The organism is Aquimarina sp. MAR_2010_214, assembly GCF_002846555.1.
Taxonomy (GTDB): Bacteria; Bacteroidota; Bacteroidia; order Flavobacteriales; family Flavobacteriaceae; genus Aquimarina.
In genome coordinates, this window is sequence record NZ_PJMS01000001.1 from 3,979,327 (window position 1) to 4,094,669 (window position 115,343).

The 115,343-nt window shown below is 31.5% G+C and carries 116 protein-coding genes and 1 pseudogene (2 of these 117 only partly in view); 43 read left to right on the forward strand and 74 right to left on the reverse strand.

Features of this window, described 5'->3' with window-relative positions; all coding sequences use genetic code 11:
- A protein-coding gene (locus ATE84_RS17130) for a TonB-dependent receptor domain-containing protein (protein WP_101449122.1) crosses the window boundary here: on the forward strand, positions 1 to 709 show its final stretch. 1,676 nt of this gene lie to the left of the window's left edge; 709 of the gene's 2,385 nt are visible here — the last part of the coding sequence; its start codon lies beyond the left edge, outside the window; the stop codon is at positions 707 to 709.
- Here the strand turns inward: ATE84_RS17130 and ATE84_RS17135 are convergent.
- On the reverse strand, positions 706 to 1,158 hold the full coding sequence (locus tag ATE84_RS17135; RefSeq protein WP_158237279.1) for an Lrp/AsnC family transcriptional regulator: 453 nt from the start codon (positions 1,156 to 1,158) through the stop codon (positions 706 to 708). The genes ATE84_RS17130 and ATE84_RS17135 overlap by 4 nt on opposite strands.
- 122 nt (positions 1,159 to 1,280) lie before the next feature.
- On the opposite strand from ATE84_RS17135, the gene ATE84_RS17140 reads away from it, so the two are divergent.
- The 8 genes from ATE84_RS17140 to ATE84_RS17175 all read left to right on the forward strand — a co-directional run bounded on the left by ATE84_RS17140 (position 1,281) and on the right by ATE84_RS17175 (position 7,641).
- Entirely contained in the window at positions 1,281 to 1,916 is a 636-nt protein-coding gene (locus ATE84_RS17140) for a LysE family translocator (protein ID WP_101449123.1), read from the forward strand.
- Between the two features lie 246 nt (positions 1,917 to 2,162).
- A complete protein-coding gene (locus tag ATE84_RS17145; RefSeq protein ID WP_101449124.1) occupies positions 2,163 to 3,299 on the forward strand; it encodes a sorbosone dehydrogenase family protein in 1,137 nt (378 codons plus the stop codon).
- Positions 3,300 to 3,745: 446 nt separating this feature from the next.
- Entirely contained in the window at positions 3,746 to 4,168 is a 423-nt protein-coding gene (locus ATE84_RS17150) for an ABA4-like family protein (RefSeq protein ID WP_101449125.1), read from the forward strand.
- Complete coding sequence (locus tag ATE84_RS17155) at positions 4,165 to 4,920, forward strand: hypothetical protein (RefSeq protein WP_101449126.1); 756 nt, start codon at positions 4,165 to 4,167, stop codon at positions 4,918 to 4,920. The genes ATE84_RS17150 and ATE84_RS17155 overlap by 4 nt, the downstream gene beginning before the upstream one ends.
- A 10-nt stretch (positions 4,921 to 4,930) precedes the next feature.
- Positions 4,931 to 6,022 (forward strand): sensor histidine kinase, encoded by a 1,092-nt coding sequence (locus ATE84_RS17160; protein ID WP_101449127.1) that lies wholly within the window; start codon positions 4,931 to 4,933, stop codon positions 6,020 to 6,022.
- Positions 6,003 to 6,755, forward strand: a complete 753-nt coding sequence (locus ATE84_RS17165; protein ID WP_101449128.1) for a LytTR family DNA-binding domain-containing protein — start codon at positions 6,003 to 6,005, stop codon at positions 6,753 to 6,755. The genes ATE84_RS17160 and ATE84_RS17165 overlap by 20 nt, the downstream gene beginning before the upstream one ends.
- A 256-nt stretch (positions 6,756 to 7,011) precedes the next feature.
- Positions 7,012 to 7,224 (forward strand): hypothetical protein, encoded by a 213-nt coding sequence (locus tag ATE84_RS17170; RefSeq protein ID WP_101449129.1) that lies wholly within the window; start codon positions 7,012 to 7,014, stop codon positions 7,222 to 7,224.
- A 165-nt stretch (positions 7,225 to 7,389) separates the two neighbouring features.
- Positions 7,390 to 7,641, forward strand: a complete 252-nt coding sequence (locus ATE84_RS17175; protein WP_101449130.1) for a hypothetical protein — start codon at positions 7,390 to 7,392, stop codon at positions 7,639 to 7,641.
- A gap of 107 nt (positions 7,642 to 7,748) precedes the next feature.
- Here ATE84_RS17175 and ATE84_RS17180 read toward each other — a convergent pair whose 3' ends face one another.
- Complete coding sequence (locus ATE84_RS17180; RefSeq protein WP_233195834.1) at positions 7,749 to 8,579, reverse strand: DMT family transporter; 831 nt, start codon at positions 8,577 to 8,579, stop codon at positions 7,749 to 7,751.
- 264 nt (positions 8,580 to 8,843) lie between these two features.
- Here ATE84_RS17180 and ATE84_RS17185 point away from each other — a divergent pair, with 264 nt between their 5' ends.
- From ATE84_RS17185 to ATE84_RS17195, 3 genes are all read left to right on the forward strand, one after another.
- Positions 8,844 to 9,167, forward strand: a complete 324-nt coding sequence (locus ATE84_RS17185; RefSeq protein ID WP_143273661.1) for a hypothetical protein — start codon at positions 8,844 to 8,846, stop codon at positions 9,165 to 9,167.
- 91 nt (positions 9,168 to 9,258) lie between these two features.
- Positions 9,259 to 10,872, forward strand: coding sequence for an FAD-binding protein (locus ATE84_RS17190; protein WP_101449133.1), 1,614 nt, complete (start codon positions 9,259 to 9,261; stop codon positions 10,870 to 10,872).
- 155 nt (positions 10,873 to 11,027) lie between these two features.
- Positions 11,028 to 11,993 (forward strand): hypothetical protein, encoded by a 966-nt coding sequence (locus tag ATE84_RS17195; RefSeq protein ID WP_101449134.1) that lies wholly within the window; start codon positions 11,028 to 11,030, stop codon positions 11,991 to 11,993.
- Between the two features lie 7 nt (positions 11,994 to 12,000).
- Here ATE84_RS17195 and ATE84_RS17200 read toward each other — a convergent pair whose 3' ends face one another.
- Positions 12,001 to 13,737 carry a SulP family inorganic anion transporter gene (locus ATE84_RS17200; protein WP_369828567.1) on the reverse strand — a complete coding sequence of 579 codons (1,737 nt, stop codon included), beginning with the start codon at positions 13,735 to 13,737 and terminating at the stop codon, positions 12,001 to 12,003.
- A gap of 221 nt (positions 13,738 to 13,958) precedes the next feature.
- On the opposite strand from ATE84_RS17200, the gene ATE84_RS17205 reads away from it, so the two are divergent.
- Positions 13,959 to 14,714 carry a sulfite exporter TauE/SafE family protein gene (locus ATE84_RS17205; RefSeq protein WP_101449136.1) on the forward strand — a complete coding sequence of 252 codons (756 nt, stop codon included), beginning with the start codon at positions 13,959 to 13,961 and terminating at the stop codon, positions 14,712 to 14,714.
- A 154-nt stretch (positions 14,715 to 14,868) separates the two neighbouring features.
- Positions 14,869 to 15,672 carry an MBL fold metallo-hydrolase gene (locus ATE84_RS17210; RefSeq protein ID WP_101449137.1) on the forward strand — a complete coding sequence of 268 codons (804 nt, stop codon included), beginning with the start codon at positions 14,869 to 14,871 and terminating at the stop codon, positions 15,670 to 15,672.
- A gap of 98 nt (positions 15,673 to 15,770) precedes the next feature.
- On the opposite strand, the gene ATE84_RS17215 is transcribed toward ATE84_RS17210, so the two are convergent.
- Positions 15,771 to 16,220 (reverse strand): cold-shock protein, encoded by a 450-nt coding sequence (locus ATE84_RS17215; RefSeq protein ID WP_101449138.1) that lies wholly within the window; start codon positions 16,218 to 16,220, stop codon positions 15,771 to 15,773.
- Between the two features lie 332 nt (positions 16,221 to 16,552).
- Between ATE84_RS17215 and ATE84_RS17220 the strand changes: the two genes are divergently transcribed.
- The 3 genes from ATE84_RS17220 (at position 16,553) to ATE84_RS17230 (ending at position 19,581) form a co-directional block, all read left to right on the forward strand.
- Complete coding sequence (locus ATE84_RS17220; RefSeq protein ID WP_101449139.1) at positions 16,553 to 17,146, forward strand: pseudouridine synthase; 594 nt, start codon at positions 16,553 to 16,555, stop codon at positions 17,144 to 17,146.
- 268 nt (positions 17,147 to 17,414) lie between these two features.
- Positions 17,415 to 18,536: a histidine decarboxylase gene (locus ATE84_RS17225; RefSeq protein ID WP_233195835.1), complete on the forward strand. Its 1,122-nt coding sequence runs from the start codon at positions 17,415 to 17,417 to the stop codon at positions 18,534 to 18,536.
- A 259-nt stretch (positions 18,537 to 18,795) separates the two neighbouring features.
- A complete protein-coding gene (locus tag ATE84_RS17230) occupies positions 18,796 to 19,581 on the forward strand; it encodes a DUF3050 domain-containing protein (RefSeq protein ID WP_101449141.1) in 786 nt (261 codons plus the stop codon).
- Between the two features lie 97 nt (positions 19,582 to 19,678).
- Here the strand turns inward: ATE84_RS17230 and ATE84_RS17235 are convergent, their stop codons facing one another.
- From ATE84_RS17235 to ATE84_RS17250, 4 genes are read right to left on the reverse strand one after another with little or no spacing between them, the layout of a single operon-like run.
- On the reverse strand, positions 19,679 to 20,308 hold the full coding sequence (locus ATE84_RS17235; RefSeq protein WP_101449142.1) for a chloramphenicol acetyltransferase: 630 nt from the start codon (positions 20,306 to 20,308) through the stop codon (positions 19,679 to 19,681).
- Positions 20,309 to 20,310: 2 nt separating this feature from the next.
- Positions 20,311 to 21,003 carry an HAD family hydrolase gene (locus ATE84_RS17240; RefSeq protein WP_101449143.1) on the reverse strand — a complete coding sequence of 231 codons (693 nt, stop codon included), beginning with the start codon at positions 21,001 to 21,003 and terminating at the stop codon, positions 20,311 to 20,313.
- Position 21,004: 1 nt separating this feature from the next.
- Positions 21,005 to 22,696 (reverse strand): energy-dependent translational throttle protein EttA, encoded by a 1,692-nt coding sequence (gene ettA, locus ATE84_RS17245; protein ID WP_101449144.1) that lies wholly within the window; start codon positions 22,694 to 22,696, stop codon positions 21,005 to 21,007.
- 40 nt (positions 22,697 to 22,736) lie between these two features.
- Positions 22,737 to 22,919, reverse strand: a complete 183-nt coding sequence (locus ATE84_RS17250) for a CAL67264 family membrane protein (protein ID WP_101449145.1) — start codon at positions 22,917 to 22,919, stop codon at positions 22,737 to 22,739.
- Positions 22,920 to 23,421: 502 nt separating this feature from the next.
- Here ATE84_RS17250 and ATE84_RS17255 point away from each other — a divergent pair.
- Together ATE84_RS17255 and ATE84_RS17260 are read left to right on the forward strand one after the other, a co-directional pair.
- A complete protein-coding gene (locus ATE84_RS17255; RefSeq protein ID WP_101449146.1) occupies positions 23,422 to 25,050 on the forward strand; it encodes an acyl-CoA carboxylase subunit beta in 1,629 nt (542 codons plus the stop codon).
- Between the two features lie 256 nt (positions 25,051 to 25,306).
- Positions 25,307 to 26,545, forward strand: coding sequence for a M14 family metallopeptidase (locus ATE84_RS17260; RefSeq protein WP_101449147.1), 1,239 nt, complete (start codon positions 25,307 to 25,309; stop codon positions 26,543 to 26,545).
- 19 nt (positions 26,546 to 26,564) lie between these two features.
- On the opposite strand, the gene ATE84_RS17265 is transcribed toward ATE84_RS17260, so the two are convergent.
- From ATE84_RS17265 to menA, 7 genes are all read right to left on the reverse strand, one after another.
- Complete coding sequence (locus ATE84_RS17265; RefSeq protein ID WP_101449148.1) at positions 26,565 to 27,887, reverse strand: M24 family metallopeptidase; 1,323 nt, start codon at positions 27,885 to 27,887, stop codon at positions 26,565 to 26,567.
- A 118-nt stretch (positions 27,888 to 28,005) separates the two neighbouring features.
- Positions 28,006 to 30,090: a VWA domain-containing protein gene (locus ATE84_RS17270; protein ID WP_101449149.1), complete on the reverse strand. Its 2,085-nt coding sequence runs from the start codon at positions 30,088 to 30,090 to the stop codon at positions 28,006 to 28,008.
- Positions 30,091 to 30,226: 136 nt separating this feature from the next.
- On the reverse strand, positions 30,227 to 31,333 hold the full coding sequence (locus ATE84_RS17275; RefSeq protein WP_101449150.1) for an AMP-binding protein: 1,107 nt from the start codon (positions 31,331 to 31,333) through the stop codon (positions 30,227 to 30,229).
- Positions 31,334 to 31,394: 61 nt separating this feature from the next.
- On the reverse strand, positions 31,395 to 32,342 hold the full coding sequence (locus ATE84_RS17280; protein ID WP_101449151.1) for a CPBP family intramembrane glutamic endopeptidase: 948 nt from the start codon (positions 32,340 to 32,342) through the stop codon (positions 31,395 to 31,397).
- Positions 32,343 to 32,348: 6 nt separating this feature from the next.
- Positions 32,349 to 33,389: an o-succinylbenzoate synthase gene (locus ATE84_RS17285; RefSeq protein ID WP_101449152.1), complete on the reverse strand. Its 1,041-nt coding sequence runs from the start codon at positions 33,387 to 33,389 to the stop codon at positions 32,349 to 32,351.
- The gene (locus tag ATE84_RS17290) at positions 33,389 to 34,069 is read right to left on the reverse strand and encodes a metal-dependent hydrolase (protein WP_101449153.1); all 681 of its coding nucleotides are present in this window, start codon (positions 34,067 to 34,069) and stop codon (positions 33,389 to 33,391) included. Before ATE84_RS17290 ends, ATE84_RS17285 begins: the two co-directional genes overlap by 1 nt.
- Before the next feature lie 105 nt (positions 34,070 to 34,174).
- A complete protein-coding gene (gene menA / locus ATE84_RS17295; protein WP_101449154.1) occupies positions 34,175 to 35,134 on the reverse strand; it encodes a 1,4-dihydroxy-2-naphthoate octaprenyltransferase in 960 nt (319 codons plus the stop codon).
- A 200-nt stretch (positions 35,135 to 35,334) separates the two neighbouring features.
- Between menA and ATE84_RS17300 the strand changes: the two genes are divergently transcribed.
- Complete coding sequence (locus ATE84_RS17300) at positions 35,335 to 37,041, forward strand: alpha-amylase family glycosyl hydrolase (RefSeq protein WP_233195836.1); 1,707 nt, start codon at positions 35,335 to 35,337, stop codon at positions 37,039 to 37,041.
- A gap of 684 nt (positions 37,042 to 37,725) precedes the next feature.
- Positions 37,726 to 38,091, forward strand: a complete 366-nt coding sequence (locus ATE84_RS17305) for a hypothetical protein (RefSeq protein ID WP_101449155.1) — start codon at positions 37,726 to 37,728, stop codon at positions 38,089 to 38,091.
- A gap of 107 nt (positions 38,092 to 38,198) precedes the next feature.
- Here ATE84_RS17305 and ATE84_RS17310 read toward each other — a convergent pair whose 3' ends face one another.
- From ATE84_RS17310 to ATE84_RS17325, 4 genes are all read right to left on the reverse strand, one after another.
- Positions 38,199 to 39,002: an alpha/beta hydrolase gene (locus ATE84_RS17310; RefSeq protein WP_101449156.1), complete on the reverse strand. Its 804-nt coding sequence runs from the start codon at positions 39,000 to 39,002 to the stop codon at positions 38,199 to 38,201.
- Entirely contained in the window at positions 38,989 to 39,864 is an 876-nt protein-coding gene (locus ATE84_RS17315) for an alpha/beta hydrolase (protein WP_101449157.1), read from the reverse strand. Before ATE84_RS17315 ends, ATE84_RS17310 begins: the two co-directional genes overlap by 14 nt.
- Before the next feature lie 105 nt (positions 39,865 to 39,969).
- Positions 39,970 to 40,560: an outer membrane beta-barrel protein gene (locus ATE84_RS17320; RefSeq protein ID WP_101449158.1), complete on the reverse strand. Its 591-nt coding sequence runs from the start codon at positions 40,558 to 40,560 to the stop codon at positions 39,970 to 39,972.
- A 115-nt stretch (positions 40,561 to 40,675) separates the two neighbouring features.
- On the reverse strand, positions 40,676 to 41,026 hold the full coding sequence (locus ATE84_RS17325; protein ID WP_101449159.1) for a 4Fe-4S dicluster domain-containing protein: 351 nt from the start codon (positions 41,024 to 41,026) through the stop codon (positions 40,676 to 40,678).
- Positions 41,027 to 41,092: 66 nt separating this feature from the next.
- Here ATE84_RS17325 and ATE84_RS17330 point away from each other — a divergent pair, with 66 nt between their 5' ends.
- From ATE84_RS17330 to ATE84_RS17355, 6 genes are all read left to right on the forward strand, one after another.
- Positions 41,093 to 42,154, forward strand: coding sequence for an acyl-CoA reductase (locus ATE84_RS17330; RefSeq protein WP_101449160.1), 1,062 nt, complete (start codon positions 41,093 to 41,095; stop codon positions 42,152 to 42,154).
- Positions 42,155 to 42,383: 229 nt separating this feature from the next.
- Entirely contained in the window at positions 42,384 to 43,448 is a 1,065-nt protein-coding gene (gene serC, locus ATE84_RS17335; protein WP_101449161.1) for a 3-phosphoserine/phosphohydroxythreonine transaminase, read from the forward strand.
- Positions 43,449 to 43,509: 61 nt separating this feature from the next.
- Positions 43,510 to 44,460, forward strand: coding sequence for a D-2-hydroxyacid dehydrogenase (locus ATE84_RS17340; protein WP_101449162.1), 951 nt, complete (start codon positions 43,510 to 43,512; stop codon positions 44,458 to 44,460).
- A gap of 178 nt (positions 44,461 to 44,638) precedes the next feature.
- Positions 44,639 to 45,271: a DUF937 domain-containing protein gene (locus ATE84_RS17345; RefSeq protein ID WP_101449163.1), complete on the forward strand. Its 633-nt coding sequence runs from the start codon at positions 44,639 to 44,641 to the stop codon at positions 45,269 to 45,271.
- A gap of 322 nt (positions 45,272 to 45,593) precedes the next feature.
- Entirely contained in the window at positions 45,594 to 46,022 is a 429-nt protein-coding gene (locus ATE84_RS17350; protein ID WP_101449164.1) for a DUF6146 family protein, read from the forward strand.
- Positions 46,023 to 46,053: 31 nt separating this feature from the next.
- Positions 46,054 to 46,575, forward strand: a complete 522-nt coding sequence (locus ATE84_RS17355; RefSeq protein ID WP_101449165.1) for a DUF6787 family protein — start codon at positions 46,054 to 46,056, stop codon at positions 46,573 to 46,575.
- Here the strand turns inward: ATE84_RS17355 and ATE84_RS17360 are convergent.
- The 3 genes from ATE84_RS17360 to msrA form a co-directional block, all read right to left on the reverse strand.
- Entirely contained in the window at positions 46,572 to 46,871 is a 300-nt protein-coding gene (locus tag ATE84_RS17360; protein ID WP_101449166.1) for a hypothetical protein, read from the reverse strand. The genes ATE84_RS17355 and ATE84_RS17360 overlap by 4 nt on opposite strands.
- A 63-nt stretch (positions 46,872 to 46,934) precedes the next feature.
- Positions 46,935 to 47,531 carry a GTP cyclohydrolase I FolE gene (folE, locus tag ATE84_RS17365; RefSeq protein ID WP_101449167.1) on the reverse strand — a complete coding sequence of 199 codons (597 nt, stop codon included), beginning with the start codon at positions 47,529 to 47,531 and terminating at the stop codon, positions 46,935 to 46,937.
- A 5-nt stretch (positions 47,532 to 47,536) separates the two neighbouring features.
- Positions 47,537 to 48,094 carry a peptide-methionine (S)-S-oxide reductase MsrA gene (msrA, locus tag ATE84_RS17370; protein ID WP_101449168.1) on the reverse strand — a complete coding sequence of 186 codons (558 nt, stop codon included), beginning with the start codon at positions 48,092 to 48,094 and terminating at the stop codon, positions 47,537 to 47,539.
- A 180-nt stretch (positions 48,095 to 48,274) separates the two neighbouring features.
- On the opposite strand from msrA, the gene ATE84_RS17375 reads away from it, so the two are divergent.
- Together ATE84_RS17375 and ATE84_RS17380 are read left to right on the forward strand one after the other, a co-directional pair.
- Positions 48,275 to 50,671: a DUF5916 domain-containing protein gene (locus tag ATE84_RS17375; RefSeq protein WP_233195837.1), complete on the forward strand. Its 2,397-nt coding sequence runs from the start codon at positions 48,275 to 48,277 to the stop codon at positions 50,669 to 50,671.
- Between the two features lie 55 nt (positions 50,672 to 50,726).
- Positions 50,727 to 51,389, forward strand: a complete 663-nt coding sequence (locus tag ATE84_RS17380) for an ABC transporter ATP-binding protein (RefSeq protein WP_101449170.1) — start codon at positions 50,727 to 50,729, stop codon at positions 51,387 to 51,389.
- Between the two features lie 591 nt (positions 51,390 to 51,980).
- On the opposite strand, the gene ATE84_RS17385 is transcribed toward ATE84_RS17380, so the two are convergent.
- Both ATE84_RS17385 and ATE84_RS17390 read right to left on the reverse strand, forming a co-directional pair.
- Positions 51,981 to 52,823: a M57 family metalloprotease gene (locus tag ATE84_RS17385; protein WP_101449171.1), complete on the reverse strand. Its 843-nt coding sequence runs from the start codon at positions 52,821 to 52,823 to the stop codon at positions 51,981 to 51,983.
- Between the two features lie 552 nt (positions 52,824 to 53,375).
- Positions 53,376 to 54,434 carry an AraC family transcriptional regulator gene (locus ATE84_RS17390; RefSeq protein WP_101449172.1) on the reverse strand — a complete coding sequence of 353 codons (1,059 nt, stop codon included), beginning with the start codon at positions 54,432 to 54,434 and terminating at the stop codon, positions 53,376 to 53,378.
- Positions 54,435 to 54,683: 249 nt separating this feature from the next.
- Between ATE84_RS17390 and ATE84_RS17395 the strand changes: the two genes are divergently transcribed.
- Positions 54,684 to 55,457 carry a TIGR02757 family protein gene (locus tag ATE84_RS17395; protein WP_101449173.1) on the forward strand — a complete coding sequence of 258 codons (774 nt, stop codon included), beginning with the start codon at positions 54,684 to 54,686 and terminating at the stop codon, positions 55,455 to 55,457.
- Between the two features lie 134 nt (positions 55,458 to 55,591).
- Here the strand turns inward: ATE84_RS17395 and ATE84_RS17400 are convergent, their stop codons facing one another.
- Both ATE84_RS17400 and ATE84_RS17405 read right to left on the reverse strand, forming a co-directional pair.
- Positions 55,592 to 57,412 (reverse strand): cytochrome c peroxidase, encoded by a 1,821-nt coding sequence (locus ATE84_RS17400; protein ID WP_101449174.1) that lies wholly within the window; start codon positions 57,410 to 57,412, stop codon positions 55,592 to 55,594.
- Between the two features lie 85 nt (positions 57,413 to 57,497).
- Positions 57,498 to 59,045 carry a hypothetical protein gene (locus tag ATE84_RS17405; protein ID WP_101449175.1) on the reverse strand — a complete coding sequence of 516 codons (1,548 nt, stop codon included), beginning with the start codon at positions 59,043 to 59,045 and terminating at the stop codon, positions 57,498 to 57,500.
- A 340-nt stretch (positions 59,046 to 59,385) separates the two neighbouring features.
- On the opposite strand from ATE84_RS17405, the gene ATE84_RS17410 reads away from it, so the two are divergent.
- Positions 59,386 to 60,594 carry an ATP-binding protein gene (locus tag ATE84_RS17410; protein ID WP_101449176.1) on the forward strand — a complete coding sequence of 403 codons (1,209 nt, stop codon included), beginning with the start codon at positions 59,386 to 59,388 and terminating at the stop codon, positions 60,592 to 60,594.
- On the opposite strand, the gene ATE84_RS17415 is transcribed toward ATE84_RS17410, so the two are convergent.
- On the reverse strand, positions 60,591 to 62,159 hold the full coding sequence (locus ATE84_RS17415) for an NAD(P)/FAD-dependent oxidoreductase (RefSeq protein ID WP_101449177.1): 1,569 nt from the start codon (positions 62,157 to 62,159) through the stop codon (positions 60,591 to 60,593). The two genes, ATE84_RS17410 and ATE84_RS17415, sit on opposite strands and share 4 nt — an antisense overlap.
- 172 nt (positions 62,160 to 62,331) lie before the next feature.
- Here ATE84_RS17415 and ATE84_RS17420 point away from each other — a divergent pair, with 172 nt between their 5' ends.
- Complete coding sequence (locus ATE84_RS17420; RefSeq protein WP_101449178.1) at positions 62,332 to 62,874, forward strand: porin family protein; 543 nt, start codon at positions 62,332 to 62,334, stop codon at positions 62,872 to 62,874.
- An 82-nt stretch (positions 62,875 to 62,956) separates the two neighbouring features.
- On the opposite strand, the gene ATE84_RS17425 is transcribed toward ATE84_RS17420, so the two are convergent.
- Positions 62,957 to 64,186 (reverse strand): DEAD/DEAH box helicase, encoded by a 1,230-nt coding sequence (locus ATE84_RS17425; protein ID WP_101449179.1) that lies wholly within the window; start codon positions 64,184 to 64,186, stop codon positions 62,957 to 62,959.
- 254 nt (positions 64,187 to 64,440) lie between these two features.
- Between ATE84_RS17425 and ATE84_RS17430 the strand changes: the two genes are divergently transcribed.
- Genes ATE84_RS17430 through ATE84_RS17450 form a run of 5 tightly spaced genes read left to right on the forward strand, consistent with a single transcriptional unit; the run spans position 64,441 to position 69,503 of the window.
- Positions 64,441 to 66,369: a BatA and WFA domain-containing protein gene (locus tag ATE84_RS17430; RefSeq protein WP_101449180.1), complete on the forward strand. Its 1,929-nt coding sequence runs from the start codon at positions 64,441 to 64,443 to the stop codon at positions 66,367 to 66,369.
- Positions 66,366 to 67,619 (forward strand): dihydroorotase family protein, encoded by a 1,254-nt coding sequence (locus ATE84_RS17435; RefSeq protein ID WP_101449181.1) that lies wholly within the window; start codon positions 66,366 to 66,368, stop codon positions 67,617 to 67,619. The genes ATE84_RS17430 and ATE84_RS17435 overlap by 4 nt, the downstream gene beginning before the upstream one ends.
- A gap of 59 nt (positions 67,620 to 67,678) precedes the next feature.
- Positions 67,679 to 68,008: a DUF4870 domain-containing protein gene (locus tag ATE84_RS17440; RefSeq protein ID WP_101449182.1), complete on the forward strand. Its 330-nt coding sequence runs from the start codon at positions 67,679 to 67,681 to the stop codon at positions 68,006 to 68,008.
- 9 nt (positions 68,009 to 68,017) lie between these two features.
- Positions 68,018 to 68,839, forward strand: coding sequence for a hypothetical protein (locus ATE84_RS17445; protein WP_199176887.1), 822 nt, complete (start codon positions 68,018 to 68,020; stop codon positions 68,837 to 68,839).
- 4 nt (positions 68,840 to 68,843) lie between these two features.
- Positions 68,844 to 69,503, forward strand: coding sequence for an alpha/beta hydrolase (locus ATE84_RS17450; RefSeq protein WP_101449183.1), 660 nt, complete (start codon positions 68,844 to 68,846; stop codon positions 69,501 to 69,503).
- A gap of 2 nt (positions 69,504 to 69,505) precedes the next feature.
- Here the strand turns inward: ATE84_RS17450 and ATE84_RS17455 are convergent, their stop codons facing one another.
- Both ATE84_RS17455 and ATE84_RS17460 read right to left on the reverse strand, forming a co-directional pair.
- Positions 69,506 to 70,768: a HAMP domain-containing sensor histidine kinase gene (locus ATE84_RS17455; protein WP_101449184.1), complete on the reverse strand. Its 1,263-nt coding sequence runs from the start codon at positions 70,766 to 70,768 to the stop codon at positions 69,506 to 69,508.
- Positions 70,765 to 71,442, reverse strand: coding sequence for a response regulator transcription factor (locus ATE84_RS17460; RefSeq protein WP_101449185.1), 678 nt, complete (start codon positions 71,440 to 71,442; stop codon positions 70,765 to 70,767). Before ATE84_RS17460 ends, ATE84_RS17455 begins: the two co-directional genes overlap by 4 nt.
- A gap of 325 nt (positions 71,443 to 71,767) precedes the next feature.
- Between ATE84_RS17460 and ATE84_RS17465 the strand changes: the two genes are divergently transcribed.
- From ATE84_RS17465 to ATE84_RS17480, 4 genes are all read left to right on the forward strand, one after another.
- Entirely contained in the window at positions 71,768 to 72,124 is a 357-nt protein-coding gene (locus ATE84_RS17465) for a hypothetical protein (protein WP_101449186.1), read from the forward strand.
- 32 nt (positions 72,125 to 72,156) lie between these two features.
- On the forward strand, positions 72,157 to 73,023 hold the full coding sequence (locus ATE84_RS17470) for a hypothetical protein (protein WP_101449187.1): 867 nt from the start codon (positions 72,157 to 72,159) through the stop codon (positions 73,021 to 73,023).
- Positions 73,024 to 73,268: 245 nt separating this feature from the next.
- A complete protein-coding gene (locus tag ATE84_RS17475; RefSeq protein ID WP_101449188.1) occupies positions 73,269 to 73,910 on the forward strand; it encodes an outer membrane beta-barrel protein in 642 nt (213 codons plus the stop codon).
- Positions 73,911 to 74,018: 108 nt separating this feature from the next.
- Complete coding sequence (locus ATE84_RS17480) at positions 74,019 to 74,507, forward strand: hypothetical protein (RefSeq protein ID WP_101449189.1); 489 nt, start codon at positions 74,019 to 74,021, stop codon at positions 74,505 to 74,507.
- A gap of 130 nt (positions 74,508 to 74,637) precedes the next feature.
- On the opposite strand, the gene ATE84_RS26620 is transcribed toward ATE84_RS17480, so the two are convergent.
- The 25 genes and pseudogenes from ATE84_RS26620 to ATE84_RS26270 form a co-directional block, all read right to left on the reverse strand.
- A complete protein-coding gene (locus tag ATE84_RS26620; RefSeq protein ID WP_143273662.1) occupies positions 74,638 to 74,748 on the reverse strand; it encodes a LamG domain-containing protein in 111 nt (36 codons plus the stop codon).
- A 508-nt stretch (positions 74,749 to 75,256) separates the two neighbouring features.
- Positions 75,257 to 76,096: a CPBP family intramembrane glutamic endopeptidase gene (locus ATE84_RS17485; RefSeq protein ID WP_101449190.1), complete on the reverse strand. Its 840-nt coding sequence runs from the start codon at positions 76,094 to 76,096 to the stop codon at positions 75,257 to 75,259.
- Between the two features lie 63 nt (positions 76,097 to 76,159).
- Positions 76,160 to 77,308: an AraC family transcriptional regulator gene (locus tag ATE84_RS17490; RefSeq protein ID WP_101449191.1), complete on the reverse strand. Its 1,149-nt coding sequence runs from the start codon at positions 77,306 to 77,308 to the stop codon at positions 76,160 to 76,162.
- Between the two features lie 66 nt (positions 77,309 to 77,374).
- Positions 77,375 to 77,830, reverse strand: a complete 456-nt coding sequence (locus ATE84_RS17495; RefSeq protein ID WP_101449192.1) for a GNAT family N-acetyltransferase — start codon at positions 77,828 to 77,830, stop codon at positions 77,375 to 77,377.
- Positions 77,831 to 77,933: 103 nt separating this feature from the next.
- On the reverse strand, positions 77,934 to 78,830 hold the full coding sequence (locus ATE84_RS17500; RefSeq protein ID WP_199176888.1) for a carboxypeptidase-like regulatory domain-containing protein: 897 nt from the start codon (positions 78,828 to 78,830) through the stop codon (positions 77,934 to 77,936).
- A gap of 106 nt (positions 78,831 to 78,936) precedes the next feature.
- On the reverse strand, positions 78,937 to 79,713 hold the full coding sequence (locus ATE84_RS17505) for a bifunctional 2-polyprenyl-6-hydroxyphenol methylase/3-demethylubiquinol 3-O-methyltransferase UbiG (RefSeq protein WP_158237280.1): 777 nt from the start codon (positions 79,711 to 79,713) through the stop codon (positions 78,937 to 78,939).
- A gap of 256 nt (positions 79,714 to 79,969) precedes the next feature.
- Positions 79,970 to 80,245, reverse strand: a complete 276-nt coding sequence (locus tag ATE84_RS17510) for a DUF3781 domain-containing protein (protein WP_101449195.1) — start codon at positions 80,243 to 80,245, stop codon at positions 79,970 to 79,972.
- Positions 80,246 to 80,416: 171 nt separating this feature from the next.
- Entirely contained in the window at positions 80,417 to 81,052 is a 636-nt protein-coding gene (locus tag ATE84_RS17520) for a transglutaminase family protein (RefSeq protein WP_101449197.1), read from the reverse strand.
- A 199-nt stretch (positions 81,053 to 81,251) separates the two neighbouring features.
- Positions 81,252 to 82,694 carry a pyridoxal-dependent decarboxylase gene (locus tag ATE84_RS17525; protein ID WP_199176889.1) on the reverse strand — a complete coding sequence of 481 codons (1,443 nt, stop codon included), beginning with the start codon at positions 82,692 to 82,694 and terminating at the stop codon, positions 81,252 to 81,254.
- 100 nt (positions 82,695 to 82,794) lie between these two features.
- On the reverse strand, positions 82,795 to 83,670 hold the full coding sequence (locus ATE84_RS17530; protein ID WP_101449199.1) for a YegJ family protein: 876 nt from the start codon (positions 83,668 to 83,670) through the stop codon (positions 82,795 to 82,797).
- Positions 83,671 to 83,749: 79 nt separating this feature from the next.
- Positions 83,750 to 84,877 carry an alpha/beta hydrolase gene (locus ATE84_RS17535; protein ID WP_233195838.1) on the reverse strand — a complete coding sequence of 376 codons (1,128 nt, stop codon included), beginning with the start codon at positions 84,875 to 84,877 and terminating at the stop codon, positions 83,750 to 83,752.
- A gap of 166 nt (positions 84,878 to 85,043) precedes the next feature.
- The gene (locus ATE84_RS17540; RefSeq protein ID WP_101449200.1) at positions 85,044 to 85,499 is read right to left on the reverse strand and encodes a hypothetical protein; all 456 of its coding nucleotides are present in this window, start codon (positions 85,497 to 85,499) and stop codon (positions 85,044 to 85,046) included.
- Positions 85,500 to 85,581: 82 nt separating this feature from the next.
- Positions 85,582 to 86,274 carry a hypothetical protein gene (locus ATE84_RS17545; protein ID WP_101449201.1) on the reverse strand — a complete coding sequence of 231 codons (693 nt, stop codon included), beginning with the start codon at positions 86,272 to 86,274 and terminating at the stop codon, positions 85,582 to 85,584.
- Positions 86,271 to 86,846 carry a Crp/Fnr family transcriptional regulator gene (locus ATE84_RS17550; protein ID WP_101449202.1) on the reverse strand — a complete coding sequence of 192 codons (576 nt, stop codon included), beginning with the start codon at positions 86,844 to 86,846 and terminating at the stop codon, positions 86,271 to 86,273. The genes ATE84_RS17545 and ATE84_RS17550 overlap by 4 nt, the downstream gene beginning before the upstream one ends.
- Positions 86,847 to 86,977: 131 nt before the next feature.
- Positions 86,978 to 87,547: a hypothetical protein gene (locus tag ATE84_RS17555; protein WP_143273663.1), complete on the reverse strand. Its 570-nt coding sequence runs from the start codon at positions 87,545 to 87,547 to the stop codon at positions 86,978 to 86,980.
- Positions 87,548 to 87,626: 79 nt separating this feature from the next.
- Complete coding sequence (locus ATE84_RS17560; protein WP_101451085.1) at positions 87,627 to 88,517, reverse strand: tetratricopeptide repeat protein; 891 nt, start codon at positions 88,515 to 88,517, stop codon at positions 87,627 to 87,629.
- 212 nt (positions 88,518 to 88,729) lie between these two features.
- A complete protein-coding gene (locus ATE84_RS17565) occupies positions 88,730 to 90,154 on the reverse strand; it encodes a serine hydrolase (protein WP_101449204.1) in 1,425 nt (474 codons plus the stop codon).
- 256 nt (positions 90,155 to 90,410) lie between these two features.
- On the reverse strand, positions 90,411 to 90,893 hold the full coding sequence (locus ATE84_RS17570; RefSeq protein ID WP_101449205.1) for a hypothetical protein: 483 nt from the start codon (positions 90,891 to 90,893) through the stop codon (positions 90,411 to 90,413).
- Between the two features lie 107 nt (positions 90,894 to 91,000).
- Positions 91,001 to 91,282: an antitoxin Xre/MbcA/ParS toxin-binding domain-containing protein gene (locus ATE84_RS17575; protein ID WP_101449206.1), complete on the reverse strand. Its 282-nt coding sequence runs from the start codon at positions 91,280 to 91,282 to the stop codon at positions 91,001 to 91,003.
- The gene (locus ATE84_RS17580) at positions 91,283 to 91,660 is read right to left on the reverse strand and encodes a hypothetical protein (RefSeq protein ID WP_101449207.1); all 378 of its coding nucleotides are present in this window, start codon (positions 91,658 to 91,660) and stop codon (positions 91,283 to 91,285) included.
- Between the two features lie 90 nt (positions 91,661 to 91,750).
- Complete coding sequence (locus ATE84_RS17585) at positions 91,751 to 92,230, reverse strand: hypothetical protein (RefSeq protein WP_101449208.1); 480 nt, start codon at positions 92,228 to 92,230, stop codon at positions 91,751 to 91,753.
- A gap of 30 nt (positions 92,231 to 92,260) precedes the next feature.
- Positions 92,261 to 92,968, reverse strand: coding sequence for a suppressor of fused domain protein (locus ATE84_RS17590; protein ID WP_101449209.1), 708 nt, complete (start codon positions 92,966 to 92,968; stop codon positions 92,261 to 92,263).
- 247 nt (positions 92,969 to 93,215) lie between these two features.
- Positions 93,216 to 93,923 (reverse strand): hypothetical protein, encoded by a 708-nt coding sequence (locus tag ATE84_RS17595; protein WP_101449210.1) that lies wholly within the window; start codon positions 93,921 to 93,923, stop codon positions 93,216 to 93,218.
- A gap of 221 nt (positions 93,924 to 94,144) precedes the next feature.
- A pseudogene (locus ATE84_RS17600) lies at positions 94,145 to 94,444 on the reverse strand (DUF4265 domain-containing protein); the annotation flags it as partial.
- A gap of 21 nt (positions 94,445 to 94,465) precedes the next feature.
- Entirely contained in the window at positions 94,466 to 94,624 is a 159-nt protein-coding gene (locus ATE84_RS26270) for a hypothetical protein (protein WP_158237282.1), read from the reverse strand.
- A gap of 187 nt (positions 94,625 to 94,811) precedes the next feature.
- On the opposite strand from ATE84_RS26270, the gene ATE84_RS17605 reads away from it, so the two are divergent.
- On the forward strand, positions 94,812 to 95,867 hold the full coding sequence (locus ATE84_RS17605; protein WP_101447544.1) for an IS110 family transposase: 1,056 nt from the start codon (positions 94,812 to 94,814) through the stop codon (positions 95,865 to 95,867).
- A 345-nt stretch (positions 95,868 to 96,212) separates the two neighbouring features.
- Here ATE84_RS17605 and ATE84_RS17610 read toward each other — a convergent pair whose 3' ends face one another.
- From ATE84_RS17610 to ATE84_RS17690, 16 genes are all read right to left on the reverse strand, one after another.
- Positions 96,213 to 97,610: a serine hydrolase gene (locus tag ATE84_RS17610; protein WP_101449212.1), complete on the reverse strand. Its 1,398-nt coding sequence runs from the start codon at positions 97,608 to 97,610 to the stop codon at positions 96,213 to 96,215.
- A 222-nt stretch (positions 97,611 to 97,832) separates the two neighbouring features.
- Complete coding sequence (locus tag ATE84_RS17615) at positions 97,833 to 98,411, reverse strand: hypothetical protein (RefSeq protein ID WP_101449213.1); 579 nt, start codon at positions 98,409 to 98,411, stop codon at positions 97,833 to 97,835.
- 179 nt (positions 98,412 to 98,590) lie between these two features.
- Positions 98,591 to 98,845 (reverse strand): hypothetical protein, encoded by a 255-nt coding sequence (locus ATE84_RS17620; RefSeq protein WP_101449214.1) that lies wholly within the window; start codon positions 98,843 to 98,845, stop codon positions 98,591 to 98,593.
- Between the two features lie 76 nt (positions 98,846 to 98,921).
- Positions 98,922 to 99,983, reverse strand: a complete 1,062-nt coding sequence (gene rsgA / locus ATE84_RS17625) for a ribosome small subunit-dependent GTPase A (RefSeq protein WP_101449215.1) — start codon at positions 99,981 to 99,983, stop codon at positions 98,922 to 98,924.
- A gap of 565 nt (positions 99,984 to 100,548) precedes the next feature.
- The gene (locus ATE84_RS17630) at positions 100,549 to 101,019 is read right to left on the reverse strand and encodes a GNAT family N-acetyltransferase (RefSeq protein WP_101449216.1); all 471 of its coding nucleotides are present in this window, start codon (positions 101,017 to 101,019) and stop codon (positions 100,549 to 100,551) included.
- Between the two features lie 200 nt (positions 101,020 to 101,219).
- Positions 101,220 to 101,768 (reverse strand): HD domain-containing protein, encoded by a 549-nt coding sequence (locus ATE84_RS17635; RefSeq protein ID WP_101449217.1) that lies wholly within the window; start codon positions 101,766 to 101,768, stop codon positions 101,220 to 101,222.
- Positions 101,769 to 101,940: 172 nt separating this feature from the next.
- Complete coding sequence (locus tag ATE84_RS17640; protein WP_101449218.1) at positions 101,941 to 102,816, reverse strand: CPBP family intramembrane glutamic endopeptidase; 876 nt, start codon at positions 102,814 to 102,816, stop codon at positions 101,941 to 101,943.
- 211 nt (positions 102,817 to 103,027) lie between these two features.
- Positions 103,028 to 103,609: a hypothetical protein gene (locus ATE84_RS17645; protein ID WP_101449219.1), complete on the reverse strand. Its 582-nt coding sequence runs from the start codon at positions 103,607 to 103,609 to the stop codon at positions 103,028 to 103,030.
- A 183-nt stretch (positions 103,610 to 103,792) separates the two neighbouring features.
- Entirely contained in the window at positions 103,793 to 104,506 is a 714-nt protein-coding gene (locus ATE84_RS17650; protein WP_101449220.1) for a pentapeptide repeat-containing protein, read from the reverse strand.
- Between the two features lie 156 nt (positions 104,507 to 104,662).
- Positions 104,663 to 105,181, reverse strand: coding sequence for a GNAT family N-acetyltransferase (locus tag ATE84_RS17655; RefSeq protein ID WP_101449221.1), 519 nt, complete (start codon positions 105,179 to 105,181; stop codon positions 104,663 to 104,665).
- Between the two features lie 99 nt (positions 105,182 to 105,280).
- Positions 105,281 to 106,459 (reverse strand): hypothetical protein, encoded by a 1,179-nt coding sequence (locus tag ATE84_RS17660; protein ID WP_143273664.1) that lies wholly within the window; start codon positions 106,457 to 106,459, stop codon positions 105,281 to 105,283.
- Positions 106,460 to 106,713: 254 nt separating this feature from the next.
- Entirely contained in the window at positions 106,714 to 107,694 is a 981-nt protein-coding gene (locus ATE84_RS17665) for an integrase core domain-containing protein (RefSeq protein ID WP_101449223.1), read from the reverse strand.
- Between the two features lie 276 nt (positions 107,695 to 107,970).
- Positions 107,971 to 108,660 (reverse strand): hypothetical protein, encoded by a 690-nt coding sequence (locus tag ATE84_RS17670; protein WP_101449224.1) that lies wholly within the window; start codon positions 108,658 to 108,660, stop codon positions 107,971 to 107,973.
- Between the two features lie 189 nt (positions 108,661 to 108,849).
- Positions 108,850 to 109,335 (reverse strand): DUF4348 domain-containing protein, encoded by a 486-nt coding sequence (locus ATE84_RS17675; protein ID WP_101449225.1) that lies wholly within the window; start codon positions 109,333 to 109,335, stop codon positions 108,850 to 108,852.
- A gap of 50 nt (positions 109,336 to 109,385) precedes the next feature.
- Positions 109,386 to 110,732, reverse strand: coding sequence for an IS110 family transposase (locus ATE84_RS17680; RefSeq protein ID WP_101446053.1), 1,347 nt, complete (start codon positions 110,730 to 110,732; stop codon positions 109,386 to 109,388).
- 448 nt (positions 110,733 to 111,180) lie between these two features.
- Positions 111,181 to 111,720, reverse strand: a complete 540-nt coding sequence (locus ATE84_RS17690; RefSeq protein WP_101449227.1) for a hypothetical protein — start codon at positions 111,718 to 111,720, stop codon at positions 111,181 to 111,183.
- A 189-nt stretch (positions 111,721 to 111,909) separates the two neighbouring features.
- Between ATE84_RS17690 and ATE84_RS17695 the strand changes: the two genes are divergently transcribed.
- The gene (locus ATE84_RS17695; protein ID WP_101447544.1) at positions 111,910 to 112,965 is read left to right on the forward strand and encodes an IS110 family transposase; all 1,056 of its coding nucleotides are present in this window, start codon (positions 111,910 to 111,912) and stop codon (positions 112,963 to 112,965) included.
- 337 nt (positions 112,966 to 113,302) lie between these two features.
- Here the strand turns inward: ATE84_RS17695 and ATE84_RS17700 are convergent, their stop codons facing one another.
- The 3 genes from ATE84_RS17700 to ATE84_RS17710 all read right to left on the reverse strand — a co-directional run.
- Positions 113,303 to 113,944, reverse strand: coding sequence for a DUF6000 family protein (locus ATE84_RS17700; protein WP_101449228.1), 642 nt, complete (start codon positions 113,942 to 113,944; stop codon positions 113,303 to 113,305).
- 169 nt (positions 113,945 to 114,113) lie between these two features.
- Positions 114,114 to 114,674 carry a hypothetical protein gene (locus ATE84_RS17705; protein ID WP_101449229.1) on the reverse strand — a complete coding sequence of 187 codons (561 nt, stop codon included), beginning with the start codon at positions 114,672 to 114,674 and terminating at the stop codon, positions 114,114 to 114,116.
- 195 nt (positions 114,675 to 114,869) lie between these two features.
- On the reverse strand, positions 114,870 to 115,343 hold the final stretch of the coding sequence (locus tag ATE84_RS17710; RefSeq protein ID WP_101449230.1) for a toxin-antitoxin system YwqK family antitoxin. The gene runs 1,803 nt beyond the window's last position; only the last 474 of its 2,277 coding nucleotides appear in the window; its start codon lies beyond the right edge, outside the window; its stop codon occupies positions 114,870 to 114,872.

The following is a 115,343-nucleotide window of genomic DNA, read 5'->3' on the forward strand; positions in this document are numbered from 1 at the left end:
AATCTACATCAACAGTAATGCTTTTTCTGAAGGAAACCCATTTCTACAACCTTCATTTACCGATAATTTTGAATTTAATCATACCTATAAAGGTAAATTAACTACAAATGCATTTTTTAATATTAGATCTGATGGTTTCGGAACCATATTCAGTGCAGATGAAGAAACTGAAGTTCAATCGATTATTAGAGCAAATTACTATACAAATTATAATTGGGGAGTTGGAGAAATCTATTCGTTTGATACATTTTCCTGGTGGAAAAGTCAAAATCAAGTTTATCTTTTTGGTAGCAAAACAGTTATTGATGATAATGTAATTGCTGTCCCTCAAAATGGTATTCAGCTATATCTAGCTACAAATAACACTTTTTCATTAGGCAAAAACACCAAGCTGCAAGCTAATTTTTGGTATAGATCACCTGGTAAGTTTGTCCTATTTGATATTAGTGAATCTTATAGTTTCGATTTAGCAATAAAACAAAGTATGTTTAAAGATAAGGTACAACTTTCTTTAGCTGTAAATGATATTTTTGATAAAGCAAATGACGGAAAATTAATTTCTATAGTAAATGATGTGAAAACTGCCTATGCACAAAATTATAGCACTCGTTTTGCCAGAATATCAATCTCCTATAGTTTTGGAAATTCTAAAATAAAGAATGAGCAACGTAATTTTGGAAATGATGAAGAAAGAAACAGAAGTAATTAATGAGTACATCTTCCTATCGTACCATTTTTCATCAACTCATTCAAAATCAATAATGTTGTTGGATCTCCATGTTGCGCTAAACGATTGATAACTTCTTCAAGATGTTTACTGTCCTTTACATGAAACTTCATAATTAAACAGTCTTTTCCGGTGACTCTGGTGCATTCTACCATTTCAGGATACGCATCCGCATCCAGTGCATCGGTAAAAGACTGAAAATTTATTCTATTTACACTCATCATAATGAATGCAGAAAGAGACCATCCCAGTTTAGCGGGATTTACCTGCATTGTATATCCTGTAATCACTTCTGTATCTTCCATACGTTGTACTCGTTCTGCAACGGCAGATGGAGAAAGCCCCACTACTCTACCTATGTGAGCAAATGGTAAGCGTGCATTTTTTTGTAATAGCTCTAAAATCTTCCAGTCTAAATCGTCTTTCACCATAATCATTGGTTTTTAGCCATAATTAAGATACATTCTCTAGAAAAAACAAAGATAAACCAATGATTTGTTTTCTCGGTCTCCTTTCTTTCGTATAATTTTGAATCAAAATCTAATACAATCCTATGTTTGGTATTCTTAATTTTGGGACCTTTATTTTAGCAGGAATATTGCTTAACCTTACCCCTGGAGCAGATACTATGTATATTTTAGGGCGTAGCATTTCGCAAGGAAAAAAATCTGGAGTAATCTCTGCTCTGGGGATTTCTTCGGGAGCTCTTTTACATTGTCTTTTTGCAGCCCTTGGATTATCTATATTATTAACAAAATCTGCTACTGCATTTAGTATTGTTAAATATGCTGGCGCTGTTTATCTTGTATCTTTAGGGATTAAATCATTGCTAACAAAATCAACAGCTATTGCTGAAGTAATTAAAGAAAAAAGGAAAACACAAAACTACTTAAAAGTATATATGTCAGGTGTTTTAACCAACCTACTTAATCCTAAAGTTGCTCTCTTTTTTTTGGCATTCTTACCACAATTTATTAATCCCGAATATGCTAAAAGTGCCATTCCATTCATAATTCTGGGATTAACTTTTGTAGTTACAGGTACAATATGGTGTATGATACTAGCATTCTTTTCCGCCAAGCTGGCAAACAAGATCAGAGAGAACAGTAAAGTGAAGTTTTGGATGGATAAAACCACAGGAGTTCTCTTTATTTTACTAGGAATCAAATTAGCCTTAAGTAAAAAATAATACTTCAGATAAATATTAAAATATAACAGAATGTGAATAATTCTTAAAAAAGAATCAAAATTGAAAAAAAAAGTAGGGTATCGTATAAGTTAACCGTTGTATAATTAAGAGAAAGTAATATATGTTGTTTTCTCATAAGAACATATAGAATAATTGATAGGTGAAATCACAACTATCAATAATCACATAAATTATTGACAATCATTATTTTATATAATGTTCAATTGTTAACTTAAAAGAACTGTTATGAAGCGAATACCAAAATTAGCAAGTATTGTACTAATTTCATTTTTATTATGTTTTTGTTCAGGAGATGATGATGCCACTACTCCAAATCCCGGTCCGGGTGAACCCACCGAAGCAACAAAAACATTGGTAGAAAAATTGAGCGTACCCTGGGAGCTAATTTGGGGTCCTGATAATTTCTTATGGGTCACCGAACGTAATGGAAAAATTAGCAGGATAAATCCAGACAGTGGAGAACAACAATCCATATTTACTATTCCTAACGTATCACAAGTAGGAGAAAGTGGATTATTGGGAATGGTACTTCACCCAAATTTTGATACGAATCCATATGTATACGTTGCATACACATATACTGGAGGAAGTGGGTTATTGGAACGATTGGTTCGATATACCTATGGTAATAATACGCTATCTGGTGAAACCATATTACTAGATCAAATCCCTGCCAACTCTAACCATGACGGCTCTCGTTTATTAATTACTCCAGATATGCATATTTTAATGACTACTGGTGATGCTGGTAATACCAATCTTTCTCAAGATATGAATTCTCTGGGAGGTAAAACGCTAAGGTTAAAATTAGATGGTACTATTCCCTCTGATAATCCTTTCACAAACAGTTATATCTATAGCTTAGGACATAGAAATGCGCAAGGACTGGTATTGCACCCTAATGGTAAGTTGTATAGTTCTGAGCATGGACCGAGTTCTGATGATGAAATAAACATCATACAAGCAGGTAAAAACTATGGCTGGCCATCTGTACAAGGTAAAATCAATACTCCAAACGAACAAAATTTTGCAGCAACTACAGAAGTTATTGAATCTATTTTTGAATGGACCCCCACCATTGCTCCCTCTGATCTGATATATTATACCGGTAATAAAATTCCTGAATGGACCAATAAATTATTGATGACCGTTTTAAAGGATAAAAGAATAGTTGCACTTACTCTAAATAGTGATGGAACCGCAATTACTAAAGAAGAAGTATTCTTTGATGGTAAATTTGGTCGCCTTAGAGATATTGCTGTTTCTCCACAAGGACGTGTTTTTATAGCTACTAATGGAGATACATATGGCGATACCAGTAACACACATCGTATTATAGAAATTAATAAGATTGAGAAATAATTCTTCAGAAAAACCTTGTTGCAGAACATAACCAGGGACATCATAAAAAATGATTATTCTTAATTTATAATCATACCATCAAGCTATTATCAAGGCCCCACAGGTTTTAAAACACTGTGGGGCTGTTTTTATTTATCTACTCTGATAAAACGACCGTTTTATAAAGCTTTAGTTTTAACTGATACTAATAAACCAAAATCCATTTATTTGGAAATTTCTTTTTCTTCTTTTGTAGAATTTTTAATCGTACTTCTTTTCACTATTTAGTTAGACCTATATATCGTGTGCCTTATGTTATTCTAATCAGAGCATCCTTGAATTGTCCAATTTGACAATTCAAGGATATTTAGCGATGGTTGAACCTAACGGCATTTCATCTTCCCCCTAACAGCTACATATTTGAAGCATCAAATACATTAAACCATTCTTTTTTAAAACAAATAACTATGACACCCACTGAAGTTTTTTCTATTTCAAGCATGATTGCTATGCCCATGTGGATTCTTATGATTCTTTTTCCTAATTGGAAAGCGACCAGGTTCTTAATTGATTTTAAAATAATCCCTATAGCATTATCTGTACTATATGCGATTTATATTTTTCTAGCCATACAGATAGGCGGAATGATGGATTTTGGAAGTCTCTCATCTGTCATGAAATTGTTTACAGAAGAAAATGCCGTACTGGCTGGCTGGGTTCATTATCTAGCTTTTGACCTCCTGGTCGGTATGTGGATGCTAGATCAAAATAAAGGATTAAGAATTCATCAATTAATAATGGCCCCTTGTCTTTTTTCAACTTTCATGTTAGGGCCTATTGGATTTCTACTTTTCATAATCATTAAAGCATTTAAACAACAACAATCATGATATATTCAAACAAAATACTTAGCACAGTAAAAGCAGAAAGTCCAATATTGTATTGGGTAGTAATGATCCATATAATTTTGGCTGTTGGATGTCTGATTGGTGTGTTCATCGATGAAAGAACACTTATGGGAGTGAATGTTTGGATTAAACCTTTAAAATTCTCAATCTCAGTAGGCATTTATATCTTTACAGTAGGGTACCTTATGACTTTATATCCGTATTCTAAAAGAAAGAAAAATTGTATCAATAACATCGTTACCTGGACACTATTAATAGAAGTTTTTCTCATTATTTATCAGGCATCTAGAGGAGTGCAATCTCACTATAATGTATCGTCTCAGTTTGATGCATTACTCTTTGCAGCAATGGGGCTATTAACGGTAATCAATGTTTTAATTATGGTGTTATTTATCTTTGATACTATCCGATTAAAATTAAAAACGTCTAAATCAATTCAATGGGCCATACTTCTAGGTTGGTTAATCGTACTTTTTGGTAGTTGGGTTGGTGGTCAAATGATAAGTGAAATGTCTCATAATGTTGGTGTAAGTGGTGACTTAAGGATAGCTCATTTTTTTGGATTGCATAGCATACAAATAATTCCGTTATTCGCACTATGGATATCTAATAAGTGGAATACCACAAGTAGAAATCAAGCCATTACGGTAACCTTTTTTGGGTTATTTTATGCCACATGGATTGGATTCACCTTCTATCAAGCTAAGCAAGGTATACCATTAATTAGTTTATAATCAAACTACTATGCTATTTAACAAAGAAAGACGTATACAATATTTAGGGTTTAATGACTTTTGGTTCAGTGTCATAGGTGTTCTAATTCTGAGTTTGATAACGGACTATCTTTTTAATAATTCATTTACAAAACACCCTTTTGGCATAGCAGTTATTAATTGGAGTGCCTCCTTATTTTTTACAATTATTGATTGGTTTATTATAAGATCAATTATGATTTTTTTACGGAAAAAATACCCTGATTTTCGGGATGATAAAAAGCGCATCTTAATATTTTTTCTAACTATTGTTAGTACAGTACTATTTGTTGATTTCGTTGGAGGATTTTTACTAGAAAACATCCTTAATGCTTTTGGTATAAATTCTAGCCATACTACACAATTGAAGATTATTTTACCTATTTTATTAGTTACGATTATGACAATGGCAATATATGAAGCAGTTTATTATTATATAAGATTAAAAAAATCAATTAAAGAAGAAGAACAAGCAAAACAAGTGATTGTACAGACACAATTAGATGCACTTAGAAACCAGGCGCAACCTCATTTTTTATTCAATAGTCTCAATACATTACGGGATATTATTGATCAAAACTCTAAAGAGGACGCAAAAGAATTTGTTGACAAACTATCTGATGTATACCGTTTTATATTACAGTCTGGAAATGTTAATTTAACTTCGCTTAGAGAAGAGTTAAGATTTGCTCAAGCGTATATTCATATTCAGTCAGAAAGATTTGGAAATAACCTGAAATTGAATTGGCGTATTCCAGAAACAGCACTTGATGCTATGATTGCCCCTATGAGTCTTCAACTTTTACTAGAAAACGCAATAAAACATAATGTGATTTCGAAAAGAAAGCCACTTGTAATACATGTTGAAGCTAAAGATCATCAGTTAATAGTACAGAATAAAATTGAATCAAAATCTACTAAAATACCATCAACAAAAGTAGGACTAAAGAATATACAAAAGCGATATGCTTTGATTTCTAACAAATCTCCTGAAATTAAAAATGATGGAAATCAATTTATCGTTTCCCTTCCCTTATTAAAAATAACAGATCAAAATAAAAGCTATGCAAGTACTGATTATTGAAGATGAATCACGTGCAGCCAATCAATTGCAAAACGTGCTCAAAACTGGTGGTTTCGAGTATCAATTATTAGACATCATCGATACAGTTGAAGATGCTGTTATATGGTTTCAGACACATCCAACTCCGGACTTAGTATTTATGGATATCCAACTAGCGGATGGTCTAAGTTTTGAAATATTTCAGGAAGTAAATGTAGAAGCACCTATTGTTTTTACAACTGCTTTTGATCAATATGCTATCCAAGCTTTCAAAGTAAATAGTATAGATTACTTACTCAAACCAATCCAACAGGATGAACTAAATACTGCACTTAATAAGTTTTTTAAAACAAATGAACCCTCTGTTGTTGCTCCTGATATTTTAAAACAGCTTCTTAGCAGTATGCAAGTAATGAACCATCGAGAAGGTATACTAGTAAAAGAAGGAAGCGGATTTGTACAAATTAAAACTTCTGATTTGATATATGTGTATTCTCAAGAAAGCATCACTTTTGGAGTAGCCATTAATAAACGCTACATTATTGATGAAACTATCGACCAATTATTTAGCTCGTTGGATCCTAATCAATTTTATAGAATTAATAGAGGTCAGATTATATCTAAAATTTCAATTCAGAAAATAGATTCGTATTTTAATCATCGAGTTAAGCTTTCTATGTTAAATCCAAGAGATCAAGAATTTATTGTCAGTAGACAAAAAACAAGTGATTTTAAAGAATGGATGAACAAATAATGATCGTATTACATTTCAACTCTTATAAACAACACTTCAACAAAAAGTGTCAATTCGAGTAGTTTTTCGAAATAAAATGAAGAAAAATTGTATCAAGAATAGCTTTTTTAATTCAAAATTCTCGTCATCCTGAGCGTGTCGAAGGGCTCTATACACTTCTTCCTTTGGTCGAAGCACTAGAATTGACGAGTTTCGAATTAAAAATCTCAAATGCACAACGGGTAAACTTATAAAAACACATCCTAAATATAACATTATGAAAAACATACTATTTATACTTAGCTTATTGTTGTTTTCCCAATTATCAGCACAAGAAAGCTTAAGTGTTACTCAATGGCAAGAAGATCTTCGTTTTATTCAAAACACCATACATGAAGACTATTCGTTTCTTTTTGTAAAAACAACAAAAGAAGATTTTGATACCGAAGTGGAAACGCTATATAATGACATTCCGAATTTAATGGATTGATAAAAAAACAATTCTGAGTGACTAAAAATTAGGTGCTTTTTTTTAAAAAAACATCTAAAACACCAAGTACATTTTACTGTTTCTCAATACATTGTGTAATTTTCACTTGCATATGTTACGGTTTTTCCGTAGTTTTATCTCGCCTCATTTTAAAATTTATAGCTTATGCGCAAAATTACCCTTGAACAAGAATTTAATGCCCGACAATTAGATATTAAATATAAAGACCTTTGGGATCGAGGTATTCACCTCTTTACGATAAATGATCAAAATCGTGATTTTTACTATTCTATTTACTATGTAGATTTATTGTTTGTTGAAGTGGTTTATAACAAACTTAATGGTGATATTCTTACTATCAAAAGTTTTACAGATAAAAGTAAACTTATGTTTTACCTTAGAGAAGACTTTTCATAATTAAAGTCTTTCAAACACTTATAATAGTAACCTGATTTATGCATTAGAAACCTACTATGTCTTGAAGCTTTCGAGCCTTCTAACTAAGCCTAATACATAAATCAGGATTAACGCTTTCGATACCAAATATTAAGGATCAATCCAACAATCACTAATAAGGTTCCTATAATACTTAGGATAGGATATACGTCTGTAAACCAAAAAGTTCCTGCAATCATCGTAAAAATAACTTCAACGTATTTTAGAGATACCACTTTATTTGTTGCCTGAGATTGAAATGCCTTGGTCATAAATACTTGTCCGAAATACCCAAAAACTCCTAAACTAAGTAGTAATAACCACTCTATTCCTTTTGGTGTTGTCCAGTTGAAAAGTGAAAGAACACCTCCTATGGTAACAGAAATCCACATAAAATAGTTAACAATCACAACGGGATGATCGCCATGACCAATTTTATTTATTAGCACATATACCACTCCGCTAAATATTGCTGAGCCCAGCACTAACAATAAGCCAAAGGAATTAACATTAGGGTCAAAACCTTTGATCATCAAAACTCCACTAAAAGCCATCAAAAAAAACAACCACTGTATTGGTTTTACCTGCTCTCTAAGAAAAAGTACTGCAAAAATAGTGGCAAAGATTGGTGATAAATACCGTAATGATACCGCAGAACCAATAGGAAGATAATAAACTGACATAAAAAATAATCCCATCGAGGTCACTCCTGCGAGTCCTCTATAAATCAACAATCTTTTTTGGTTACCAAATATTGGGATTTTATGCCATAACAAATAACTCATCGTAAAAAACAACGAACCAAACGCTCTAAAAAACACCAACTGTCCTCCTCCAAAGTGTGCTAAATACTTTACAAATAAGTTCATTGCTGTAAAAGATACAGCACTAAGAAGCATAAAGTATATAGCTTTTTTCATTTATTTAATTAGAGAACCAAAGGTACAATCTAAACAATAATACGGGATATAAAATATGCTTTAAATCTATTGTATCGTATAACACTTTTGATCTTAAATTTGTCAATCAAAGTGCCTCAGTCAGGAGAAGAGATCAGACTTTAACTATTTATCATTATAAAAACAGGTAAACCCCCCTTTTATAATATTTAGAATAGTACTATTTTTACCTACTTAACGATTCCCTCTTATCATATCGTCTGATTGTCTTAAAAATCTAAGACAATGAAACATTCTATTCGATTACAAAGTATATGCGCAATGCTGGCGATAACTCTCTGTTGTACAAGCTGTATGTCTACACGAGTTATAAGTCTTCATGATAGCGATTCTGTAGTTAAAAACACTAAAACTACCTGGAGTTTTGCCTGGGGGTTGGTTTCTCCTAAAGATATCAACGCCAAATGCGAATCTAAATATTTAAGTTCTGCGACTAACACCACCAATTTTGGGTACATTTTATTATCCACAATTACACTAGGTATTGTTGTTCCACAAATTATAGAATGGGAATGTGCTCCACCGGATTCTCAAATCAATGAATTATAAAACAAACGCATCTCCTCTATCTGATTAAAATTAATAGGAATAATTAAACTGTAAAAGAAGATTTTGCAATAAAATATTAAAAAACATAATTATGGGGTTACCAAAAGGCATTGAGATATTACCTATAAGGAAATGGGAGAACAGACATCAAAATTTCACACAAAAGCTTACGCAAAATGCTTCTTTTAAAGTGCGTAATGATGATTCTCTTAGTAAAGGAGCAGATAAATACATAGCCACTACCAAAAACTTACAATGGTTAATAGGACACGCAATTGATGAGAATATTCGATTACGCGCTATGGGAAGCGGCTGGTCATTTTCTAAAGTTGCTGTTTCTGAAGGCGGTATCTTAGACACCAAATCATTACGCCTTAGTTTTTCGGTTAGTAAACCCAACATAAGCAACGAATACTTAAATAAAGGAGGATTGGCCGAAGATTTATTTTTTGTTCAATGTGGTGTTTCTGTATTACAACTCAACTCAAAATTAGAAAAAGAAAAACGTCCCAATCGTTCTATTAAAGCTTCAGGAGCCAGTAATGGCCAGACGGTAGCAGGAGCATTATCCACAGGTACACATGGGGCTGCTTTTAATGTAGGAGCAATACAGGATTTTGTAACCGGAATACACCTAATCGTTGATCGAGATCGTCATGTATGGTTAGAGCGAAGCTCTAATCCCATTGTATCAGATCGATTCATTGATTGGCTAGGTGCAGATTTAATAAGAGACGACACTATGTTTAATGCCGCATTGGTAAGCTTTGGAAGTTTTGGAATCATACACGGTATAATGATAGAAACAGAGCCCAAATTTCTACTCGAAGAACATCGCATAGATAAAATTGCTTACAACAGTGAGCTTAAGAGCACCATGAAAACATTAGATTTTTCAACAATTAACCACATACTACCCTTCCCCCAACACTCTCCTGATCGAGAATTATATCATTTTGAAATACTTATAAATCCTTATGATTTTGAACCCGACAACAATAACAAAGGTGTATTCTTAAAAGTCTCCTACAAACGCAAATACAGAGAAAACTATACTCGTAGAGTTCCAGATGATAAAGGGTTGACTTACGGTGATGATTTATTGGGACTAATACAAACGGTAATGGATAGTTTAGGTGGATTATCAATTTTATTGGTTCCTAAATTAGTAAACATCCTATTTCCTTTGGCCTACAAAGAAATTCCTCCTATGGAAGGAACTATCGGAGAAACATTTAGCAATACCAAATTTAGAGGTAAAGTAGCTAGTGCAGCTCTGGGCATAGATATTAAAGATAGTGTGCGAGTCGTCGAAGAAATCATGATGATTATTGAAGATGGTGATCCATTTCCTGGTGGAATATCATTGCGATACGTAAAAGGAACCGACGCATTATTAGGTTTTACAAAATTTCCAGAAACCTGTGTGCTAGAATTAGATGGTGTAGATGCAAATATAACCCGGAAATTCTATGAAAAAGTATGGAATCGATTAGAAGCAATCAATATCCCATACACTTTACATTGGGGGAAAATAAATTTTAATCTCAATTTTCAGCGTATTCAAAATATGTATGGTACTGCCACAGTACAACATTGGCTTGATACCCGTAACGACTTACTCGATTCAGAAGCAATGAACGTATTCACTAATGGTTTTATCGAAAGGTGCGGACTAAACAAATCAGTTGGAGCAATTGTTTAAATAATCATCATAATAACCTTATTTACAAAGATTTAAATATAAAATTTGATTGCAGTCTGAAATATTTTTAATTATTATTTAAGCTCTTTGGCACGATAATCGTTCTAGTATAAATATATTTCATTACTTTAGTTTTTTTAATCCCCCATTACCCAATGAAAAAGCTGTCTCACCTACTACTGCTTTTTTTAGCACAAATTGTCTATTCACAGACGTATACTGTACTGGACTCTGTACAAAATACACCTATATCATATGCCACAATCTCTTTTAGGAATGGAAGTGGTACATTTGCTGATGCTGATGGTAATTTCCAATTTTCAAAAAAATGGTATTCCGATATAGATTCATTATATGTATCATCTATTGGATATAAAGAAATAGCACTCTCTACTGCTTCATTACCAAAAAAAATACGTTTAGTACAGGATATTGCAGAACTCAAAGAGGTATATATCACCGCAGAAAAGAAAAGAAAATATAAAACCAAGAAATTAGCTTCAGAAGTACATAATGATTATTTTAAAAGCTGGCTTCCTACAGTAGAGTCTGAAATTGCAGTTTTCTTTCCTAAAAGCTCTGAGAAGTCTACCAAAATTGCTTCAGTATACCTACCCATTAAAACTGAATCTTCAAACCGGAATTCTAACAAAAAACAATCATTTTCTACTTTATTCAAAATGCAATTTTATAGTAATAATGATGGATACCCCGGAAAAAGATTGTCTTATGAAGATGTTATATTTAAGGTAACCAATAAAGATAAATCTAATTTTGAACTGAACGTTTCAGAACATAAAGTCTATATCCCAAAAGAAGGTATTTTTGTTTCCATACAAGTATTAGGATATACAGATAAGAATGGAAAACTACAGCAAACAAAAAAGTATAGTGAAATTGAAACCCGAAAAGGTATCGTAAAAGTATCTACTACTTTTAGGCCTTTACTTCCGTTTACAGATAAAATTAGTAGTTACAAAACCTTTACCAGGAGAGTGTTTTTTAAAAACAGAACCTGGCAACGTTTTGATAGAGGGTATAGCAAGAACAACAACCTGATCAAAAATAACAACACCAACTATGGTATGGGATTAAAATTGCATTTATACGAAGAGGATTAGGGCTTTATTAATCTAAAAAAGATTTTCTTTTCTTATTAAACTGTACCGCTGCTTCGTGTATTTCTTTATGTTTAGCAGTTTGATTTTCTGCATGATCTACCGCATCAGAGATTGTTAAATAATAATAGGTGGCACCTAATCTATCCGTAAAACCAGATCGTTTCAGAAAGTCTCGAACAGGACCTATTGTACCTACCATTAACAATTGGATTCCGATATCATCAAGATACTGCTGGATATCACCTAATACATGTAGACCTGTACTATCTATATCATGCATATTCGTATTATCAAGGATTAGGAATTCTGGTAATGGTTTTCGATCGGAGATATAACTCAGAATAGTATCTTTAAAATAACTCGAATTACCAAAATACAATTGATTATCAAACCTAATAATCAAATACACTTCTGATTGTTTTGCATTCGGAAATCTATTGATATTTCTGTAGTACTTAGTACCAGGTATATTTACTAATTCAGCAATATGAGGACGAGCACTGTAATACTGAAGAAAAATAAATGACAATATTACTCCAATAAAAATCCCATTTTCTACTCCAAAAATCAATGTTCCAAAAAAAGTGATGATCATTACAATAAAATCTCGTCTTCTAAGTCGAAATAAATATTTTGCTTCACTAAAATTAATCAACCCAAATACAGAAACCAATATAATTGCAGCTAAAACTGCTTTTGGGATATAATAAAAAAACGTCGTAAGAAACAGTAAAGAAAACAGTACCATTAGTGCAGCTATGATAGATGACACCGTAGTCTTTGCTCCTGCTTCATCATTAATCGCCGTTCTGCTATAACTTCCCGAAGAAGGTACTGCCTGAAAAAAAGCACCAATAAACTTAGCTATTCCCAAAGCAAATAACTCTTGGTTAGGACGTATGATATGATCCCTATTTTTCATTTCCATAGATTTAGCAATCCCAATACTTCCAACATATCCAATAAAAGTAACAGTCAATACAGACGGGATAAGTGTAAGCATTGTATTGTAATCCATGTTTGGAATACTAAAAGAAGGAAGTCCGCTAGGTACATCTTTAATTATTGCCAACCCTTTTGCATTTAGATCAAAAATGTAGGCTATAAAAGTTGTAACAACAAGAACCGTAAGCGCACCTGGAAAAGATCGTTTCCATCTTTTAAGTAAATTAATAATTATAATAGAACTAATACAAATCCCTAGTGTAATCCAATTTACTTCAGAAAAATGGCTAATAGCATACCAAATTGTTTGATGCGTATACTTAAAATCAGGAATAGAAAAACCTAATCCTTGACTCAATTGAGAAATAATAATAATTATCGCTGCAGCAGAGATAAACCCCGAAATTACTGGTTGAGAAATAAGATTTACCAAAAACCCCATACGTAGTACACTCATAATAACCTGTAATACACCAATTAAGAGGCCTGTAAACACAACTAGTTCTACAAACTTTTCTGTAAATGGATCTGCGAGTTGACTTACTCCGCTCATTACCAAAATTGCAGTAACAGCTACCGGGCCAATACTTAACTGTCTCGATGTCCCAAAAAAAGCATAAAGTAATAAAGGGACCAGACATGCATATAATCCATAAATTGGAGGCACCCCCATAAGTAATGCGTAAGCAATCGCTTGTGGTATAAGAATAACTCCTACAGTAATACCGGCAATGATATCCGCTTTAAAAAAAGAGCTATCATACTTCTTATCCTTAAAAATCTGAAGAAACGGGATTATTTTATATAATTTTTTGACGTTACCGAAGGTTTTTGATTTATTAGGTAAATCTACAATAGTTTAAGAAGTTATACCAAAAGAATTTATAATTCATCTGTTCAAAATTTAATTCATCTTATTTAGGTAGAAATAATTTATTATAACCAGGCTCGTTCTGTAGATTTACTTATTTTTAACCCCTAACATAGTTTATTTTCTCTTGACACTTTTTAAAAAACTCTATGAACGAAACATTACTTCTTTTCATTTTAGCAATTATTGGATTCATAGCAGGAGTAATTAATACTATAGCTGGTGGTGGTTCTTTACTTACTCTACCTATGCTAATTTTTATGGGGCTCCCTCCTGCTGTTGCAAATGGTACAAATCGTATAGGAGTCTTTATTCAATCCATCTCTTCGATTGCTGGTTTTAGGAGTAAAGGAATCAAGCCAGGTTCTTTCGGAATCTATTTAGGAATATCTGCTCTTGTTGGATCATTGATTGGAGCCCAGGTTGCAATTGACATCAAAGGGGATACATTTAATAAAATCCTTGCTATTGTGATGGTTATCGTAGTCCTTTTTATGGTTTTTAAACCTAAAGTAAACCTTCAAAATGTAATAGAAAGAACACATGGCAAACATCTTTGGATATCCATTCTCGCTTTTTTCTTTATTGGAGTCTACGGTGGGTTTATTCAAGCTGGTGTAGGGATATTTATCTTATTAGCACTAACCTCTATAAATTACCTAAACCTTGTTACATCAAATGCTGTTAAAGTATTGGTAGTTTTTATTTACACTATTGGAGCATTAGTCATTTTTGCATATAACAATCAGGTCGATTACCTCTATGGGCTTATTCTTGCTATAGGAAATGCTACAGGAGGATGGATTGCAAGCAGATGGTCTGTTAAGAAAGGAGATGGTTTAGTTAAAGTGTTTCTAATTATCATGGTTATTGCTATGGCAATTAAGTTATGGTTGGATAGCTAAGGAATCAATATCATACTTATCCCGCTCTATGTTTCATACTATGGCGTATAAAACAATCAATCCTCTTATACTCTTAGGATTATATCATCTATTTTACATATCTCATCCATTATTCTTATCTTTTCAATCTAATAAACACAAAAATCACCACCACATGAAACTTTCCCCCGTATTCATCACCTTGGTATGTCTTGTTTTAATGAATTGTAAATCGCATAAAAATGAAGACACTGAAGAAAGTAATGAAACTATTACTAAAACCGCTAAAGAAATACCGAAAAAACCAGTCAGTGATATCATTATCGACCCAATAACTCATGCCACAACCATCTTAGAATGGAATGGAAAAACAATATACATTGATCCAGCAGGAGGTGCTAAAGCTTTTAAAAATAAGAAACTTGCAGACTTGGTACTCATAACAGACATTCATAGTGATCATATGGATATTGAAACTTTGGATAGTCTGGATTTATCAAAAGCAGAAATTATTGCTCCTCAGGCTGTTGCCGAAAAACTTCCTGCAAAATATACCGATCACCTGATTATTCTTAATAATGGAGAAATAAAAGAGGTACAAGGCATATCTATTGAGGCAGTCCCTATGTACAACCTAAGAGAAGAAGCTCTAAAATACCATGATAAAGGTAGAGGCAATGGTTATATAATCACTTTAGGAAAAAAACGACTTTATTTTTCGGGAGATACAGAAGACATTCCCGAGATGAGAGCATTGCAATATATAGATATGGCATTTATATGTATGAATTTACCGTATACTATGACAGTAGAAAGCGCAGCCAGTGCAGTTTTAGACTTTAAACCTAAGCAAGTATACCCATATCATTATCGAGGAACTGAAGGATTAAGTGATGTCGCAAAATTTAAAGAACTGGTATCAAGAAATCCAGATATAGAAGTAGTGCAATTAGACTGGTATCCCGACAATACCAAATAGCCCTTTAGCACCCTTTTACTATCTAATATTATAAAGGTCTGCATTTATAGCAGACCTTTATAATTATGTTTATATGATTACAAAAAATCATTATATCATTATATTTTTTTTACTCTAACTGCATTCATTCCTTTCTGACCACGCTCAAGCTCAAAAGATACTTTATCATTTTCTTTTACCTCTTGCATCAATCCATTCACATGCACAAAATATCGCTCCTGAGTTTCTTCGTCATTAATAAAACCATATCCCTTAGAATCATTAAAGAATGCAACTTTCCCCTTTCTTACCGGGTCAAATTCTTCTTTTTCTCTTTTAGGAACTCCAATTTCAATATTTTCCGCTTTGATTTTTTTCTTTTTGGTCGGATCTGGAGGAGTATCGGTAGTATACCCATTCTCATCAACATAGGCAATCATACTATCCAACCCATTACCTTTGTTAGAATTAGCTCTACGTTCCTCTTTCTTTTTCTGCTTTTCTTCTCTCTTTTTTAATTTCTTCTTTTCTTTTTCAATTTTACTAAAAGTCTGTTGTGATTTTGCCATTCGCTATTTTTACTATTTTTTTTATTAAACCTATTTTTAACCTAAAATATAAGAGGTTGTCATTGAAATACTAAACGAATGATTGGAAAATAGCAATTTCTAAGATTGATTTACCGAATAATTTACCCAGTGGTTGCAATAACATATACATCTGATATATAGATATCAATGTATTGAGATTTTTACAAAGATAAGTTTTCATTTTTAATTTCAGAAAAGTATTTACCTGATTCATGGTTATATATATAATTTAAGCTTTGATAAAACTAAATTCGTAAATTCGAAAGCTCATTTTTTTTACTTCTAAAACATTAATTTCTATAATTTTTTGAATGGAAAACTGTACTGATAAACAACATCATAAACATTTTGCTATTTATAAACCATATGGCTATTTAAGTCAGTTTATTAATAATGGGCAAAAACAAAATTCAAAAAAACTATTAGGAGAGTTATATGATTTTCCTGAAGGAACAATGGCTATAGGACGACTGGATGAAAAATCAGAAGGATTATTATTACTTACCACAGACGGAAAAATGAGTAATCATATTTGTAGTAGTGGAAACGTAGAAAAAGAATACTATGCCCAGGTAAATGGTGATATCTCTATGGATGCTATTGAATTGTTAAAAAAAGGAGTAGAAATTGGTTTTGAAGGAAAAAAATACACCACTACACCTTGTAAAGCTTCAAAACTAAATGCTATTCCTAAATTTCCAGAAAGGTCTAAAAAAATACGTGATGATCGGCATGGCCCTACTAGCTGGGTCTCTATTACACTAAAAGAAGGAAAATTTCGTCAAGTACGAAAAATGACATCGGCTGTTGGCTTTCCCACATTGCGGCTGGTAAGAATACGAGTTGGAGGTACTTATTTAGACGAAATGAAAGCCGGAGAAGTTAGAGAACTACATACTTTATAATCATATAAAGCGTACTCTGCCATCACTATTTTTAGTTATTTTGAACCAAATATTCTGATTTTTCCTATAACACAATCTTATCTCTTCTTTATCCCAAGTAAAAGCAAAACATCTACAAGAATGATATTCTAAAAAGCACACGTAAACAAGATTATGATAGAATTATTTTTTTTAAGATTAAATACTATAGATTAATATTCTAATTTATATACATTATTTAGAATATTAATTGTTCATATGTAATTTTGAGCAAATTATTATGCTTATCATGAAATTACACACCACAGAACAACAACAGCTTGAAGAATTATATTCTAACATCAAAAATACAACTCAGAATTTTTTGGGATACCCCGTTTCAAAAGATTTTGATTATTCAGAATTAATGCCATTTCTTCAATTTCCATTAAACAATTTAGGAGATCCGTTTAGTGAATCAACATATCGCGTAGATTCAAGAGCTATGGAACGTGAAGTTGTAAATTTCTTTGCTGGATTATTTAGAGCTCAAGAAAATGATATCTGGGGATATGTAACCAACGGTGGCTCTGAAGGAAACTTATACGGTCTCTATTTAGCAAGAGAGCTATATCCAAAAGGAATGGTCTATTTTTCTGAAGCTACACATTATAGCATCCAAAAAAATGTAACCCTACTAAATATCAATTATGTAATTGTAAAGTCACTCCCAAACGGTGAGATGGATTATAACGATTTAAAAGAAGCTATTGGCTACAACAGACATAGACCAGCAATAGTAGTTGCAAATATTGGTACTACAATGACAGAAGCTAAAGACAATACCAAAAAAATTAAAGGGATTTTGGAAGATATGGCTATAGAGAAGCATTACATTCATGCAGATGCAGCCCTAGCGGGAGGTTTTGCTCCGTTTGTTACTCCGAGACCTCAATTTGATTTTGAAGATGGTATCGATAGCATCTCAATTAGCGGACATAAATTTATTGGATCTCCCATGCCATCGGGGGTCGTTATTGTAAAAAAAGATAATAGAGATCGAATTGCGAGAAGAATTGCATATATAGGTAGTTCTGATGCTACTATAACCGGATCAAGAAATGGCCATACTCCTCTATTTTTATGGTATGCTATAAAAAAATTAGGAATCGAAGGATTCAAAAAACGCACAGAACATAGTTTAGCCGTTGCTTCTTATACAGAAAATAAGCTGAAAAAACTTGGAATTGAAGCTTGGAGAAATCCCAATGCCATTACCATAATTTTCCCTGCTCCCAACTCAGAAATTATAAACAAGTGGCAATTGGCCACAGAAAAAGAGCAATCTCATATTATATGTATGCCTAATGTGTCATATGAGCAAATTGATAACTTTATAGCAGATATGGAATTGGAAATGTGTCCCACATAAGATATAAAATTATAACATCATACTTATAATGAAATGATTTATCATTGCAAGTACCACCGTCTTATGCGGTGGTATTCTGTTTTTATATTATTTTTGCGCCAGCTAAAAAAACAACTGTGTTTTAGAATTATCAATAAATCCAATATAAAAACCCACCTTCTACCGTAGTTTGCTATTACTTGATCGGTGTTCTTAAAATTTTTCTTTGATTATAATAACTAACATATACTAGCAAAATAGGTAAAATGATGTATACATTATGAATAGATTACAGCATATAGAAAATGAACTTTTTGATTTAAGAGTACAATTACAAAATCATAAGCTCTATAAAAATTTAGATCATATTAATGACATAAAGATATTTATGGAAAACCATGTTTTTGCGGTTTGGGATTTCATGTCTTTATTAAAAGCAATACAGGTAAAATTAACCAATATAGCTACCCCATGGACTCCAAGAAAAAACCCTGTATTATCACGATTTATAAATGAAATAGTGCATGCAGAAGAAAGTGACATTAACGAGTTAGGAGAACCAAAAAGTCATTTTGAAATGTATTTAGATGCCATGAAACAGGTTAAAGCTAATACATCCAAAATTGATTTATTAATTGATTTAATTGAATCCGGAAATGATATTAATGATGCATTAAGTCAGTTACATATTGATCAGCATGTAATAGATTTTGTTAAGTTCTCTTTCGAAATTATAGAAACCGGAGAATCGCATCGTATTGCTTCTGCATTCACTTTTGGTCGAGAGGATGTAATTCCTGATATGTTTATTGAAATATTAAAAAAATCCGATTCAGAAAACAAACTATATAACAAACTAACGTATTACTTAGAAAGACATATAGAACTTGATGGAGATGAGCATGGCCCCCTTTCATTAGAAATGATTTCTGAATTATGTGGAAATGATTCAAAAAAATGGGAAGATGTCTTACAAGTAGCCAAAAGATCTTTAATCCAAAGAATTAAATTATGGGATTGTATTTCTGATTCAATCGAAAAGGAAAAGCCTACATACAGTATCTAAAACAATAAAAACAAAAGCCTTATATCCTGCTATAAGGCTTTTGTTTTTCTATAACAATGATATCAAAAAGAATCATTTTTCATGATATAGAAATACATTACTCATTTAATAACCGTTGAAATTCTTCAAGATAAAGGCCAATATGATATCCGTCCATAAGTCCATGATGTACATTAATAGCAATAGGTAAACTTAATCTACCCTTTTCTTTGGTATATCTTCCAAAAGAAATTTTAGGAATACTATCCTTAAACTGAAAATGTCTGGCATGTGTAAGCCCGGTAAAATTATACCAGGGAATAGACGAATAATGAATAGTATCTATACGTTTGGCATTATCTGTATATCGTAATCCCGTACTTTTTTTAACAGCCTCAATTTCTTGCTGCGCTTTATTACAAAATGTTTCAAAATCAGTATCATACTCCATAAATGAAAATCCAAATGTATGATCTTCTCTACCTATCGTCGGGGATGCATGAATTTTATCATATACAAACACTTGATTATCCTCTATACGATATCTAAATGCTTCAATAGCATTAGCTGCATGAAGGGACTTGTAGAGATAAAACAAAAAATAAGGATATCCCAAATCTTCTATCTTTTGGTACCCAATTGTAAAATCTACAGTTGTTGTTATCCCAAAAAATGGTTCGTCAAAACTACCAAAAAAGTCAAAATGTTCTTTTCTGTTCCAGGCAGTAAGATCTAATTTTGTTTTCATTTTTATAATATTTGCAATAGCTCGCTAGCCTTTGCAAAACTTCTAAAATTTGGGTGATCTATCTTATCATTAACCATTTCATGTACCCAGGTAGTATGAAACGGAATATGAAATGCATGCGCTCCAATATTCAAAACTGGCAGGACATCAGATTTTAAGGAGTTACCTACCATTAAAAATTCATCTTCAGTGATATCCAAATGCTTTACCAGTTTTTTATATTGTTTTTCTGTTTTATCTGAAACAATTTCAATATGATGGAAATAATTTTCCAGTCCAGATTTAATGAGTTTTCGCTCCTGATCTAACAAATCGCCTTTAGTTGCCATTACAAGACGGTATTTCTTAGATAATTGATGCAATGTCTGATCAATTCCATCAATCAATTCTATGGGCTCCTGAAGCATTTCTTTTCCTTTTTCTATCAGTTTTTGCACCAAATCTATCGTCATATTTCCATTAGAGATTTTGATAGCAGCTTCTATTAACGAAAGCGTAAAAGGTTTGATCCCATAGCCATACAATGGCAGGTTTTGCATTTCGACATCAAAAAGTAATTTATTCGCCTCTTCTTTGGATAAATACTCCTCTAGTAAAGTACAAAGCTCATCCTCTGCTTTTCTAAAAAAAGTTTCATTTACCCAGAGCGTATCATCTGCATCAAAAGCAATTACTTTAATCTTTTTTAAAGGCATTTTATCTTACCAATTTTTTATACTTAATACGTTTTGGCATTAAATCACCACCTAAACGTTTCTTTTTATTCTCTTCATAATCAGAGAAACTTCCTTCGAAGAAATATACTTGCGAATCTCCTTCAAAAGCCAAAATATGAGTACAAACCCTATCCAAAAACCAACGGTCGTGAGAAATTACTACAGCACATCCGGCAAAGTTTTCTAATCCTTCTTCCAGCGCTCGTAACGTATTGACATCAAGATCATTAGTTGGCTCATCTAAAAGTAATACATTACCCTCTTCTTTTAAGGTCATTGCCAAGTGTAATCGGTTACGTTCACCTCCAGAAAGAGCAGATACCATTTTGTTTTGTTCGCTTCCGCTAAAATTAAAACGACTCAAATACGCTCTGGAATTTACTTGCCTTCCTCCCATCGTGACCAATTCCTGTTCATCACTGAAATTTTGCCAAATAGTTTTGTCAGGATCGATATTACTATGACTTTGATCTACATAAGCGATCTTAGCAGTATCCCCGACAGCAAAGCTACCTTTATCTGGTTGCTCCTCTCCCATTATCATTTTAAATATAGTAGTTTTACCAGCTCCGTTTGGACCAATAATACCAACAATACCTGCCTGAGGAAGATTAAAATTTAAATCTTCATACAACAACTTATCATCAAAAGCCTTACTTACTCCTGTAGCTTCGATTACATTAGTTCCTAATCTAGGACCGTTAGGGATATAAATTTCAAGCTTTTCGTCCACTTGTTTTTGATCCTGACTAAGCAGTTTATCATAGTTACTTAAACGTGCTTTTTGTTTTGCCTGACGACCTTTAGGAGCCATACGAACCCATTCTAACTCTCGCTCTAAGGTTTTTTGACGTTTAGAAGCTTGTTTTTGTTCTTGTGCAAGTCGTTTCGATTTTTGATCTAACCATGAAGAATAATTTCCTTTCCAAGGAATACCTTCTCCTCTATCAAGTTCTAATATCCATCCTGCAGCATTATCCAAAAAGTATCTATCGTGAGTTACGGCAATTACAGTACCTTTATATTGTTGTAAGTGATGTTCTAACCAATGTACTGATTCTGCATCTAAGTGGTTAGTAGGTTCATCTAATAATAAAACATCTGGTTCTTGTAATAAAAGACGACAAAGAGCCACCCTTCTACGTTCACCACCGGACAGTACTCCAATTTTCTTATCAGATTCTGGAGTACGAAGTGCATCCATAGCTATTTCCAGCTTGGTATCCAGCTCCCATGCATTACTGGCATCAATCTGATCCTGCAGGTTAGCTTGTTTATCCATAAGCTCCTGCATTTTATCGGGATTCTCATAGACCTCTGGTAAACCAAACATATCATTGATCTTATTATACTCATCTAGAATAGCGACAGTATCTGCCACACCTTCTTTTACTACTTCTAGTACAGTTTTTTCAGGATCCAGTTTTGGTTCTTGTTCTAACAAACCAACTGTATATCCAGGAGCAAATACAACATCACCCTGATAGTTTTTATCTATTCCTGCTATAATCTTAAGTAAAGTAGATTTTCCAGAACCATTAAGTCCCAGGATACCTATTTTAGCTCCATAAAAAAAGCTGAGATATATGTTTTTGAGAACCGGAGTATTTGCACTTTTGTACGTTTTACTCACTCCGGACATCGAAAAAATTACTTTTTTATCGTCTGACATAAGCCCTTAATTGTTATTTTTGATTGTATAGTTATAAGAGTTAAACTCTCCCTTTTAATGCATTAAAAACCCAGGCAATTGCAAAAAAACCAACACCAACAGCTGCAAAACCATATCCTGATACATCTCTATATCTAAAAGCTCCTAGTGCAATAAGTGCCAACCCAACTAATATCATTATAAAAGTTGCCCAAGCCAACACTGTATTTTTATTCATTCCCATAAATTATATTTTTAGTTTAGTACAATTACTTATGTTTTTACATATAAGCAAATGCAAATATCGGTATTTTATCGTCAAAACATAGGTTTTTATAGAGTTGTTAAGACAAAAAAATAGTTTACCTATTATCTTACAGTAAATTAAGAAATTACTTTTAGTAAAAACAGATTTTTAAGAGTAAATTATCTACTTTAAAATGTTATTATCAAATAAATAATTTGAATATAATTAACCAAAGATGATACTTCAGGCCTAAACAAACATTGTCATCGAATTATGTAATCAATATCAAATCAAATCACAAAATAATACAACTTCAATAATAGTTTTTAGCGTTCTTATCTTATCAAAAAAATATTAAATCACTAAAAAACAACACATTAAATAACTCAAAAATAACATTCTCAAAACAAAATAGAAGCATCGTTTAAATTGACTCCCTATCATTCATAAAACCTACGTTTTTTGTATTTTCGTGCAAACAATACACACAATACACACAATGGATATAAACTTCAACAAAAACGAAGATCACAATAAACTTTTAGTATCAGACTTACGACAGCGACTGGCCAAAGTAAAATTGGGGGGAGGCGAAAAACGTATAGAAAAGCTTCATTCTAAAGGTAAAATGACTGCAAGAGAAAGAATCGATTATTTATTGGATACAGACTCTAAATCTATAGAAATTGGTGCTTTTGCAGGAGAAGATATGTATCATGAGCATGGAGGATGCCCTAGTGGTGGCGTAGTTGTTAAGATTGGGTATGTAAGTGGAAAACAATGTATTGTTGTCGCAAATGATGCAACAGTAAAAGCTGGTGCCTGGTTTCCTATTACAGGGAAGAAAAACTTAAGAGCTCAAGAGTTATCTATTGAAAACAAATTACCAATCATCTATCTTGTAGATAGCGCAGGAGTATATTTACCAATGCAGGATGAGATCTTTCCCGACAAAGAGCATTTTGGGAGAATATTTCGTAATAATGCAGTAATGAGCAGTATGGGCATTGTCCAAATTTCTGCTGTTATGGGAAGTTGTGTTGCTGGAGGTGCATATCTACCTATCATGAGTGACGAAGCCTTGATTGTAGACAAAACAGGTAGTATATTCCTTGCTGGAAGTTATTTGGTAAAGGCTGCTATAGGAGAAAGTATTGATAATGAAACTCTAGGTGGTGCTACCACTCATTGCGAAATCTCTGGAGTAACCGATTATAAATCTAAAGATGATGCAGATGCCCTAAATACTATTAAAAATATAATGTCAAAAATTGGGGATTTTGAAAAAGCTGGTTTTAATCGTAGCAAACCTGTTTCTCCAAAAGAAAATCAGGATGATATCTATGGTATCTTACCAAAAGCCAGAAATGAACAGTATGACATGATTGAGATCATCAATCGATTGGTTGATGATTCTGATTTTGAAGAATATAAAGCCGGATATGGACAAACTATTCTTACTGGATATGCTCGAATTGATGGCTGGGCAGTAGGTATTGTAGCAAATCAGCGCAAAATTGTAAAGACCAAGAAAGGAGAAATGCAGTTTGGAGGTGTTATTTATTCTGATTCGGCAGACAAAGCAACACGATTTATTGCCAATTGTAATCAAAAGAAAATACCATTGGTATTTCTACAGGATGTAACTGGGTTTATGGTTGGTAGCAAAAGTGAGCATGGAGGTATTATTAAGGATGGTGCAAAAATGGTAAATGCTGTGAGTAATAGTGTAGTGCCTAAATTCACTATAGTAGTTGGTAATTCTTATGGTGCAGGTAATTATGCGATGTGTGGCAAGGCATATGATCCAAGGTTAATTGCGGCATGGCCAAGTGCCGAATTAGCAGTAATGGGAGGTGCGCAGGCAGCAAAAGTATTATTGCAGATTGAAACTGCTTCTTTAAAAAAGAAAGGCGAGAAAATATCTGAAGAAGAAGAAAAAGCAATGTTCAATAAAATCAAAGCCAGATATGATAAACAGACTTCTCCATATTATGCCGCAGCTCGAATCTGGACAGATGCTATTATAGATCCGTTAGATACCAGAAAATGGATTTCTATGGGTATAGAAGCTGCAGACCATGCTCCTATCGATAAAAAATTTAATTTAGGAGTAATCCAGGTATAAAACAATATATCCAAGAACAGCGAAGTCTTAAAGCTTCAAAATCAAATAAAACATCCTTTTATTAATCCCATACATAAATATGGCTATTAAGGATGTTTTTTCTTTTTCGTATCATTCTTTCTGGCTTACATACTATAATTAGCATTCCTGAACATTTTTGGTTACATTCATCATTCGTTAGTATATCCTAAAAGAGTTTAAAAACAAAAATAGGAGTACACTAAATTAGTTTTTTCATCTTTTCAAATCTTTAATTATGAAAATAACAAAATACAAAATAGTGTATATAGTTTTGGCTTTCTGTTTTATATTACTGTTGAGTTGTCAGACTACCAAAAAGGTAACTTTTGAAACTCCTGTAGACACTACTTCAAAAAAAATCAATTACCAGGTTAAGCAAACTTATACATTAAAGGATATTAACGTATATGCCAGTAATGAATTTAACGGGGCTCGTCTTAATGGATTTAGACAAATAAACGATAGTACCGCTGCCGTAATTATAAGCCCAGAGAATACTCCTATTAATGAAAGCGCTTATTATGCTTTTAAAGCATGGACAGATACACCTAAACCTTTTTATTTTCAATTTCAATATACAGAAGGACATAAACACAGGTATTTTCCTCAGTTAAAAATAAATGATCAATGGAGAAGTATCGACTCGACCGATGTATATAAAACAGGAGAAAGTACTACAATTAAAATAAAATTAGATAAAACTCCTCTATTAATAGCTGCGCAAGAGATACAATCATCTGATGATGTTAAAAACTGGTATACAGAACTAATCAAGCAAAAGGAAAGTTATGCAAATCTCAGCATTTTTGGAACTTCAAAATTAGGTCGAAACTTACCTGTTTTGGATATTTATAAAGGTAAACCAGAAAACAGAGATCTTATTGTTTTATTAACCCGTCAGCATCCACCAGAAGTTACAGGTTATTTTGCTTTTCAGCACTTTGTACAAACGATATTAAATAACTCTGAGCTTTCAAATAAATTTTTAAACAGATACCGAGTATTGGCGTTTCCAATTATGAACCCTGATGGCGTAGATCTGGGGCATTGGAGACATAATGCCGGTGGTGTTGATACTAATCGAGATTGGTCTTCATACCGACAGCCTGAGATTAGGCAAACTGTACAATTTATTACTGAAACATTAAAAAGATATAATTCTAAACTAATTTTGGGCTTAGATTTTCATTCTACATGGTATGATATATTTTACACAAATCAAATACGAAAAGGCACTACGCTCCCCTATTTTATAGAAGATTGGTTTACCGCATTAGAAAGTAATATCTCTGACTATACAGTAAATGAGAAGCCGGGAAATAGTAAAAAACCAGTTTCTAAAGGATGGTTTCTATATGGACATAATGCTACAGGAGTAACTTATGAAATAGGCGATGATACCCCTAGAGATAAAATAAAAATGATCGGCACTGTTACCGCAGAACAAATGATGAAAATCTTGGTAGGTAAATGATTATAAAACCTTTTAACTATTAATTTCTCTTAGGTATAGTAATCAATTCTGTTTGTCTCTTATTTACATATTTAAAACCCGAAGCTCCCCAAAAACCAGCTTCTTCGAGCATAATTCGGATATCTTTTTTCCATTCTGGAAGTGTTACTGTAGTATTTAATTCAATAGCATACACTGTATTTTCATACAAGGGATAATCTCCTGTTCCTGGGACTCCACCTTGTGCATCCCACATTCCTATTGTTGGACCTGCAGAGTGACCATATAATCCCAATGGATGTGTATATATTGAAGGATTAAGTCCTTCTGCTTTCCCTTGTTCAAGAGATTTCAATAGGATCTCATTTCCGGTTTTACCGGTCTCAAAATTGGAAGTAAAAATATCCTGTACTTTATTTCCATCAGCAAAAGCTTTTGTTAAAAACTCAGGAGGTGATGTTTCTTCATTTTTTAGAATATAAGCATGCTGCTGGCAATCCGTATTTAAACGCAAATAGGTAATTCCAAAATCACAATGAATCAAATCTCCTGGTCGAATTACTTTATCTTTTGGTCGATTAGAAAAGGAAACAATATGATTTTGTAGTACTTCTCCAGAGCGTTGAATATCTACGGTAGGGTGAAACCAGGTTTTTAATCCCATATCGGTTACTTTTTGTCTTAACCACCATACAACATCGTCTGTAGTAGTGGTTCCTGGCTGTATAACAGATGTGCTAAATGCTTCTTCTATAATAGCATGAGTAATCTTTACCAACTCTTTATATATTTCTATTTCCTGTTTGGTACGTGTTTCTACCCATGCTATTGATAATTTCTCGGCCGAAGAAACTCTTGATTTATATTCTTCTGGTAGCACATTCATAAACTCATCATAATCTGTCTTCACAACACCATCCAGAATTCCAAAATCCTTAGAATAATTAATCCCAATTTTTTTAGGATCTCTTTTTGAAATAATATCCACTAGTGCTTTCCATTGATCTGGTTGTTTATCTTTATCCCACGCAGAATCAATATTTTTTCCCACATTATAACGGGCTACTGCCATTTTTTCTATTGTATTCTGGGTTTTATCTCTATAAAAAACCAAAATGGTTCTTCTTCTGGCGTTTAACCAGGTTGAAGGTAGCATTGTTTTAAGCACTGGATCCTCATTGTATTCTCTTGAAATCAAAATCCACATATCAAACTCTGTACGATCCATTAGTTGAGGTAAAAGATTATCGAACCGATCTTTTAGAACCATATCAATAGCTGCGGCTCTTTCTCTTTCTTTAAGGATTTGAGATTGAATTGTTGTACTTAGAAAAAGTAAAATTATAATAACGAGGTTTTTCATTGTATGAGTAGTGTGAGGCAATTAAATGTATAATTGAAATAAAAATATTACAAAAAAAAGACACCCACAAAACAATGCAGGTGTCTCTTTATAACTTTAACAATACCTTTTGACTATTTTACAGTCCCTGATAACTATTCATAAGCCTAATAAACTCTGCTTTATATCCCTGATTATCTTTTTCTTTATTCGTTTCAGCTAAAGCAATTATATCTTTAACATTTTGGTTGTCAATATATTTTGAACCTCTCATTTTCATTCCAAACCAAGCTACTGAAGCTGCAAAATTAAAATCTTTTGATGTAGAAGTTTTGGTATCTGTATGTAAAACATGAATCATTTCAATACTCTTTTTCTCTTGTGGTTTTTTATATCTAAACTTAACGGTTAATAATTCATCTCCATACTCTTTATTAGTCGCCGAACTGGTGTATTTTAGATCAGCAATCTCTTTTACATACTTACTTTTTACTCCTACAGGGATTACCTCATACAAGGCAGTCACTGTATGACCGCTTCCTAGTTCTCCTGCATCTTTGGTATCATCTATAAAATCTTCGTCTGCCAAAAGTCTGTTTTCATATCCTATGAGTCGATATGCTTGCACTTTACCTGGATTAAATTCAACCTGAATTTTTACATCTTTGGCTATTGTATATAACGTACCTCCGAATTCTTTTCCCAATACTCTTTGTGCTTCTTGCATGGTATCAATATATGCATGATTACCATTACCTGTATCTGCCAAAGTTTCTAACTTACTATCTTTATAATTTCCCATCCCAAATCCCAAACATGTTAGAAACACATCAGATTTACGTTTTTCTTCGATCAATTTTTTCATGTCTTTATCACTACTAATTCCAACATTAAAATCACCATCAGTTGCCAGGATAACTCTATTATTTCCATTTTTTATAAAGTTCTCTTTAGCTATTTTATACGCCAACCTTATTCCTTCTCCTCCTGCCGTTGATCCTCCTGCTTCCAGGTTTTGCAATGCTTGATTAATTTCATGCTTATTAGCGCCAGATGTTGGTTTTAGCACCATTCCTGCTGCACCGGCATATACTACAATAGAAACTTTGTCTTTTTCTCGTAATTGATTAACCAAAAGTTTAAAAGCCTTCTTAAGTAGTGGCAACTTGTTACTGTTACTCATTGATCCCGATACATCAATCAAGAACACAAGATTCGACGCAGGAATTTCATGCTGAGGAATTTCTTTTCCTTTTAATCCAATCTTAACTAATTGCGTCTTAGCATTCCAAGGAGTTGAGGCATATTCGGTATGAATTGCAAAAGGGTGCTTATTTTTCGGTTGTTCATATTGATAATTAAAATAATTGATCATTTCTTCAATTTTAACAGCATCAGCAGGAACTTTAACTCCGGTATTAATCATTCTTCGAATATTACTATAGGATGCTTTGTCTACATCAATAGAGAAGGTAGAAAGAGGCGCCATCTTAACTCTTTTAAAATCATTCTCAACAATTTCTCTATATGATTCATCATTTTGTACTTTATAATTACCAGAATGCGTCGTAATTAAAATGCATCCATGTTGAGCCTTAGAGCCATAAATAGAGGTTTCGTTTTTATTTTTAAGCACTTCTACTTTTGAGATTTTTGCAGGGTCTATTGCTTTTATCACAGCGATGTCTTTGCTATCAACCGGAACACCATCTACTACATAAAGTGGTTGTTTTGTACCTGAAATCGAATTAGTTCCTCTTACTTTTAATGCATTACCTGTGCTAAAAACTTGTACTCTAGACGGCTTATTCATACGTCTCTGCCTATGTTTTCTCCCTCTCCTTCTTGGTCTATTACTAGATACAGCATAACTCGTTGATTTACTAGCTTTACTCGATCCATATGCTGCAACTACAATCTCTTCTAGCTGTGATGAAGCTGGAATCAATTTAATATCAACAATAGTAGAGGTAGCTGTTACCTTTTCTTCAGTAGTTTCAAATCCTACATATGAAAACATCAAAGTGTCTCCTATAGTCGCTAAAAGGGTATAATTACCATCAAGGTCTGTTTGTGTACCATTAGCACTTCCTTTTATAACAATACTTACTCCTGGTAAAGGTAGATTTTGGCTATCTGTTACTTTTCCTGTAACTTTTATTTCTTGCGCATTTGAAATTCCTGCGGTAAGGAAAACAAACAAAATGTATTGTAATAGTCTCATAGTTGATAATTTTTAATTATAAACTAAAACTATGTATTCTAATAATTGATGACAATCAAGAATGAGTGAAGTAGTCTTTTTATTGAGTAAAAAGGAAATATTGGTTTTTTTATACTTCTAGAAAATATAAAAGGACTTATGATTTAGATTGTATAGCCAACTCTACTGTCTGTTTTCGTTGTATTTTTCCATTTTCTGTTCCTACAAATTGAGGAAGAAAACAAATCTCTTTGGGAATTTCGTATTTGTTTAAGGTATTTAGATTCTGTATCCCTTCTTGCAGTGTTAGATATGCAATCTTATCATATTCACGCTCTATTAGTAAGATCACTTTATCACCAAGTGTATCATCAGGGATACTGGTAATAAAAAAACGATGTCCAATCAATAGCTGTAACTTTGTTTCTATCTCTTCGGGGTATAGCTTCACTCCTCCGCTATTAATTACATTGTCATGACGCCCTTTCCATAAAAACTTTTTATATGTTTTCAATTCTACTACATCATTGGTAATAATCGTTTCTTCATTTAACTGTGGAGCCTTAATAACTAAACAATTTCTATTATCAATACTTAATGTGATATTAGGTAAAGCTTTAAAATAGCGAGTATCTTTTTTCTTGGGATTTATTCTTCTTGCAGCAATATGAGAAACTGTTTCTGTCATACCATAAGTTTCAAATATTTTAGTTTTAAAACCCTGGACCAATTCTTTTAAATTTTCTGAAACGGGACCACCTCCAACTATTAATTTTTTAACTAAATGAAGCCTATTAATAGAGTTATCTAATTGCAAAGGTACCATTGCACAAAAATCATATTGCTTATACACCGTGTCCAATGGATTCGTTTTTGGAGGTACCAGATCTATCTTCCAACCCAATACCATGGCTCTTATGAGCATCATTTTCCCTGCAATATAATTAGCAGGAAGACATAATAGTGCGGTAGTTCCTTCTTCAGATTTAAAAAATTTTCCGGTTGCTATTGCGCTATTGATCATGTGCTGTTTATACACTTTTATTTTTTTCGGTTTTCCCGTAGAACCCGAAGTTTGTACAACAATATGATCTTTTTCATTCAGCCAATCTAACAAAAAACTTCCTGCTTCTTGCTCATACACTTCTCCTTCTTTAATAAAACTATATGCAAAGGATTTCAACCCTTCTCTATCTAAAGAGTTTTTATTGATTGAGAAATTTTGATGTATTTCGGGAATAGAAAATGTACTTGTCGTTTGCATATCCAAATTTCAATTTTCTAACATATTCATAAGTTACCAATATGTAAAGAGTGTGTTATCTTTATGTTAGTTCTTTTGAAGTTGTACTAGGTGTAATACTTCCAAAAAGTTTATCCTTCCACCCTGTCCATTTATATTTCTTAGCTAATATGAATAGATAAATAGGATATAATATAATAACCGGAAGTACAATATCAATACCCGCTGAAGGTTCTGATATATCTAAAAATATTGCATTAGTCTGAAAAGCACTCCAGTCTGTTGTAACCAACATTGCAGCTATTATATTATTTGCTGCGTGAAAACCAAGGGCCAATTCCATACCATCATCCATTAGGGTCATAATACCTAATAGAAGACCAGTCCCTATATAAAAAACCATCATAATATAACCTAGTTTCTCGACTTCTGGATTTAAACCATGAAGTAATCCAAAGGTTACAGAAGTGATGATAAGTGGTAACCATTTATTCTTAGCTAAAACACCTATACCCTGCATTAAATATCCTCTAAACAAATACTCTTCAAAACTGGTTTGTAGCGGTAACAAGAGTAAAGAAATTAGAGCCAAGATTAAAAACGGAATCATTTCAAAATTAAGCTTATAAATTTCTGGTTCTGTATAATAGCTAATCAAAAAAAACACAACATTTATAGATGAAACAAGAAAGAATGTAAACCAAATTCGTTTCCAATCAATCTTTTTTCTTGTTGTAGTCAATTCTTTAATCTTTTGCTTGTGAAGAAATTTAACAGCTATAAATAACCCGAATAATCCAGATATAAAACTTATAATCACTAAGGTTAGAAATAAATTAGAATTCATATCTAATGAGGTGAAGTTAGATTCTGCAGCAACCACCAACGTTTGTAAATCACCAGTATTTATAAATGCCCCTATGAATAAAGGGATAATACCTATAAATTGCCAAAAAATAAAAATGATTACTAATCCGACTAAATATCTCCACCAATCATGTTTTATTTTAAGTGCTTGTGCTATATACATATAATCTTAATTTAAATAATTTACGTTCCAGTTTTTGTTATTATAATATCCCAAAGTTCCTTGACTAACAACCAATGGTGAATCAAAGTTATTCGTATACAGTCCCCCTGTTCCCAGACCTTGTGGCATTTTACTATTTAAGGTATATGTATACTGCGCAATAGCATTTAACCCTATGTTGCTCTCTAGTGCGCTGGTAATCCACCACCCTATCCCAAAAGATTCTGCAATATCAATCCATTCTTTGGTTCCTTTAAAACCTCCTACCAAACTTGGTTTAAGAATAATATATTGTGGTTGTATAGTTTGTAGTAATTTTTTCTTTTCTGTTACATCAAAAACACCTATTAATTCTTCATCTAACGCTATAGGTAATTGAGTTTCTTCACATAATCTTGCCATTTCTATATGCTGTCCCTGTCGTATAGGTTGTTCTATACTATGTAAATTATAAACAGAAAGGCGTTTTAATTTATCTAAGGCTTCTTCTGGTTTAAAAGCTCCATTTGCATCTACTCTTAATTCAATACTGTCTGAAGAAAACTGAGATCGTATATAGGACAACAAATTTAGTTCTGTTTCAAAATCAATAGCCCCAATTTTCATTTTTATACAATCAAACCCTTCATCTAATTTAGAAGTGATTTGTTGCCTCATAAATTCTTTATCTCCCATCCAAATGAGTCCATTAATGGGAATACGATCATCGCCATGACTAAATGCTGAAGGGAACAGTAAAAAAGGAGAATCACTTTCTAAAGATCTAAAAGCTATCTCTACTCCAAACTGAATACTTGGAAATTCTACAAGCTCCTCCCAAAGCTTGTCTACTCCTAAATGGATATTCTCACAGGTCCATTTTAGCTTATCTTCATAATCCGGTCGGTCGTCTATACTTAATGTTCTTAAGATGCCGCATTCACCTATCCCTTTTCTTGTTCCATCAGAAATGACAATAAACCAGGTTTCTTTGGTTTTTAGAATTCCTCTCGAAGTGCCGCTTGGTCTTTTAAACTGAAGGATGTGTTTATAATATCTGGCCTCCATTATAATGTGATACTTCCTTCAATATCCAGTAACATAAGGTCTTTATTTTTTTCAAAAAACTTTTGTTTGGCTTCATCATGATCAATTTCAATATACCCAAAAGTATCATAATGCACTCCTAATACTTTATCACATTCTACAAAATCACTTGCTATAATAGCATCCTCTACTCCCATCGTGAAGTTATCCCCTATAGGTAAAACTGCAAGATCTAAAGTATTTCTTAAAGGAATCAGTTTCATGTCCATTGTTAATGCCGTATCTCCTGCAATGTAAATGGTTTTATGTTCTCCTTCAATAACAAATCCACCAGGTTGTCCCCCATAAGTTCCATCTGCAAAACTACTGGTATGGATAGCATTTACATACTTTACTTTTCCAAAGTCAAAATCCCATATCCCTCCATGATTCATAGGATGTACCTCAATCCCTAGATTTTGATAGTATGTAGCAATCTCATAATTAGAAACAATAGTTGCTTTGTTATTTTTTGCGATAGCCTCTGCATCAAGAACATGATCCTGATGAGCATGTGTAAGCAAAATATAATCCGCTTTAATCGAGTTGATATCGATTTTGTCTTTAGATAACGGGTTACCCGAAATAAATGGATCGATAAGGATATTTATTTCTTTAATTTCAATTAATAAAGTGTTATGACCGTAAAAGGTGATTTTCATGTGTGAAAAATTTAAACTTATTATACTATAAATAGATCCCGGGATATAATAGAATATGTACAAGGAGCTACCATAAATTATCTATAATGACAGAGTTCGACTAAATTATAAAATCTGTCCCAGACTAAATAAAATAGACAGTAAAAATGTTGTTAAAGCTATTTTTTTTAACTCAGGATCCAGCAGTTCTGAATTACTGGTATTGGCAACTTTTTTCATATGAATAAGCAAGGGAATATAAGCTATTAAGCACAAAAAGTTCATGGGAGTTTTATATGTAACATATAGATATACTAACATGGATAGCATAGCAATAATTAGTAACGTAAAATGATAAATTCTTGCCCGATTAATTCCTAGTTTTACAACCAATGTGTTTTTACCTGCTTTTTTATCACTCTTATAATCTCTCATATTATTAAGGTTTAATACTGTGGCACTTAATAATCCGATAGTGATGGCGGGTAGAAAAACAAGCATATTAAGTTTTTTTGCAAACAAAAAATAGCATCCAACAACACTAACTAACCCAAAAAAGATAAATACAAAAAGATCTCCCAACCCTCTATATCCATATGCAGAGCTACCCATTGTATATTTGATAGCGGCTACTATAGCAGCAAGTCCCAATATGAAAAAGAATACAGAATAGAAAAAATTTTCTTTCCCAAAAGAAACATAAATTAACGCAACAGCAACTCCTAGTGTAATTAATGCTGTAAGTACTATCCCTCTATACATTTCATTTTTAGAAATGGCTCCACTCTGCAATGCTCTTTGTGGCCCTACTCTATCCTCATTATCAGTTCCTTTTACACCATCGCCATAATCATTAGCAAAATTAGATAGAATTTGCAATCCTAATGTAGTTGCAATAGCCAACCAAAAGATTTCTGAAAAATAAAACTTGGGACAACCAAAACAACAAAAAAAGCCTCCCGATTCATAAGGAGATGCTTCTAAAATCCATGTATGACCCAAAACAGATCCAACGATTATTCCTGAAACTGATAGTGGTAAAGTTCTTAATCTAGCTGCAGAGATCCACGCTTTAAATTTGGTCATTTTTATAATTTTGACTTCAAAGGAACATTATTTTTATAAAAAAATAAAAATTAATTGCATCAATTCTTTACTATTGATGCATAATATTAAGAATATACAAAAAATTCATACTAAGCTTAATTTTTATGAGTTTAGTAACTCATCTTATTCTAATTTTGTAAGACTTTTTATAGCTTAGCATTTTTAAATCCCTAGATACTATGACCAATTCTATAAAAACCATTACTTTTTTGATCTTATGCCTAATGATCGGATGTAAGGGTGAACCAAAGAAAGATGGTATTGATAAATCGAAAATCACTAAACCCGATACTAAAAAAGTAACAGAATCAGGAAAACTACCTTTCATTTGGGAAGGGTCAAATATATATTTTTTATTAACCGACAGGTTTAATAATGGAGATACAACAAACGATAAGGCTTTAAAACGAATCGAAGAAACTGGTAAATTAAGAGGTTTTGAGGGTGGTGATATAAAAGGGATCATTCAAAAAATTGAAGATGGATATTTTAAAGATCTTGGAGTTAATGTCATATGGTTTAGCCCGGTAGTAGAACAGATACATGGAAGCGTAGATGAAGGTACAGGGAATACATATGCGTTTCATGGGTACTGGACAAAAGATTGGACAAAAATTGATCCTAACTTTGGCACTTACAAAGAATTAAAACAATTAGTAGAAACAGCTCATAAAAATGATATCCGAATTCTAATGGATGTTGTAATGAACCATACAGGTCCTGTTACTGAGCAAGATCCTGTCTGGCCAGATAGTTGGGTAAGAACTTCTCCACCATGCACATATAAAGATTATGAAAGCACTATAAATTGTACTCTGGTGAAGAATCTTCCAGATATTAAAACAGAGAATAATGAAAATGTAGAATTACCTGAAACATTAATAAACAAATGGAAAGAAGAAGGTCGATTAGAAATAGAACTCGCAGAAATAGATGTTTTCTTTACTAAAACAAGATTAAAAAGATCTCCCAGGAATTATATTATCAAATGGTTAACTGATTATGTTAGAGAATTAGGAATAGATGGATATCGAGTAGATACGGTAAAACATATTAAAGAAGATGCCTGGAGTGTACTAGCCGAACAAGCTAAACTAGCATTCTTAGAATGGAAATCAAAAAACCCAGACAAAGTACTGGATGCTAATGATTTTTTTATGCTGGGCGAATTATATGGCTATGGAATCGATGGTAAACGATATTATAATTTTGGAGACCGTAAAGTAGATTATTTTGCTCACGGCTTTGATAATATGATTAATTTTCAATTCAAATATGATGCTTATCAACTTGATTACGAAAAATTATTTAGCAAATATAGTAAAGCTTTATATACCAATCTAATTGGTAAAGGGGTAACCAATTATATAAGTTCTCATGATGACGCAGAACCATATGATAATAAAAGAAATAAAACCTATGAATCTGCTACCAAACTGTTATTAACTCCGGGGATATCACAAATATATTATGGCGATGAGACAGCAAGATCTCTAATCATCAAAGAAACTAAAGGAGATGCTACTCTTAGATCTAATATGAATTGGGATGCAATCAACAATAAGAACACCAAAACATTATTAAGACATTGGCAAAAATTAGGAGTCTTTAGAAAAAATCACCCAGCTGTTGGAGCTGGTAAGCACAAAATGATATCCAAAAAACCTTATGTCTTTTCAAGAAAGTATTTTAAAAACGGAATATCAGACAAGGTTGTAATAGCATTAGGTCTTCCTATGGGAGAAAAAATTATTAGAATTAACTCGGTTTTCCCAGAAGGAGCTGTTTTAATCGACAAATACTCAGGAAAAGAAGTTATCATCTCTAATGATTCGGTAGCAATCGATTCTGAATATGAAATTGCTTTATTAGCAATAAAAAAGTAAACTTGAGATAATAAAAGTTCTTTGTAACCCGCTCTCGATGTAAAAGTTTACTTTAAAAGTCATCAAATTTGGTAGTTCTTCATAATAAAATGGAGAAAAATTGTACCAACGCTTCAATAAATTCAGAATCATAAGGCTGCTTCTGATGAAATTTCCCCCATTTTCAGTATAGTTTTCGATCAAAAATCAATCTAAATAACACCAATTCTGTTTCTAATACTCAAAATGAAATATCTCAAAGCTATACCTTCTCAGATCACTGCATCATTACCGAAACTTACAGTAAAAACAGCTCCATATCAGATTAAGTCACTATTTTTTGAAGTTCATAATACCCCATGAAGAACTTACCTCCTTAGGAAAAGGAGGTAAGTGTTGGGGAAAACAAAAAAAGTAAGGGAAAAATTGTAATTGGAATACATGTCAAAGATAAAGAGGTTTGGTGCATATACGGTTACGGTTTTACCTCAAACTTTAGCCGGAATAGTAGTATAGATTGAAGATAATCAATTCAACTTATTGAAAAACAGATATTTAACATTAAAAAACGATGTGTATTAAATTATATTAAATAAAAAAAACAATTATATATGTAAATAAATACTTGTAATTGATTTCTAATAATTGAAGAAAAATTTAAATTTGCAGTCATAAGTAGTTAATCACCTTTATAATATTACCCATTTGGAAAATAAAAAAGCAATCAAATTAATCGATAAAATTCTGGTAGACCTAGATAAAACAGGGATCAACACAGATGCACTAATTGAAGACCTTAAAGAATTAAGGACTTATGCTTTAGAAGAGCAAATACCATTAGTAGTAAAAGTTCTTAGGTTTACTTATGAACATATAGAAGAGAATAATTCTTTTCTAATACCAATTCCGGATGATGAACCTATAGAGGAGGATTCTGAAGTTTCAAATAATGAAGGAGCCAAAGATCCCGTAGAGAGTCTTAAATATTTGGTATCACTTACAAAAAGCCTTAAAAACAGAACGAATATATCAGATCTAAAAGAGTATAGAGATGCTCTTATGGAATATTAAACCGTTGTTCTAAACATATCGTTTCCTATATCAGGTTTCTAAAAGTATAAATGTATAGAAGCGTCATTCTTATATATAAAGATATGGCGCTTCTCTTTTTGATATGATCAATCATTTTTTAAAACTTCATCAATCGTAGTAAGATACTCATCAAATTGCATTAAGTTATTATGAGCCCCATTGGGTATCGTGATCATTCTTTTATTTGAGACTGGAATATTATTAAACAATTTTTTGCCAGACGCATAAGGAACTACCTTATCATTGGTTCCATGATAAATAGTGATATTACAAACTACATTTTGTATAAATTCATTAGACGGAATTTCATATCGTAATACCAGGTTTGTTGGAAAATAGGGTAACCAACTTTCTGCTACATCTTTCATATTGTAATATGGAGTTTCTAATATCAAATGGCTAGGTTGATTGTCTGAAGCCATTTTTATTGCAATTCCGGTACCAATGGATCTTCCATAAATCATTATTTGATCCTCGGGGTAACGTTCTAAAACATAATTATAAAACAATTGGGCATCCTCATATAATTTTTGTTCACTTATTTTCCCTGTACTTTTACCATACCCTCGATAATCCAAAATGATGATATCATATTTTTTTTGAGCAAAGAACATTGCTATTTTCCCCCAACGTTTCAAATTTCCTTTATTACCATGAAAATATAAAATCACCCCTTTAGGATCTTCATTAACAAAACGAATAGCATTAAGGCGGCTGTTATCATTGGTTTGTAGAAAAAACTCTTCAAATGGGTGTCTAAATTGAAAAATATGATCCTTAGGAAGTACTTCTGGTTGAAAAATAATTTTTTCCTGAAAAAAATATAATAATACAATCGCAATACTATAGAGCGATATACCCCACAATAGTATTTTTTTAAGCTTGCGCATTTGTTTTTTTTGATGAGTGCACAACACCAATACTTGTATTAGAAAGATTTATCTTTCTAATTTTAGAATTGATAATTTCTCCAAGCATCTTATGATAAGATTCAAAATTATTTAAATTTTTATGTCCTCCTCCTATCACAGTATATAATCGGGTGAGTTTTGGTCGAATTTTTGATAATTTAATACTTGATTTAAAAGGAATTAATTTATCATGGGTACCATGTATGATATGAATAGGACAATTTACATACTTAAGCCATTTATAGGTTGGTATAGGGTACCTCATTATTAATGAAATCGGCATAAAAGGAATAAACTTGGCTGCAACTTTATTTAAACTATAATAAGGAGCATCCAATATCAACATTTTTGGATTATTAATAGAGGCTAGTTTTGTAGCAAATCCAGATCCCATTGAACGTCCGTATAAAATAATATACTCTTCTTTTACTTTATCTTTAATCTTATCATAAACAAACTGAAGATCTCTTTTTATTGCCTTAAAAGAGCGTCTGCCTGTGCTTTTACCAAATCCTCTATAATCTAACATAAATACATCATATCCATGTCTTGTAAAGTCTACAGCAAATTTACCCCAGCCTTTTATGCTCTTAGAATTCCCTTTAAGATATAGTACAACCCCTTTTGGGTCCTCTACTTTAAAATGAAGCCCATTAAGTATTGCTCCATCTCTTGTTTCCAGATTATATTCTTCTACAATCTGATTGTTATAATGAAATTGAAAATCCTTATCTAATTTCTCAGGCTTAAAAATAAAATACTCCTGTAAATAATATAAGGTTATACTCACAATAACATACACTGCAAGAACACTAATTGCTATGTATTCCCAATATGACATCCAATCATTCTTTTTTTGTAAGTAACTAATTTACAAAAAATTAAATTGAAGTATAAAAAAATCCTGCCAAAGCAGGATTATAATTATATAATTAGTTGTTAAAGCTTATCGCCTTGCATCGTAGATTCTAAATCGAACCCCTACTCTAGCATAAACATCAAAAAATTTGCTATCAGTATCTGTTAAGTTATCTACAAAATCATTCATTACTCCCACTTCTGCTATAACATCAAACATCTCTCCTATCATTTGAGAAAAACCAACCCCATATACTCCGCCAATAATCAATTTCTCATAAGCATCATCTTCTAGTTCTACACCATTTATTTCAAATTTTGTATTTACTCTAAAAGAAGGTCCAACATTAATAAAGCCACGAAATCTATCTTTGCCATCGCCAGTTAAGTATCTAAATTTTGGATTAAATCCAACCTGAAGTGTTTCTGCATCACCAAGACCTTCTATCTCACTGGTTCGCTGTAAAAGATCAAGAGAAAAAACAATACTTGTTCTTGCTCTAACTCCCATTACATAGCCATATCCGGCATTAACAAAAAAGCCTGTTCCGCCAGTGGTTTCCTGGTTATCCAGATTTAGCTTAGAAAAGGTACCTCCGGCAGAAACTTCCCAGCGATATTGTCCATAAGAAACAACAGAAAGTGTTGTAAAAAGAATAAGAAATGCTATTTTTTTCATGATTTCATGTTTAGATTTGAGGTTGTAAGTAGAGCGAAAATACTAAATTTTAAAAAACGACCATAAAAAAACCCATCTATATGACAGGCTTTTTATAGTTTTATGATATAAAATCTTATTCTTTATGCATAAAAGATTGTTTTTGTAATAAAAACTCTTCAGTTTCTACTACATCTTCATCAGGAATACAACAATCTACAGGGCATACCGCTGCACATTGTGGTTCTTCATGAAACCCTTTACATTCGGTACATTTATCAGGTACTATATAATATACTTCATCACTTACAGGTTCTTGTGCTTCATCAGCATTTACACCTTTACCTCCAGGAAGAACTACATCTCCTTCTAAATCTGTACCATCAGAATATCTCCAATCATCAGCTCCTTCGTAAATTGCAGTATTTGGGCATTCTGGCTCACAAGCACCACAGTTTATACATTCATCTGTTATTATAATTGCCATAGCTCTTTTTTATTCTAAATTTGCAGCACAAAAATAGCTCGTAAACTAGTGATAAACAAATAAGAGATGTTATTAAATGATCGTATCAAAGCTTTTTCTGAATTAGGAAAGTTTCTTAACCAATTCAAATCTACTGGTTATGAGAAAGTTAATGCCATTCATCACAATGATGATTTTTTTGATGAAATGACCCATAAAATTGCTACAGCAGTGCATCATAATGGATGGTTTACAGAGGAAAATGTACTTTTTTCTCTACAACAATGGAGCAATGCTCTTACTGAGAACAATTTAAAAAAGTGGCTATCTTCCTATTCTTTAGAAAAAACAGAACCAAAGGTTATTGGTATTATTATGGCAGGAAACATTCCATTAGTTGGATTTCATGATTTTTTGTCTGTATTAATTTCGGGACACAACGTTTTGGTAAAACAATCTTCAAATGATAATCAATTATTACCATTTTTAGCCTCATACCTAATAACTGTGGAGCCTCGATTTGAAGGGTTTATCGAATTTACTTCAGAAAAATTTAAAGATTTTGATGCTGTAATTGCAACAGGAAGTAATAATACTTCCAGATATTTTGAATATTACTTTGGTAAAGTTCCCAATATCATACGCAAAAACAGGAATTCTGTTGCTATCTTAACAGGAAATGAGACCAAACAGCAACTTGAAGCGCTTGGCAAAGATATTTTTAGATATTTTGGATTAGGATGTAGAAGTGTATCAAAACTAATGGTGCCCAAAGGGTATGATTTTGATACTTTTTTTAAAGCTATGTATCCATATCATGATATTATCAAAAGTGCAAAATATGCAAACAATTATGATTACAATAAAGCAGTTTACTTAATGAGTAATTACAAATTGTTTGAAAATGGTTTTCTAATGCTCAAAGAGGATGAAAGTTATGCTTCTCCAATTGCTACATTATTTTATGAAATCTATGATTCTAAAGATCAGTTAAGCAAAAAGATACAAAATGACAGCGAAAAAATACAATGTATCGTAGGTGATGGTTTTTCTACAGAATGCATTGCATTTGGAGAAACTCAAAGCCCTCAACTTTCAGATTACGCAGACGGTATAGACATTATTGAGTTTTTGATAAAAATTGATTAAATAATTTATCATTTTGACAATGCTTTTGTTTCATATTATTAGCACCTTTGTGATGTTTTTTCTAACTCTGTTTTTGAAGTAAAGAAAAGGCAATTAAACCATACTATTTAACAACAATAAAAACTACTAATGAAACTGATACAATTAGATCATCGATAATGAGATTAGTTAAAGATAATTTTAATTGTAAAAGATTCCATGTGGCCATTAAAACAACAAACATTAGCACATGAAAAAGCATAATTTTAGCGCTGGACCCTGTATTTTACCGCAAGAAGTATTTAAAGAAGCATCACAAGCAGTGTTAGATTTTAACAACTCTGGTCTTTCTATTTTGGAAATATCACATCGTAGTAAAGATTTTGTTGATGTCATGGAAGAAGCTAGAAGTCTGGCTCTAGAGTTACTAGGCTTAGAAGGTAAAGGATATAAAGCGCTATTTCTTCAAGGCGGGGCAAGTTCTCAATTTTTAATGACCGCTTATAACCTACTACAATCTAAAGCTGGCTATTTAAATACTGGAGCCTGGAGTGATAAAGCTATTAAAGAAGCTAAGCTTTTTGGTGATGTAATAGAAGTAGCTTCATCAAAAGATTCTAATTTCAATTTTATTCCTAAAGGATATGATATTCCTAAAGGATTAGATTATTTACACCTTACTAGTAATAACACTATTTATGGTACACAATTAAAGGATTTTCCTTCTACCGATGCTCCTCTTGTATGTGACATGAGTAGTGATATATTCTCAAGACAATTAGATTTTTCAAAATTTAGTTTGATCTACGCAGGAGCACAAAAAAACATGGGGCCTGCAGGTACTACTCTTGTTGTAATAAAAGAAGATATTCTTGGAAAAATAGAACGAAAAATTCCTTCTATACTAGATTATCAGGTTCATATTAGCAAAGCAAGTATGTTCAATACGCCCCCAGTGTATCCTGTCTATGTATCTATGCTTACATTAAGATGGCTTAAAAAACTTGGAGGAATTGCTGCTATAGAAGAATTGAATGAAAAAAAGGCTAAACTTATCTATTCAGAAATTGATGTAAACCCACTGTTTGAGGGGTTTGCTGCCAAAGAAGATAGATCTGATATGAATGCCACTTTTACATTGGTAAATGAAGACCTCAAAGAAACTTTTGATACGATGTGGAAAGAAGCAGGAATTAATGGAATTAATGGTCACCGTAGTATTGGAGGGTATAGAGCAAGTATGTATAACGCACTAAGTTTAGATAGCGTTGCTGCTCTTGTAGATATAATGGGCGATCTGGAACGTAAAGCATAAAACAATAATTACTAAACAAGTCAACTTATTAGGGCTTGACATTCAAAATAAAAACCTAAAAATGAAAGTATTAGCAAACGACGGAGTATCTCAAAGCGGAATTGAAGCTTTAGAAAAAAAAGGCTTCGAGGTTTTAACAACTACAGTAGCTCAAGATCAATTGGTTAATTATATTAATGAAAATGAAATTTCTGTATTGCTTGTACGTAGTGCTACTAAAGTAAGAACAGATATCATTGATAACTGTCCTTCTCTTAAGATTATAGGACGTGGTGGTGTAGGAATGGATAACATTGATGTATCATACGCCCGAGAAAAAGGTCTTCATGTAATTAATACTCCCGCAGCTTCTTCTGGATCTGTGGCAGAATTAGTTTTTGCACACTTATATGGTAGTGTTCGCTTTTTACACGATTCTAACCGTAATATGCCTCTAGATGGTGATAGCAAATTCAAAAACCTGAAAAAAGCATATGGAAGTGGTATCGAATTAAGAGGAAAAACACTTGGTGTAATAGGAATAGGGCGAATAGGACAGGCAACTGCAAAAATTGCAATTGGAGTTGGAATGAATGTTATTGCCTATGATCCTTTTATAGAGGAAGTAGACATACCATTAGAGTTCTTTGATGGACAATCTTTAAAATTTAAAATTAAGACGGTATCTAAAGAAGAGGTTCTTAAAAATTCTGATTTTTTCACGCTACACGTTCCTGCACAAAAAGAGTATGTGGTAGGAAAGTCTGAAATTGAACAAATGAAAGATGGCGCAGGAATTATAAATGCCGCAAGAGGTGGAGTAATTGACGAAGTTGCATTAGTAGAAGCTTTAGAAAAAGGGAAACTAGGTTTTGCAGGACTTGATGTGTTTGAAAATGAACCTAATCCAGCAATCAAAGTATTGATGAATAATAAGATATCTCTTACACCACATATTGGTGCTGCCACAGGAGAAGCTCAGGATCGTATTGGCCAGGAACTGGCTGAGCAAATCATTAAGATTCTTAACTAAGCATAAAATAGATAATTTATATCACTAAAGAGTCGTTTCAATGATTGAAACGACTCTTTTTTGTTTTTCACCCTCTAAAGTGGTTTTTCATCCTATTTTTATCAAAATAAGATAGCATCTCTTCTCCTATTCTGATATTAAAAATGTAAATTTAGGTTCATAAAAAAATATACTAACTATGTCAGGAATTTTAGACCTTTTAAATAGCCCAATGGGTAAACAAATTATCAGTGGTGTTAGTTCACAAACAGGCCAATCAACTGATAAAACAGGAGATTTACTAAGTATGGCTATGCCCGTACTTATGGGAGCAATGCAACGAAATGCATCTACACCTGAAGGAGCTTCGGGATTATTAGGTGCACTAACAGGTAAACATTCTGGTGGAATTTTAGATAATTTGGGAGGTTTATTTGATGGTGGTGTTGATCAAAGTGTTACGAATGATGGAGCTGGTATTCTAGGACATATTCTTGGAAATAAACAACCTGCAGTAGAAAATGCTCTAAGTCAAAAATCAGGGATTGACTCTGGTTCTGTAGCCCAAATACTTAAAGTAGCTGCTCCAATTCTTTTGGGGGCATTAGGGAAACAAGCCAAACAAAACAATGTAAGTGATGCTAATGGGTTATCAAGTTTATTAGGCAGTATGTCTGGTGGCGGTTCTAAGCAGCAATCATTGATAGAATCTTTCTTAGATGCAGATGGTGATGGGAGTATTCTTGATGATGTTGCCGGAATGCTATTAAGTAGCGGAGGAAAGAAAAGCGGAGGTCTTGGAGGACTTCTTGGTGGGCTTTTTGGAAAATAACTCTTCTATCAAATAAAAGAATTTTTATTATTTTGAATATCAAAACAAAAGCGTTTTAGAATTATATAATTCTAAAACGCTTTTGTTTTTAAACTAGTTATCATCAATATAAAAATAGTACAAATAGTAGAAGTATTCTATATACTAAAAACATTATTTTTCAAATCGATATAGAAAGAATTCCAAACAATCCCCTCCTATTTTTGACAAAACTCGAAATTATAATATATATCCAGGAAATTGAACAAGATTGTAGTGATTTCTGGAATTTATAATTTCTACAACACTCTAGTATTCTTTTTTTAGATATATTTATAAGGTTATGAAAAATTGTATTTACATATTAATCTTGGGGATATTCATTTATAGTTGTTCTACAACTAAAAACAGAAAAATGGATGTAGCCTCTACCGATACTGTTTCAGATACTGTAAGAATAGCAAATGATAGTCTGGAATACGAAATTATTATCATCGAACCTGGATTTAATTCATGGGTAGCTACTCAAAGACCCAGAGGATTTTATTCTGAAACATTTTTAGAAACTAGAAATCGTTTTTATGTTACAGAATATAATCAACGAGTGATACAACCACAGCGATTTGATCCTAATTTATACCTTCAGCGAATCAATTATGACTCAGCAATTCATTATGGGTATGAAGTAAATTATCTTCTATACAATTACTTTCTATATTTTGAGCAGCGATATCGACAACGATTTATTGTAACAAGAGGGCGAAGGTTTTGATTTAAATCCTTTTTAGTTGTATTTTTGTGTCATGCAAAAATTTAAGAAACGCTGGGAAATAAAACGTAATTGGCAATTGATATTTCCTATATTAGGATTATTAAGTTTAGTATTCTCTTCTTATCTGATTGGAAAATATATTTTGAAACTATTACCTATAAATCAGATCGATACGACATATATTGGCGTACTATCGGCATTAGTAATTTTTCTTTCCTCAATATTTCTTTTTATTACCTTAAAACTTTTTAATATTCTCGAAACAAAGTGGAATGTTTTGTATAGATGGGAACTCATTGCTATTTTTATTGCTTTTGCAGTTACCGGATCTACTGCAGCTCGTATTTCTGATCCTATACTTTCTTTTTTGGGGTTACACAGAGAGATAACAAATGGTTGGATTTATTGGCCTATCAGGATATTATTCATATTCCCTGTATATCAAGTATTACTTATCATCGTAGGATGGCTCTTTGGGCAGTTTAAATTTTTCTGGGGTTTTGAAAAAAAGATGCTAAGCAGAATGGGATTTGCTCGCTTCTTTAAAGATTAAGAAATATCAACATCAATAATTTCTTTTACTTCTTCCTTTTTAATCACATACGTATATACCCACATTATGGTAAATGTTGGTATAACATCCAAAAGAGGTAGTGCTTCTTCTACAAATGTAAATACTCCTGCAGCTTTACCAACATTACCCTTATACATTCTGGTCATTAACCAACCTGCTATAGGAGCCCATATTACATCTGTAAATTCACCAATTCCAGGAATCACATAACTAATCATTCCTAAACCGTCGAAAAGTAAGCTTAGTCCAAGTTTTTTGTATTTATCTTTTGCCATATTTTATACATAATTTATAGTTTAATATACAACAAATAAAGCAAAGAGTATTCCAAAAATCTGCTATCCCAAATTGGCGGTAATTAATCTTAAAAATTCTGATCGGGTTTCTATCTTTTCAAATTGACCTCTAAAACCAGAAGTAGTTGTTACCGAATTCTGTTTCTGTACTCCACGCATCATCATACACATATGAGAAGCTTCAATCACTACAGCAACACCTTTAGGTTTCAATGTATTATTAATACACTCTAAGATATCATGTGTAAGTCGTTCCTGTACCTGTAATCGCCTTGCAAATACATCAACAATTCTAGGTAATTTACTTAATCCTACGATATAACCATCTGGGATATATGCAATATGTGCCTTACCAAAAAACGGAAGCATGTGATGTTCGCATAACGAATATAATTCAATATCCTTAACGATTACCATATCGTCATAACCTTCTTTAAACATAGCACTTTTAAGGATTTCGGCAGGATCTTGATGGTATCCCTGAGTAAGAAATTGCATTGCCTTTGCTGCTCGCTCAGGAGTCTTAACAATACCCTCTCTCTTAGTGTCTTCCCCCAGGTCTTCTATAATAGATTTAAATTTTTCTTTTACTTCTTCAGTTACTTTTATATTGTATTCTTCAAAGTTTTTATATAGCATAGTAATTAATTCTGTTTTTCCTTTTTCAATTTATTTTTAAAGGTAGTATTTAATTTATTAAGTTTTGGATTGATCACAAATTGACAATACCCCTGACTACTATTTTGATTGTAGTAATCCTGGTGATATTCTTCTGCATTATAAAACGCCCCTAATGCTGCTATTTCTGTAACGATAGGATTATCAAAAATAGATTCATCTTCAAGTATTCCAATCACCTCTTCTGCTATCTGCTGTTGTTTTTCATCAACATAAAAAATAGCACTTCTATATTGTGTGCCGTGATCCGCTCCTTGACTATTTAGAGTAGTAGGGTCATGAGTAGCAAAAAATATTTCTAATAACTCTTTATAACTAATGAGATTAGGATCATATTCAATTTTAATTGCCTCGGCATGCCCAGTTCTTCCCGTTGTTATCTCTCGGTATGCAGGGTTTTTTATAGTTCCGCCTGTATATCCTGATACTACTTGATGCACTCCTTCCAGACGCTGAAAAACTGCTTCTGTACACCAAAAACAACCTCCGGCAAATACCGCGGTTTCTATATTATTTTCTTTCATAACTATATAGTCGTATTTTTTTAACAAAAATACATATATGCAAATCCATTTCTTGCTTTTTAACTTTTCGTTAGTAACACATCTCCTAATACAAGTATAGTTTTGCTAATAATCAAAAAAGTAAGGTTTTTATTACAATTTATGAATATACAACTACTCACGAAAATTTGTATCCTGTTTTTGTTTCTCTCAGTATTGCAATCATTTGCCCAAGAGAAAAAAGAAATTAAAGCTAAAAGAATAAATAATCCTCCAAAAATTGATGGTGTTCTTAATGACGAAGTATGGAAAACTCTTCCGGCTCATGGTAATTTTCAAATGTGGCAGCCTGGAAATGAGGGAGAAATACCAAAAGAAATACAATCTGAAGTAAAAATGGCCTATGATAATAAGGCTGTTTACTTTGGTGTTTACCTATATGATAGTCAACCTGATACAGTATTGCGTCAATTTAGCCAGCGAGATGATATATTTGTTCAGGCAGATCATTTTAGCATTGCAATAAACACCTATAATGATGGCGTTAATGAAACTCGTTTCTTTATAACCAGTGCGGGTACAATTGGTGATGCAAGGGCTAATCAATTCAATGAAGATTTTAGTTATAATGTCGTCTTTGATGCCAAAGTTTCTTTTGATGACCAAGGGTGGTATGCAGAATTTAAAATACCTTATAATGCATTACGTTTTCCCGAAGTGAAAGTACAAGACTGGAGTATTAATTTTTATAGAAGATCTCTAAGTCGAAATCAAACTTATACCTGGAATTTTATTGATAATAAAATTGGTCAACGTACACAATATAATGGTTTGGTAAAAGGTGTAGAGAATGTGAATCCACCTGTGAGGCTTACTTTTTTTCCGTTTGTACAAGGTTTGGTATCACATTCTGATGGAGATTCAGAAACTGATTTTAGTGCTGGAATGGATGTGAAATATGGGTTAAGTGATAGCTTTACACTAGATGCAACGCTAATCCCAGATTTTGGGCAAGCAGCTTTTGATGAAGTTCGACTTAATTTAGGACCATTTGAACAAACCTTTGGAGAAAACAGACAATTCTTTACTGAAGGTACAGAATTATTTAACAAAGGAAATATTTTCTTTTCCAGAAGAGTTGGTGGAAAACCCTCTACATCAATATCTGATGATGATCTTAATGCAAATGAAGTTGCAGAAGATAACCCTTCTAAAGTAAATTTACTTAACGCATTAAAAATCTCGGGAAGGACAAAAGGAAATTTGGGTATCGGTTTTTTTAATGCTATTACAGAAAAAACAGAAATACGAATTACCGATACTATTACAGGAGCTGTACGTAAAGAAGTAGTCGAACCTATATCCAATTATAATATTTTTGTATTAGATCAACAGTTTAATAAAAATTCTTCTGTTTCCTTGATAAATACTAACGTAACGCGTAGCGGTAGCGAGTTTAGAAATGCAAATGTGACTGGATTAGTTTGGAACCTAGCTAATAAAACAAACTCATATCGTTTAACAGGAAGATCTTTGGTTAGCCAGATAAATTCTCCTGAAGATAATATTGGTGGTTTTGCGTCTGAGCTTGATTTTGATCGTATCAAAGGTAAAATCAGATATGGTTTTGGTCACGATTTAGCAAATAAAACCTATAACATCAATGATCTAGGAGTGAATTTCAGGAATAATTTCAATAATTTTAGAATAAGTGCTTCCTATCAGATTTTTGAACCTAAAGGAGTATTCAACACTTATCGCATCAATGTTTTTGCAAGACATAGACGATTATATGATCCGAGTATTCAAACACAAAATTCTATAGGAGCAAATTGGTTTTTTGTGACTAAAAATCGTTTTGCTTTTGGTGGTAGAGGATCTTATAATTCTAAAAATCAAGATTATTTTGAGCCTCGTGTAGATGGAAGATTTGTTACTTATAGTCGAAGTATTGGAGGAAGAATGTTTGTCTCTTCTGATTATAGAAAAAAATTCGCTTATGATATTAGTGCAGGAACCAGACAATGGTTTAGTGACGAACAAAAGATATATCGAATAGAAGTTTCTCCCAGATATCGGTTTTCTGACAAGTTTTTGGTAATATGGAGATCTGAGTATTATAACCGTCCAAATAATTTCGGGTATGTAGATGATAATGATATAGACGTATTCCTAGGGCAGCGAGATATTGTTTCGCTTGAAAATTCATTAAGTGCTAGTTATAATTTTGATCCATATAAAGCTGTAAACCTACGCTTCAGAAACTTCTGGAGCACTGCCGATTATTCTGATAATATATTTTACATCCTAAACGAAAATGGTTCCAGGTCTCAAATTGATTATGATATTTCAGAAGATAACCCCAATACCAATTTTAATATTTGGAACCTGGATTTAAGTTTTAACTGGAGATTTGCTCCTGGTAGTGAAGCTACCCTACTCTATCGCAATCAAATTTTTAATGATGATGAACTTTCAAGCTTAAATTACACACAAAGTTTGGATAATTTATTTAACAGACCTATTAAGCATACCTTATCGCTAAGAATAGTATATTTCCTTGATGTGAATAATTTAAAACGTTCTTCTAAAGGATAATCTTGGGGATTCTAATGATATTGATTACTTTCACTCCTTCAAGTATAGAAAATAGATGATCAAAGCTAATAATATTCATAAAAACTATGGAGACCTTCATGTTCTTAAAGGAGTCGATCTTCATATCAAAAAAGGAGAAATTGTTTCTATTGTTGGGGCTTCAGGTGCGGGAAAAACAACATTACTACAAATATTAGGAACACTAGATCGTGTTAGTGAAATTAAGGATTGTGAATTATCAATTAATGAATCTAATATCAATACACTATCTCAGAAGCAGCTTTCTAAATTTAGAAATGAGCAATTGGGTTTTATCTTTCAATTTCATCAACTATTACCAGAATTTACAGCATTAGAAAATGTATGCATACCTGCTTTTATAAAAAAAACTCCAAAAGCTGAAGTAGAAAAAAGAGCAAAGGAACTTTTAGATTTTTTAGGACTTTCTCATCGATATGATCATAAACCCAGCGAGTTATCAGGAGGAGAACAACAACGTGTAGCTGTTGCCAGAGCCTTGGTTAATAATCCGAAAGTAATTTTTGCTGATGAACCTTCTGGTAATTTGGATAGTGAAGCTGCAGAAAACTTGCACCAATTATTTTTTAAACTTAGAGATGAATTTGGGCAAACCTTTGTGATTGTAACGCATAATCAGGAGTTGGCTGATATGGCTGATAGAAAATTGGTTATGGTAGATGGTAAAATTGTAGCGTAAATTTTCTCTTATGAATAACAAACTATACTATCGTATATGTATAGTTCATAATTCGGATAATGAAACTGTTTAAATATATGACTAAACAGCAAAGCATAAACCGGATAGAGGTAAAAAAAACCTCATGATAATCAAAATCTTGAAAATTATTTTTGACTTTTCCTAAATAGGGATTTTTAAATCTCAATTTCAGATATTCATAATACTCCCCTGAATCCTAAAATCATATTTAAAAAATGCTCCGGCTTATAACTTTGTGGCAACCAAGAAACCTTACCAACAATTAACCTATAAGACTAAAGTAAAACAAGATTGCAATACTAGCTGAATAATATTTCATAAGTTGAGTTTATGTTAAATACTTAGCTACAAAACTCAACAAAAAAAGTATTCAAATCAATAATCAGATGTCTTCAATCATGATCTGGGACATCTAAAATCACGATTGAAGACATTTAAAAAGCAATTAATTATAGTAAATATAGATGTTTACGAGAATCACATTGATTATAAACACTTACAAAAAGAAAAGACTACCTTTTCAGGTAGTCCCTTCTAAAGAAATCAAAGTTCTTAATAATTTTATATTAATTAATATAAGTACCGCAATGCAGTAACATCATTTCTATTTAGAGATCCATCTTGAGGATTTCCTTGTGCAGGACAAGAAATCATAATAGAGGTGATATCGGTACCTGTTGGAGTTCCTGGAATATGAATAGCTCCTTCTTGCCCTTGACCTTCTGCACTACCATCACATGCTCTGCGCTGCCAATCTGTATGACGTAACCCTATACAATGTCCCATTTCATGAGTAATAACATGTTGCGTATAAGCAACTCCATTGTTTCTTACTCTAGGCCCTATTCTTGCCCATTTGTATGGTCTTCCATTAGAAGGAAATCCTGCTAATCCTCCTGATCCTAAATCACTTCTTACATATACTACTAAATCAGCAGCTTGATAGTTAGTACCAAAAGTAAGTCTCATGTTAAGAGAGGTATTTAAGTTATTATATGTATTCACAGCTCTCTGTAAAGCCTGCCGTCCTGTGTTAGACAATCCATTACCACCGCCACCGGTATAGCCCAGTACGTTAATCGTACGGTTGCTACTAGACACAATGTTTCTTGTTCGATATTGCTTCATTCCATTATCCAAAGATTCTAAGCTTGGCTGATCTACAAGTCCAGCTACTGGAATACCAAGATCTGTACCATTAACAAAGTAGTCTGCACTACTTCCATCAAGATCAGTGATCATTTTTACAGATACATCTTCTGTATTAACTCCCATGCTTTCTAACTTAAGAAGTTGCTCTTTTGTAGGAGTTTTACTCGTTTCATTTACTTCTGTAGTGATTTCTTCTTTTTGACACGAAGTAATACACCCCGCTACAATAGCACTAAGTGCTAATAATTTGATAGTTTTCATAATTTGAGTTTGTTAATTTGTGTGAGTCAATAAAAACCAAAAAGTCTTCTATTATCTCGATTAAAGAATTTAGATATTAAGAACTTTGAAACCTTAATACTTTATTGTTAGATTACATAGTTTTTCATCTTTTAAAAACAGTTTCATGTATTGCTTCCAAACATCAAAGCAAACTGAATCTAGAATCATAAAAGATTCAATATTGTCTAAGCATGAAAGTTATTTTTTGATTCTTCTTGAATCAGAATTTTAAATTAAATTTTAAGCCTTCAGAGATGATATTTAGGACTTTAAAATCATATTCAAAACATTCTGCTTATAACTTTTGACAACCAGGAATATATAATCTATAGTCTATTCTATAGATTATTTGTTTATTAAAAATTAAGATTGGAATACTATTGAAGAGTGTTTTCATAAGTTGATCTTTTTGTGTAAAATTAGTTGATGCTAAATTCAACAAAAAAAAGGCTCAAATCAATAAACAGGTGTCCTCTAACATGATTTAGGATGTCTCAAATCACAATATAAAACATTATAAAAACAAGAAAATCAACTATCTACATTTTTAACATATGATGAAGGGGAGACACCAACTATGTCCTTGAAATTTTTATAAAAAGATGCTCTGGAGTTAAAACCAACTTCGTTAGCAATTGCAGAAATGCTAAATTTTTTATGTTTATCCATAGATAAAAGCTGTTTAAACTCTTCAATCCTATAATAATTGATATAATTATTGAAATTCTTATGTTCGATTTTATTAATCGCTTTAGAAATTAGCCTTTCTGGTAATCTAACCTCTTTCGCAAATGTTCTTAGAGTAATCGAGGAGTTTAGATATGCTTTGGTTTCTAGCATGTATTCCTCAATAATCTTTATTGTATTTTCTAATTCTGCTTTGGTTTCTTTTTCTTCTGTTTTAGGAGAAATCATATTCATGATATTAATCTGAACCAGACTTGCAATAGTAATATAATAAAGTCCCAATAAAAGAATCGTATTTAGAGTGAATCTATAATACTTTTCACTAATAAATAGATGTGCTACATGCCCAACAAGATTAAATAAAATACAGACGATACAAAATATGGTTAACCAATGTAATGATTTGTTTTTGGTAATTTCATAAAAATGAGGTAACTGTTTCTTATGTTTATTATTAACTCTAATAATCATAATAGACATTGTTATAATATAAATTGAAGAAGCTGCAGTTATCATTCTTCCAAAATGTATTTCTCGTAAAGTGGCATGTATTTCTGGGTTTTGTAATACCAAAAGAAAAAACACCGACAAAAACAAGAACTCTATAATTGCAGGAAGATAGTAATAGAGTTTGCGTTTTATATATATCCCTGCTGTTTCTATCGCATAGAAAAATAAAAAATTCATACTCAAAAAATCAAATCGGAATGGTTGATAATAAATAGCTGGGTGTTTAACATACTTAAAAACAAAATACATTGCCATCTCAACACATAAAGTCACAAAAAACAGTCCCAGATATCTATTGATATTTACTTTTTTAGATGGATAAAAAAGAAGGATAATAGTGATAACTAACGTTTGTAAGCCACTTAATAAAAATAAATAATCTACAATTTTCATTTCAAAAACCTTTAAATAACAAAATGCCACTGACTGTTATTAATATAGATCTATAGAAATGCCTATATGATATCTAACGTAATAAAAACTATTTTTTTAATAGCACAAAAACCAATAAACTTCTTAACACATGAATTTATTGTACATAAAACTTAAATCTGTATTTTATTTAACTTAAATACTAAAAGGTAATTGAAAAAATTACCATATTTGTTGATGATAAAATATTAAAAATCATAATATCTTCTTGTGAAAAAATTTAATACTATCGAACTCAAAAATTTCTTGGATGAAAAGGCTTTTTACTATGAACAACCAAAATTCATAGAAACAGATCCTGTGCAAATCCCTCATTTATATACTCAGAAAGAAGATATTGAGATATCAGGATTTCTTACAGCTACCATTTCTTGGGGTAATCGAAAAAGCATCTTAACTAATTCCCACAAATTAATGTCACTTTTGGGCAATAGTCCATATGATTTTATAATGAATCATACTGAGGAGAACCTTGAAGGTTTCGATAATTTTGTTCATAGAACCTTTAATAGTACTGATCTATCCTATTTCATTACCGCATTACAGCATATGTATACCACATATAATGATATGGAAACTTTTTTTAAATTACATGAAGAAGGTGACAATTTTCAAACTGCGATCCATAATTTCAAAAAAGAATTCTTTTCTCTACCACATCTGCCAAGAACAGAAAAACATATTAGTGATCCTTATAAAAATTCTGCTGCTAAACGAATCAATATGTTTCTCCGATGGATGGTAAGAGATACCTCTGCTGGTGTTGATTTAGGTATTTGGAGCAGCCTGTCCCCTGCTCAATTATCTTGTCCATTAGATGTGCATTCTGGAAATGTTGCACGTAAACTAGGGTTACTTAGACGCAAACAAAACGATGGAAAAGCACTGTTAGAGCTTGATACAAAATTAAGGAGTTTAGATCCCATAGACCCCGTTAAGTATGATTATGCATTATTCGGACTTGGAGTTTTTGAAAAGTTTTAAACTGATAAAAAGTGGTCTAAAAAGTTATGTATGGTTGATCATTTTAAATTATCTTCAGCAACACTAGTTTGATATGCTTTGGTTTTCTCAACTTTTCAGACCTCTTTTATTTAATTACAATAGCTACAAGAAACTTAATTATAATTGGTTGTTACATTTTCATCAGTTAAAGTTTTTACATATGCGATTATAGCTTTTAATTCTTTATCTGTTAAGTTTAATTCATCAAAAGGCAAGGTTTGATGTGGTAAATCAAATCCCATTCCACCACCGCCTCCTAAGTTATAAAACTCCATTACTTCTTCTAATGTATTATATACCCCGTTATGCATATAAGGAGCTGTGAGATCAGCATTTCTTATTGTTGGTGTTTTAAACATTCCTCGATGTAGTTCTTCTTCAAATTTCCAATAAAATCCTAAATCATTATCGATCATTTTGTTTTTTGCCGTTTCAGGAACTCCAATTACCTCTTTTTCTGTTTCGGTAAAAAAAGGAGGTACTGTACCATTAGTTAATGGCACAAAATGGCAAGTAGCGCATAGTGCTTTACCCATAAATAAATTGAATCCTAGTTTTTCCTCATCGGTAAATGTACTTTCTTCTCCTCTAATATTTTTATCGAATTTAGAATCAAAACCATTTAAGGTTGAGATATAAGAAGATATAGCTTTAATAACTTCAATGTTTTTGGTTGAAATCCCTCCATATGCTTCTTTAAATAGCTTTATATATGTTGTGTCTTTAAGAATAGCATCAGAAAACTGATGAACTGTAGAATCAAATTCTTGATCATTAATAAACACAGATGATATTTGATCTAATAATGTTTCTGATCTTCCATCCCAAAAAAAACTTTGTTGGAATGCAGTGTTTATGAGTGTTGGTGTATTTCTTAAAAGTGGTTCACCTGTATTGCTAAAATTCGTAACCATACCATCTGCATATGCTTTTTCTGGTATATGGCAAGTAGCACAAGACATTTTCCCTTTTTTAGAAAGGTTTGGGTCAAAGAAAAGCTTTTGTCCTAGTAATATCTGTTTATCTGTAGGATTACGATTTACAGCTGGGGTAAAATACGTAAGGTTAAAACTATTTTTTTCAAAAAATGTTGGGGCATCAAAATTAAATGGATGTGTATCTACCCCATCCCATAATGCACTCTCTTGTCTAATTTTTACCCAGTTTCTAGTAATTGGGTTTATATAATCGCGTATAAAAGTGTATCTGTCAAAAGTTTCAAAATCTGTGTTTTTATCAATAAACCGTATTGATTTGTCAATATTACTTATAAATTCTTTATCTAATTCTGGGTTCTTTTTTTGTATTAAAAATTGAATACTTTCCTGATATACAAATCTTAAACTCTCTAAAGAGATGGTAGTTTCTTCAATCCCCAAATGGCTTACAGGAGTATCAAAACCAGAAATTGCAAGACTAATGATTCTAAATAATTGTTGATGAGTTGCGATAAAAAAACGTTGTGGATTTAATGCTCGTTTTTCTATGTTTTTCTTAAGATTTAATAATAAACCTTTTGTGATATCAACTTCTCTAATGAAATCTACATTGCTAACTTCTCCTTCATAAATACTTTCTTCAATTTTCTGAAATCCAACAGGTTTTAAAATTTTACCGTTATCTTCTTTATAAACAGGAAGAGCTGGGCCATTAGCTCTATGCCCAACAGATGGATTTAAATAAGCTGCATATGGTTCTGCTTTTTTAAATGATGCCCGTGCATTTTTAAATATAGTTTTTGCCTTTTTACCTTTTACTCCTTCTTCTTTAAGTTCGTCCAAATCTGATATAGATTTTACAATATTCTCCAAATAAAAATCTTGTACCACTTTCCAATCAGGAGTAGTTTTCTCCACATATTTTTCTTGCTTTTTACAAGCAATACTCAATAGAAATAAACATACAACACCTATTATTTTATTAGAAATACGCATAATAACATATATTTTATATAAATGAAAAAAGGCCTCTATCAAAAATAGAGGTCCCTTTTTTCAAAATTTTATTACCTCACTAAGATTATCTTGGAAGTCCTTGTAGAATAATTATTTGAGAAGCTTGATCATCCTCTCTAGATGCGTTAGTATGACCATCAAGATTCATAAAATCTGGACTTTCCCAGTAATGTGGTTGTACTGCCAAAAGAAATGTTCCTGGGATACCTACTTTATCCGAAACATCAATTAAAGAACCAAATTCTCCACTAATTCTGGTACTATTTCTTGGATCTAAATCCTGACGTACTACTAATTCTAATACTTTACTTGGGTTATTACCATTAATATCTGTCTGATAAATATATGCCGAATGTCCTCTACTGAATGAATTAGGGTCTTCTTGAATGTATACAAAGTTTTCTGTCACACAGATATTATCTGGACTTTGAAGCATTCCTAAGTTACCATCCATATTATTTGTGTCTGTATTACCACTTACGATCTGAGTCAATTTACCTGTAAGAGGAGAAGTTTCATCAAGTTCTAATTTATAAACAGTACCCCAATCATTATAAGTTCCTTCTCCTGGTCCTTTACCTGTTACTGCAAAAAATACATTTCTTCCGTTTGCATCACTTCCTTTTTGGTAATCTACATCTTCGACTCTCATAAATTGAGAGGCAAAAACATTGGTACATGCAGTTTCCATCTCGCTTTTTGTTAGATCTTTACCGTTAACTATCTCTACAAATTCTACATCATATGTAGCTTGAAAATCAAGTTGACTTTCGTTATAAGTAGTATTTGCAGCTACATTCTTAACACCACTAGCTCCATCAGAAACTTGTTTAAATCGTAATACATAAATCTTACCATTAGTAAGGTCATCATCTCCATTTTCTGAATAATATAGAGAAACTTGCCCTTCAGAACCACTAGAATCATCATCTCCTCCTATTATCACTGTTTTACCAACATAAGAATTTTTCGGTAATGGAACAGCATTTTCCCAAGAAAACTCTCCCAAAGCATCTAATCCAAAATCTGCATTAGGGGTTGGAGTTTCAACTCTAGGGTCAATTCCTTTAACATCATAATTAATACTTTCTGATGCAGATAAAAAGATATCTTTAGTTCCTCCATGTATTTCGGCTTCCCACATAGTTCCAGAACATTGACGAGCAAAATCTGCTACCCCCGAGTTTAATAAATAATCTCCTGATGTAGGAATCAAGTTTTTATCAAGATTGATTCGTGCTACAGCATAACTATCTTCGCAATTTACGATATACATATATCCTCCGTTTCCATCTTTTAAAAACCCTGCACCATCAGCAGATCCCGCTAATTGAAAACTACCTCCAATAACATCTGGAGTTGTTATCAATGAGTAAGCCTGAACATAGTTAAATTGTGGAGCAATCGCGACTAATGGATCATAAGATGATTTATTTGCAAAAATTGTTGGGGAAGGAACAAAATCTTCGCCATCTGCACCATCAGCACCGTCTTGACCATCGACTCCATTTGTCCCATTAATACCATCTTCTCCATCTTCACAACTCATAAAAGATATAAAGACAACAGAAACCATAAAAACTCTTGAAATAATTTTGCGTAAAGTATTCATTTTTTTCTCTAAATTTAATTTGTTATTGTTTTCCCGTAAAAGTATTCTTGGTCGATAGAAGTGTCGTTAATTAATAGTAGTGATTAAGTAAATCCTATTTTAAGTTTAGGTTAAAATCATTACTTAAACGTTATTATTTAGAATTAGTCCTATTAGTGAGGGAATTCATCGCTATAAAAACTTATAATATCCATCTAAAATGATCCAATAATTTATTTTAGACAAAGTATGGTTATCGCGTAAAATCAGTACATAATGCTAATTAATTCGTGATATCTGAGTTATTTTTGTTAATTTTATTAGGAATTGATTCTTATACATATCAATTCTTTGTAAGAGGATGATATCGAATACTATACCCATAAACGAAAACTTCAGGTTAGAAGCTTTAAAATCATTAAATATTCTGGATACCGAATCACAGAAGGAATTTGATGAAATTACAGCTTTGGCTGCGTATATCTGCGAAACAGATATGGCACTAATATCTTTGGTAGACAATGATAGACAATGGTTTAAATCTAAACACGGATTAAAAACTTGCGAGACTCCACGTAATAATTCTCTTTGTTCTCATGTTGTTTTAAAACCAAATGCTCCTTTATTAATCAAAGACACTCGAAAAGATGAGCGTTTTAATGAAGAGCCAATTATTCTTGAAGGAAAACCAATTATTTTCTATGTAGGAATTCCGTTAGTAGATAAAGATGGTTTTGCCTTGGGGTCATTATGTGTAATGGATAGTGTTCCCAGAGAACTTTCTAATAAGCAATTGGATTCTCTTACTGCTTTGGCAAAGCAAGTGATTATTCTTTTTGAGCTTAATAAAAAGAATAATGATCTTCAAGTAATTCAAAATAAGTTAAAAAAACATAACGAATCCTTAAGGGAGTTTGCAAGAGTAATTTCTCATGATCTTAAGATGCCATTAGCCAATGTTATTACATCGACAGATTTATTAAAGCTTAAACTAGGAGATAAACTCGATAATGAAAGTTTAGAATATTTTGATTATATCAAAGCTTCATCTTTCTCTATGAGTAATTATATTAGTGATGTACTTGATCATTATGAGAGTGAAAGCTTAATACATAATACACCCGAAGAATTTTATTTAAACCGTCTATTGAGTAAAATTGTTGATTTACTTAGTATGAAACCGGATTTTACTATTTATTTCCCCGAAGAAGATCCTATTATACAATGTAATAAACTTGCTTTAAAACAAATTTTCTTTAACCTTATCGGAAATAGTATTAAATATAATGACAAAGAGCAGATCATTATATCGATAGAAACTAACGAAGATAAAAATTTCTATTATTTCAGAATAACAGATAATGGAATGGGAATTCCAAATGATAAATTAGATACCATTTTTGAACTTTTTACTACTGCCAATACTACAGATAGAAGTGGTAATAAAGGTAATGGTATTGGGCTTTCTACTGTAGAAAAGTTAGTCGAAAACCTAGGTGGTTACATTAAAGTATCTTCTAAGGAGAAGGTTCAAACTACTTTTGAGTTTTCTATAAAGAAATCTAATTAAACTGCTTTAGATAGTATTGTTGCCACACAAGCCTGAGCACATTTTTCACCATCAATAGCTGCAGAAATTATACCTCCGGCATATCCTGCACCTTCACCACAAGGATATAATCCTTTAATATGTGTATGTTCTAATGTTTTCCAATCTCTGGGAATACGAACAGGTGATGATGTTCTTGACTCGGGAGCATGTACTACAGCATCATTAGTAAGATATCCTTTCATACTTTTACCAAATGCTCTAAAACCTTCTTGTAGTGTTTGATGAATAAATTCGGGGAATACTACTCCCATATCAGCAGATGTTAAACCCGGTTTATAAGAGGTTTCTGGAAGGTTTGTTGACATTCTTCCTTCAACCATATCTACTAATCTTTGTGCAGGAACTCTCTGGGTTTCGCCACCTACCTGCCATGCATGTTGTTCTATACTTTTCTGAAAATACATTCCAGATAATGGACCGTACTTAGAAAATTCTTTAAAATCTTCTATCCGTAACTCTATAACAATACCACTATTGGCGGTAGGTTGATCTCTTTTAGAAGGAGACCAGCCATTTGTAACCACTTCTCCCGGACTGGTAGCACACGGAGCAATAACTCCTCCCGGACACATACAGAAAGAGTACATCCCTCTTCCTTTTACCTGTTTTACAATACTATATGGCGAAGGAGGTAGATATGGCCCTCGAACCTCACATGAATACTGAATCTGATCTATAAGTTTTTGTGGGTGTTCTACTCGTACTCCCAAAGCAAAAGGTTTTGCTTCAATCTCTATTTTTTTATCATACAACAGTTCAAATATATCTCTTGCAGAATGCCCTGTGGCAAGGATAATCTTATTAGTTGCAATAGTACTCCCATCTAATAGAGTTACGCCATTAATTTCAGAGTTTTTAATTTTAAAATCAATTACACGGGTATCAAAAAGTACCTCTCCTCCTCTTTCTACAATTTTCTCTCGTATTGCAGTTATGATACCTGGTAATTTGTTTGTCCCGATATGTGGATGTGCCTCGACCAAAATCTGATCAGTAGCTCCAAATCCAACCAAAAGCTCCAAAATACGGTTTACATCTCCTCTTTTCTTAGATCGCGTATATAATTTACCATCGCTATATGTGCCTGCTCCTCCTTCTCCAAAACAATAATTAGAATCCTGATTAACAATATGATCTCTAGTAATAGCTTTAAGATCTCTACGACGTTCTTGTACATCTTTTCCTCGTTCTAGAACAATAGGCTTACAACCCAATTCAATACAACGTAGTGCTGCAAACAGACCAGCTGGCCCAGCTCCAATAATAATAACCTCTGATGCATTAGAAACATCAGGATATTCGGGTAATGTAATTGGTTGATCTATAAAATCTTCCTGTACATATACTTTTATCTTCAAATTAACCTTAATTGCGCGTTGTCGTGCATCTATAGAACGTTTTAAGACTTGAACATGTCTGATTTCATCCAAAGGAATACCATTTTTATCTGCTACCTTACTTTTTAATCGATCGGGATGTGCCGCAATTTCTGGAGAAACTTGTATCGTGAATTCGTATTGCAATCTTAGCTTAAGTTTTGAATTTAGGGCGAAGATACAACATTCTTTGCTTCAAAATAATACATGAAAAAAGTCAAAATAATACTTGTCAATAAATTGAGTCCCTCTATATTTAACCTTTTCTTAAGATATTAGTTCCTATCTTTGGCCTCAAATAAACCTTAAATTTACAATTATGAAAAAGCTTTTTTTATTAGCAATTGCGGTAATCGGTTTTTCAATTTCTTCAAATGCACAAGACATTAGACTTGGTTTTAAAGGTGGGGTAAACTTCGCTACATTAAGTGGAAATGATTATAACAGTTTAAAAGGACGAACAGGGTATCATATTGGTGCTGTAGTTCAAATAGGCTTATCAGATATGTTTGCGGTTCAGCCAGAACTTATATATTCTGCACAAGGAGCAAAATTTAGAGGCTTTGGTTCAGAGCAAAAAATTGATGTTGATTATTTAAATCTTCCTGTTTTAGTAAAATTTAAATTTGCTAAATTTTTTAGTGCAGAAGCGGGACCTCAATTTGGTTTTGTAGTTAATGATAATTATCCTGCTGGTAGTGAGCCAGAAAGTTTTGACTTAAGTGCGGCTGTAGGTGCTGGAGTAGAATTTGGTTCTTTCTTCGGTCAATTACGATATAATATTGGTTTTACTGATATAGTTGATAATGTAGAAGCTAAAAATTCTGTATTTCAAGTTTCTGTTGGATACTATATCTTTTAATACAAAAAAAGATTTATATATAAAAAGCGGAAGTAAAACTTCCGCTTTTTTGTTATCTTTTATTTTATGAAAAGCCAAATTTTCACCTTCTAGATCTCCTGTTATAGTTTCTATTATTTTTTGACTTACTTTTTTTACGAGATTTATTTCTTGGTGTCGATGCTGATTTTTCAAAACTTACTGTTGGCTCAAAACCTGCTACAGTTTCACTTTGTAACTTTTCTCCTAATAATTTTTCTATTCCTTTTACATAGCTTATTTCTTCCTGACTAACCAAAGAAATTGCTTCTCCACTAGCTCCTGCTCTACCTGTACGGCCTATACGATGTACATAATCTTCAGAAATATTGGGTAATTCAAAATTTACTACATGTGGTAATAATGGAATATCTAGCCCACGAGCTGCTATATCTGTTGCTACCAATACCCGAATCGTTCCTTTTTTAAAACCTCCAAGGGCTTTTGTTCTAGCTCCCTGGCTTTTATTTCCATGAATTGCTGCGGCAGTAATACCTTGCTCTACCATTTTTTTTGTTAGTCGATTGGCTCCATGCTTTGTTCTGGTAAAAACTAATACTTGTTTCCATCCTCCTTCTGATATAAATTTAATAATTAGTTCAGATTTTCTTTTTTGATCAACTCTATATAACTTTTGTTCAATCTTCTCTGCGGTAGTATTCTCTGGTTCAGCTTCAACCCAGACTGGATGATGTAAAATCCCATTAGCCAATTGTTTAATTTCCTTAGAAAATGTAGCAGAAAACAATAAGTTTTGCTTCTTTGCTGGTAGTAAGTTTAGAATTTTATTGATATCTCTTTGAAACCCCATATCAAGCATACGATCTGCTTCATCTAAGACCAAAATTTCAACATTGGCCAAAGAGAGTGCTTTTTGATGATGTAAATCCAATAATCGTCCGGGAGTAGCAACCAATACATCAACACCATTTCTTAGCGCTCGTATTTGTGGATTTGCATTCACTCCTCCAAATATTACCATTGATCGCAAATCTAGGAATTCACTATACACCCTAACACTATCCAATACCTGAGCTGCTAATTCCCTTGTAGGAGTTAGTACCAAAGCACGTACAGGTCTTTTTCTTAATTTCTGTCCTTGAGATAGAATCTGTAATAACGGCAATGTAAACCCAGCTGTTTTCCCCGTACCCGTTTGCGCAGATGCTAAAACATCTTTTCTTTCTAAAATCGGTGGAATAGCTTTTTCTTGAATTGGTGAAGGAACTGTATATCCCTTTTTGTCGATGGCTCGCAAAAGTTCATCGGATAATCCTAATGTGTTAAATGACATATAAATCGTTTAAGAAATAACAATTTATGGGAAATGCCATTTCTGAATATTCTTGCAAAGATAGGCCTATTTTATGTGATTTTCTTTAGTATAACAATCTAGAATGATCTTTTTGTTTAATCGACTACCCTATCCTACTGCTTTAAAATAATCTATTGAGCCTAATGCATCATAGCATATAAAAAATACGCTTTCAAAATCCTTATTCTCAAATCTTATAGTATATTTACACAATCCAAGAATTAATAAGAGGAATGCAGTTTAAACACCCAGAATTTCTTTACGCTCTTTTTGCACTTATAATTCCTATTCTAGTTCATTTATTTCAGTTACGACGTTTTCAAAAGGTTAATTTCACAAATGTTCAGTTTCTAAAGGCTGTTATCATACAGACTCGTAAGAGTTCTCAGATAAAAAAATGGTTAACACTACTTGCTCGTTTATTAGCTATGGCAGCTATAATTTTTGCTTTCGCACAACCATTTCTGGCATTAGAAGAAATCGTTGGTAAAAAAAGTAAAACAGCACTATACCTTGATAATTCCTTTAGTATGCAGGCTAAAGGTTCTAAAGGCCCTCTCCTAAAACGTGCAGTACAAGAAATCCTTAGCGACCTCCCAGAAGAAGAAACAATATCTCTTTTTACCAATACAGAGACATTTATTGATGTTTCTAAACAAGATATTCAAAACGATTTATTACAAATCGAGTACTCATCAAATCAACTTTCTTACCCTGCTGCCTATCTTAAAGCTAAACAATTATTAGGGACTTCTCCCGAAACTATTAAACGTATCATAATGGTTTCCGATTTTCAACAAAAAAAAGAAACCTTTGCTTTACAAAAAGATATTACCACAAAAACACATCTTGTTCAATTGCAACCTGTTACCCGGCAAAATATTGCTATCGATAGTTTATATGTAGAGCACAATACAAATAACGATCTCACACTTAATGTAGTGCTAAGTAATACCGATGCTAATGCAGAAAACACATCTATTGCACTATATAATGATGATAAATTAATTGCTAAAACAGCAGTTTCAATTCCTAAAAATGGTACAACCGAAACTGAATTTCGTTTAGACGAAAACATAAAAATCAATGGTCGGGTTACTATAGAAGACCCTGCAATAACTTTTGATAACTCGAGGTTTTTCACCATAAATACCCCAGAAAAGATAAAGGTTGTCGCTATTAATGAAGCTAATGATAGCTTTATTAAAAATATTTTTACCTCTGATGAATTTACGGTACTAAACAGCTCTGTCGAAAGACTTAATTATAATGATATTAGTAATGCAAATCTGGTTATAATTAATGAGGTTACACAAATTCCAGTATCACTTATAAATGCATTAAAGCCCTTTGTTGATCAAGGAGGTACTATTTGTCTTATTCCTGCCGTACATGGAGATTTGGTTTCCTATCAACAGTTTATAAGTGGATATTCGACACAAGGATTATTGGCAGAAAAAACACAAGAAAAGAAAATTACTTCTATTAACTTCTCACATCCATTATATCGAGGGGTATTTGATAAAAAGATTACTAATTTTCAATATCCAAAGGTAAACAGCTATTATCAAGCAAATGCATCTAATATTATATTGTCTTTTGAAGATAATAGTCCTTTCTTATATAAAACAAATAATATATACGTATTTACATCGGCAATAAATCAGGAAAACTCTAATTTTAAGAATTCCCCGCTAATTGTTCCTACATTGTATAACATTGGTAAACGAAGCTTGCAGCTTACCGATATATCATATACTATTGGTCAGATCAATTCTTATGATGTTCCTATATCTCTAGGACAAGATGGAATATTGTCTTTGGTTTCTGACCAGGAAAGTATTATACCATTGCAGCAAAGTTTTTCTACAAAAGTAAATATCACTACAGATGAGGTCCCTACGCGAGCAGGAATTTATAGGATACAGGATAAAAATAACAGTGTTAAACAACATGTAAGTTATAATTACAATAGTGCAGAGAGTGATTTACAATATTATAACTTAAATACCACAGGAGAATATCAAGTAAGCCAATCAATAACAGAGCTTTTTGAGCAAATAAAAGAAGAGACTAGTATTAATGAACTTTGGAAATGGTTTATTATTTTTGCGTTGCTATTCTTGCTAATTGAAATACTATTATTAAAATATCTAAAATGAACTTCTTATTAAAGGCTGCTACTGTAATTGACCCAAAGTCTACCTTTCATCGTCAAACAGTTGATATCTTGATCGAAAACGGGATAATTACAGATATTAACGCTACAATCAAAGCCTCTGATCATGTTGAAGAAGTTACATTAGATAACTTACATGTCTCACAGGGATGGTTTGATAGTAGTGTAAGTTTTGGTGAACCAGGATACGAAGAACGTGAGACTATAGATCACGGCTTGCAAGTAGCTGCAAAAAGCGGTTTCACTGCTATAGCATTACATCCAAATACATTTCCGGTAACCGATAATAGCACTTCTATAGGTTTTCTTAAAGGAAAATCTCAAAATAGTGCAGTATCCCTATATCCTATTGGAGCTTTAACAATGCAATCTAAGGGAATAGATATGGCAGAGTTATATGATATGCAACAGGCAGGCGCTATTGCCTTTGGTGATTATAAAAAAGCCATTCAAAACCCTAATTTATTAAAGATTGCACTTCTTTATGCGCAAAATTTTGATGGATTGGTTCTATCTTTTCCTCAAGAAAATAATATTGCCGGAAAAGGAATGGTTAATGAAGAAGAACAAAGTACTTTACTGGGACTAAAAGGAATTCCGGCTTTAGCAGAAGAGTTACAGATTGCACGGGATTTATTTCTATTAGAATATACCGAAGGGACCTTACATATCCCTACAATTTCGACAGCAAAATCAGTAGCACTAATTCGAGACGCTAAGGCAAAAGGATTACAAGTAAGCTGTAGTACAACCGCCCATCATTTAGCATTAACCGATGAAGAACTGGTTACATTTGACACTAATTATAAGGTGCTCCCTCCATTAAGAACGCAAAAAGATGTGAATACCTTAATAGAAGGCATGAAAGATGGTACAATTGATATGGTTACCAGTGACCATCAACCTATAGATGTAGAACATAAAAAGGTAGAATTTGATCATGCAAAATATGGTACAACGGGATTAGAAAGTGCTTTTGGCACTCTTAATACTATATTAGATATCGAAGAAACAGTAACAATGCTTACCAGAGGGAAATCTATTTTCAAAATAAGAAGTGAGAGTATTGAAAAAGGAAACACAGCAGATTTATCTCTATTTAATCCTATAGGTGATGCTACTTTTACAGAAGAACATGTTATATCTTCATCAAAGAATAGTGCTTTTATCGGAAAATCAATAAAGGGGACATCTTATGGTATTATAGCTAACGGAAAAATAGTATTAAAATAAATTTATTACAAAACTAATTTCTTCACTAAAACCCAGTGTAGTAATAAAAAACATCAATCATGGAGTCTGACTACGCAAAACAAGGAAAAACTGCAGCTATAGTTGCTTATCTAACTATTATTGGAACTATTATAGCTTTTTTTATGAATCAGGAAAGTAAAAACCAGTTTGCCAGTTTTCATATCAGGCAGGCATTGGGAATTAATATTTGTTTTTACCTTTTGGGAGCTCTAGCAAGTATTTTTGACTCCTGGGCAATCTCTTCTGCCTTTTACATATTTATTTTTGTTCTCTGGATATTTGGTTTAATAACTGCAATACGAGAAGAGCAAAAAACGGTTCCGATTCTAGGGCCTCAATTTCAGGTATGGTTTAGTTTTATTAAGTAAAAAGCTATAATGAACTTTTGTATATTCAAAAAAATAGCAAAACTAGTTCTCAAGTCCTTACTATTCCTCTTTTTAACTGCTCTAACTCAAATTGGTGGGCTTATATATATTCTTACAGAATTATTTGTTAAAAGAAATATCCGAAAGTATAGATTCAAAAAAATAGGTGTATTTCTTATTACTTATGTGTTTATAACATTTTTAATTGTTCCATATATCGCTCCATTATTTGGCAGAGAAAAAATAAAAGATACTACACAGATAAAAGCACATAGTTTTGTTACAAAGCTTTTAAACAGAAATTATGTACGTCCAGAACTTTATATTGCTTTAGAAAAAATCGGAAGTTCGTTTCAACAGTCTAATCCTGAGATTGCATTGGTATATCTTGATGCTAATTTTCCATTTATAAATGGGTTTCCATTACTTCCACATTTAAGTCATAATGATGGTAAAAAAATTGATATTTCATTTATCTATCAGAATCAAAATAACAAGATTACAAATAAGAAACCTTCAATTAGTGGGTATGGAGTATTTGAACCTTCTATCCAAAAAGAATACGATCAACCGCTAGTTTGCAAACAAAAGGGATATTGGCAATATGATTTTACAAAATATATAACTTTTGGAACTATAAACAAAGGGTTAAAAATTTCTAAAAAAGCTACAAAAGATTTACTTTTGGCAATTGTAAAACAAAAAAAGATAAAGAAAATCTTTATAGAACCGCATCTTAAGAATAGATTAGAAGTACAAAGTGCCAAAATACGATTTCATGGATGCCAAGCTGTACGACATGATGATCACATACACATACAATTAAAATAAAACTATGCAAACCAAAACATTGTCATTATATCATATTATTAAAGAACCAACCATAAAAAAAGAAAAGACTCCTGTTCTTTTTATGTTTCATGGATATGGTAGTGATGAAAATGATCTTTTTTCTTTTGCTTCAGAATTACAAGAAGAATTATTTATTATCTCTGTACGCGCACCATATCCTATGCAACCCCATGGTAATGCATGGTATGCTATTTACTTTGATGCTGCTCAGGGGAAATTTAGCGATGATAAACAAGCCATAGAATCCAGAGATAAAATTGCTAATTTTATTGATGAAGCTGTAAATGCCTATGATTTGGATGCAGATAATGTTACACTTCTCGGATTTAGCCAAGGTACCATACTTAGTTATGCTGTTGCACTCTCCTACCCTCAAAAAGTTAAAAATGTAATTGCACTTAGTGGTTATATAAATGAAGATATCTTAACTGATAAATATGATACTAATGACTTTTCTAAACTGAATCTATATTGTTCTCATGGTAGTGTAGATCAAGTAATTCCTGTAGACTGGGCACGTAAAGCTCCTGTTTTACTATCAAAACTTGGTATCGAGAGTCCGTTAAATGAATTTGCTGTAGGACATGGTGTAGCACCACAAAATTTTTATCAGTTTAAAGAGTGGTTAAGCACTCATATTTAATATCAGAATTCAACTTTAATTTTGTGCCATTTGTCTATATTTTTATAGGTCATTGAGAAATTATAATAATCTACAATTCGATATACTAATGATAAACCAAGACCACTAGAATCGGGCTTATTTCCCGATTTCTTAAACCTTCCGAACAACTCTTCTTCTGGTATTTCTAAGGGTTCTCCGGTATTTTTAATTTCAAAATATTCATTGGTAAGAGTCATCACAATCTTACCTGATTCTATATTATGCTTTATGGCATTACCAATCAAATTATTAAATAAAACATAAGCCATTGTTTCGTTAATTTCTATTGTTGGATTTCCACTAAAATCAAAGGTTATCGTTATATTTTTAATATCAAGCAGTTCTTTTACTTCTTCAATTTTCTTTTTAAGATACTCTGCAACTACCAGTTTTGATGTATCTATAAATTGATTATTATCAATTTTTGATAATAATGAAAGATTATCCTTAAGTTTTGATAGCCTTCTTGTAGATTCATACACTTGCCCTAAAATGGATATTTGCTGCTCAGAAAGATTTTTATCTTGCATCAAAAGTTCCATTTTGTTTTTAATAATCGCTAATGGTGTTTGTATTTCGTGAGAAGTGTTTTCGGTATATTCTTTTAAATTCTTATAATCTTTTGCTACTTGATTTGTCATGAGTTCTAACGTAGAATTTAACTCCCGAAATTCCAATATTTTGGTTTCACTAAAAGATAATGGTTTTGGTTTTTTAACATTAAAATCTTTTATCTGGCTCAGTGTATTATAAAAAGGTATCCAAATTCGTTGTGAAATGATATTACTCAATATAAGCATTGTAAAAAAAAACAAAGCAGTAATCAAAGTAATAACCTGCGTAACACCTCGTATTAGATCTTCTGAAGAAAGTAATGATTTGGTTATCGAAAAGATATAAAAATCATCTCTCACTTTATCAGAAAAGGTGATCTGCCTATAGTTCATCTCCTCATTTTGGTATTCATTAAACAATACCGTGTCTTTTATAAATGTTTGTATTTCTGGATCCCTATTTACTTTTTGAATAACAACATTATCTCCTATATTTAAACTATAGCTACTTAACAACTCATCATGTCTATACAATTCATCTATTAATTCTTCTTTTTCGGCAAACAGTTTATCATTAAACTCACTATTTACTGTATGTCTAATCACAAAGTAAGAAGATAAACCTCCTATTAGAGATACAATAAATAATCCAATAAAATAATAACGATTAGATAAACTTAGTAATTTCATTGATCAGAAAATTTATACCCTACACTGTATACTGTCTGGATGTAATCCTTTCCTCCTTGTTCTAGAATTTTTTTCCGAAGGTTTTTTAAATGCGAATAGACAAAATCGTAAGAATCTGCCATTCCCATTTCATCCCCCCATAGATGTTCTGCAATAGCTCCTTTAGGGATCACACGATTTGGATTAGAAATAAAATATAATATTAAGTCATATTCTTTTTTAGTAAGTCTGAGCGTTTTGTTATTCACTTTAACACTCATTTCATAGGGATATACTTCAATTTCGTTAAAAGTGATTGTATTTTGAGCATCAAAATTTCTTCTACGGATAATCGCCTTTATACGTGCATTTAACTCTGCCAAATCAAATGGTTTAGTAAGGTAATCATCTGCTCCAATATCTAATCCATAAATTCTGTCATCGATAGCATTACGAGCAGACACAATAATAATTCCTGATTTTGATCTCATTTCCTTAACTTGTTTGATAACATCAAGACCACTACCGTCAGGAAGGTTAATATCAACAACCAAACAATCGTATTCATAATCCCAGCTTTTTTCTTTTGCCTTAGCTAAATTATCTACCCATTCACATTGGTACCCCTCTCTTTCAAGGTATTGTACCATTGATTCGGCAAGCATATGTTCATCTTCTATAATTAGAACTTTCACTTCTTTCAGATTAAATTTAATACTCCAATTACCTTTAATTAAAGAAACAAATAATTATCAGAAAGCAAAAGTTTTTACAAACAATATTCGTATTCAAAAATGAGTTGATTTAAAACTTTAAAAAGATTACTTCCTATCTGTCTTTTCAGATCATAATTTCAAAAAAAAACAATCTAAATAATGTCTACAGATTTGCTACAGATTCTCAACAAATTCTCTACAGATTCTAATGCTACTTTCGCACCCGATAAAATAAATTAGTAACAAAACAACCGCTTAACCATATTAAAAAAATGGTTAAACCATAATCTAAATTTAAAATCCTATGAAAAAAATACTTAGCATAATTCTATTTCTTTTTTTACAAATAAGTTTTTCACAAACTCAGGAAGATTATCAAGAAGTGATTTCAGAAATAACAAATGCATACAATACAAAAGATGCTGATAAGGTTTTTAATGCCTTTTCTGTAGAATTACAATCAACATTTACTTTGGAAAAAGTAAAGCAATTTGTTTCTGAAAACCAAACAAAAAAAGGCCCCATGGGAGCCTCGGCCTTTTTGTTGGACGAAGAAAAAGCAAAAAGATACTTAACAGAATTCGAAAATACTTCTATGATTCTAATTCTAGGCATTTCTCCTGATAAGAAAATAACAAAACTAACTCTTGAAGAATATTAAGATTAAAAAATTAACACTTTAAAATAACGAAAATGAAAAATTATTATTCAATTACCAAATCAGCACATATACTACTGATACTTGGGATAATGACATTAGGTTTTACTACCATTAATGCCCAACCAAAGCCAAAATATGGTGTAATGACCTATAACAAAGCAATTAACATATCAGAGAAACAAGGCATGTTAATTCAGAAAATAGCCAAAGATTACCTATACATGGTAGAAAATTCTGATGATGAAAAAGCTTCTAGAAATCTGAGAACTAGTAAGATCATCTTTGAAAAACAAAATGAAATTTTGTTCAAAAATTCTAGTAATAAGATAACAAAAAGTAAAATTAAAAAAGTTAGTAATCTATGGTCGACATTTAAAAAACTAGTAGAAAGCACTCCTAATTTTGATAGCGCAAAAAAAATCTTAAACTTAAATACTGACTTACTTAAAGAAACAGAAAATGTAGTACGTTCAATCGCCATAGAATCTAAAAATGCTAATAAAATGATAAAAGGCTTAGCCAACGATAAGTCTTATAATGAAAAGGATATAGAACTTAAAAAGATTATAACAGTATCTGGGAGACAACGTATGCTTGCACAAAGATTAGCACTATACTATTTGGCAAATCACCCAACACTTAAAGACAAAAATTCTGATCAAATGTTGAAAAACATATACAATGAAATAGACGGCATGAATACACCATTACTTCTTTCTGACTTTGATAATGCAGAAATAGATGAGAAGATTGCGAATGCCTTGACTATATGGGAACTCATAAAACAAGATAAACTTAGAAAACAAGGCTATAAGCATAAAGAAATCTATGATGTTTCTAATAAGCTCACCAGGGCATATAATGAAATAACGACCTTATACGAGCATACAAAATTATAATTGTATCCTTCCTTTGCGTAAACAACATGTCAACACCTCAATTAATCTTGTAAAACACCAATAATATCAAGCAATCTAACGTGCCTTATCCCCAGGGCACTGCTTTGAAAAATTCTAAAGATTAACACCCCACTACTAAACCAAACAAAAATAAAATGATACAAGTTTTCTGTTATGAAATATCATTTCAGATCCTGGTAACATAATAGAAAATAACAAATTAACTATTTTAAGAATACTGATTCATGAAAAAAATACTATTACTAATAATCACAATAGCATCTTTCTCTTTTGCTAATGCTCAAGAACATCATAATAACACTACAAAAGAGCATCATTTTGATAAAGATTACGATAAAAAAGGAGAGTTTGAGCAAGGGGATGTATTTGTTTCTGCTTTGTTTGGATTTGATTCCAAAACAATTAAAAACGAAGGAGAAGAGCATAAAGATATTATGTTAGATGTATTCACCAGAGTCGGTTATCTTATTTCTGAAACTGTAACCGGAGGTGTAAAACTTGGGTATGAAAGTGAAAAAGAAGAAGAAGGAGAAGAAGAAATTAGATCTCATCATGGACTTATCGGAGTATTTGGACGATATGATTTTACTCCAGGTCATAAATTCTCTCTTTTTGGTGAACTTGGGGTAGATTACCTTACAGCAGATATAGAAAGAAATGGTATTAAAAATAGAGAAAAAGGATATAAAATTGGACTTATCCCTGGATTAACCTACTTCTTGAATGATCATTTTGCTATTGAAGCTTTATGGGGAGCTATATCTTATGAATCCATGAAAGCTGATGAAGGAGAAAAATCTACCGACGAAATTATTGTAGGATTTGATTTTGAGCATATCAATTTTGGATTAGCATATAAATTCTAAAGACAATATCCGTTATAGCTTATTATAGTAATTACCCTAAAATCACCTATACATTACGATTGTATGGTTACATAACTAAAAATAGTACAAATAAAATAATAACATACAATGAAACTGGTTTTAAAAAAATACGTCTACGTGATCGTTGGATTTTTACTATCTACAATCGGGTATTTATATTGTGCCATAGCAAATATAGACTTGGCAAAACAAATGGATATATATTTTAACTTTATAAAATCATCAAAAATCGATGAATTGATCTTTCTATGGTTTAAGTTCTTTTCTCTATTTATTATGCTGAATATTATCGTTATTCTAGAAAAGAAGCGAAACGTTGAAAAGAGAAAAATATATCACTCAATGTTATATGCAAGTAATCATATTATAAGAAACTTCTTATATCAATCTCACATCCTAAAAATGGAGGCTGAAGAAAACATTACATTTAATAAGAATACTATAAACATGTTTGAGGAAGGCAAAGATGAAGCAATGCTGTTACTCAAAAAGTTGTCTTCGATAACCAAGATTGATGATGAGAGTATATACAATTCTATTAAAGAAGAGATTGAAAACAAAAACTGTACAGTATAATCCTAAGTATAAAAAAACTATCACAAAACAAACCAACCGTTATTCTTGGGTAGGCTAAGAATAACGGTTTTGTGATAGTATAACGAAGTTTTATATTGTCTGGTTGACTAATAAATTTTCATTAAAATATTTAAAAATTATCTGCTGCTAAAGCAGCAATCTCAATGTCGTTTAGTGCTTTATTAAAAAACAATATGTCATCCATAGCACCAAAAAACCTCTCCCCGTTTCCTTTATCCATCGAACCTATAGCTATGATTTCATAATTTGGTGTATTAGGAGTGATTGATCCATTACTTGATGATCCTTCTACATGCTGTCAATTAATATATATTTTAATTACCGATCCATTTTCTATAGTTAATGCCACATGAGTCCATATATCTTTATTAATAACACCTCCATTTGTATTGGTGTTTGTCCTCACGCCAAGTGTACTTCCAGGAGATGAAGGTAGAGATTCTTAATAACTTGCATTTAAAATATTTTGCCCAAATGCTCCCCCTGTAATAGATAAATTATACAAAGGAGTAACGGTACTATTGTTTTTACCCAAGAGCGTACCATAACTAGTGCCACTTCCCTTCACCCACATCGAAACTGTAAATGATAAATTTGTACCTGGAAGTATATTAGGGATTGTAAAATAACCTTGTAAAAAATTATTTCCCCTAAATTGATATCCTCCATTAGTTATTCCGTGTCTATCTAGCGATACGTTTCAGATTGATAATAAGCCCTATATTTTCTTATACCTTGTTGTAAAACGTTTTTTTTCTCCACAAATACCCAAAAACTAATATGATTATTACATAAAAAGCATTGAAAATCATGGCGTGCGTAAATTCATCTTTAGTTTCTGTAATAGTTAGTAATGTACCTCCAAAATGGTTATTACTAGCATGCAATAATGCTCCTATAAAAATTGAATATCGATTAAAACCAATATAAGAGATAATAAATGAAAGAGCCATGCCTACTAGTGGATAAGTAATAAAAGCTTCTATATATGGATGATTAGGAAAATTATAACCTTGTAGCGCAATAGGCATATGCCAAATACCCCAAACCAGCCCTAGAAGGAGTATTCCCTTAAATGATCCAAAGCCATCTATCAATTTTTCTTGTAAGTAGCCTCTCCAGCCTATTTCCTCTCCCAAAATAAGAATTACGGTGATAGGATATCCAATTATTAATAGAAGTATTGTCATTAAGGGAGAGCCTATTTTGGATAAATCTGGTACTGTTCTAATATTTAAGAATATTTGTGTACAAATAATGACTCCAAAATAGAGAATGGGAATGAGAAAAGCCAAAAAAGCACCTTTGAAAGGTGGTTTAAAAAACTTCAAGTCTTTCCAGCCACCTCCTTCTTTTTTGTTCAAGATCAAAGCTAAGATTGCTGGAATAAAAGCATAGACTAACATTATAACTGTATTAGCAATAGGTTTTGAGAAGTCAAAAATTATTGTAGTTGTGAATCCAAAAACCCAAGAAATACCCAGAACTAATAGGATATACTTTTTTGCCTTTTTAATAGGATGAATTGAGTTCGTTGAATTAGTCTGTTCGTTATTGATTGTATTCATAAGATTTTGTTTATCACAATTAAATGCTAGGCAAATGAACGGATAAACTATACCTCAATCGACTCATTGGAAGCTTTGAGACCTTTTATTAAGTTGTTTTTTGAATTCTACAGGTGTTATTCCAATTTGTTGTTTGAAAATGCGATTAAAAGTGGCTTTTGAATTAAACCCTGAATCATAAGCAATGGCAAGTAATGTTAACTTCTCAGCAGCACCTTCTTCTAATTTTTTTCTAAAATAGTTTATACGATGGGTATTGACATATTCATAAAAATTTGAGGCCAAACAAATGTTGAGAAAGTAAGATAATTTCTTATCTGATATATCTAGAATATCTGCCGTTTCTTTTAAAGAAAGGTGCTGTTTTTTGAAAATTTCTTGTTCTTTGAATACAGTTTCTAATTGAGTTTTAAGTTTTACAAACTCTTTTGATTCACAATTAAAAAAAGATGTGGTTTTGATTGTTTTTTGTTGAGAATTTGTCTTTTTAATAAACTCTTGCTGGACTCCAGAGATTAAAAATACTTGTACTTGATTTACTCCATAATAACCGATATACCAAATGAGCAGTGCTAAATAGAAGAGATTTGTATATACTAGCAAAGAAATAGGATAAGCAAACAGCAAAAGTCCACTAACCATGTCTATGATCAAGAATAGAACAAAGCCTCGAATCCAAATAGAAAGCCATTTTAAGTCTAATGTATTTATATTAGCATAATTGTTTTTAACCAGTCTTCTATAACGTTTCAATAGTTTATGGCTTAGAAAAAGGTAGTATCCCAAGTGTAATATACTTAGAAAAGGAATCAAGAACGAAATGATTTGAAAAAGACTTGTTTTGTTATCTAAAGACAATCCAAATACATATTGAGGTATGCTATAGACCAAAAAAGCGGTTCCAAAAGGTAATAGACTTTGCATAAATCTTTTAAAATCAACCTCAGAAGTATAAATAGTTTTGATATATTGGAAAATGCAAGATCCTAATGCAAAGGGAATAATAACTCCCAAAGGTGATATTACAGTAGTCAAAAAATCCCATTTTAAATATAAAGATGCATAGGTGAGAAATAATAGTAAAAAGGCTACAAGAATACTAGCTAGAATTTTATTAGCCTTTCTTTTTTCCCAGGTCCTACTTAGTAGTAGAATTAGAAAAAGAATAGTACTAATTCCGGAGTAAGTCAAAAATATAGTGAAGTCCTTCATTTTTTATTGCTTCATAGTGCTATTTTAGTATTTCCTTATTCATGTTTTACAACGTCTCGTCTATATTTAATTATTTATTCTACGTTCAAATTTTATTTTTCTAATTCCGTGGTCAGTATTCCATTGTTTAACTTCTTTGAAATCAAATTTTTTATACAATTCAGTAGCAGGCCTATTTTCCAGTCCAGTTTCGACAACAAAAAGATTAGAATCAAAAGTATTAAAAACGAATTCTATTAACTTTCTTGCAATTCCTTGTCTAAAAAAACAAGGATTAACAACCAAGCTATGAATATCTGTAAGCTTATTGTTATGTTCGATTTCAATTACTCCAGCAAGTTCTCCATCTTTTAAGTAACCGAAAAACTCTGTATTACAATTTACATAATTTTCAAGAGGTCTTTTCAAAGGTGGAAAATTAGTAGTGTTTAATAATTCTGCTTCTATTTTATATGATAATTGAAAAACTGAACGTATTCTTTTAGATACTTCTATGTCTTTATTTTGAAGTCTTTTGATCATTTTTTGTAATAGTTTATTTTAATTAAGCACAACAACGTCTCTTGCATATTGCGTTTGTTTCATGAAGGGGGCATATATAATATATAAATTCCTGTAATGTGTTTTATCTTTTTTGACTTTTGAAAAGATAGGTAAATTCAATTCCAATTCCCACACTCAATTCATTAAAGTCGTTCACTTTGTAATATTTAAGAAATCCATAAACTTTTTTGTATTGTTTTTTAATTTCTGTGTGATATTCAGTCAAGTTTCTGTAAATAGTTGTTTTTGTGAACACTGACATTAAAAAAGGCCGTCCAATCCAAGTTCTAATTCCAAGTGTTGTACCAATAGAATTTATATTTTTGTTTTCTATTGTATTTACAAAGTCAATTTTACTGGCACCTATAATTGCACTTATTTTATTAAAATTAAGATTTGTTTCGATGGAGTAAGCAGATAGATCAATCTTATCATCAAAGTCTAAATTTCGATAGGAGGAATTAATATCGACATTAAAATCACAACTCACAAAAAGGTGTTCTAAATTTAAATAAGCATTTACAAACCTGTTTTCCTCTAGATTAGTTTGATAACCAATTCCGCTTTTGAGAGTTGGTTGTCCGAAAATTGCTGGAAAGGTTAAGTGAAATTGTCCGCCGATAGGGTTATTTACTACTCCGCTGTTCAAATAAAACCCAATGTGTTGCGCATCAAACCAGTCTATGTTACAGTCTTCTTTTAATGCTATTTCTATATTTCGTTCATTCTTTAATTTGAATTCTAAAGCTTGAAACCCTAGATATGAAAAGGATAGAACTCTTAGTGAATCAGGAACAGTAATTTTAAAATTTCCATCAAAGTCAGTTTGAGTTCCGATTTTTGTTCCTTTTATAATTATATTTACTCCAGGAAGAGGAAGATTGTCCCCCTTAGCTTTTACAACTCCACTATACTCTTTTGATTGGCTAAATGTAATTCCGCTTATAAATATTAATAGAAGTAATAACGTTTTTTTCAAAATCGATTGATTTAATTTGAATACTAAATTACTTTAAGCTTTGATTTTGAAAAAGTAATATTGAGTGAAACTACACTTTTAATTAGGGAAATTATTTTAATGCATTTCACATAGTGTTATGTGATGTTTTTCTTTCTAATAGTATGGTCAAACATTGCGCATTATTTTCTAATTGATGACATTCCTCAACTTGATTTGCCAAATAAGTATTAAACATCTGTTTTTTATCTGGATTAGATTTAATTAGTCTTGCTATTTGTTCACGGATTATAGCGGTATTTGATTGGTTTATATCTCTCAACTTTTTCTTGTCCCAAATTATTTGGTCAACAATCTTAAACTCACTCTCCTTGATTTGCCGATTGAACTCAGTTTCGGTTGGTAAATCATCAGGATTGTTTTCTGAGTTGGTATTATAGATAGTTTCAATAATAATCCAACTCTGATTAGACATATACTTCTCTAATTCAAATAATGATTGTGTTATATTTCCAAATATATCAGAATCATGTCCATAAATAACAAGATCAAAGTTGTTATGTTTTTCTATTGATTTTTTTATGTCGGCGGTCTCAAATTTTAGGTTTTTAGAATAAGCTCTTTGAGAGGCATATGTTTTTGCTTCATCAGTAAATTCAGGCATTAAATCAATTCCGACTCCTTGAAATTTAATCTTTTCACTTAATTGTATGAGTACTGCCCCTTTTCCACACCCTAAGTCAACCACTCTTTTTAGCTTATTATTAGGAATATTTCTTTCAACTAATTCTATTATGTAATCGGCCATACTGCCAAGTTCCCATAGTTTTTCTAAAACTTTTGGAATAAATGGAATCATTGCTGAATCATCTAAATCAAGTGAGTCAAGAAAATCGTTGGTCATCTCATTCATTTTTTGCACGTTGGTTTAACGCTAAATATATGGCAAGTAGAGCTGAAAACAAGCGATTACTTTTGGTTTAGCCACAAGCCATTTTTTTACATTTTATTTTAATTTTTCTCTTTAATACTCACCGAAGGACTACGAATACCAAAATATAAAACAAAAACAAAGTCGTAAATCAAAAGATTTGGTGGCTTTTCAAATAGACAATGACCTTTCGTTTAAACACTAATTGCCCTATTTGTTGTATATAGTGTTAGCGGTTCGTTGTTTTTTCATTCAGTTTATCCGCTGTAATTATTCTATTCGTGTAGGAATTAATTGTTAGCCTAATACTTCTTTCGTGATTTTTGATATAAATATTTTTACCTTTTTTCTGAAATTCAGATTCGTCAGTCTCTGAGAGAATTATATCAATTAGCTTTTCAATTTCGTCTTTTGAAAGTTCTAAATTCAATTTCTTATTTATTCTACCATAAACAAGTTCGGTGTAACAAATTTTGTTTAAAATCTCTTTTTTATAACTGTTCATTTGTTCGTTTTTATAGGTAAATAAATATCAATTATAGAATTCGGTTTATTCCATTTAAACCGATAATCATATTTTTCCTTTGTGAGAAAATATTTCGTATTCTTCTTTTTTGGAATTTCTAAATGTGTAAAATTATCTGGAATTATAAAATTGGTTACTGGAAGCTTTCTTTTATAATTTAAATTCGGTAATATTTTCTTTAGTATCAAATATATGTGGATAATGTTCTTTTGCATTATTTATCATAAACTCTAATGGTACATCTTCGAAATGTCCATAGTCATCAAGATATTCCATAAAAAGATTCCCTTCTTCATTAAATTGTTGTAAAAAAGAATTGTTCTCTCCATCAAACTCTAAAGGAGCGACATTACACATCCTGCACATTGATTTATTAAAAGCTGGAGATAATTTAAGCCATTTATCATTTAAATAGACGTTTACCATTCCGTGTGGTGTTAATTCATTTGTTCCAAATTTTTCTGTTAATCTTTCTACTCCAATATGGTTTTTTACTTTTCCTAAATGAAGTCTTGAAGGTATATTTAAAGCACGAAGACAAGTAATCAATAATATCGATTTCTCTACGCAATGTCCTTTTGATTTTTTAGCAATATTACTAGCTTTAAAATTATCTTTAGAAAAGCTTAAATTATAAGGATCATATCTCCAAGAATCACGAACTTTTAAATACAAACGTATAGTCTTTTCTTTTTCAGAGAGTGAGCTCGTTTTAAATTCAGCGATAAGTTGTTGAATTTCATCACTTTTATAGTCAAAATAATATGTCGATGCTAAATAATCCATTTTCGGTTTTTTGCGTTCAATATTTCTGCTTGTGGCTAACGGTTTGTGTCTGATTAGTTGCCTGTTTTTGGCTGTAAAGTTAATTATATTACTCTAATTGTATGCTTGCGAGAGATTTGTCCGAAGGAACAAATCCACCAGCAATTAACTATACACGTCTTTGTTACCTGCTGGTTTTTTTTCTTTACTTCTTTATACTTTATATTTCCATGGCTTTCGAAATTATAAGCTGCCATGACTTTTCAATATGATGCTTTTTTATATTCGTTTGTCCAACAGACATTCTCAAAGTGTATATTCCATTGACCTTCGTATGGGTGAGATATATTAATCCTGTAGCATTCAACTTATGTAAAAGCTCTTCATTTATATTATTAAGATCTTTATTACTGTATGGTTTTTGAGGTTTAAAACGAAAGCATACTAAGTTCATGCTACGTGGTACGATCAATTCAAATTCAGAGGATTTCACTATTTCATTCTCTAACCACTTCGCTAATTCGATATGAAACCTAAGCTTATTTTGTAGTCCTTCTAATCCGTAATATCTCATTACAAACCAAAGTTTTAATGAACGAAAGCGTCTACCTAGAGGGACACCCCAATCAGAATGATTACTTACGACTCCATCTGTTTTTGATTTGAGATATTCAGGTAAGATTTCAAAAGTATTTACCAATGCATTTTTATCCTTTACAAAGTAAATTGAACAGTCAAAATTCGTGAAGAGCCATTTATGTGCGTTGAATACAAAACTATCTGCTTTTTCTATGCCCGCTATTAATTCCTGATATTCAGGAAGTAATAGAGCGGATCCAGCATAAGCCGCGTCTACATGCAACCAAATGTTTAGTTTTTCAGATATATTAGCTATTTTATTCAATGGGTCAATTGCCATTGTACCAGTAGTTCCGATAGCAACAACAATGCATAATGGTTGATAACCGTTAGCTATGTCTTCATTTATCGAATCAAGTAGTAGCTCTGGATTCATGGCTAATTTGTCATCAGTTGGAATTTTAATAACATTACTCTTTCCTACCCCTGCTATCTTAGCTCCTTTTTCAATAGAAGAGTGTGTTTCTTCAGAACAATATATTCGGTAATTAGCCAACCCTTCGTAGCCAGCATTATTTATTTGATAATTTGATTTTTGTTCTCTTGCAGTGAGAATTGAGGCTAATGTTGCAATTGAAGCAGAGTCTTGAATTACACCTGCCCATTTTTTAGGAATTCCAAGTGCATCTCTCAACCATTCTATCATTCTTTCTTCAAGCTCAGTTGAAGCTGGGGAGGTGTCCCATTTCATTCCTTGTATGCCTAATGTTGCGGTCAACATTTCTGCTAATATAGATGGAGGGCTATTATTGGCTTGGAAATAAGCGAAAAAATTTGGATTCTGCCAATGTGTAATACCTGGAATAATCACATTTTTAAAGTCATCAAATATAGAATCAATATCTTCACCTTTAGTTGGAATATCACCATCTATCAGATTATAAATTTCTTTTGGTTGTACTTGAGATTTTACAGGATAATCTTCAATGTTATCCATATAATCGGCCATCCAATCAACAAATTGATGGGCATGTTTTCGAAATTCTTTTGTTTCCATATTTGGATGTGTTCTTTTGAGCTGCAAGTAACGCCTCGGTTATGGTTAGTACGGGATTAAAATACAGTTAATTTCCGATTAAGCACTTATTAGCTATGTTTTATAGGGCACGTGTTACCAGCAGTTTTTATTCTTCAAGCCCTAATACTTTCCATTCATTCCCAATCTTGAAGATATTCAGTTTTTGTTCTGATTTCCCTCCGTCAGGATAATAACAAATCTCGGTAACAATACAATGTTCATCAGATATGTTTTGTCTCTTAAAAGCTCTTTTAATATTCTCAAATTTAGGCATACCATTTTCATTTATATTTTTAATAAATGAAAGTTTTAGTACTTCGGCAGTATTATTTATAAGTTCATCATTAAGTTCAATTTGAACAGTTTTCTTTAACATAAACTCTGCCTCCTTATAAAAGTCTTTACAGTTTATTGATTCTTCTAAATTATCATTATCATATGCGTGTTCAAGCGATAAAATTGCTCCTTCAGGGGTTTCAAAATTTTCTATAAAATAATCCTCTCCATCATCAATTATCATTCCTCCAAGGCTCTTGTCAAAGTTTTGTAAATCATTTCCAGTTAATCCCTCCCTAATAGCTCTAATTGTATAACCACCTATAAGTCTTCCGTTTTCAATAATCATCCAATCCGAAACATAATCAAAAGTAATTCCTATCTTTTCATTAATAGACACATTTTTGACATCTATAGGTTCATTTCCTACTATTCCATAAATATTCCCTTGATTGTCAAAATCAGGTTCCATAAGCCATATATGCTCAGTTTTTTCATTATCCTCTATTCTTGCTTTAATGGAGAAATACTGTTGTCCATCTTTTGGATTTTCAACACATTTTTTAAAGTAATGTAATGTTAATCTAGCTTTTTCCATTCCCCAATTCATCCTTTCATTTTCACTTGGCATATTATAAACATCAGGATTTCCTTCACGTTTTCTTACATTTTTTTTGCTTCCAAATAGTTTATTAAGTAGTCCCATATTTTATTTTTTGTAATTGCTTGTAATGTTTTATAAATACATTGTTGTAGAACGTTTTTATGTTCTTCTTTTTAATTGATCAATCTTTCTTGTTCTTTGCATCCATAAGCCCTTGTTTCATTTCTTGTTCCAAATTTGAATTTGGATATTTTGTAAGCCCTGCATTAAAGTATTTAATGGCATTTTGAAAGTCTTTATGTTTTAAATAAAACTGTCCAAAACGATTTTGCCAATAGGCTGAAGCATATCTTTTTGTAGTTAAAACATCTTTGAATTCAGTCATGAAAATATTAAAATATTCAAAATTATTTCTGTTCCATGCCAACCAAATCAACCCATTTTTTGTACCATTATCTATATGATCATCACCACCAAATCGTTTTGCTCGTTCCTTAAAATAGTTGGTCAGGTAGTCAATCCCACCTGAATCAATATATTGTTGTATGCTTTCAAAAACTGGTGAATCATAATTATGATAATAGTATTTCAATCCTTTATAAAGTGCCAAATGTCCTAAGGTTTCATGCACTTCATCATTAAACAAATCATATTTCCAAATAAGATTTTTTGGATTGTTCTTTTTCAATATTTCATGGAACGCTTCAGTTGAACTTATATAATAAATGTCTTTTCTAGAGTTAGCCATAAACAGATATACATCTTCCTTTGAAGTAAACTTATTGACTAAGTCTTCAGAAGCATATCCACCGTCAGTAATAATTGCTCCATTAAAGACTTCACTTTCTTTTAAAATTAATTCACTTATGTAATAAGCAGCTGCCTCCCAGCCAAAAATAACACGTTCTTTATTTGTCCTGTAATTTGAATCTATATACTTTACGACTTCATGGATTAAAAAATTAGTGAATTTTTCATTTTCATCTCCAAATAATGTTCTTCTTAGTGAATTACTATTATTGATCCCTACAATAATCATTTCAGGAATAGCACCAGGAGTGCGCAAGGCTTTTTGAATTGACACACCACTTAAAAAATACCATTGTCCATCTAAAATATAAAGTACTGGATATTCTTGTTCTGAATCCGAATAACCATCTGGTGTATAAATTTGAATTGTTCTGTCTTGATTTAATATGGAAGACTTAATGGTATGGTTAATACCTGCAATAATTTGAGAATTATCTTCTTGTGCAATACAAATTATATTAATAAAACAGCACATGACAATGAGTAATAATGGCTTCATGAAATTGAATTTATAGTGATTTCTAAATGTTCTAAAACGTTTTGTGTATGATTAGTTATGTTGTTTTTGCCAAATGTAACTAAAAAAACTTGGTGTTCATTTTCAACAAATACTTTCCAAAATAGCCTAAACTAAGTTATTAATTATAAATGGTGTTAGCTGACGTTTACTTTCTTAAAGACCTTATTACATCATTGAATTCTCCATCTGCAACATGGTCAAGCATTAATATTTTTCTTAGCTTCTTTTTAATTGATTTTTTATAAAGTTTTTTTTTCGCTATTGATTTTGGAAAAATAAATTCTTCTCTGTCATAAAAGTCCTTACACCACTCTGTAAGTCCGATTTGAAATCTCTTCTCAAACAATTCATGAAGCTTGTTAATTCCAAGAATTTCCCAAGTTACATTTAAGAAATATTTTTTGAGGTTCGAATCTATAAAAACAATAAAATAACTGTCGTCATCACCATCCATACAATTGATTCCACCAATTGCCAAAACTTTATCTAAATCAAGAATCCATGATTGGTCTTTATTCATAGTCCAATAACTTTTACTATGCATTCCATCATACTTGCTGTCGTATTTTATTAAATTATTTTCAATGTAAATTTTGTTCATAGCAATGGAAGCTAATGTTTAGTAGATGAAGCGAAGCCTGTCATAGGCGGTTATGATTTGATACAATGTTGTACTTTCGTTTTTATATTAATAAACTCCTTTCAATTGAATTCAATTTCGGCTTTAAGTTTTCTATTGATTCTTTCCCCAAATCTAGAATTTCCAGCCATTTTTCATCATTTAAAACAGCTTGATTATCATAATCTTCATTTTGAGGGGAGTTATATCCTGCGAGCAACTTATGCCATTTTTCAATTGATTCATATTCTTGTGTTGAAACAAAATTAGATTCAATCAATCTTTTATATCCATCAGTTAAATTTAAATCATCAAAATAGGAGCACATAAACTCGACAAATGAATAGTATGGATTTGTATTTTTAGGATTAAGCCAAGTTTGTTTTTGATATTCCAAGTTTGTTAAATCCTTAAGCATAAATAGCCAATTTCTTCTCCATGTTTCTTTATCCATCTTTTGCTCAATAATTTCTATTCTTTGTGGTACTCTTTTTCTTTCAATATATCCTCCAATTTTACCATCCGGTGTCTTACTGTTATATCTTGATTTAATATAAGGTCGGGCGCCATCAGTAGGATGAAATTTCTCCTTTAGATAACCTTGTTCTTCTCTTGACAATTCCCTTACTATTCCATCATCTTCAACACTTACGTATTCAAATCCATCTTCATTTTTTCTTAGTGGCAGAAAATACCTTAGGTAAATCAATAGAGTTACAATAGCTATAAAACCTAAAATCCAAAATAATATAATCATCTATTTAGTTTCTTTCTTAAAACACTTAAAAATTCAGGTGTAATTCCAAGGTAGAAAGCAATGTTTTTTTGAGAAATCCGTTGTTCAAATTTTGGATATTTTTTAATAAAAGTGAGATACCTTTCTTCAGCTGTAAAAGAAATATTCTGATTGTTTCTTTCTATATATGTTGTTAAAGAGCGTTGGTATAAGATTCTAAAAAATTTCTCAAATTTGGGGATTTTGTCAAATAATAATTCCAAATCGGGTTTTAAAATTTGCGACACTTCGGTATCTTCTAACGCCTCTATATTAAAGATAGTAGGTGTTCCTGTAGTAAAACTCGCCATATCGCCAGTCCACCAATCTTCTATGGCAAACATTGAGATATGTTCAAATCCATTATTGTCGATGGTGTAATTTTTTACGCACCCATTTACGATGAACAGTTCGTGCTTTGCAACCTCTCCATTTCTTAAAAGCATTTCCTTTCTTTTATATTTTTTGGTACTTAAAAGCGAAGTGAACAATTTTTGTTCTTCATCATCAAGGTCAATAAACCGTTTTACATTATTTATTATTCGGTCATACATATTTTGAGGATGATTTTTTGATAGTTTGAAATTGCACCTATTTTTTCGATAATTGATTGATGTTTGTTGAAATGCTGGATTTTTTCACCATTACTGGCAACGTTATAAGTATGTGTCGGTGTTAACAAATATTAATTTTCCTCCAAGAGTAGTCTTACTCGATTAAACTCTTCTGCGTTCAACCTATCGGCATTATATTCCTTTTCAATTAAGAGAAGTATTTCTTTCTTTTTGTTATTAGGAATGTACAAAAACAGTTCTTCAACATTAGTAGTTAACTCATCAGATATTTTAAGTTTTTCTAATCTTGATTTTGAGATATAGCCAAATTTTTTAAATATTTCACCTAATTTCTCAAATTGCATTTCCAATATCGATTCTTGCATTCTACCTACCATTGAAAGCATTAGATACTTAGACTTATCCTTTTTAGCATTTTCAACAATTTTATCAATATATTTTATTTTTTCAGATCTACTGATATCACTTTCAAGTATGGATAATTCTTTCTTAGATAAGATATTTTTATATAAGGTTTTACTTGTTTTTTTATCAAAAGAAGCATCTATAGATTCTCTTATTTTCACAATATCTTCGCTAACACTTTCAATTTTTTTTGTTAGGTTCTTGTCTTTTTTATTTTGGGAATATAAAAGAGAACTGGTAAACAGAATTAGTGATATTAAAACTATTTTTTTCATAATATTTGTTAACGTTTCTTGTATGATGTGTTTGCATCCTGAAGGGTACATATGCATTACACAAATTGTTAGCGTAAGTTTATTTTTTTAATTCAGTTATTTGCTGTTTTGCATATTTTTTAGCTCTTTCATCACCATACTCTAAGGTCTTTTCGTAATATTTAATTGCATTTTGTTTTTCTCCTTTTAAATTATAAGCTTGAGCAATATTTGATAATACAATATAATCTTTCGGATCTAGTTTTTCTGCCTTTAATAATGGTTCAAGAGCTTTATCATATTTTTTAGCCAGTAAATATGTTATTGAAAGGTTAGATAAACTCTCAATATGATTTGGATAATATTTTAAAACCTCATTTGCAATTTCTCGCATATTTTTAAGTAATTCATCATTTCCAGTATTGTATAATTGCATTTGGTATGTTTGAATGTCTAATAGAAAATCTTTTTCTGTGCTATTTCTTGTTTCATTATTAGTCCAAGTCCAATTATTTTTATTGGTAGCTGAATATTTAATTGTTTTGATGATTTCCAATGTAAAATTATTCCAATCTAGTATTTGTCCCAATGCATATATTTTCCCAAATCTCATATCAAGGCGGTTTGGATAAAGTTTAATTCCTTCATCAATTTTAACCAGTCCTTTTTTTACTTCCTTTTGATCATAATGAATTTTACTTCCTAAAAAGCCAGCTGTTTTATTTAGACTATCTTTCAGCACCAAACTTTGCCCATTAGGTTGATTTGTAGTCAACTCAATAACTTCTTTTCTTGACTTTGAAAAATGATAGTTAAAATAGCTTGTGAAAAGCTCAGAATCATTTGGATTTGATTTCTTCCATTCTTCCAAAACTTTTAATTGATTCAGAGTATCCTTAGATTGGCAATATTTTAAAAACTCTGATTGGAAATTCTGACAGAACCCTACTTGGGTTAATAGAATTGCTATAAGAAATAATATTTTTTTCATTTGGTAATCTTTATTCGCAGAATGTTCGTTAAGATACATAGTTTACACAAGTTAAAGATTAGGTGTTTACACTAAATTAGTTTCTATTCTTGTTGCTTGTTGTTTCTTTTAAATGCCAAATTTTATATTTAGTGAGCTTTATTAATATTCACAGACCTTTTGAGTTAATACAAACGTCCTATGTTTTTTTTACATTGTTGTAGCCAGTTTTTCTATGTTTTTTCAATTGTCTCAATCCATTTTTTTGCATTTGAATTTTTTGGATTAAGTTCTAATGATTTTTTATAGTTTTTAAGTGCCAAATCATAATTTTTATCGGTAAAATAGGCTTCTCCCAAGCTATCATATGCATTTGCAGAATTCGGAAACTCAGAGACTAATAATTCAAAGATTGCGATAGCATCATCTATTTTTTCCTTTTGTAAAAAGTCATATCCCAAATTATTTAATTCTCTTTGGTCATCAAAATTATAGGCTTCAATATTTTCTTTTTTCAATTGATAATAATATGAAACCCCAACTTTAATGTTTCTTTTGCATTTTTCTTGAATAGCTTCTTTAATTGAATGATTTGGAATTAAGTAAGGGTTATTATGTACCACAGAATTTATTGTGTGGTCTATTTTCCAAAGTTTATGATTTGCAGTATTAGTAAATAAAATTACCGTAAGCCCATTATCCAAATTATGGTCAATTAATGCCTCGTAATTAACGTGAGAACCTGAATGCTGATGTCTTGTCATCTCTCCATTTTTAATATTTGATGCACCAAGTGAAGTTTCGGTATAATAATCTGTTGTAAACGGTGTGTTTAAAATATTTTTTGATTTAGAGTTTATAATTTTTTCAGTGTGTAAACCAGAAATCCATTTATACATATCATTTGTCGTTATGTAAGTACCACCAGACATTTTATCGTATGTAGTTTGTTCTTCATTATTAGGTTGGTCACTAAATCCTTTTGCTAATTCAGATACTTGTGTTAATGGAGAAAGAAATGTACTCTCCATTCCTAAAGGGCTTAGTAGATTTTCTTTCACATAATCATTATATGAATTTCCTGATATTTTTTCAATAATCATTTTACGAAGAAGAATATTATTATTGCTATACATAAAATTAGTACCAGGTTCAGTCTCTAACTTTTTAATATTAATCAGGTCATTATAAACATCTTCATCAGTTCTTACTTTATCCCAATTATATCTTGGAAGTCCGCTTGTATAATTTAATAAATGATGAATTTCAATTTTATTAGACCAATTTGGAAGATTTGGAAGATGTTTAGAAATCTCATCATCTAAATTGATTTTGTTTTCCTCAACAAGTTTCATAATACTAACTGCACTAAACTCTTTAGAGATAGAGCCAATATTAAAAAGCATATTTTGATTTAAACTTTTAGTTTTTGAACCATCTGCAAAACCAATACTATTTTTATAAATGATACTATCGTTTTTTAATACAAGAATGTTACCATTAAATATCCCTCGCTTAAAGCACGTTTGCATTAAAGAGTCTAATTCAGTATTGTTGTTTATGTAGTCAGTTGTAATTTTTTTGGCAGCCTCTTTTGGACTGTTTTTACAGTTTATAATAAGAATTGAGCAGACAATGATTAAAAAAAGATTTTTCATTAAATATTTACTATTTGATTGATTTTTGTCCTAAAACGATAATAAGATTAAATAATTGCTGTCTGTTGATTTGAAAATGGCTACAACGTTATAAGTATGTGTCGTGGCAAAGCAAAATGTTACCGAGCTTTCCGACATTTCTGCGCATTGATTGCTATTTTTACTATTTAGCAAGCATTGCGCTTTACCAAAAATACAACAACCATTCGATTCATCACTTAACTGCTATGAACACATATATCATGTTTTAGCACGTTTATTTTTTTCCAATTACAGTCATAGTCCAGTTGTTATGTTCCTCATCAGGATTTTCATCAGGATGGTCAAATGAAAAATAGATTCCATTTGATAATTTAAGCTCAATATAACCTACATTGAAAGTTGTTTTGGTATAGTCCAAATTCAAATAATTCAATTCTTTTATTGTACTTAATAAGTCAGGACTTGCTTTTCCGTTTGGCAAAATCCACCAATTAGATATTGATATACTTTCTCCACAATCAATATCCGAAACATAATCAGTAAATATTCCACTTAAGTGATTTCCATTGTCAAAGTGTAATTCAATATTTCCATACCTCCAAATCCTCGAAGATTCTTTCGTTTCTCCATTTAACCAATCTTCAGGTGGAAATCCTTGACTTATTATTTCTTCTTTAGATTCACCGAGTTTAAGAAACCCAAATTCCCCTGTCTTTACAAAATCTAAAATATCTATATCAACTTTAATTTGGCTCATTTCTCTAATGTGCTACAACGACTTAGGCTATAATTAGTACGGAAATTAAAAGTAATAAACTTTCAATTAAGCACTTAGCCAAAACTTTTTATTTTGTTTTATCTTTTTTATTTCATTCTCATTAGGCATTCTTTCAGCCTGTTTGTTGTTTTTTCTGTTTTTAAACACTCTAAAGGAGTAAGATTATCTAATGCTGGGATTTTTTTGTTTATCCATTCCAAACTATTTTCTCCAATATGGAAATAAATTACTTTAGCTATATCTATTTGATTATTTAGTTTATTCAAGAGAGATTTTTGGAATTCAGACGATTTCCATTCTTCATTAAAATTTGATAAAAAGTCCAACCAACTTTTTTGTCCGTCAAAATATTTTTCAAGTTCAGCCATTTATTCTATATAATCATTAACATCATCTTCTGAAATCCATTCTTTCATTTCAGGTAGTACTCTTTTTTGCATAAAGTCAAAAAAATCCGAATGTTCAGATTCTATTATATCCCAACCTTTTACGTTTGTTCCGAATGAAGGATGGAAAACAATAACATTTTCCGTTACTTTTCCATTCACAATTTCAAATCCTACATAAGTGTCCATATCTTGTCTGCGTCCAAAAGTCAGAACTTCTCGATTTTGTTCACATTCAATTTTAAATCGTTCATTGATTGATGAATTCGGATTAATTTCCGATTCAAAATTCCAAGGAATGAATTTCGTCAAATTCGGTTTCGCAAACCAATTATAAGTATTTGGTATTTCGTATTTCATCTGTTTCTTCAACTTGTGGCTAACGTCTCGTTAAGAAACGTTGTAGCTTTTGCTACTATGAATTATAAACCTTGTTAGCAACAGGTTTTTTTATATTGCGGCATATTTATTTCCAACAAACTTTAATTTCTTAATACAACCATTCAAACAGTCAGCAAATCGTGTCCTCCAAATTATTAATTCGGTGAAAGAGCCATTTCGTTGAACAATTCTATAATTTCCTATTCGAAAATTCATTTTAAATCGAAGTAACATTATTTTAATTTTAGATTCTCCTTCAATGATTTTTTCTCCATTAATGAACTCCATATAATCAAATCTATCAATGTCTTGTGCCAAAATTTTAGTGGTTAAGTTTTTGTCAATGGAATAGATATGTTTTGTTGTCACAATAATTTTTCTTGACCTTTTAAGTTTGATTAAAAGGACTTCTAATTCGTTATTATCTAAGACTATATTTTCTTTAAATTGATTATTTGGATTGTCAAAAAATATTATTCCTCTACTATTTCGATAATACTTTACTTTTTTTAGAATTTGATTCCTTATGTCTTCTTTTTTCTTTTTCAATGACTAGTTTTCTAAAAATCGTCCAACTTCCTATTTTAAAAATTTACTGATAAAAGATTCTTTTTTTATTAAGTTTTTTCTTTTAGGGTTTAATATCTCTTTCGAATCAGCTTCTATTATTCTGTCTAATAAAGCATTGTAACCATTATTAATTTTATACTCAACTTCATTTTTATAAAGAGGAAAAAAACTGTAAATATTTATAATCCTTCCGTCCTTTTTAATTTTTGTAAAATTTTCGTCAAAAGTTACTGAAGGTAAAATTACTCCACCCACAAATTCCGTATCATTTCCATAGGGTTCAAAGTCAGCGTCGGAAACTATGGAATGTCCAATTCCTATCCAGCTGTCTTCTTGATGAGGGAATTTAGCAGTTCGCTTTAACATTGAAATTATGTAATCATTTTTTTTGTCACCGGTATAAACATTTTCAAATTCAATTCCTTTTGGAATTAACATCATCATTTCAGCAAATCTTAGATCTTTGGGGTTTTCGGCTTCTTGAGGAATTTTCATTTCTAAAGAACTCATTCCTGATGTAATCAAAATATCGAACTTAGAAGACTTTGCTTTTATTAAATGTATGTGTACTTTAAAGTCAAAAGTCATTATTTCGTGAAAGACTTTTACTTCGGTATCAGGAAAGTGTTTTTCAATGTGCTCATTCACCCATTCATAATGTTCGTCAAAATAATCTCTATTTTGGAAATGATCAATTATGCTTTTTATTCCCTCCATTTTATTTTCGGCTTGTTGCTAATGTATCGGCTATGATTAGTACGGGACTTAAAAGTAGTGAACTTTCGATTAAGCACTTAGTCAAAACTTTTTCTTTTGTTTTATTTTTTTCTTTTTTAAAGCCAAATTTATTTCATATTTCCCTAACGGGTAATCAAAAAGATTTGGCGGACTCTATAAAAATACAATAAACTTTGGGTTAAGCAGGAAAACTGTATTAACTATAGTCATTGTTAGGCATAATTTTTTATTTAAACACTGTCCTTTTTAAAATTTGCCAAATAATTAAAATAAGAACTATTAATCCGTATTTAGTCCATTTCGCTTTTTTATTAGTATTTATATATTTTTTGAATTGAACACTTTCCATTAATTCTTCTCCATCTGAATGATCAAGTAATACTCCTAAACGTCTTTTCGCAATTCCGAATGTAAAGTCCTCCATTAATTGGTCCTCGGTAAAATCTTCACCATCATCTTCATCTTTCCAATAACTTTGTCCGTCTTTTTGATAAGAGTTTGAGTAAATTTTATCTTCTTCTTCAATTCTCTCTCCTAATTCAATCTTTGGTGTATCGGAAGATATTACTTTCAATCTTTCTTTAATCCCATTTTTTATTATGGAATATCCGTGATAATTTACTGTACTATGACAAGCAACATTAATAATTTCAGAATCCGGAAATAATTCAACGAGTTTTTTTTCCTCTTTTGTTAAATCTAATTTGTCTGCTCTTTCTAAACTGTTTGTTGTAATTTGATAATCATCGCTTATAATAATATTACCATTATAATGTCCAATATTTATTGACTTATCGTTTGGGTAAATGCATTCATCTAATGTTGTTTCTTTCTCGAATTTATAATCAGATTTTCCAATTGCTTTTAGGATTGCATTTTCATCCGTAAAACCTTCTTTGTTTTCAATTATTATTAATGATGATTTCCATCCCATATTTTATTTTTTTCAATGTTCGTTAAGATACATAGTTTACACAAGTTAAATATATGTGTCGTAGCTGTGCAAAATGTTACCTAACTATCAACATTTTCTGCGCAGATTTTATACCTTTTTTAGCTTTAAAATCATTGTGCATTCATAAATATACAAGAACCATTCGATTAATCACTAATCAGCTATGATCACATCATATAGTGTCAGGCTCTTTTTTTATTTTATTCATTTTCATTAAGTAAGTCATCAAAACTTCCTTCCATTCTGGCATCACAAGTTTCAAACCCCAGTATATTATTCCGTTCAAGTTCATCAAGTTTGTCAAATATGGTTTGATAGTTTCCTTCAGGCTGCATGTCTAATGAAAAATAAATTTCATTAGCTCGTTCATAAGAGATTGTCAGATCCTTCATTGAGTTAAGGATACCCTCTTGTTTTTTCCGGTTAATAGTTTTTTCAAAAAATACTCGAAACGTTCTGTGACCACTAGTTTCGATTACCTCACGAATTTCAGATTTGTTTTCATTAGAATCAGGAGTAGCTCATACAATATCGTGAAAATTAAAACCATAAGAATAAAATGGAACATTCTCAAGTCTAAATAAATCGTTCCCTAATAGAATTGCCCAAAAAGATTCTCCACCAATAGTCCAATGATTTGGTAAATCAATATGTATTTTTTCTAATTCTTCTTCTTTCATACTTAATTGATCCTAAAGTTTTTGCATATGATTTCGTTGCGTGTTTCAGCAACTAAATTAGCAAATACAAACCAAATAGAAAATCCGTGAGGGTTTTCGTAAGTAGGCTATAACTAGCAATGAATTATAGCAACCATGTAAAAGCAGTATCCTAAGTTTATATAATGAATCAAACTACTAATTTATTATGAAAACAAAGGATACTACAGACTCAAAGTTATTTATTGGTATTGACGTACACAAGAGAAGTTGGAAAATTCATACAGCTACCGACCTTTTTGATGGCTCAGATTTGACGATTCCTCCCAATGCTTATGCATTACAGAAATATGTAGACAAACATTTTACAGGATATCAGGTATATTGTTGTTATGAATCTGGTTGTTGTGGTTTTAGTCATCATCGCTTATTTGAATCTTTTGGTTGGTGTTCTATGGTGGTTAACCCGGCTGATGTTCACCGGCCAGCCAAGGCACAATTTCAGAAGAGCGATAAGATCGATGCTCGATTATTATGTAGGGAGTTAAAAGATGGTCGTTTACGAGGGATTCATGTTCCAGATATTGAGCGGGAGTACTTACGATGTCTATTTCGTAGGCGTAATGATCTAGTTAAAGAACTGCGTAAGATCAAAACCCAAATCAAGATGCAACTATTGTATTTAGGAGTTGAGATTCCCAAAGAGTTAGATCAACCCCATTGGTCTCATAAATTTAGAAATTGGCTAAAGAATTTATCCTTTGATTATACCACGATGGATTATTGTTTGCAGACCCGATTAGCATCTTTTGATTTTGTAGACAAGCAACAACGAGACGTGAGTGTTAAACTACGCGCTTATTGTCGTAAACATTACAAGAAGGATTATTATTTACTAAGGAGTGTTCCAGGAGTAGGTCCTATTGTAGCATGTGGGATCATTTGTGAGTTAGGCGATTTACGAAGGTTTAAGAATTTTAAGCAGTTGGCTAGTTATGTTGGTTTGATTCCATCTGTTCACCAGAGTGGTGATAGTTTGACTACTTCTGGCCTTACTCCCAGAGCAAACAGAATTATGAGAAGTTACCTGGTAGAGGCTACTTGGGTTGCTTTACGGTTTGATCCTGTGATGCAAGCATATTACCGATCTCATAAGGGAAAAGATGTGAAAAGGATTTTAGTAAAGGTGGCCAGAAAATTACTGAGCCGTATTCATGCTATTATCAGAACAGAAACCCCCTATCAGATAGGAGTGGTAAGTTGAAAAAAATAAAAAATATAAGCCTAAAAACTCGACAATACTTTTGGCACAAAAAAGGACAACTAAACAACGTGGGTGAAGCTTTAAACCGTTATCACATTTTATAGCAAGTTGCCTTGTTTGCCAATCATAATCATAGTGATGCTGGTGGATGATTTTGTATCATACCACATATAGGATGCGGAGTTATAATGGGCTATTGTTGAAGTATTGACAACGCTTTAATGGCGTTGCCAACAATCCAACAATCTAAAATCATTAGAATGAGATAATTAAAATAATAAAATATTGTATTTTTAACCTAAGACTTGGGAAAGGGCTTTACATAGGACACGGTGTTGTAGCCAGTTATTTTTTTGGTATATTGTTAATCTTCTCAATCATTTTTTTAGCATTTTCATTAGTGTTATCAAGTTCAAAGGACTTTTTATAATTAACTAAAGCTAAATCATATTGTTTATTTGCATAGTAAGCTTCTCCTAAACTATTATATAAGCTTGCATTATCAGGAAATTCAGAAACAGCTAATTTGAATATTTCAATACTTTGATTATTTTTTTTTGAAGTTAATAAATCATAACCAAGTTCTTTTAATTCGTTAGAGTTTTCAAAGTCGTAGATCTCTAAACTACTTTCTTTTAAGTCATAATAAGATTTAATGCCCAAATCAATATTTTCATGGCATTTACTACGAATTTGTCTATAGATAGATCTTTTAGGCAAACTAAAAGGCTTTCCTTTCATTATTTTATGCATAGATTGAATTATTTCAAAGCCTTTACTTTTATTGTTTGACATTAAAATAATATTAAGGTCATCCTTGAATTCACTCATAAAAGCTGCTTCAAATTGCCAAGATTGACCACCATGGAGATGTAATGCAAATGAATCATGAGATGAACCTAGACTAGATTCTTTATTTTTAAAATACTGATTCTGTAGGAGTAGTTCTAGTGACGATCTAGAAATTAATTTGTTGTTGTGTAGAGCAGTAATCCATTTATTCAGATCATCGATTGATACCCATAACCAATCTTTACTAGTAGAAACTTCTTCGCAATTTATTTTATGTACGTCAAAGCACCTAACACTATTTAGATAATCAAAATCAGGGTCAAATACGACATTTTCCATTTTTAAAGGGAAAATAATATTTTCCATCACAAATTCTTGATATGTTTTTTTCGTAACACTTTCAATAATCCTTTTCTGAAGAAAAATACTATTGTTATTGTAGTTATAATTTGTGCCTGGTTCAAATAGTAAATTGGGTAGAAGTTGTAAGTCTTCCAAAATGTCTTTCTCATCTTCCACATTGTCATAATCAATTTGTGGAATCCCACTAACGTAGTTTAAAAGGTGCTTGATGGTGACTTTTTCAGACCAAGCAGGCAAACCTAAACCAAATTGAGAGAGTTTATCGTCAAATTGTAATTTCCCTATTTCTATCAACATGACAATAGAAACGGCATTAAATTCTTTTGCAATTGAACCTATATTGAAAATAGATTTTTTTGTCAGCTTGGTTTGTTCTGAACCATCTGTGTATCCAAATGATTTTTGATACACAAGGGAATTATTTCTTGTAACTAATACATTACCATTAAAAATTCCTCTTTCATGGCTAATCTTCATAAGAGAATCAATGGTTTTATAGTATTTCAAAAAAGGTTGCGTTTCTTGTTTTTGTGCGTTGCTATATCCAAAAATAGATAAAGAAAGGATAACAATAATAAATTTGTTCATGTTTGTATATAGTTTTATATACAAAAGACAAGATGGTTTTAAAATTGTTACAGTTTTGTTTAATTGGCTACAACGGTAAATATATGAATTGGTGCAAGTGAAAATATGCTTGAACCAATCAATCTATCTACGCATTTTTATTTCTTAGTTAATTTATAAAAATCTAGCGCCACCACAAAAAGGAAATGAACTTTCGATTAAGCGCTAAACTTTGCTCTGATTTCATATATCTTGTTGTAGCTCGTTACTCTTTACATTTTGTATTTCATTTCTGTATAGAAGTCCCCCTAATCCAGATGCAAAAGCAATACAGCTGATTAACATTAAAATTCCATTATTCCAAATAAAATACGAGAGCCCAACAAATGGTCCGCCAATTATTACCATAAGAGAACCAATCGGATTCGTTTTGATAAAATTCAAAGCGTGTGCTGCTAGTCCAACAAAAAGGAAAGATGGTCCGACAATCACAAATGGATATAGAATTAATGGTGTATTACTAATTTGTTCACGTAATTCATTCCTTCCTACATTATCATTTCCGAAGCTCCACATAATAAAATCAATAGTACAAAGTCCAATGTGGGCAATAACTCCTATTGCTGTCAAAACTGATGCAATGGAATTTAGTCTATTCTTTGGAAATACGTTATTAAAATTGATAAGCAGTACAGCTCCTATCAAATTAAACCAATGAGCTAAATCAATATGTTTTTGTTCTCCCAACGAACCTTGAGAAAAAAAAACATAACTGGTAACGAAAAGAAATAATCCAACTAGACATAGAGTTTTTGGTTTCATAATTTGTTTTTTTATAATTTGACGGTTGCAAATTCCAATAACCTATTGAGTCTAATTATATTTTTCTTCTGAATCGTCGTATATTAATATTGGATTGTTATTTAATGTTCGTTAAGATGCATAGTTTACACAAGTTAAAGATTAGGTGTTTACACTAAATTAGTTTCTATTCTTGTTGCTTATTGTTTCTTTCTTAGATTCTTTTCATCAAAGAAACCTAAAAATACTTTCCAAATGCCATTTCCAATATCTTCAATAGCGATAAATTTTCCTTTTAAAGCAGCCGATATATATACCCAATAATATGATTTCCGTCTCACCGCTCCACTCTTGGTTACTTTAAGGACTTTATGATTAGTATCGTAATCAAAATTAGAGATTTTTTCGAGGAATGGTCTACAGGAAAAGTCGTGTACATCAGCAGGTGTTTTCATTTCTAAAGCTTCATGTGGTCTGATAGTATTATACTCTTTTACGAAGTGATTTAAGCGCCGGTATTGTGCTTAGTGTCTATTTGATTTTTTTTATATTTTTAAATTGCTTGACCATTTTTCCAAAATTTTTGTCCTTTTTACGTTTTTCAGCAACAGTTGATTCAAAATGTTCTTTTTCTCGTTTCATTTTCAGATAATTTTCATAGAATAATTTATCGATTTCTTCACTTTCAACGGCTGCCATAACAGCACAATCAATTTCTATTGTATGGGTACAATCATTGAATTTACAATTTTTAGATAGTTCAACTATTTTTTCAAATGTCTTTTCCAACCCTCCAACTGAATCTGCAATACCCACTTCTCTTATTCCAGGATTGTCAATTATAATTCCACCATCTTCAAGAACTATTAATTCTCGATGGCTAGTAACGTGCCGTCCTTTATTCGTACTTGTGCTAATCGTATTTGTTTTCATCAGTTGTTTACCCGAAAGATTGTTTAGAAGGCTTGATTTCCCTACTCCTGACGAACCCAATAAACAGTAGGTTTTACCCTTTACAATATACCCTTTCACTCTCTCAATCCCTTTATGGGACTCATTGCTCATAGCAATTACTGGTACTTGTTTTACTCTTTCTTGAACTTTAGATATCAAATTCGTCAATTCGATATCGTTTATCAAATCAATTTTATTGAGAATGATAATCGGTTTTACATTGGATGTATTGCAAATTGTCAGATACCTTTCTATTCGATTGATATTAAAATCCCTGTCGACTGCTTGCACTATAAAAGCAAAGTCAATATTTGTTGCTATGATTTGTTTTTCTCCTTGTTTGCCAACTGCTTGTCTTTCAATGATGGTTTTTCTGGGAAAAATAGAGTGTATGAGAACTTTATTATCATCATATTCAGAAATTGCAACCCAATCTCCTACAATAGGAAAATCTTCACGAGTATTTGCGGTATATCTTAAGTTTCCTGTAATTTCAGCATCAAATTCCCCTTTTTCAGTTTTAACAATGTATCTTTCCTTATGCTCTGAAATAATTCTTCCGATTTCAAAGTCTACTAGATTATGTTGAATTCTTAGTTTTTCTATTTTGTCGTTATATCCGAAATGTTCTAATTTCATATTCTGTGTATTTTAAAGTATTGTATACACTTACGGTATTCATAAATTAATTTAAATACAAAAGCGTTCACAATTGATGTGTTTATTTATAAAATGTAAATAAGTAGAAATGCTTCAGGTTGTTACCTGAAGTAAAGAATGGTGATAGTCAAAGAAAATTGACTATCTATTTTACAATATCCGAATATGATATTACAGATGTAATAGACATAAAATTTAATTAGAGTACAAAGTTAAAAAAATTCTCTTATAAAGTTCAAATAAAAAAAGTGTTTTTGTAATTATTGCCAACGTCTCGTATAAGAAATGTAGGGCAGGTAATAAGCGATACGTTTCGGATTGGTACTAAGCCAAACCTAAATATTTTGCTTTTATCTTTTTTCTTATAAACGCCAAATTTTATAGTTGGCGACTTGGCAAGTAAACACAGATCTTGCGATTAAGCACAAAAGCCTTATGTTTTCTTATACATTGGTGTTACCATATTTAGCGACACATAATGTTTGGACGTATTACTTTTCTGTAATATTTTTCACCCATTTAATTTTTATAATGTCGGCTAAAATCAATTCAGGTTATTTAAATTTTGTTCAAAAAACACTTTGTCCAATGGGTTATTTAGAAAATTACTAGGTAATTCATTTTCTGAAATTCTGTTGAATCCATTTTTCTTGTAAAACACCTGAGCTGCTTTAAACTGATTCATAGTTCCTAGGTAAATCTTTGGAATGTCATTTTGTTCACACCAATTGATAACAGTTTCTAGTAATAATTTTGATATTCCCAATCCTTTTCCGCGAAATGTTTTTTTTAGCATCATTTTTTTTAAAACACCAAATTCTTTTTTAATAACAATTACTCCAACAGTTCCAATAACTTTTTTATTATTCAGCGCAACCCAATACCTATCAGGTGTAATTGGTGTTTCATTTGTCGGTTTAGGAAATATTTGTTCATCAAATTCCGATGCAATTTCGTTCATCATTTCATCAATATCACTTTGATGAAGTTTGTTATAAGGTACAATTTTTATCATTTAAATTTTTTCGGAGCTATTTATGGTAACGTTAAATATATGAATTGGAGCAAGGCAAGTATACCTGAACCAATTGACTTATCTGTGCATTTTTATTTCTTGTTTAATTTATAAAAATTTAGCGCCTTTGCAAAAAGGAAATGACCTTTTGATCTAACACTAAACCTTGCTCTGATTTCATATATGATGTTATACACATTTTATATTCCTTGCCAAGCTATTCTATCGTCCGATCCTACAGCAATCTTTTCTAGAATGAGCTCCAGCTTCATTGAAACGTCCCAGAAATCGGTTTTAGTTAATTCCGAAATATTAGTAGTTATCCGTTCCTCTAATTTATTTATTCGTTTTCCTTTCCAAATTTTATCAGATAAACATACAATAAGATCTTCTATGAAAAGATTAGAATTTTCCCAATTTCCGTGAGTTATTGTAAACCTTGATTCCTTATCATTATAACCAAGCTCTTTTAATATTTTGAAACCCTCGGATTCGTGTTTTTTACCTTTTCTATATAATTCATCAGTAATTACAGCTTTTCCGATATCATGAGTAGATGCACCAAATAGTATTTCCTTTTCATTTAATGGCAAGTTTGGCCATTCACTTTTTAATTGTTCAACTATATAAACAGCTGTTGAATTAACTATTGTTAGATGCTTGACAAGTCTTTGAGGAGCATCAAACTGTTCAAGTAAACTCTTTACTTCTTTGTGTAGTTCTACTATTTTCAAATAATCGATTTTCATATGTCTAACGGTCTTGTATAAGATTAGTTGCGTGTTTTACGTACTAACTTTTCGGATTGACACAGAGCTAAATTTTTATTTGGTTTTAATTTTTCTTGTTTTAAAAGTCGAATTTAAAAATTTGGCGGTCTTTGTAAATTGGCACAAATCTTTTTTTTTTAGCACTAATTAGCTATGTTTTATACACCGTGTTGTGCAACGTTTTTTTCTGTTTTATTTTCAAATAAGCATAAGAAAGTAATAGCATAGTAATAAATCCAATAAGACCTAAAAAACCTGCCTCTGGGCCATATTCACCACCTGAAAGCAAATGCGATTTTTGATTCTCGATTTGATATAATGAATTTACAGCTTTGTTGCCACTCATTGTAAACCCTAACACTGTTTGAGTAAAATTCCAAGCAAAGTGTAATCCGATTGATAATCCTAAATTTTTTGTAATTGCAAATGGAATACACCAAACCATTCCATTTATTGTAAGTAATACAATTGACTGAATCGATGCATGGTTATTGCTGAAATGCGCTAGTCCAAATATTACAGATGATATTAATAGTGAAATCAAAAATATCTTTTTTTGAGATATTTTTTTTGATTTAAACCCATCATAAAGATTGGTATATAGATATCCCCTAAAAAAAGTTTCCTCTAATATACTTACAAGGAACATTTTAAAAGCGAAAAGTGATATTAATGATAATTGTAGGGTAGATACTGGGTTAGAGACTATTAAAATTCCAGTTATCTTACCAATAAGTAACATCAGAATGACTGAAAAAAATCCGATTAGAATTCCAATTGATAAATTTGAAAAAGTTTCTATTTTGAACACAAGACCGTATTCTAAGAAATCTCTTTTGTCAAGGTATTTAGAGTTAATATATAGACCAAATATTAATATAAATACGGCTCCAACAAATTGCAAATATGAGTTGTTAATTAAAACAAGAGGTGAAATCACAAGGGATAGAAGAATTATGAAAATCAGTATTCTCCATAAAGTCTTCATTTGGTTGTTATCATTGAAAAATAACTCTCTAATATTCATTTAATTTTCAGCTGTTCTTTAATGTTACACAACGCTTAATATTTGTGTCGTAACAGGGAAAAATGTTACGGTATCTTTCGACTTTTCTGCGCATTGATTGCTGTTTTTCACTTTTAGCAAGCATTGCGCCATCCAAAAATACAACAACCATTTGATCTATCACAAAAACCTGTTATGATCACATATATGTTGTTGTAACACGTTTTCTTCTTCACATCCCATCTTCTCTTTCAGAAATCCACTCACTATATTTAGCTTTTAATCGGTCTCTTTTTTCTTGAGAATCAATTATTATATCCATCCCTCCATCATAAGACGCAACAATACAGTTTTCTTTAGGACAGATAAACATCGCTCGTAATTCATCATCCGCGATATTTTTCAACAGTTTATTTTGAGAATTCATCGTCCATATATCTGGCTTGAAATAAACATCATAGAAAAAACCCTCTTTATATTCCTCAGGATAAATTTTATGAAGTTCAATTGTTCTACATTTTTCAAATTCTCCGTAATCAGATAATTCGGTTGAGATTTCGTTAGTCAACTCTATTTCGTATTGTCCTGACGTGATTATTATTTCTGTATTTTCTCCAACTAACTCCGTAATCAGTTTATTTTGTCGATCCAGAATTATTTGGTATTCATCTTCAGATTCCGCATATCGTTTCGATTCGGGTAAACTATGAATCCGTAACCATCTATTTGGATAAACGCTTTTTAATTCGTGTCCGATTGGATTGGATTCAGGATAATTTGAGTCCCAATATTTATTAAATTGTTCGCGATTCATCAGAATGTGTTACAACGGGAGTCTGTGTATTAACTTAAATCTGATCCCTGAGAATCACATATTTATAATTTTTCATAGACACCTACCCGAATACTCTAGTAATCAAAACAGGTTAATTTTGGTTTTTTAGGGTTGATTAGTGTGGTGGCAAAAATCAAGTGTGTTTATTATGCGGTTGGTTTTTCAGTATTCAGCTTGGATATTTCCATTTATCATCCAATGCTCGTAAACTTCTTTAGTTCTGTCTTTTAGTAATTCTCTACTTAAATCATTACATTTTTTACTCCAATAAAGACCTTCGTAAATTCCAACAACTAATAAATTATCTATTTCTTTATCGTTTTTATCTCCTAAATAATTGAAGAAAGTGAATGAGTCCGTAATTAACTTATTAGGTTTTTCTAATTCAGTTATTTGTTCAGAAAGCCTTAAACTCAAATCTCCATAAACGACATAAAGCAAGTCATCAGAATGATGGTCGCTTATTTTGTCAAATTCAGGTACTCTTTCATATAATTCCGTTACTAATGAATGTGCAAAAGCTTCTATTTCGTTAGAGTCAGTATTAATTTTCACTTCATTTCCATAACTCGTATTATTATCGAAAAGTAAGTCAGAGGTATCTGAGTTACCAAAATTTATTGATTCAACTAAGCAATTGATGATTTCAGTTTTTGTTAAGTCACAATTTTGAAAATCAGTTGATTTGAGATTACATTCCGAAAATCTTGCGTTTCTAAAATTAGAATTCGAGAAATCGACACCAAAATAACAGTTCTCAAACATCGCATCTTGGAAATTAGAATCCGCATAAGATTCTCCGCTATCGAAATCCACATTCCGATAGAATCTTTGTCCGTTTTGATAATACTCTAATATTTCTTTTTTTGTTTTCAATCTTGGTTTTTCGCTTGCAGGTAACGTTGTTGTATATGATACGTTGCATGGTTTAGAACGTAATTTAGTAAATAAAAACCGAATAGAAAATCCTCACGGATTTTCGTAAGTAGGCAAGTTATAGCAATGGATTATATATAGTGTTGTAACCAGTTTTTATATTTTAATTTTATAAACTAACCATTCTTTAAAATCATTTGGAAGTTTAGTTGTTCCTTCTTTTTTCATTCCTAACTTTTCTAATAATTTTTGAGAAGACATATTCTCTTTTCTAGTAATGGCATTTACACAAGTGAGTTCAAATTCACTAAATGCAATGTTTTTTAACTTATTAGCAGATTCGTACGCATAACCTTTTTTTTCATACTCAGGCAAGAAAGCGAAACCAATATCAATTCCTTCTAATCCATCTCTATCATACAATCCACAAGTTCCTATCTTACAATTGTCTTCTTTTCGGATTAATGTATAATTTGAATATCCAAGTTTTTTAAGTTGAGTTATCATTTTGGTTTCAATATATTCTTTTGCATCTTCTATTGTTTTTATATTTCTATCACCGATATATTCAATCCATTTTGGGCTATTGAACAATTTAAAAATAAATTCAGCATCTTCTAGTGAAGTTGGTTTAAGTATTAATCTTTCAGTTTGAAATGTTTTATATTGATTCATTTATTAGATTTTAAATAAGGGATTTGTTTTTTTAATGGCACACAACGGTTTGAATAAACAGTCGTTTTAATGCTGTTTATTTTTTGTTGTGCGTAGTTCTCATTTGAACTTATATATTTTGATAGCTCCATTTTGGTTATTTGAACGATAATTCCCAATAGCCAAAATATTCCCAGCACCATTTAAGATAGTATTTAACCCTTTCAATGTACTTCCTACCTGTTCCCATTTATTGTTTTCGAGTTTATATGTTTTAACATAGCCATTTTTGTGGATTGAACTTGTAGATGTCGTAACTGAAATAATATTTCCATTATGGTTTATACTTATTCTATGACCAAAATAATCGTATTTATTCTCACCTGTGATTTGACCACCTATTTGTTCAAATTCGGCATCCTTAATTTTGTAAATCACAACTTTTCCCAATGCTACTTTTTCTTCAGTTCTATAGTCAGGAAAGCCTAATAATAAGTATTGTCCATTCCCACTTAAAGAAAGATTAACAACATCAAAGTAATTTTGTTTCTCTATTTTCAAAGTATGTGTTTTTTCAAATGATCTGTTTGAGATTTTGTGAATTTCAAATATTGCGTAATGCTTGTCGTTAATGGATGTTGAATAGTTAATTACTATTGTTTTACCGTCATTACTAAGGTTTAAGTTTTTGCTAATTGAATTAGGAGTATTAATAGTAATTGTTTTAGCTAACCTTTCTATGGTGCCTCCATTTTTATGAAAAACTAATACTTCTTCATAATTGTATTGGCCTTCCATTTGTTCATTGCTTTTTTGTGCTGTGGCGACTACACTTCCTGACGAATTAGTTTTGAGGGATAATCCTAAATGGTTATTGTTTTTTTTACCAATTAGACTATCTCGATTTATCCAGTTATTATTTTGCTTTTCTAAAAAATGTATTATCCCATTTTGGATGGAATTTCCATTCTTTTGACTCTCTGAAATTAAAATGAGATTACCAGTTTCATTTATGCTTAAATGATCCCCAAAAGAGCTGTTTTTTGATTTGCTGACTATAGTGTTTGCAACTTGAACCCATTGACTGTTTTGGAGTTCAAATACTTTTACAAAATTTGGGCGGTCAGAATAAGTTACAGCAATAGTATTTCCTTGTGAGCTTAAATCATAAGTTAGTCCAATTCGGTTTAAGCGTTCGTCACCAACTATTTCTTCTCCAATCTGAACCCAATCCTGGCTCAAACAACTATTGAGCGAGAGTGAGATTATGAATAATAAACTCAATTTAAATTTTTTCATCTCTATGTGATGTTCGTTAAGATACATAGTTTACACAAGTTAAAGATTAGGTGTTTACACTAAGTTAGTTTCTAATCTTGTTGCTTGTTGTTTCTTTCTTAGGTTTCTTTGATCAAAGAAACCTAAAAATACATTTCTATAATAAACTTTCCAAATACCATTGCCTAACTCTTGTATACCTACATATTTCCCTTTTAATGCGGCAGTTAAATATACCCAATAATAAGACTTCCATCTAATAGCTCCACTCTTGGTTACTTTAAGTACTTTAGGTTGGTGTCGTAATCAAAATTAGATATTTTTTCGGGGAATGGTCTACAGGAAAAGTCGTGTATATCAGCAGGTGTTTTCATTTCTAAAGCTTCATGTGGTCTGATAGTATTATACTCTTTTACGAAGTGATTTAAGCGCCGTTGTTGTGCTTTTAAATCGTAAGCTGAAGGTTTAGCACAAGCTGCTTTTAAATCACGATGCATTCGTTCATGTCTTCCATTTTGTTCTGGATGAGCAGGATCAGAAAATACAGGTGTGATTCCTAGTTCAATAAACCAATAAGATAATTGTGTATAGCGTTGAATAGCTCTTACAGATCCAAAAGGACTTCCATTGTCTGTGTGTATTTGTTTAGGGATTCCATATGTTCTAAAAACCTTTGTAAACTCAGCTTTGGCTGCTTTTAGCGTTTCTTTATAATGACCTTTAGCAGTGAATAGAAATCGACTTTTAGAGTCCGCAATGGTTAGTGGATGACAATAGATTTTATTACCCATTAAAAACTTTCCTTTATAATCAGCACTCCATACTTCATTACAGGATTTTGGATCAAAAATGGGGAATACAGGTTTTACTCTTCGCATTCGTTTTTGAGGAGATACCAAACCATTTTTTCGAAGAATATTATGCACAGTAACCACAGAAGGGATTTGTTGTTCAGTAAACTCTTTAAACAATAATATTCTGATTTTTTTAGCTCCCCAAAGCTTGTGCTTTTCTTTTAATTTGATAATACTTTTAACGATATTTTCAGAGGTTGCATTAGGATGTTTACCTGGTACTCTGGATTGTTCTTTTAAGCCTTCATAGCCTTGATTTTCGAATCGCTGAATCAATTTGTAGGCCGTTGGTCTGGAGATTCCAAAGCTTTTAGATAATTCTGTGATGGTATATTTTCCTGTTCGCCATTCACAGATAAATTCAATTTTCTGTTCCATAGTTGTTGTGGTTTTCCAAGGCATGATAATTTGATTTTCCTCTCAAATTATGCCTTAAAAAGTGTAAACTATGTCCCTTTAACTTTGTAAACGATGTGCCTTTAACGTACCCAATTAATGACAACGCCAAATATATGAATCGGAGCAAGGCAAGTAAGCCAGAACCAATCGATTTATCTGCGCATTTTTATTTCTTATTCAATTTATAAAAATTTAGCGCCACTGCAAAAAGGAAATGACCTTTCGATTTAGCACTAAACTTTGCTCTGATTTCATATATGATGTTAGCAACTGGCTTTATTAATCAAGTTGATCCTCATCAAAATGTCTTAAATTCCATTTAGGGGCTATTTCTGTTCCTTCTGCAAAATTATCCAACCATATTTGCTTTGGTTTTAAAGTCGATTCGTCACCTATAAAAGTGAGAATATCACGTGCAGTAATATAAAAATCGATAAAGTCACCATTTCTTTTTAGATAGTCTATTCTATAAACTTTAAGTTCATCTTTAAGTTTACTGAGTGAATCTATTTTACGAAAAAGGTCTTCGGTTTTGAAAACATCTTCAACTTTTAAATTTTGAAATAACAAAGTGTCTCTCCCTTTATTATTCAGAGTAGCCTTTACAGTAATTGTTCCGTTATTTAACTTGTTAAATGTGTAGGCTCCAAACAATGAAGTGTCAACTTCGATTGAGCAAGGAAACTCTTTTGAAATTAAGTAGCGATTCGATACAACTAATGATGTTGTATCATTTTCTTTTCGATAATAGCAGTTAAAAATAATAGAATCGTCTACTTTTTTCGTCCAGATTTCTCCACCACGATAACGAAAATTCCATTTACGAAAAGTATTTATATTGTCCGCGTTTAGCTTCTCCGTTATGATTAAAGCATTTTTTTTAGCTTCTTCTTTAGAAATTAACCTTCCGCCACAGGCTAATGTAAAAATGGTTAATAGAATTAAAAGAAAACGTGATAATAATTTCATTCTTTTCGCTTGTTGCTAACGCTTGGTTTATGAATCGGAGCAAGGCAAGTATACTTGAACCAATTGATCTATCTGCGCATTTTTATTTCTTATTCAATTTATAAAAATTTAGCGCTATTGCAAAAATGAAATTACCTTTCGATTTAGCCTTAAACAGCTATGATCACATATATAGTGTTATCTACTTTTTTATGTTGATGAGTCCGTCCAAGTAATCATTTTCCACTTTCCGTCAATTTTTTCGAATTCAAAATCATTATGAATTCCATTATCTATTCCACGGAGTTCGATTCTCGCCTTAGAATCGTCTAACACGACTTTTTGAGTATATTTATCATATTGTCTAGTTTCAAAAGATTTGTCGTAAGTCAGATCCATTTTTTCATAATCCTTAAGCTCTATTATTCTGGGCTCAACATCTGACATCTCTCCATTCATTTCCATTATTTTTAAAGGAAAATCTATTCGACTTATTTGAAAAGTAGAATCTTTATTGAAAAATTTAAAGAAGGTTTTAAATTCAGAGTCTACATTACTAGGGATTTCTATTTTTTCCTCAATTTTTTCAACAACTTCAGGTTTCAGTTCCGATTCAGGTTCAGATTTTACATCTTGTTTGCAGCTAACTATAGTTAAAACTATTAATAAGTATGTTGTAAATGATAATATTTTCATTTGATCTAATTCTGAGTAACGTTTTCTACATCCATTGATTTCACTAGCTTTTAAACGGGTTGTATTTTACTCATTCTAGCGTCTAAATTAGCTATTTGCTTTTGAAGTTCCAGAACTTTTCTCTTTCTTTTTTGGTCAAGATACTCATAAATTGTTGGAGGAGTATATTGTATATTCTTGTATAGCATATTCCAAAGTATTGTAGCTATTTTTCTTGCGGTAGCAGAAACAGCAACGACTCTACCTTTTCTGTATGCTATTCTATTGAAGAAGTTTGAAAGATGAGTGTCTTTTAAATTTCCAATTGCATTTCCAGCTTGTCTTAGTGCTATTTTAAGTCTATTACTGCCTTTGGGAGTTCTACTGCTAAGAATACGTCCGCCAGAGATTTTATTGTTGGGAGCTAGTCTTAACCAAGATGTAAAATGTTGTGCATTTTGGAATTTTAGTATTCCTTTTTCACCAAGTTCGCTCATTAATGTAAGTACAGTCCCATGACTAAATCCTTCTATGGCATATAAATCTACACCATCAAAATATTGATATGAAATAAGGTTTAAATCTATGTTTTTAGGCGTGTTTTTATTTATTCTTTTATGTACTTTCTTATCAATATAAAGTGATTTTTTTATTTCATTTTGATTCACAAATTGCTCTAAAATATTTTTTATTTCAATATCACATTCTATTATTAATTTTTGAGTGTCTTGGTATTTTTGTAACTCTTGTTTTAAAACAAATAAGTAATCTTGACGATTATTACTTTGTAAAGCTTTAGCAATTTCTTCTTCTGATTTTTTACAATTCCCATGTCTTAATTTAGCAAGTTCTTTTCCACTTGTTTCTCCATTACAAATTTTATTAATAATTCGTAAACCTGTTAAACCAACAATGTCCTTTACCACAATGTCTAATCTTAAATTCATTAGTCTCATGTTTTGAGCCATTCTTTTGGATGCTTTTGAAGTAGTCTGAATTAAATTACCGCGGTGTCTAACCAAAGTTCTTAGGTGTTCTGTTTCTAAATCAGGTAAAAAACTGCCACTTAAAAGCCCTAAAGTATGTAGTCTTTGAATCCACATACAATCCAAAACATCTGTTTTTTTTCCTTTGATATTTTTGGTGAATTTTCCATTTGTTAGAATCACCTCAATAGATGAATTCTGTAATTCTGTATATAAATTTTGCCAATACGAACCTGTAGATTCCATAGCTACAGTTTTTACATCATTTTCAAGTAACCACTTGAGTAATTCTTTGATGTCCTGAGCATAAACTCCAAACTCTTTTACATCAGAGTGTTCTTGATTAATTGCTACAAAATGTGAGCGACTTCCAATATCAATTCCAGCTGCATTAGGATTAATGATATCCATTTTTAAATTTCTTTTTGCCATTCTTTTTGATTTAAATGAATAAAAATGCCCAAAGAGAATGTATATTGTAATCAAGAAAATATTCTGAACGAGATATCCATAAAGGATTCATCAATGAGATTATCACAAGCCTTTGATACTGGTATATCAAAGGCTTTTTACATTCCAACCAGAATTGCGCTCGAGCTTTGAAGGCATCAATTAAAAATCGGTCTAACAATGAACCCTAATAAGATACAAAACGTTACCTTAAAGAGATTATTTTTTTTGGAGAAGAGAGGAATTACGCCCAACGTTTCAGCTATGGTTAGTACGGGAAAAAATACAACTGAATTTCCGATTAAGCACTTAGCCAAAACTTTTTATTTTGTTTTATCTTTTTCGTTTAAAGCCAAATCAAAAGATTTGGCGGACTTCATAAAAATACACTAAACTTTAGGTTAAGCACCTAAACCCGTATTAATTATAGCTATTGTTGTAAAACGTTTGCTATTTCTTTTTGTATTTCTATCGATTCCTCTAATGAATAGATTTTATGTAAATCACAATACGGGTTAATTACGATTCCGAATTTATTTCCTTTTAATGTATTAAGAAAATCCGCCACATTTATTTTAGCGACTTCCTCAAAGTTAGGAAACTGTTTAAAAGTTTTTTCAGCATTACTCTCGCTTGTGTAAAAGCATATTGAAACATATTCTGGATAGGTCAGCGTAAATAATGTCGGGTTTTCTTGAATCATTCCGGTTGCCTTATTTACTTGTCCTTTTGGTAAACAAACAAAAGCCTCAGATTTTAAAAATTCAGTTACGAAATCTTTATTTGATATTTTCTTGGAGATTAATTCTGATAATTTTTGCTCAATTCCTAAAGTTTCCATTTTGTTTTTTTTAGTCTCAGTCTTTTCAACTTGCAAAGGTTTATCTTTAACTTCATTCTGTTTGTTTTCTTTACAACTAAATAAAACTAGTCCAATTGAGATAATTGTTATTAATGTTCTTTTGTTCATTTTTTGTAATGTTTTACAACGGTCTTGTGTATGATTAGTGGCGTGTTTAAGCACCTAATTTAGCAAATAAAAACTGAATAGAAAATCCGTGAGGATTTTCGTAAGTAGGCTAGAACTAGCCATTAATTATAGCAACCATGTAAAAGCAGTATCCTAAGTTTATATAATGAATCAAACTACTAATTTATTATGAAAACAAAGGATACTACAGACTCAAAGTTATTTATTGGTATTGACGTACACAAGAGAAGTTGGAAAATTCATACAGCTACCGACCTTTTTGATGGCTCAGATTTGACGATTCCTCCCAATGCTTATGCATTACAGAAATATGTAGACAAACATTTTACAGGATATCAGGTATATTGTTGTTATGAATCTGGTTGTTGTGGTTTTAGTCATCATCGCTTATTTGAATCTTTTGGTTGGTGTTCTATGGTGGTTAACCCGGCTGATGTTCACCGGCCAGCCAAGGCACAATTTCAGAAGAGCGATAAGATCGATGCTCGATTATTATGTAGGGAGTTAAAAGATGGTCGTTTACGAGGGATTCATGTTCCAGATATTGAGCGGGAGTACTTACGATGTCTATTTCGTAGGCGTAATGATCTAGTTAAAGAACTGCGTAAGATCAAAACCCAAATCAAGATGCAACTATTGTATTTAGGAGTTGAGATTCCCAAAGAGTTAGATCAACCCCATTGGTCTCATAAATTTAGAAATTGGCTAAAGAATTTATCCTTTGATTATACCACGATGGATTATTGTTTGCAGACCCGATTAGCATCTTTTGATTTTGTAGACAAGCAACAACGAGACGTGAGTGTTAAACTACGCGCTTATTGTCGTAAACATTACAAGAAGGATTATTATTTACTAAGGAGTGTTCCAGGAGTAGGTCCTATTGTAGCATGTGGGATCATTTGTGAGTTAGGCGATTTACGAAGGTTTAAGAATTTTAAGCAGTTGGCTAGTTATGTTGGTTTGATTCCATCTGTTCACCAGAGTGGTGATAGTTTGACTACTTCTGGCCTTACTCCCAGAGCAAACAGAATTATGAGAAGTTACCTGGTAGAGGCTACTTGGGTTGCTTTACGGTTTGATCCTGTGATGCAAGCATATTACCGATCTCATAAGGGAAAAGATGTGAAAAGGATTTTAGTAAAGGTGGCCAGAAAATTACTGAGCCGTATTCATGCTATTATCAGAACAGAAACCCCCTATCAGATAGGAGTGGTAAGTTGAAAAAAATAAAAAATATAAGCCTAAAAACTCGACAATACTTTTGGCACAAAAAAGGACAACTAAACAACGTGGGTGAAGCTTTAAACCGTTATCACATTTTATAGCAAGTTGCCTTGTTTGCCAATCATAATCATAGTGATGCTGGTGGATGATTTTGTATCATACCACATATAGGATGCGGAGTTATAATGGGCTATTGTTGAAGTATTGACAACGCTTTAATGGCGTTGCCAACAATCCAACAATCTAAAATCATTAGAATGAGATAATTAAAATAATAAAATATTGTATTTTTAACCTAAGACTTGGGAAAGGGCTTTACATAGGACACGTTGTTCTACGCAGTTTTTATTCTTTTCAAATTGTTCATCTGTTGTTCAAATCCTTGAAATTTATTATTTATGTCTTGTGTATGATTACCAGAAGTCCATTCTTTATACAATCCTAAATAATTATTCATTTCGTTCGTTCCGTTTATTTGGTCAGTCCATTTTAGAGCCAACATTGCTCCACTTTGGTCATAATGCAAGTCTTTTCTTGTCAAATAGTATTCAAGATATTTTTTCAGATATTCAATTCCGTTTTGAGTATTAAATTTCGCTAATGCTAAACAGTACCCATTTCCTGCGTAACAAACTTGACTTTTTAAAAGGTGAATTCCAATAATATCCTCAACAGTTTTATATTCCATTATTGAAGCAAAATACGCTCCAACAATTCTAGTTCTCCAATTAAAATCTCCAAGTAGATTTTTAACAACTTCTATATTCAGTTCCGCTCTTATTGGTTCAAAGTTCCGAATGAATTCATCTGCATTATTTATTCCGAACATATAAAATGGAACACACCACTTTTTTATAAATTCAGGTTCAATTTTATTTTCGTTCGTATAATGTTCCAACTCTGCAAATGGACTTGCGTGTCGGATTGTTGCACCAGCAGAATGTAATTCAATTTGTTTCTTTGTTTTTTCGTCCATTGTTGGTTTGTTCAAATTGCGTAGAACGTTTGTGTATATGGTTTGTTGCGTGTTTCAAGCAACTAATTTAGTAAATAATTACCGACCAAGAAAGTCCGCGAGGACTTTCGCAAGTAGGCGAGAAGCCAGCAATAAATTATATACGGTGTTGCCAACAGTGCTTTTGTTTTCAGGCAATTCCTCCAGAAAAGTATTCCGTTATTTTCCACTTTCCATTTACTTTTTTGATTTCAATATTATTGTCCCAAGCACAACCATCTCCACAAATAAAGTCAAAATGTAAATAACCTTTCGTGAAATTTCTATTAAAAACTATTCTTGAAATGAATAAATAACCAAATTCATTTTTTTTAGTATCAAAGTTTTCTAATGCTTCAATCTTTTCTTTTTTTATTAATTCAATATTTAAATTTTCATTCTTAAAGGAATAATTCAAATTCCGAGTTTTAATTTTTCCATTTTTTAAGTCGATGAAAATTTTTTTCTCAAATTCATATTGTTTTAAATCTTCCTCAAATTTATTTTTGTTTCTTTCAATTCTTTCTTTTGAATAATCAATTCCATTCGCACCAATGTCATATCCAGTTGGTTTTATTGTCCAAGCTGTTGTTGTGTCTAATTTTGATAAGATATAAAGTTTAAGTTTTTTATTTCCATATTCATTCAGTTCTTTCATTTCCTCAAATTGTGTCATTTCAAGAATTATATCATTAATGGCTTCGTTTTCCATTTTAATATATTTCTCGCTTTCATAATTCTGACAACTTGAAAAGGAAAATATTATTAAGACTATTATTATAAATCTATTCACTTTCGGTAGTTTCGGTTTTGCATTGTTGGCAACGTTTCTTGTATGGTGCGTTTGCATCCCGAAGGGTGCATATGTATTATACAAATTGTTAGGCACAGGCTTCTATATATTGTTTTAATAACTCAAAATTTTCTCTACACTACCGTTTTCATAGTATTTAATTGATTTGCCTTTTAATTTATTTTTTTCATAATTCCACTCATATTTCTTTTTACCACTTTTATAATATTCAATGGTTATACCTTCTAATTTCCCTTTTATATAATTCCATTCATATTTCTTTTTACCATTTAAAAAATAACCAATAGAAATTCCATTTCTCTTTCCTTCTTGATATTTGTAATCATTTTTTTTCTCTCCGATGATGTAATAAGTAGCTCCGCTAATTAAGACATTATCTTTATATTCCCAAGTAGCTCTTTTTTCTCCAGTTTTATAGAATCTTGTAGCCGTTCCATTTCTTTTTCCATTTTCAATATTAAACTCTTCATGCAAAATACCATCTTTTAAATATGTTTTTGATTCTATTAGTTTACCATTTAAATAATTCTTGACAGCATATTTTCCATCTTTGTAATATTTTTTTGA

What these genes read in the sequence shown, in the direction of transcription:
- ATE84_RS17665 (WP_101449223.1), bottom strand. Translation starts at nt 107,694, where the DNA reads ATGCCTTGGAAAACCACAACAACTATGGAACAGAAAATTGAATTTATC.
- ATE84_RS17645 (WP_101449219.1), bottom strand. Translation starts at nt 103,609, where the DNA reads ATGAATCGCGAACAATTTAATAAATATTGGGACTCAAATTATCCTGAA.
- ATE84_RS17475 (WP_101449188.1), top strand. Translation starts at nt 73,269, where the DNA reads ATGAAAAAAATACTATTACTAATAATCACAATAGCATCTTTCTCTTTT.
- ATE84_RS17380 (WP_101449170.1), top strand. Translation starts at nt 50,727, where the DNA reads ATGATCAAAGCTAATAATATTCATAAAAACTATGGAGACCTTCATGTT.
- ATE84_RS17270 (WP_101449149.1), bottom strand. Translation starts at nt 30,090, where the DNA reads ATGAGACTATTACAATACATTTTGTTTGTTTTCCTTACCGCAGGAATT.
- ATE84_RS17385 (WP_101449171.1), bottom strand. Translation starts at nt 52,823, where the DNA reads ATGAAAACTATCAAATTATTAGCACTTAGTGCTATTGTAGCGGGGTGT.
- ATE84_RS17430 (WP_101449180.1), top strand. Translation starts at nt 64,441, where the DNA reads ATGCAGTTTAAACACCCAGAATTTCTTTACGCTCTTTTTGCACTTATA.
- ATE84_RS17220 (WP_101449139.1), top strand. Translation starts at nt 16,553, where the DNA reads ATGGAAAACTGTACTGATAAACAACATCATAAACATTTTGCTATTTAT.
- ATE84_RS17580 (WP_101449207.1), bottom strand. Translation starts at nt 91,660, where the DNA reads ATGAAATACGAAATACCAAATACTTATAATTGGTTTGCGAAACCGAAT.
- ATE84_RS17590 (WP_101449209.1), bottom strand. Translation starts at nt 92,968, where the DNA reads ATGGAGGGAATAAAAAGCATAATTGATCATTTCCAAAATAGAGATTAT.
- ATE84_RS17450 (WP_101449183.1), top strand. Translation starts at nt 68,844, where the DNA reads ATGCAAACCAAAACATTGTCATTATATCATATTATTAAAGAACCAACC.
- ATE84_RS17140 (WP_101449123.1), top strand. Translation starts at nt 1,281, where the DNA reads ATGTTTGGTATTCTTAATTTTGGGACCTTTATTTTAGCAGGAATATTG.
- ATE84_RS17540 (WP_101449200.1), bottom strand. Translation starts at nt 85,499, where the DNA reads ATGAACAAAATTTACATTGAAAATAATTTAATAAAATACGACAGCAAG.
- ATE84_RS17420 (WP_101449178.1), top strand. Translation starts at nt 62,332, where the DNA reads ATGAAAAAGCTTTTTTTATTAGCAATTGCGGTAATCGGTTTTTCAATT.
- ATE84_RS17550 (WP_101449202.1), bottom strand. Translation starts at nt 86,846, where the DNA reads ATGTATGACCGAATAATAAATAATGTAAAACGGTTTATTGACCTTGAT.
- ATE84_RS17195 (WP_101449134.1), top strand. Translation starts at nt 11,028, where the DNA reads ATGAAAAAGCTGTCTCACCTACTACTGCTTTTTTTAGCACAAATTGTC.
- ATE84_RS17615 (WP_101449213.1), bottom strand. Translation starts at nt 98,411, where the DNA reads ATGAAACCAAAAACTCTATGTCTAGTTGGATTATTTCTTTTCGTTACC.
- ATE84_RS17530 (WP_101449199.1), bottom strand. Translation starts at nt 83,670, where the DNA reads ATGGGACTACTTAATAAACTATTTGGAAGCAAAAAAAATGTAAGAAAA.
- rsgA (WP_101449215.1), bottom strand. Translation starts at nt 99,983, where the DNA reads ATGAAATTAGAACATTTCGGATATAACGACAAAATAGAAAAACTAAGA.
- ATE84_RS17565 (WP_101449204.1), bottom strand. Translation starts at nt 90,154, where the DNA reads ATGAAAAATCTTTTTTTAATCATTGTCTGCTCAATTCTTATTATAAAC.
- ATE84_RS17555 (WP_143273663.1), bottom strand. Translation starts at nt 87,547, where the DNA reads ATGAAAAAAATAGTTTTAATATCACTAATTCTGTTTACCAGTTCTCTT.
- ATE84_RS17355 (WP_101449165.1), top strand. Translation starts at nt 46,054, where the DNA reads ATGCAAAAATTTAAGAAACGCTGGGAAATAAAACGTAATTGGCAATTG.
- ATE84_RS17705 (WP_101449229.1), bottom strand. Translation starts at nt 114,674, where the DNA reads ATGGAAAACGAAGCCATTAATGATATAATTCTTGAAATGACACAATTT.
- ATE84_RS26620 (WP_143273662.1), bottom strand. Translation starts at nt 74,748, where the DNA reads ATGGATAAAGGAAACGGGGAGAGGTTTTTTGGTGCTATGGATGACATA.
- ATE84_RS17350 (WP_101449164.1), top strand. Translation starts at nt 45,594, where the DNA reads ATGAAAAATTGTATTTACATATTAATCTTGGGGATATTCATTTATAGT.
- ATE84_RS17320 (WP_101449158.1), bottom strand. Translation starts at nt 40,560, where the DNA reads ATGAAAAAAATAGCATTTCTTATTCTTTTTACAACACTTTCTGTTGTT.
- ATE84_RS17290 (WP_101449153.1), bottom strand. Translation starts at nt 34,069, where the DNA reads ATGAAAATCACCTTTTACGGTCATAACACTTTATTAATTGAAATTAAA.
- ATE84_RS17440 (WP_101449182.1), top strand. Translation starts at nt 67,679, where the DNA reads ATGGAGTCTGACTACGCAAAACAAGGAAAAACTGCAGCTATAGTTGCT.
- ATE84_RS17325 (WP_101449159.1), bottom strand. Translation starts at nt 41,026, where the DNA reads ATGGCAATTATAATAACAGATGAATGTATAAACTGTGGTGCTTGTGAG.
- ATE84_RS17410 (WP_101449176.1), top strand. Translation starts at nt 59,386, where the DNA reads ATGATATCGAATACTATACCCATAAACGAAAACTTCAGGTTAGAAGCT.
- ATE84_RS17155 (WP_101449126.1), top strand. Translation starts at nt 4,165, where the DNA reads ATGATATATTCAAACAAAATACTTAGCACAGTAAAAGCAGAAAGTCCA.
- ATE84_RS17360 (WP_101449166.1), bottom strand. Translation starts at nt 46,871, where the DNA reads ATGGCAAAAGATAAATACAAAAAACTTGGACTAAGCTTACTTTTCGAC.
- ATE84_RS17240 (WP_101449143.1), bottom strand. Translation starts at nt 21,003, where the DNA reads ATGCCTTTAAAAAAGATTAAAGTAATTGCTTTTGATGCAGATGATACG.
- ATE84_RS17190 (WP_101449133.1), top strand. Translation starts at nt 9,259, where the DNA reads ATGGGGTTACCAAAAGGCATTGAGATATTACCTATAAGGAAATGGGAG.
- ATE84_RS17680 (WP_101446053.1), bottom strand. Translation starts at nt 110,732, where the DNA reads ATGGCAAAAAGAAATTTAAAAATGGATATCATTAATCCTAATGCAGCT.
- ATE84_RS17250 (WP_101449145.1), bottom strand. Translation starts at nt 22,919, where the DNA reads ATGGGAATGAATAAAAATACAGTGTTGGCTTGGGCAACTTTTATAATG.
- ATE84_RS17605 (WP_101447544.1), top strand. Translation starts at nt 94,812, where the DNA reads ATGAAAACAAAGGATACTACAGACTCAAAGTTATTTATTGGTATTGAC.
- ATE84_RS17285 (WP_101449152.1), bottom strand. Translation starts at nt 33,389, where the DNA reads ATGGAGGCCAGATATTATAAACACATCCTTCAGTTTAAAAGACCAAGC.
- ATE84_RS17390 (WP_101449172.1), bottom strand. Translation starts at nt 54,434, where the DNA reads ATGAAAATTGTAGATTATTTATTTTTATTAAGTGGCTTACAAACGTTA.
- ATE84_RS17310 (WP_101449156.1), bottom strand. Translation starts at nt 39,002, where the DNA reads ATGCGCAAGCTTAAAAAAATACTATTGTGGGGTATATCGCTCTATAGT.
- ATE84_RS17150 (WP_101449125.1), top strand. Translation starts at nt 3,746, where the DNA reads ATGACACCCACTGAAGTTTTTTCTATTTCAAGCATGATTGCTATGCCC.
- ATE84_RS17690 (WP_101449227.1), bottom strand. Translation starts at nt 111,720, where the DNA reads ATGAACAAAAGAACATTAATAACAATTATCTCAATTGGACTAGTTTTA.
- ATE84_RS17210 (WP_101449137.1), top strand. Translation starts at nt 14,869, where the DNA reads ATGAAACTTTCCCCCGTATTCATCACCTTGGTATGTCTTGTTTTAATG.
- ATE84_RS17595 (WP_101449210.1), bottom strand. Translation starts at nt 93,923, where the DNA reads ATGGGATGGAAATCATCATTAATAATAATTGAAAACAAAGAAGGTTTT.
- ATE84_RS17235 (WP_101449142.1), bottom strand. Translation starts at nt 20,308, where the DNA reads ATGAAAACAAAATTAGATCTTACTGCCTGGAACAGAAAAGAACATTTT.
- ATE84_RS17230 (WP_101449141.1), top strand. Translation starts at nt 18,796, where the DNA reads ATGAATAGATTACAGCATATAGAAAATGAACTTTTTGATTTAAGAGTA.
- ATE84_RS17455 (WP_101449184.1), bottom strand. Translation starts at nt 70,768, where the DNA reads ATGAAATTACTAAGTTTATCTAATCGTTATTATTTTATTGGATTATTT.
- msrA (WP_101449168.1), bottom strand. Translation starts at nt 48,094, where the DNA reads ATGAAAGAAAATAATATAGAAACCGCGGTATTTGCCGGAGGTTGTTTT.
- ATE84_RS17175 (WP_101449130.1), top strand. Translation starts at nt 7,390, where the DNA reads ATGCGCAAAATTACCCTTGAACAAGAATTTAATGCCCGACAATTAGAT.
- ATE84_RS17635 (WP_101449217.1), bottom strand. Translation starts at nt 101,768, where the DNA reads ATGAAAATCGATTATTTGAAAATAGTAGAACTACACAAAGAAGTAAAG.
- ATE84_RS17655 (WP_101449221.1), bottom strand. Translation starts at nt 105,181, where the DNA reads ATGAATCAATATAAAACATTTCAAACTGAAAGATTAATACTTAAACCA.
- ATE84_RS17505 (WP_158237280.1), bottom strand. Translation starts at nt 79,713, where the DNA reads ATGACCAACGATTTTCTTGACTCACTTGATTTAGATGATTCAGCAATG.
- ATE84_RS17535 (WP_233195838.1), bottom strand. Translation starts at nt 84,877, where the DNA reads ATGAAGCCATTATTACTCATTGTCATGTGCTGTTTTATTAATATAATT.
- ATE84_RS17215 (WP_101449138.1), bottom strand. Translation starts at nt 16,220, where the DNA reads ATGGCAAAATCACAACAGACTTTTAGTAAAATTGAAAAAGAAAAGAAG.
- ATE84_RS17405 (WP_101449175.1), bottom strand. Translation starts at nt 59,045, where the DNA reads ATGAATACTTTACGCAAAATTATTTCAAGAGTTTTTATGGTTTCTGTT.
- ATE84_RS17445 (WP_199176887.1), top strand. Translation starts at nt 68,018, where the DNA reads ATGAACTTTTGTATATTCAAAAAAATAGCAAAACTAGTTCTCAAGTCC.
- ATE84_RS17630 (WP_101449216.1), bottom strand. Translation starts at nt 101,019, where the DNA reads ATGATAAAAATTGTACCTTATAACAAACTTCATCAAAGTGATATTGAT.
- ettA (WP_101449144.1), bottom strand. Translation starts at nt 22,696, where the DNA reads ATGTCAGACGATAAAAAAGTAATTTTTTCGATGTCCGGAGTGAGTAAA.
- ATE84_RS17560 (WP_101451085.1), bottom strand. Translation starts at nt 88,517, where the DNA reads ATGAAAAAAATATTATTTCTTATAGCAATTCTATTAACCCAAGTAGGG.
- serC (WP_101449161.1), top strand. Translation starts at nt 42,384, where the DNA reads ATGAAAAAGCATAATTTTAGCGCTGGACCCTGTATTTTACCGCAAGAA.
- ATE84_RS17145 (WP_101449124.1), top strand. Translation starts at nt 2,163, where the DNA reads ATGAAGCGAATACCAAAATTAGCAAGTATTGTACTAATTTCATTTTTA.
- folE (WP_101449167.1), bottom strand. Translation starts at nt 47,531, where the DNA reads ATGCTATATAAAAACTTTGAAGAATACAATATAAAAGTAACTGAAGAA.
- ATE84_RS17470 (WP_101449187.1), top strand. Translation starts at nt 72,157, where the DNA reads ATGAAAAATTATTATTCAATTACCAAATCAGCACATATACTACTGATA.
- ATE84_RS17520 (WP_101449197.1), bottom strand. Translation starts at nt 81,052, where the DNA reads ATGGATTATTTAGCATCGACATATTATTTTGACTATAAAAGTGATGAA.
- ATE84_RS17340 (WP_101449162.1), top strand. Translation starts at nt 43,510, where the DNA reads ATGAAAGTATTAGCAAACGACGGAGTATCTCAAAGCGGAATTGAAGCT.
- ATE84_RS17165 (WP_101449128.1), top strand. Translation starts at nt 6,003, where the DNA reads ATGCAAGTACTGATTATTGAAGATGAATCACGTGCAGCCAATCAATTG.
- ATE84_RS17490 (WP_101449191.1), bottom strand. Translation starts at nt 77,308, where the DNA reads ATGAAGGACTTCACTATATTTTTGACTTACTCCGGAATTAGTACTATT.
- ATE84_RS17485 (WP_101449190.1), bottom strand. Translation starts at nt 76,096, where the DNA reads ATGAATACAATCAATAACGAACAGACTAATTCAACGAACTCAATTCAT.
- ATE84_RS17345 (WP_101449163.1), top strand. Translation starts at nt 44,639, where the DNA reads ATGTCAGGAATTTTAGACCTTTTAAATAGCCCAATGGGTAAACAAATT.
- ATE84_RS17255 (WP_101449146.1), top strand. Translation starts at nt 23,422, where the DNA reads ATGGATATAAACTTCAACAAAAACGAAGATCACAATAAACTTTTAGTA.
- ATE84_RS17510 (WP_101449195.1), bottom strand. Translation starts at nt 80,245, where the DNA reads ATGAACAGTTATAAAAAAGAGATTTTAAACAAAATTTGTTACACCGAA.
- ATE84_RS17620 (WP_101449214.1), bottom strand. Translation starts at nt 98,845, where the DNA reads ATGAAAACACCTGCTGATGTACACGACTTTTCCTGTAGACCATTCCTC.
- ATE84_RS17465 (WP_101449186.1), top strand. Translation starts at nt 71,768, where the DNA reads ATGAAAAAAATACTTAGCATAATTCTATTTCTTTTTTTACAAATAAGT.
- ATE84_RS17610 (WP_101449212.1), bottom strand. Translation starts at nt 97,610, where the DNA reads ATGAACAAATTTATTATTGTTATCCTTTCTTTATCTATTTTTGGATAT.
- ATE84_RS17135 (WP_158237279.1), bottom strand. Translation starts at nt 1,158, where the DNA reads ATGGTGAAAGACGATTTAGACTGGAAGATTTTAGAGCTATTACAAAAA.
- ATE84_RS17260 (WP_101449147.1), top strand. Translation starts at nt 25,307, where the DNA reads ATGAAAATAACAAAATACAAAATAGTGTATATAGTTTTGGCTTTCTGT.
- ATE84_RS17700 (WP_101449228.1), bottom strand. Translation starts at nt 113,944, where the DNA reads ATGGACGAAAAAACAAAGAAACAAATTGAATTACATTCTGCTGGTGCA.
- ATE84_RS17300 (WP_233195836.1), top strand. Translation starts at nt 35,335, where the DNA reads ATGACCAATTCTATAAAAACCATTACTTTTTTGATCTTATGCCTAATG.
- ATE84_RS17670 (WP_101449224.1), bottom strand. Translation starts at nt 108,660, where the DNA reads ATGAAATTATTATCACGTTTTCTTTTAATTCTATTAACCATTTTTACA.
- ATE84_RS17225 (WP_233195835.1), top strand. Translation starts at nt 17,415, where the DNA reads ATGAAATTACACACCACAGAACAACAACAGCTTGAAGAATTATATTCT.
- ATE84_RS17660 (WP_143273664.1), bottom strand. Translation starts at nt 106,459, where the DNA reads ATGAAAAAATTTAAATTGAGTTTATTATTCATAATCTCACTCTCGCTC.
- ATE84_RS17425 (WP_101449179.1), bottom strand. Translation starts at nt 64,186, where the DNA reads ATGTCATTTAACACATTAGGATTATCCGATGAACTTTTGCGAGCCATC.
- ATE84_RS26270 (WP_158237282.1), bottom strand. Translation starts at nt 94,624, where the DNA reads ATGAAAGAAGAAGAATTAGAAAAAATACATATTGATTTACCAAATCAT.
- ATE84_RS17265 (WP_101449148.1), bottom strand. Translation starts at nt 27,887, where the DNA reads ATGAAAAACCTCGTTATTATAATTTTACTTTTTCTAAGTACAACAATT.
- ATE84_RS17435 (WP_101449181.1), top strand. Translation starts at nt 66,366, where the DNA reads ATGAACTTCTTATTAAAGGCTGCTACTGTAATTGACCCAAAGTCTACC.
- ATE84_RS17330 (WP_101449160.1), top strand. Translation starts at nt 41,093, where the DNA reads ATGTTATTAAATGATCGTATCAAAGCTTTTTCTGAATTAGGAAAGTTT.
- ATE84_RS17575 (WP_101449206.1), bottom strand. Translation starts at nt 91,282, where the DNA reads ATGGCTGAACTTGAAAAATATTTTGACGGACAAAAAAGTTGGTTGGAC.
- ATE84_RS17315 (WP_101449157.1), bottom strand. Translation starts at nt 39,864, where the DNA reads ATGTCATATTGGGAATACATAGCAATTAGTGTTCTTGCAGTGTATGTT.
- ATE84_RS17640 (WP_101449218.1), bottom strand. Translation starts at nt 102,816, where the DNA reads ATGAATATTAGAGAGTTATTTTTCAATGATAACAACCAAATGAAGACT.
- ATE84_RS17545 (WP_101449201.1), bottom strand. Translation starts at nt 86,274, where the DNA reads ATGATTATATTATTTTGGATTTTAGGTTTTATAGCTATTGTAACTCTA.
- ATE84_RS17185 (WP_143273661.1), top strand. Translation starts at nt 8,844, where the DNA reads ATGAAACATTCTATTCGATTACAAAGTATATGCGCAATGCTGGCGATA.
- ATE84_RS17180 (WP_233195834.1), bottom strand. Translation starts at nt 8,579, where the DNA reads ATGAAAAAAGCTATATACTTTATGCTTCTTAGTGCTGTATCTTTTACA.
- ATE84_RS17570 (WP_101449205.1), bottom strand. Translation starts at nt 90,893, where the DNA reads ATGAGCCAAATTAAAGTTGATATAGATATTTTAGATTTTGTAAAGACA.
- ATE84_RS17275 (WP_101449150.1), bottom strand. Translation starts at nt 31,333, where the DNA reads ATGCAAACGACAAGTACATTTTCTATTCCCGAAATACATCAAAATTTC.
- ATE84_RS17480 (WP_101449189.1), top strand. Translation starts at nt 74,019, where the DNA reads ATGAAACTGGTTTTAAAAAAATACGTCTACGTGATCGTTGGATTTTTA.
- ATE84_RS17495 (WP_101449192.1), bottom strand. Translation starts at nt 77,830, where the DNA reads ATGATCAAAAGACTTCAAAATAAAGACATAGAAGTATCTAAAAGAATA.
- ATE84_RS17675 (WP_101449225.1), bottom strand. Translation starts at nt 109,335, where the DNA reads ATGAAAATATTATCATTTACAACATACTTATTAATAGTTTTAACTATA.
- ATE84_RS17400 (WP_101449174.1), bottom strand. Translation starts at nt 57,412, where the DNA reads ATGCGTATTTCTAATAAAATAATAGGTGTTGTATGTTTATTTCTATTG.
- menA (WP_101449154.1), bottom strand. Translation starts at nt 35,134, where the DNA reads ATGACCAAATTTAAAGCGTGGATCTCTGCAGCTAGATTAAGAACTTTA.
- ATE84_RS17205 (WP_101449136.1), top strand. Translation starts at nt 13,959, where the DNA reads ATGAACGAAACATTACTTCTTTTCATTTTAGCAATTATTGGATTCATA.
- ATE84_RS17160 (WP_101449127.1), top strand. Translation starts at nt 4,931, where the DNA reads ATGCTATTTAACAAAGAAAGACGTATACAATATTTAGGGTTTAATGAC.
- ATE84_RS17280 (WP_101449151.1), bottom strand. Translation starts at nt 32,342, where the DNA reads ATGTATATAGCACAAGCACTTAAAATAAAACATGATTGGTGGAGATAT.
- ATE84_RS17695 (WP_101447544.1), top strand. Translation starts at nt 111,910, where the DNA reads ATGAAAACAAAGGATACTACAGACTCAAAGTTATTTATTGGTATTGAC.
- ATE84_RS17170 (WP_101449129.1), top strand. Translation starts at nt 7,012, where the DNA reads ATGAAAAACATACTATTTATACTTAGCTTATTGTTGTTTTCCCAATTA.